Below are 82321 nucleotides of genomic sequence, written 5' to 3'. Positions count from 1 at the left end.
CCATCCCGAACTCGGAAGTGAAACGCCCCTGCGCCAATGGTACTTCGTCTTAAGACGCGGGAGAGTAGGGCGCCGCCGGGCATGAATAATCCACACCGACAAATCTCTACAAAATAAAACAGAACAACATATCAGACAAAAGCCCCCAATGCATAACGCATGGGGGTTTTTTGCGTTCTAATGCATGCTAGAGCGCAGGCAGGAAAAGCAGAGTGATGAGCTCTGAGTGGTCGGCAATCACCTAGATTGCAATGCCATCTGACCGAAGAATACTCCCTGAATATACAGCCTCCAGTTGGCCTCAGTGAAACCAAAGCAACGACTTCAAGGGATTGAAACGCATAGCCTTGCGGTGCTGTTATGAGACAAGCACTACCCTCCGTGTATCCCAAAGAGAAGGGGAGTGAGTAGGGGTGTCTTGAGACTGCTGAACCCGTGATTAAGTCTGAGTAAGCTCAAGTATAGTTACCAAACAGCGGCTATTTAAATCCTGCGTGTTGCGGTGCCTTCCTAATGCAGGTCTGAAACAACTGCTGTGCTTATCCTGTCAGCTTCAGCAAGCGGACAATATCAAACCTGATGCCTTCAGCTCTTACGAACCAACCATTGCATGCCCGCAGCTCTGAGGAAGCGACCATATCACTTTTCTTGCACTCTATAGGGCTTTCACTTCAACTCTACTCCTCCAATAAGGCGGCAGAATACCCTGCAGAGTGTTCCATAGGTTCTCTTATCAATATATGTCAGCGTGTGTGTATGTGGTGATGGACTTAGATCGCTGTAGCGTTCAAGTTATGGAGCGGAAGTTCTCATAGAGGTTGTCGGATCGCCCATCAACAAGCGGAGCGTTTTTGCGTTCCTAGGTACGTTGCTTTGAGATACTTGCGTTTATATTGCGCTGCTAAGTCGAAAACACGGGTATGCCATGGTTCTCGTGGTTTGATGGGTGTTTCTTGTATTCGGGCATAAGTGGTGAGGGTGATGCCTTCGGACTTAGTGAAAGGCTCAAGGGTGTGCTGAAAGATATCCCCCCGCCTTTAAGTCCTCTCAGAAATACTCTCTGAAACAGACCGGGGATACAGCGGGAATAACTGGTGTGTAGGGCCGCCTCGTCTGTAAGGACTGGCCGGTACCATGTACGCTGCCTTACCCAGATTGCTCCCCTTCAAACCCCAGACACTCACGTTCCTGGTTGCTCAAAGTTATACCCGTTGTCTTTGCAAACATCACTCTGCTGTGGGGTATGTACTCGTAATCTTCCTTTTGCGTAATAGGTAGGGGCAATGACGACATGGATGCTCTGCTGATGAGTTTGCTTCGGGCTCGTTGGGCTTTAAACAAGTTCCGGTCGCGGTTAACGTTTGGAGTGATACCGTGGAGGGGATGGTTTTGTAGTATGTGATCTCTGCTGATTGCGCCCATGTAGATTTTTTGTCATCGTCCTGCGCAGCAATCATCCCATACGTTACAGGGCTTTCGTTTCAGCTCTTCTCTCTATAAGCGATAAAACACCCCGCAGAGTGCTGCGTAGCCTGTCCTATCCCTTATAGAATATGCCAGAGGACGTGCTTGCGTGTGTGTTATGCCTGCGAAATTTCTGGTAGCCAACAGTTTGTGAGATGAGAGTTTTGCCTCATATTGTTCGTTCATGTATGTGCGAATGAGTAAGGGAATTTATGAAAATAATGTTCTTGATATGTTCTCTTCGTTGAGAGATAATCGGGCTGTGATGGCAGAGTTTAAGAGTTTTTTTCCGCTTCAAGTCAGCCGGGTTCATGAAGTATGTGGAGCCGGAGCGACAGCATTTGCAGCGATGGCCTGCGGGCAAGCTGATATGAGAGTGTTGTGGCTTCAGACTGGTTGGCAAATTGAGCAACTCAATCCAGCAGGTTTAGCAGCTTTTATGTCTCCCAAGAATCTCGTTTTGGTTGAGGTTGAGAACCACAATGATTTACTCGCATGTACAGAAGATGGCTTGCGTTCTGGCGCTGTGGATCTAGTAATTTCTGTGGCCATTCAAAAGCTCGATCTGACTGCAGGCAGGCGTTTGCAGTTGGCAGCTGAGCAAGGTGGCTCTACCGGGATTCTCATTATACCTGAAGGGGCTGGGAGCAATGCGACACAAACTCGTTGGCACTGCTCTCCTATATTCAAGGGAAACCATATATCCGATAAGAACTTGACTCTTCAACACTGGCAGCTCATTAAGAACAAAATAGGAACATTGAGTGGTTGGAAGGTGTATTGGGATGCCAAGGCGCATCGTGTCATTGTGGTTTCCGAGGATGGCCAGTGATCGTATTTTACGCTCACATCCCACATCTGCGCCTTTTGCTGTAACCTCTCATGAAAAAAGTACAGAGCGATTACACTGTTTAAACAGCAGAGCGATGCAATTGGGGCTGGCTTCAGGTATGGGGCTTTCAGATGCTAAGGCGTTATGCCCTGATTTGCTGACACGCTCAGCAGACCGGTATGCTGATGACAGGTTCTTAAAGATGTTGGCGCGATGGGCTGATCGGTATTGCCCATGGGTCGGTTTCGATGGAAACGATGGCTTGTTGCTTGATGTCACTGGCTCAACTCATTTCTTCAGCAGTGAAGCTGAACTTCTCGCGGATATTCATGACCGGCTCCAGAGTTATCAACTCAATGTTCGCTCTGGGTTGGCTGGCACGATTGGTGGGGCTTGGGCTGTTTCTCATTTCGGTAGAGGCATTGTCCCTAATGGACAACTCAAGGCAGCTTTAGGCCCTTTACCTGCTGCAGCATTAAGGCTGGATGAGGCAACCTGTGCGACACTGCAGCGCCTTGGTCTGCGTACTATCGGTGACCTTCTGGTAACACCGCGGGCCACGCTAGGTCGACGCTTTGGTTTGCCATTGATGCGCCGTATCGACCAAGCGTTTGGTGACCAGCCAGAGCAAATCAATGCTATGGCGCCAGATATCTCTTATGCCGCCCGGCTAAATTTTCCTGATCCTATCGGTCTTTATGATGATGTGATGGCTGCTCTTGAGCGATTGCTGCAACGCATCTGTGATAAGCTAAAAGGCCAAGAGATGGGCACCCGGGTGTTGCTTATGACCTGTCAGCGTGTTGATCAGGCCAGCGTGCAGGTAGAATTGCGACTTGCTCGGCCCATGCGTGAGGGGACGAGCATTCTGTCGCTGTTTGAGAGAAGTGTGCGAGAGTTAGATGCAGGATTTGGTATCGATCAGATACGGTTGGAAGCTTTGGCTGTTGAGGCTTTGCCATTAAAGCAACTGGAGACCGGCAATGCTCAGCCAAAGAAAAATGATGTGCTGAGTGATCTGATTACGCGGCTCGGGAGTCGCATTGGTCTGGAAAAGATTAAGCGTTTTCAGCCAGCAGATAGCCATATTCCTGAGCGTAGTTTCATTGTATCGCCTGCAGCCTATTGTGAACCTGAGGGGCAGTGGAAAGAACAGAATTTGCGTCCTTTACAACTGTTTTCTCCAGAGCTTGTTGAAGGTCATGAAAAGAAGCCGCCTAATGTATTCAGCTGGCGGCGCATGCGCTTTTCGGTTGCCGCCGCAACAGGACCAGAACGTATTTGCCCAGAGTGGTGGCTGGACGATCCCAATTGGCGATCCGGTGTAAGAGACTATTGGCGTGTGGAAACCGAACAAGGCCGACGCCTCTGGATGTTTTTCACGCCACTAAATCCAGCGTGGTTCGTGCAAGGAGAGTTTGCATGAGCTACGCTGAATTGTGTGTTACCTCCAACTTCACGTTTCTTACCGGAGCCTCCCATCCTGAGGAACTGGTGGTTCGAGCTGCCAGCCTGGGGCTTTCGGCGATTGCTATAACAGATCGAAATTCTCTGGCTGGAGTTGTACGTGCTTATTCAGCGCTTAAGGAACTTGCTCGCAAAAGAGACGAGGCCCTGACTGTCCGTTCCTGCCATCGTACTGATGCAAATAGTAGACAAGAAATTCAGGAAGGTGCTGACGACCTACGAGAACCTATTATGTCTCTGCCGCGTTTGCTGGTGGGGTGTCGCCTGGTTTTGGAGGACAGCCCTGTTGATTGGATTGCTTTACCGCAAGACCACTCTGCTTATGCTCGCTTGTCCCGGCTTCTTACCAAAGGAAAAAGGCGCACTGAAAAAGGTGAATGCCAGTTATTCTTAAAAGATCTTCTGGAAGGGGCTTGTGGTCTAATGTTGATCGCTTTGCCTCAAGAGGCGATCGATAGGCTTCAAGTTCGAGAGCATATTCAACAGGCGGCGCATACTTATCCTTCTCATGTCTTCTTAGGGGCTGTGCCACAGTATGATGGGAATGATCAAGCTTACTTCGATGCTTGCGCGAAATTGGCTCTGCGTCTTGCAACACCAATGGTAGCTGTTGGTGATGTGCTTATGCATCATGGAGGTCGCCGGCAACTGGCTGATGTTCTGACCTGTATTCGTGAGGGGGTGACCATAGACAAGATTGGTCGCCGTGCTCTGCCTAATAGTGAACGCCGCCTCAAGACACCATTGGAGATGGCTCAGCTGTTTCGTGCGTACCCAGCTGCGGTCAAAAGAACGCAGGAGATTGCTAATCGCTGCTCTTTTTGCTTATCCCAACTGTCCTATGAATACCCACAGGAAGGAAGTGAGAGCGAAACGGCTCAACAGCGGTTGGAGCGGCTTACCCTTGAAGGCATTAAACGCAGATATCCCAAGGGAGAGACTGAGCGTGTTCGTTCTCTTGTTGAAAAAGAGTTGGCTCTTGTCTCTAAGCTTAAGTTTGCTGCTTATTTTCTGACGGTGCACGACATTGTCACCTTTGCCCGCTCTCAAGGCATTTTATGTCAAGGTCGAGGGTCTGCCGCCAATTCCATTATCTGCTATGCGCTTGGTGTTACTGATGTGGCTCCAGAAACCATTTCTATGGTGTTTGAACGTTTTATCTCGGAGCATCGCGGAGAGCCGCCAGACATTGATGTAGATTTTGAGCATGAGCGCCGTGAAGAAGTTATTCAGCACATCTACCAGAAGTATGGTCGCCATCGCGCAGGTTTGTGCGCGACCGTCATTCATTTCCGATCTCGTGCTGCCATCCGCGAGGTTGGGAAGGTTATGGGCTTGTCGCAGGATCTACTTGCTAACTTAGCAGGGCAGATGTGGGGATCTTCTGATCAAGGTGTACCCGAAGAACGACTAAAAGAACTCGGCCTGTCTGGGTCAGATCATCGCCTTGCTCTTACCATTCGCCTCATAAAAGAGATTATTGGTTTTCCTCGTCATTTGTCTCAGCATGTAGGTGGCTTTGTGATTACCCAAGGTCGGCTCGATGAGTTATGCCCTATCGAGAATGCATCTATGGAAGACCGCACAGTCATTGAATGGGATAAGGATGATATTGATGCATTATGCATCCTGAAAGTCGATGTGTTGAGCCTTGGTATGCTCACTTGCATCCGCAAGTGCTTCGCTTTGATTGAAGAAAAAGAAGGGCGCCAACTCACAATTGACAGTGTGCCACAGGAAGATAAGCCAACCTACGATATGCTTTGTGTTGCAGATGCACTGGGTGTTTTTCAGGTTGAAAGTCGTGCTCAGATGAATTTTTTGCCGCGTATGAAGCCACGCACCTTCTATGATCTGGTGATTGAGGTTGCCATTGTGCGTCCCGGCCCGATCCAAGGTGGTATGGTGCACCCCTATATTAAGCGACGACAAGGCCTGGAAAAAGTCTCGTTCCCTTCAACAGAATTAGAAGGCGTTTTGGGGAAAACACTTGGAGTGCCTCTCTTTCAGGAACAAGCTATGCGGATTGCGGAAGTTGCAGCAGGATTTTCTGCAGAAGAAGCAGATCGCTTGCGGCGCTCACTTGCGACTTTCAGGCGTATGGGGACCATCAGTTCTTTCAAGACCCGTTTTGTTAATGGCATGTTGGAGCGTGGCTATGAGTTAGAGTTTGCAGAGCGATGTTTTTCTCAGATTGAAGGGTTCGGTAATTACGGCTTTCCTGAGAGCCATGCTGCTGCTTTTGGTATGCTTGCTTATGTTTCTGCCTGGCTTAAATGCCATTATCCAGCTGCTTTTGCCTGTGCGCTCCTTAATTCTCAACCTATGGGATTCTACGCTCCAGCTCAGATTATAAGAGATGCCCGAGAGCATGATGTGGAGGTGAGGCCTATTTGCGCCAACCGTAGCCAATGGGATAATACATTGGAGCGGCGTAGTGACGGGCAACTGGCCATTCAACTTGGTTTTCGTCAGATCAAGGGTTTTAATGAAGAAGATGCTCTTTGGCTGGTAGCCGCTCGTGGCAATGGCTATCCAGATCCACAAAGCATTTGGCAGCGTGCTCATGTAATCCCGGCAGCACTTGAGAAGCTGGCAGAGGCAGATGCTTTTGTTAGCATGGGGCTCAATCGTCGTGATGCTCTTTGGCAAGTAAAGGCCATTAAAGGTACCACACCGCTACCTCTGTTTAATGACCCCTTTGATGGAGAGGCGATCTTTGAACCAGATGTGAACTTGCCTGTTATGCATTTGGGGGAAGAGGTGGTGGAAGACTATCTTTCAACACGACTGTCATTGCGAGCGCATCCGATGGAACTGCTACGTCCGGAAATACCCGGACTTACAACACATGCTGCCTTGCAGAAAGCTTCTCTGGATCGAACAAGTGTTTGCGGTGTTGTTGTTATACGTCAGCGTCCCGGAACGGCGTCTGGAGTTATTTTTGTGACGCTTGAAGACGAAACTGGGGTTTGTAATGTAGTGGTTTGGCCGAAGGTTTATCAAAAATTCCGAGGAGAAGTCATTTCTGGTCGCTTGCTCTACGTTACAGGTTACCTGCAACGAGAGGGGATTGTCGTGCATCTCATCGCGCAGGAAATCAGTGACTATTCAGACCGTTTATCCTTGCTGGGGCATCCGCTGGACGAAGTTATCGGCCAAACATTACCAGCAGCCGATGACGCCCCACGTCGACCTCTCATCCCAAACAGCGCCACACGAGCTCGCCACCCACGAGAACAAGCAAAGAGGCTCTTCCCGAGCCGGGATTTTCATTAGGATGAGAAACAGCCCAAGCTTAGTCTGTGTGTGGAAACTGGAAACTACCCAATTGGTGCTCTGCAAAACTTGGATTGTTTGGTTGATCCAACTTATTCGGAAAAATTCGCGTGCATGGTGAGAATTGATATGAGTTGCGGCGTAAAAATGTGACTTCCAGAACCGGTGGAATTGCATAACCGCCAACAATGCGCAATGCTGTGTTGTTATTCCCGTGAACATGAACAGCTTGATGTGTCTGAAAAATTTTATTCAATGCTTCCAAAGCAGTTCTAAACCAAAATAGCTTATATACTTTATGTAAATCGTGAAACTCAACCAGTATCTGCGAGAACTTCTGTAATTCGTTTGTCTCTAGATCTGCAAAAACCTCCCACTCGTCACCCTCTATGTCTATTTTCAGCAAAATGTCATTTGCATTCTGATGCCCATTTTTCTTTATCTCATCTCGTAAGCAGGTCATGTGCTTGTTGGTCTGAAATGAAGCAGTTATACCTTTCTTAAAATAATTAAACTGCTTATGCTGGCAAGGTAGCCCAGTAATTGTATGGTCATATTGATAAATTTTAAGACCCTTATGCGCCATCTCTAAATCCCAAGAGACATCACGGTTGATACCCAAGGAATACGCAATTTTCTCTTCTGATCGTGGAGGCACCATGACATAGCCTCCATCAAAGGTGCGTCCAACTCGAGCTAACTCATGCCCGGCAACATCCATGGGACTTAGCCGAGAAAAGAGAGTTTCAACCATCTCCTGCGCGGCCTTTGACATCTCAGGCTTTTCAAGTGGTCGTGCTTTCTTTCCTTCAACCGCAGACATTCTATTTTCTAGTTGAAGTAGCCGTTTACTTAGTTGCGCTATCTCTTGTTGCTTACTGTCTATTTCTGATCGCTCTGTAGTTAAGGTCTCTTTCAATGACATATTATAAGCTTTCATTTGATTTTAAAGTTATCATAAGAGCGTTGCATCGAGATGCACTAAGAATTGTGCTTGCACATTCAGTATAAAAATTAATAAAGGTGTATATTGCTGTGTGCTGGTAGAACGCAATTCTTCACGTAATTTTGTTCCCTTTGAGGGTTATGGCGGTATCTTCCAGTAGCTTCTAGGAGGCTCAGTCCCTCACGGATGATGTGTTTGGATTTGTTAAAGTCAAAACCCACCAAGGATAACTCCTCAAGCTGTGTCTGACGGAGAAACTCAAGCCAAATGATTCCGGAAGTAGGCTCTGCTGAGAGCTTTTTCTGCAATTTCTTTGTATAGAAACTCGGTAATCGTTCTACTTTGTGGTCTAGAATAAATTTTGATGACAGGTGATGTAAACTTGGGTGAGGTGCGACATTGTGAGTATTAAAAATTGGCGCAAAGAATAGTTGTCTTGAACGATCTGCCGTTGAACATGACCAGATGTCTGATTTTGTGCCAATCGCTGAGATCGCGGTATATTCCTCTAAAATATGATTTGGTGTTTTAGGATCTAAGACGGTGTAATCTTCTGATTGACTAGAACGGGCATCAGTAAATATTCCGTAAATGTACTTTTTGCATGTGGAATCAATAGTCATACCTTTCTTAACGATGTAGGGACACCCAAGGTTCATTCTTATAACAATATCGTGACTATCGATAAATTCAGCTGCATTGCTCTCGAGTAACTTTCCAGCATTTCCGACAAGGCACACACGTTTTCCTGTCAACATGTCCGCTTGGAAGTGCGGCATAAACAAACCCTTCGAGCGGTTAACGGCTTCATGGTAATAGTTTTTTTGGATGACTTTCTTTGCTTTTTTTAAAGGCTTATTAGTTTTTCCAACAACATCAGCAAAAGACAATCCCAAAAGCTTGGACTTCTTGAACTCAACTTTTTTTGCTCGCGATGCCGCTAGTTTTTTCTCATCTTGATAGTAGTTGTAGACTGGGTTCTCAACTACTCGAGTAGCTTCGGTGCCCGCAAGTGTATTATAAAGATGAGTTTCATCAAGTTTAAAGCTTGTATGGTAGAGGAACCATGAAAGGAAATGATCGTATCGCTTGATACGTGAGACATCATCTTCAGAGATAGCACGTTGATAGGACGGAATGAGGACTTTACTGGATACTGTTGTGACTGCTTGATCGTAGATAGCTCTACCGAAAGCAATAACAGGTTTCCCCAATAACATTGCTTCTAGACCGACACCACTATTAATGACAGCTACACATTTGGATTTTGCCAGTACGTCGTGAATATGTCCGACATTAGAAAAGAGCAGATGCTTGCTTCGCCATTTTTTCCTTGCTGTGTCGTAAAAATCGCTAAGATCCAGAGGGTGCTTTCGAAATAATACTTTAAGGCCCTGACTCTCAGCAAGTTTTGCCATATCTTCAATGAAGTTTTCTAATGTACAACTGGCGTGTAGAGTCAGAGCTTCATCATCAGGAATCTGAAGGACAGCAAGAATATCAAAATCTGGTATTGATTGATGTTTTTGGTTCTTTTGCGGAGCTTTGGTTTTTTTTTCAGCTTTTAGTTCAGCTTTAAATTTCTCTAGTCGTGGTTCAATAGAGAAGTCTAAAAAATCATCTGAACTTGCCCAATCTGCGGAAGGGCCCCAACCAGTAGAAGAACAAGTAAATATCTCTGGTAGATACTCCTGCATATAGAAAGTAGCATTATCAACTGGAAGTTGATTGTGCGTTTTGTGGGGAATGTAAAGCCGATCGACAAAATGGAGTCGGTCCACTAGCTCCTGAGTTATCTCCCATTGAGCTACAGGTAAGATTCTGGCAGAATTTTCAGGTTGTGTCGACAAAGAAATAAGGCGTGCCATTGCGCGCCATCCAATCCGACCCGGACGAGATAATCGGGAAACACGAATTGAAAAACTATTATCGTCTAATGGCTGCTTAGTGCCGATATCCTGTAGTGGAAATAGCACCAGGTTCTTTGGTTTGCTCTTGGTGCACTCGATCTTACTTTTCAGACCGGTAAGTTGCTTTAGTTCACCTTTGACATGATCAATTGGACGGCGCAAAATATATGAGTTTCTGCGTAATGACTTATCGCGATAATATTCAGGAATACACCCAGTCTTAATTTTGTTGTTTTCTTTAAGGATAGCTTTCTTGATAAGGCCCACTTCAGAAACGTCTGTCTGTATGTTGGCTGGAGCAATGTGATTTTTCATGAACTCCAGAAGGCGGTAAGTTTTAGGAGAGTGTTTTAACCAAAGAGGTTGAGGGTAGGCAATACGATGTCCGTCTTCTTTAAGGCGGATGGTATGCACCGCCAAATCGCAGTTTTGTAGGACAACAGGCAATAATGTCAGATCTTCAACAACAGTAAAATCGACTCTTAAAATCAATAGGGAGTGGTTTGATCGACCAGCCAGCCAGCTTGCAGCCTCATAGAGGGCTGCTGTATTGGTGGTAGAAACATAATCTGAAGTAAATTCAAATTTGTAAATTGTTGTGGCAAAGAGTTGTTGGCTTACCTGTTGTAAAAGCTCAGTAGCTTCTTCATCACCATCTGAAATTCCAATCACAATACGAAGGCCTGGAGAGCATGCCTCGCAACTGAGTAAAAACTGTTTACCAGTTGCGAGAAATTCCTTCCCGCTACAAACAATCAATATCTGCCAAAAGCTATGGTCTGACTTATCGAAACCAAGGCGTTGAATAGAATGAGTCACAGATAGCTCCTGGATGTGTCGTGAGCATTTAAGCTACGTCACTTCTTTTGAAAATTTTATTTAGAAAAACTTTGTTTCAGAAAACGAGGAAGTTTACGTGTAAAGGATAGAGTATCCCGCTCTTTACTGCGTCCCTCAATTTTTCGGCCCCCTTTGAGGTGATCAACATATTTACCTAACGCGCTTTTTATAAAAATATGTCCTGTTTGCCATCTACTTCCGAGCTCCTTAAAAGTTGCTTTCTTAGCTTGCTCCATTTCCTGAACGATTTCCCAAAAAATGTAGCTGTCGTGATTTTCTTTGAATGTAAGGAATTCACCAGAGAGATAAATCTGCTCAAATCTGTTGGCAAAATTCAAGATCTCAGGATGATTTAGATTGTACCCTACCCAACCACATTCTGGATATCCGCGTCGATTGAGGTAGGCGGCGAGTTGCCTCGCGTTGGGTGCCATTTTATCAAGAAACTCTTCTGGTATTACAGTGTGCGTAACAGTGTCAGCATCCAGCCAAATAAGTTGGTCGAAGGTGCCATGGCAGCGACGAATTGCATCTGTCACTGCAAAGACTTTGTTCGAAAAGCGATAAGCATCCCAACGAAAGTTATTCGTTTGCTCTGGAACAATTGGATTGGTGCCGTTGGCAAAAGGGTTATCGTAATAAGAAGATTTAAATTGCTGTAGCTTTGGTAGAGCTACCAAAGGATCTATCAACTGTAATCTTGGCTCTGAGAAGCTAACGGAAGTCTTTTCAGGGTAAACTAGCATTGAGACTGTGTCTGGCCACTTTATTAGGAAGCTTTCGATACACCGTTTTCCATATTGCTGATACCCAGCTTCGTGAAATGTAGTAACGACACAATGTTTCATGATTATCTTTAGGCTGGAACTGGTTTGGACTTTTCAATCTGCTGCGCAGAAAGCATTCGTGATTTATAGCGCTCCCAATCTTGAGAATAATCGCAGTGTTTGAACTCCTCAAAATAAGGGCCTCCAATTGTGTAATGCACAATGGCGGCATTCGGGTCAAAATCATAAACACCAACTAGATGATTCCACACTAGCGGAAGTGGACCGATCTGATCATCATTTGCAAGCCATTTGAATTGGTGAAGCTCTAAACCACTTCGCGTGTTAACGTATTCAGGAGTAAGTGATTTGCATTGAGCATTGTTGAACAGCATGACGCTGGACCAATTTTTCTTTGCATATTTGCTCTGAAGATTTCCTAAGAATTTGATGCCTTCTTCCGGTTCATAATCATGTTTGCAGCACATAACTGCATACCGATCGTCGCGAAGTGCCCATAGCTCTGCAATGTCTTTACGAAATATCATGTCGCAATCCATAAACAAGCTCCATCCCTCGTAGTCCGATAGATAAGGTGTAAGAAAACGACTGAATGAAAATTCAGTTGATTGAAGAGGATGTGTTTCGCGATTAAAAATTTCTCTTAATGAGGATTTCTCAATCGGGCATATTTGAACTGGGATTGATGCGGTATCAATTATGCTTTGACAAAGTGTATGGTAGGCAATGATCTCACGGCTATCATAGCCGATGAAGATACGAGGTATAGACATTTTAAAAGCCTCAAAGTGGCGTGCCAGAGATTCTTGGCTTGGCATGAAAATAATATGAATACTTCATCTTAGAAGTTAAATGTCAAGATATAATAGTGTTAATTTGATTTGTTGTGAGTTTGAGAGGGTGGGGTTTGTTTTAGATTGATGCGAATTTATGCTCTGTGCAATAGTTATTTATTATACCATTGTTTTTATTGCGAGAATAGTAAATGATATAATTTTTATGTTGTTTGAGGTTGTTGATGATCGCCAAATAGTTAAATTTATTTAGGTGGCTATTAAATCTCCAGTCGCTTTTCGAATGTTTAGGATGGCTGGTAATTGCCTTGATGGGGCATGAACCTTAACTGCGGTCTAACTTGCCGACCTAATTATGATTGGCCACACTTTGTCGAACTGCGCAAACGAAAGTGCGCCCCTTACTTAGGAAGCTGTGTGTGTCGAGTTGAGGGAAACTAACTTTTGGGTGAGTAGCCAGTTTTTGAAGAGGGTGGTTGCTGGGGTGGCGGGTTTGGATTTGAGGTGGGTGAGCCAGTATTTGCCGGTTGTGACTTCGAAGGGGAATGGTCGGACGAGGCGACCTTCTGAAGTTCTGCGCTTGAACATATCATGGGGCAGAAGGGCGATGCCTAAACCTGCTTCAACCATGTCGGCCATGGCGAGGGAGGAATCGAAGACTGGGCCTGTGATTTTGGGGCAGGCTGTCGCTGCGTGTTGGAACCATAGCTCCCATTCATCTGAACGGTAGGACCGGAAGAGCGTGTGATTGGTGAGGTCCTGAGGGGTTTTGAGAGAGAGGCCGATATCTGGTGAACTCAATGGGGTTAAAGGGGTGGTCAGCAATGGTGTTGCTTGCAGTCCCGGCCAGAGGCCTTCGCCAAATCGTATTGCGATATCAAGGCCTTCTTTGGTGATGTCGACACGGTTGTTGTTGGTGAACAGGCGCAGGTTCACACCGGGATGTTTTTGCTGAAAGTCCGGCAGGCGCTCGATGAGGTAACCAGTTGCAAAGGTGGTCACGACGCCGACATTGAGGGTTTCCTGATAGCGACCATCAAGGAAACGGTCGAGGATATTTCCGATCCTGTCGAAGCTTTGGGTGAGGATGGGGTGTAAGGCTGTGCCTTCATCGGTGAGGATCAGACCTTTCGGGGTGCGGTGGAAAAGAGGTGTTCCCAGTAACTCTTCCAGCGCGATAAGTTGATGACTTACAGCGGCTTGTGTGACTCTCAGCTCGATTGCAGCGCGGGTAAAACTGCCTTGTCGGGCGGCGACTTCGAAGGCACGGAGGGCGTTGAGGGGGATGTTTGGTCGGTCCATGCCTATTAGTTTTTCTAATATTTGTGTCGAGAATTAGTCGTTTGTGGCTCTACCTAAAAGTGTTTAGGTCTGAGAGTGCATCTGATTATTCCGGTACCCACCACATGTAATTTCTAGCTTAAGCGCTGGTTTTGGCGAATTTATGTTGCTGAGTGTTCTGCTTTGCGGCAGGAGCTACGCTGTACCTGTTTCATGAAATTTATTTGTTGCTGGGGCCGCTGCTCACCATGAAAGGAATTGGAGAATGTTGCGTTTTTTAGAGGAAAGCTGCGTTCCTATGAGACGGTTTGCATGTGCGTTGGCCTTCACGTTGAGCTTGCCTTTGGTCAGTGAGGCTGGGCCACTGATGGACACAGTCAGTCAGTTGGAGACTGAGGTTGGAGGGCGCATTGGTGTGGTGCTGCGCCATACCGGTTCTGACTGGACCGTTGAGCATCGGGCGGACGAGCGGTTTCCCATGGCCAGCACGTTTAAGGCATTGCTCTGCGGAGCCGTTTTAAGCCGTGTTGATCGCGGTGAAGAGAGCCTTGGTGATCTTGTCACTTACAAGGCAACCGAGCTTGTCTCTTATTCTCCTGTCACGGAGAACCATTTGGCTTCTGGAATGAGTGTTGGCCAGCTGTGTGAAGCGACGGTCACCATGAGCGATAACAGTGCTGCAAACTTGCTTTTGAAACGCGTTGATGGGCCGGAAGGGTTGACCAGATTCTTACGTGGGCTTGGTGATCGGGTGACGCGTCTGGACCGGAATGAGCCGGCTATGAATGAAGCCAGGCGCGGAGATCCCCGTGATACTACTTCGCCTTCTGCTGTGCTCAAGACATTGGACAGGTTGCTGTTTGAGGATGTGTTGCTTCCATCTTCCCGCGCACAGCTGCAGCAATGGATGGTGGATGACAAGGTGGCTGATGAGTTGATCCGAAAGCATCTGCCGAAGGACTGGCGCATAGCAGACAAGAGCGGTGCTGGTCACAATGGTTCGCGGGGGATTATCGGTGTTATCTGGCCGGAAACGGGGAAGCCATATCTTGCAGCAGCCTATATGATGGGCAGTGATGCGAGTTTTAAGCAGCGCAATGCGGTGATCGCTGAGATTGGGAAGGCGATGATTGAGGAGATTAAACAGCGTTGATCAGCTGTTTGTCTGTCCGTGATGAAAAACGGGGCATGGTGTGGTGCCCCGTTCCTGGGTCAGTGTTTCGGGCCGTCTGTGGTGATCATCCAGTTGGACAGGGTCTTGTCCATGTTCTTCATACGGTGGCGGAGCAGTTCACGGGTCATACGTGCAAGTGTTTGAGTATGCTCTGGCTTTTGCGCCAGATTTTCCATTTCACCTTGGCCTTGTGCGTCAAACAGCATGGGGGGCAGATCAGCTGCAAACTCCACAAGTGTGAAACGCTCATCGCGCAAGATGCTCAGGCAGGAGTTGTCCAGTTTGGTTCCAAGCTGTTGCTGCCAGAGTGTTGGTTCCAAAGGATCAGCGAAGTCCAATTCAGACATGGAAACTGTACGCCAGTCCTCAGGTGTTTCACCTTGGAGGAACGGGAGTAGGGACTTGCCGTCCACGGAGCCAGGAACATCCTGCCCGACCCATTCCAGAATGGTCGGCATGATATCGATGGACTCGGTGATCTGTGAGACCTGCGTTCCGTGCTCTCCCTCTGGCATGCGGATGATGAGAGGGGTGTGGTAGGCCGCATCATAAACGGTCATTTTCCCCCAGCTGTGATGATCGCCCAGCATTTCGCCATGGTCAGCTGTGATTATCACCATGGTATCGTCGTACTGTCCTGTGTCTTTGAGGAACTGCACAACACGGCCTACATGGTGATCCACTTCTGTGGCCAGCCCCAGATAGATTGCGCGCAGGGTGCGGATGTTTTCGTCTGTTGGTTCCAGATCCGGGAAGCCTTCAACAAAGCTGGCTGCGCTGTTGTTTTGCATGACCGGGGTGAAAAATGGATGTTGGGCTTGCTCGTCTTCCGCGCTTTCCAGTCGCTCTGGGAGCGGCAGGCTCTGCGGGTCGTACATGTCGTTATATGGGGCAGGAGCGACGAGCGGAGGGTGCGGACGAATGTAGGTAAGATGCGCGAACCAGCTTTGCTGGCTGTAGGCTGGCATTGTCTTGAGGAAGGCATCTGTCAAAAATGCCGTGTCGCTGTCTTCAGCTGCATAGAGCGCGGGATCGTTGAGGCGTGGGGCTTTGCCTTCTGGCGAGACGGGCTTGTAGACGTCCCAGTACTTCTCAAATTTATACCCCTGGTTCATGAGGTGAGACTGCCATGGATAGGACATATCCATGCGCATCTCCGTTATCTCATGGAAGCCGTCCATCGGGTATTCGTAGGTTCTGACTGCCGGATCATTCGGGTGGAAGGCACGGGGATCCTGTGAGGTGTCCGTGTATCCAAACAGCATGGGCAGATAGCCCGCCTTGCGCATTTGCGTTGCGATGTTGGGCGTGTCGTGCCTCAGCGGTGTGCCATTGCGTACAGAGCGATGGTTCATGGCATATTGCCCTGTCAGCAGTGACGCTCTGGACGGGCCGCAGGGATTGGTGACGGAGAAGTGGCGCGTAAAGGTGACGCTGTCTTCCATGAACGCGCGCAGGTTTGGCAGATTTACGTGTTTGCCAAGTTCACCGAACACACAATCCGCGCGCAGCTGGTCGATGATGATAAAAAGCACATTGCGTTTGTTTTGCATGTTCCTGATCCCCCAAAGCCACAGGTGTGGCGCAGTCCGACAGACCGTTACTCCGGCAATATGAAAGAGAGATGTAACTGTGGTCGTTTGCCAGCAAATAATCCACAGCTGCACACAAATTCCAACATAAATCGACATATGTGTTGGAATTTGACTGTAGTTGTGGAGTAAGGCAATCACAGAACGTGATTATCCGCGCAAACGTGAGGGGCAGATGTCTCATAGCCACCGCGAACTGGAACTGCTGGAAGTTTTGAAACGACTTGGCGGATCGGCACGCAATGCTGATCTGGCTAAGGCATTGGATGTTTCTGAAGAAACTGTGCGCCGGACGGTGAAGTCTTTGTCGATGACTTCAGACCTTGAGCGGGTGCGCGGCGGGGCGTATCTGGCGAGCTCGCAAAACGACCCAAGCTTCTTTCGTCGTATTTCACAGCGCACCAATGAGAAACGGCTGATCGCCGCTGTTGTGTGTGATGTGGTTGAAGATGGCATGACCGTTTATCTGGATGTTGGCTCCACCGCGGCATATGTGGCTGAAGACCTGAGATTGCGCAGGAACCTGACGGTGGTCACAAACTCCATTGGTGTTGCGCAGACACTGGTGAATGTGAATGGCAACCGTGTGCATTTGCTTGGTGGTGAAATGCAGGTCAATGACCGGGGAACCTTTGGTCACGACACCTATTGTCAGGTACAGCGGTTCGCGCTTGATATGGCCATCTTCAGCCTTGATGCGGTCTCTGCCAGCAAGGGGTTTCTCTATCAAAGCAGTGCTGAATCTCAACTGAGTGCTGCCATTGCAGAAAAAGCGGATCGGGTGCTGGTTGCGTTTGATCATGGCAAGCTGAGTGAGACAGCACCGTATGTGGGACCGGACCCACGACAGGTGGATTATGTGGTGACCGACAGCCCGCTTGACGAACCGTTTGTGACTGCCTTTGCGGACTGGCGCATTCAAAGTTTCATTGCCTCCCGAAAAAGCTGAGTTGAAACAAGACTACCCGCCTGTGATCTGCTTAAAACTGCACACGGGCAACCAGATGCAGAAATCGAAAACCTTCGAAATTACAGCATTTTAAAAGATAGATAAAACAAGATGGAAGCCGGTTTTCTGGTGTTGCGAGGTCAGTCGCAGATTGGATGATGGAGCTTTGCAAAAGCTGCCCGGCAGGCTTCCACACTACGAATGGTTTTGATTGATGAGCCTATCCATCATAATGATAATCCTTGCAGCAGCACTGTTGCATGCGATCTGGAATGCGATTGTTAAAACAGCGGGTGATCGCACACTTACTCTCGGACTTGTGGCGTTTGGCCATGTGATCCCGGCGGGGGTCATGATCATGATCCTGCCTTTGCCAGCACCTGAGAGTTTTGGCTATGTGGCGCTCTCCACCTGCATTCACTTTGTCTACTATTACACGCTGGGACAGGCGTACCGTCATGGGGATCTGAGCGTGGTCTATCCCATCGCACGCGGTATTGTTCCGGCTCTGGTTTCCTTATGGGCTATGCTGTTTGTGGGGGAAGTGCTGCCGTTTTGGGCGTGGTTTGGCATTGGCTTGATCGGGTTTGGTATTCAGATGTCCAGCTGGTCTGCCTTGCGGCAAGGTGTTGGCGGTGCGGCGCTTGGGTTTGCGGTTGCCACAGGTGTTTGTATCTCTGCTTACTCGCTGGTTGACGGTGTTGGTGTCCGGCTTTCTGGCAACACGCTGAGTTACTGGGCGTGGGGTGCGTTTTTGCAGGTCTTTATCGCAGCCTTCATTGGTGTGCGGCGGTGGTCTGTTTTGCCAAGCCTTTCCAGGAGAACATGGGCGCTGGGCCTGACGGGTGGTCTGGTCTCCATGATTGCTTATGGTTTGGTGCTTTACGCCAAAAACTTTGCCCCGCTGGGCGCTGTCTCAGCCTTGCGCGAAACCTCCGTCATCTTTGCCGCCTTAATCGGTTTTGTCGTCCTGGGTGAGGGCAATTGGGTGCGCCGCATGCTGGCCGCCATATTCATGGTCGCTGGTGTAAGCTTCATTGGTATGAACGTCTGATTGCAGAGTTTATCCAAACCGCGCTGTGTTCTTGACGTTCCGCGTTATCGTTCTTGCTCTGAATATGCTAGTTCATTTCAGAGCTAAGAAAAAACATCTAAGGGATTGCTTGTAGGAGGATATGAGCAATCTCGAGCGGTATCGGTCTGACAGACTGGTGCTTGCTGATGGATGGTGTTGCGGGAACGTTTGCGAGGATAACCCATGATCGATAAGCTGGAGATGTTTATTGCGTTGGCGCGTGAGAAGCATTTTGGGAAGGCGGCGGACGAGTGTGGTGTGACGCAACCGACGCTTTCGGCCAATATCAAACATCTTGAAGAACAGCTTGGCGCTCTGCTGGTTTTGCGTGGCTCGCGTTTTCAGGGCCTGACGCCAGAAGGGGAGCGGGTGCTGGAATGGGCCCGCAAGCTTGTGGCTGATACGCGGACCATGAAGCAGGAGCTGAAGGCGGTCAGTGATGGTCAATCGGGTACGTTGCGGATTGCCTCCATCCCCACAGCTCTGACGTATGTTCCTGAACTCACCACATGCTTTAGCGAGGAAAACCCGGGCGTTGATTTTGCGGTGTTCTCGCGTCCGTCCTCTGAGATTCTGGCGCAGCTGGAAAATCTGGAAATTGATGTGGGGCTGACCTATCTGGACAACGAGCCTTTGGGGCGGGTTTTGCAAATTCCTCTTTACCGGGAGCGCTACTGCTTTGTAGTGGCTGAAGGTGGGCCGCTTTCTGGCCGCGAGCATGCCACGCTGGAGGACGTGAGCAGGGTTCCGCTGTGTTTGCTGACCAGTGACATGCAATGCCGGCGTATCATCAACAATATCCTGCATGATGTTGATGTGGTGGCAAAGCCTGTGCTGCAGTCAGATTCCATCATGTGCCTGCTGGCGCATGTGCGTACCGGACGGTGGGGGACGATTATCCCACAGGCTGTGGCGCAGACAATTGCCTCTGATCATCTGGAGATCATCCCGATCTCTGATCCTTATGCCAGTATTATGGTTGGATTGATTGCGACGCAGCGTGAGCCTCGTGCGCCGCTTTTGGACATTTTTTTGAAGAGAATTACTAGAATTTCGCAGGGCAAAGAGCTCTCTACGTGATTTCCTTGATAGGGATGTGCAATCGCCCAACGGATATATCATATTGATTGCCTGCGACATATTGTGCCAATTCGATGCATTGACGTGCGAGGAGGGAGGATTTTATGGCCTTGCAGACGCAATCGCAGGATATAGAAAAAGAAACGGCCGCGATTATTGATGTCCACGAACATCAGGAAGGGCCGCTCCTGCCAATCCTGCACGATGTGCAGGGGAAATTTGGTTATGTTCCCGAGGATGCGCTTTTAAAGATCGCAGATCGGTTGAACCTGAGCCGTGCTGAAGTGCACGGCACAATGAGTTTTTACCCCGACTTTCGTACAGAACCTGCCGGACGCCACGTGTTGAAGGTTTGCCGTGCAGAAGCCTGCCAGTCGATGGGCGGCGAAAAGCTTGCAGATGACATTCAAAGAGACCTTGGCATCAAGTGGCACGAAACCACGCCTGATGGGAAGGTGACGCTGGAGCCGGTCTATTGCCTTGGCCTGTGCTCGTGTGCACCAGCTGCCATGATGGATGGCAACCTGCATGGCCGCCTTGATGAAGAGGCTGTGCTGAAGCTTGTTGAGGAGGTGAAGTGATGGGGGCTGTCCTTTACGTTCCTTGCGACGCTGCTGCTTTGGCGGTTGGCGCTGACCGTGTTGCTGAGACGCTGGCGGAAGAGCTGCGCGCGCGCGGTGTGGATGCGACAATCATCCGTAACGGATCTCGCGGTATGCACTGGCTGGAGCCGCTGGTTGAGATTGAAACCGAGCAGGGCCGGATAGCCTATGGTCCGGTGAAGCCATCTGATGTGGCCGGACTGCTGGATGCGGGCCTGCTGGATGGTGGTGACCATCCTTTGTGTCATGGTTTGACCGAAGAGATGCCTTATCTGAAGCGTCAGACGCGTCTGACGTTCTCCCGCTGTGGCATCACTGACCCGCTTTCTCTTGAACATTACGAGATGCATCACGGTTTTCTTGGTCTGAAGCGTGCGCTTGAGATGACGCCTGCGGAGATTGTGCAGGACGTGACCGACAGTGGTCTACGTGGCCGCGGTGGCGCTGGATTTCCGACAGGTATCAAATGGAACACTGTGCTGAAGGCGCAAGGTGCGCAGAAGTATATCGTTTGTAATGCCGATGAAGGGGACAGTGGTACGTTTTCTGACCGGATGATCATGGAGGGCGACCCGTTCGTTCTCATCGAAGGCATGACCATTGCGGGTATCGCGGTGGGTGCGACCAAGGGGTACATCTACACCCGCTCTGAATACCCGCATGCGGTTGCGATTATGCAGGACGCGATCAAGATTGCGCGCAAAGCCGGTATTCTTGGAGCTTCCGTGATGGGCTCTGATCATGCATTCGATATGGAAGTGCGTGAAGGGGCTGGTGCTTATGTGTGCGGTGAGGAAACCTCGCTGCTCAACAGCCTTGAAGGCAAACGCGGTATTGTGCGGGCCAAACCTCCGCTGCCGGCGATTGAGGGCTTGTTTGGCTGTCCAACTGTGGTCAACAACGTGATGTCGCTGGCGTCTGTGCCGATCATTATGGATCGCGGCGCACGGTTCTATCGCGATTACGGTGTTGGCTACTCCCATGGGACTATTCCGATCCAGTTGACGGGCAACATCAAGAACAGTGGGTTGTTTGAGACGGCTTTCGGTCTGACACTGAACGAGCTGATTTACGATATCGGTGGCGGCACGTTGAGTGGTCGTCCGGTGAAGGCTGTTCAGGTTGGCGGTCCGCTGGGCGCTTATTTCCCGCCGTCTTTGTTTGACACGATCTTTGATTATGAGGCGTTTATTGAGCGTAATGGCATGATTGGCCATGCGGGGATCGTGGTGTTTGACGATACGGTCGATATGCTCAAGCAGGCACGTTTTGCCATGGAGTTCTGCGCCATTGAGAGCTGCGGCAAGTGTACGCCGTGCCGTATTGGGTCTGTGCGCGGTGTGGAAGTGCTGGACCGGATTGCTGAAGGGGATCAGCCAGAGCAGCAAGTTGAGTTGCTCACTGACCTTTGCGACACGATGAAAATGGGCTCGCTTTGTGCTCTTGGCGGGTTTGCACCTTATCCTGTGATGAGTTCTCTGACGCATTTTCCGCAGGATTTTCATGTAAAGCCATTAACGGACGCGGCGGAGTGAACCCATGACCCTGATTAAAGAAACAGACTTTGGTACTCCTCAATCGACCGCTGAAAAGACTGTCACTATCACCGTTGATGGTTTTGATGTGAGCGTGCCTGAGGGAACCTCTGTGATGCGGGCTTCCATGGAAGCTGGTATTCAGGTTCCCAAATTGTGCGCGACGGATATGGTTGATGCCTTTGGCTCCTGCCGCCTGTGCCTTGTGGAGATTGAAGGACGCCGCGGAACGCCTGCCTCCTGTACCACGCTGGTGGAAGAGGGGATGCAGGTTCGCACCCAGACAGATCGTCTTAAAGGCCTGCGCCGTGGTGTGATGGAGCTTTACATCTCTGATCACCCGCTGGACTGTTTAACCTGCGCTGCCAATGGTGACTGTGAGCTGCAGGATATGGCCGGAGCGGTTGGTCTGCGCGATGTGCGCTATGGCGCTGATGCGCAGAACCACTTTAAAATGCGTGATGGCGGCGGTGAGGTGAATGCCTGCTGGAAGCCAAAAGACGAGAGCAATCCTTATTTCACCTATGACCCTGCCAAATGCATTGTCTGCTCGCGCTGCGTGCGGGCCTGTGAGGAAGTGCAGGGAACTTTTGCGCTGACCATTACTGGTCGCGGCTTTGACTCTCGCGTGACCGCGGGCATGTCTAAGAGTTTCCTGGATTCTGAGTGTGTGTCTTGCGGTGCCTGTGTGCAGGCGTGTCCGACAGGGACGCTTCAGGAAAAGTCCGTGATCGATATCGGACAGCCGGAACGTTCTGTGGTGACGACCTGCGCTTATTGTGGTGTTGGCTGTTCCTTCAAGGCAGAGATGCGCGGTGATGAGCTGGTGCGCATGGTGCCGTATAAGGACGGCAAGGCGAACCGTGGTCATTCCTGCGTGAAAGGCCGCTTTGCTTATGGTTATGCGGCGCATCAGGACCGTATTCTCAACCCGATGGTTCGTGAAAGTGTGGATCTGCCATGGCGGGAAGTTTCCTGGGATGAAGCCCTGAGCTTTGCGGCGAACAAGATGAAGGGCATTCAGCAGCAGTACGGCAAAGAGTCTGTTGGAGTGATCACGTCCTCTCGCTGTACCAATGAAGAGACTTTCCTCGTCCAGAAGCTGACACGTGCGGTGTTTGAGAACAACAACACGGACACTTGCGCACGCGTATGTCATTCACCAACCGGTTATGGCCTTGGTCAGACGTTTGGCACATCTGCGGGGACGCAGGACTTTGACAGTGTTGAGCATTCTGATGTGGTGCTGGTCATCGGGGCGAACCCGACAGACGGGCATCCGGTGTTTGGCTCTCGTTTGAAGAAGCGTTTGCGTCAGGGCGCAAAGCTGATCGTGATTGATCCGCGCCGGACTGATCTGGTGAAATCTCCGCATATCAAGGCATCGCACCATCTGGCGCTGCGTCCGGGAACGAACGTTGCCATTGTGACTGCGATGGCGCATGTGATCGTGACTGAGGGCTTGTTCGATGAGGCCTTCATTCGTGAACGCTGCGATATGGATGAGTTTCAGGATTACGTTGAGTTCGTCTCTGATCCGGCCAACAGCCCTGAAGCTGCTGAGTTGCTGACGGGTGTTCCTGCTGAGGAAGTGCGCGGGGCGGCACGGCTTTATGCGCGCGGCGGTAATGGCGCGATCTATTACGGCCTTGGCGTGACGGAACACAGTCAGGGGTCCACGACCGTTATCGGCATTGCGAACCTTGCCATGCTGACTGGTAATATCGGTAAGAAAGGCGTTGGTGTTAACCCGCTGCGTGGTCAGAACAACGTGCAGGGATCCTGTGATATGGGGTCGTTCCCGCATGAACTGCCGGGCTATCGCCATGTGAAGAATGCTGATGCGCGTGATATCTATGAGCAGATCTGGGGTGTGACCATCTCTGACGAGCCGGGTTTGCGTATTCCGAACATGCTGGATGCAGCTGTTGAGGGAACGTTCAAAGGCATCTATGTGCAGGGTGAGGACATCTTGCAGTCTGATCCTGATACGAAGCACGTTGCTGCTGGTCTTGCTGCCATGGAATGCGTGATCGTTCATGACCTGTTTTTGAATGAGACCGCGAACTATGCGCATGTGTTCCTGCCGGGTTCCACCTTCCTTGAGAAGGATGGCACCTTCACCAATGCTGAGCGGCGTATCAACCGCGTACGCAAAGTGATGGCGCCGCGCAATGGCTATGCGGATTGGGAAGTGACCCAGTTGCTTGCAAATGCCATGGGTGCGAACTGGACCTATACGCATCCTTCTCAGATTATGGAGGAGATTGCGGCAACCACTCCAAGCTTTGCCAATGTGACTTACGACCTTCTGGAAGAGCAGGGCTCTGTTCAGTGGCCTTGTAATGAGGAAATGCCGGAAGGCACGCCAACCATGCATCTGGACGGGTTTGTGCGTGGCAAAGGCCGTTTCATTCGGACCGACTATGTTGCGACGGATGAGAAGACCGGACCGCGCTTCCCGTTGCTTTTGACCACGGGCCGTATTCTGAGCCAATACAATGTTGGCGCTCAGACACGGCGTACAGACAATGTGGTCTGGCATGAGGAAGATGTGCTGGAGATCCATCCGCATGATGCGGAAGTGCGCGGCATTAAAGATGGTGACTGGCTCAAGCTTATGAGCCGTTCTGGCGAAACCAGCTTGCGGGCGAATGTGACGGATCGTGTTTCAACGGGTGTTGTTTACACCACGTTCCACCATCCAGCGACACAGGCAAACGTGGTGACGACCGACTATTCTGATTGGGCGACAAACTGTCCGGAATACAAAGTGACGGCGGTTCAGGTTTCTCTTTCCAACGGTCAGACAGACTGGCAGGAAGAGTATCAGGAGCATGCTGCTCGGTCTCGCCGGATTGAAGCTGCGGAATAAGTGTATTTGACGCTGGGCTGCATGAGTATTTTCTGATTTTAGGGATGCTTGTGCAGTCTGCGCGCAATGGAACTGAGAGTTTAAAAGGGAGGAGAGCTCGGGTATGGCACCAGAAAAGCTCACCTACATGGCAAACCAGATCGCTGGTTTCTTCAAGCATAAGCCGCATGAAGAGGCGGTTGCAGGTATTGCCGATCACATCAACGATTTTTGGGAGCCGCGGATGCGGCTGCAACTGTTTGACATTGTGAAGGATGGCGGAGAGGGGCTTAATCCGCTGGTTTTGGAAGCAGAACCATCCATTCGCAGGCCTGCGAAATAACGCATTTCTTGTTTCTTGAATGAGCGCTGTACGCTGCCGGGTATCCGCCAGTCTGCAGCGCTCTTCTTGTTTTGAGGCTTATTTCATCTTTTCCATGAAGGCGAGCACAGCTTCCAGATGTTCGGGCTCATTGTGGCTCATGCCCTGAAAACACGCGGACAGGTCGAGGAAGTCTTTTAGCTCAGTGCGCTGGGCCATCTTCAGCAGGCGTTTGGTGAGGCGCGTGGCCTTTGGGGGCTGAGAGGCGAACTGCTGAGCCATCTTGCTGGCTTCTGCCATAAGCTCGTCTGGCTCGTACACATCCAACACAAGGCCGTATTCCTTGGCTTGCTGGGCGTTGATAACACGTCCCGACAGGGTAAGCTCTGCTGCGCGCTGGTAGCCGATCAAGCGCTGCATGAACCATGCGCCGCCATCGCCGGGGATGATGCCAAGGTTCAGGAAGGTCTCTCCGAACTTGGCTTTGGTGGAGGCCAGGCGGATGTCGCACATGTTGGCAAGGTCAAAGCCCGCTCCGATGGCAGGGCCATTGACGGCTGCAATGATCGGCACTTCCACATTTTGCAGGGTGAGAGGAATGCGCTGAATGCCGCGCCTGTAGTGGTTCTCCACCTCAGCCACATTGCCAGCAAAGTCACCGTCGCGTTCTGCCATGTCTTTGATGTTGCCGCCTGAGGAGAAGGCTGAGCCTGCGCCCGTCAGAAGTAGAACTGAGACATCAGGGCAGATATTGACCCATTTCGCCGTTGTCACGATGTCGTCAATCAGCGCAGAGCCGGTGAGGGCGTTGCGCAGGTCATGACGGTTCATGGTGAGCGTGGCAACGCGGTTTTCAAGCGTAAGCGTTGCGTCCGTAAGCTTTGGCAGATCTGCCATGGCGTGTTTCCCCTCCAGAAAGTTGTTTTGTTGCAACCGATACTAGAGGGAAAACTGATGGGAATAGAGCTAGCTATTGGTTGAGCAGCTCAGGTTCCTGATGCTTGAGCTGGGAGTAGTCTTCCAGCAAATCCTTGCGGAATGTGTAGTCTTCGCGCGCTTGATCAATCACAGCCGTATCCAGCTCAAAGCTCTCAAAATGCTCGTTGGTTTGAGGGAAGGTTGTGCGTGGTGTGTTCTCATCTGTCCAGGGAGGACAGAATGTGGAATTACCGAAGTTCTCGCCGGCGCGATTGAGGCTGAGGAAGAAGATCTGGCTTTCCAGAGCGCGGGTGACCACGAAGTCGTGCCAGCTGAAGAAGCTTTCATCCCTGGCATACGCGCCGCTGTGCAGGATTAGATCAACGCCGTGTTGCAGAGCCAGTGTGCGGCTGAGTTCAGGGATACGGATATCGTAGCAGATGATTGGCGCAACCTTTATGCCCTTTACAGAAAATGAGAAAAGGTGGTCGCCTTTCTCGAAGTATTCCTTCTCCATGGACGCGCCATACTGGCAAATGTGGAGCTTATCGTAGCAGCCAATGACAGCTCCGTCCGGCCCGACAGCGACCTGAGAGATCTTATAGTGATCCTCTGCTTTGCGCGGCATGCCGAAGACGATTGTGGTGTTGTGCTGTTTTGCCAAAGCGCCAAATGCTTTGACGGAGGGGCCGTTCAGGTCTTCTGCCAGCACGCTGAGTTCAGCGAAGGCAGCTCTGGAGTAATCAACGGTCGAAAGCTCAGGTAGAACAACCAGATCATGTGGCTTTGCAGTGAGTTGCTGATGCAACCTGGCGGTCACGGATCGCACGTGTGCGTCTCGCTGGTCTGCTGTGGTCATTGCAGGAATGTTGATCTGACCGGCAAGGAGACTGAGCTTTGTCATAGGGTATTCCGAGTTCTTATTGGTTTATTGGTCTGGCCAGTATTCGCCGAGTTCATTGCGGCAGCGTTCCAGCCTTGTGATGTTGTCGATGACGACCTGCCCGCTATCTGCCACCAATAAGCCAAGGATCATTTCCAGAAGGGCCGCAGTGGCGACGTAACTCTCAAAGAAATGCGGGCTTTGAACAGGTGTGAGCAGGAGGTCGGTTGAATAAGTGGCAAGAGGAGATGTTCTGGTATCGGTGATGCCGACGACCGTTGCACCCACTTCATAGGCCCGTTTTGCAACGAGTACTGTGTCTGCAGCGCATGGGTTCAGGGAGATTGCGACGACAACGTCATCGGCGTTGATGTACTCAACCTGATCTGCGATTTCGCCATTCTTGCGATTGATGAGCCGCCAGTTACGAAAGCACATGGAGGCAACATAGTGCAGGTAATTTGCGAGTGAGTGGGATGCATGCATACCAACAACAACCACGTTCCGGGCGGTGGCCAGTGACGAGACGATTTGTTGGAGATGATCCCGGTCGACGGTGTCGAACAAATGCTTCAGATTGCCAAGAGCTGCGCTTTTGAAGCTTTGCAAAGAGGCTTCAATATCCGAGGTGCCATGTGTGGCCTGCAGCTCTCCAGCTCGGGAAGGGTAGTTGGAGGAAAAATCTTCGAACCCGCCGCGATAGACATCACGCAGGGCATTGTAGGTTCCAAACTCAAGAGATTTTGCAAGTCTGTTCATTGTGGGAGGAGGGACGTCTGCACGGGCTGCAACCTGACGCATGGACAGGGTGGCAACATCACTTGGATATTCCAAGACATAAGCCGCGCTTTTCTTGAGCTGCTTGCTTAGATTTGGATAGGCTTTCGTGAGTTGATCAACCGTCTCCTGGTAGCTTCTCGTCATAGTTTCCCCTCCCAAACGAATCATTGTTTTAAGTTTTTTGGTGCAAATGGATCAAATGTATCAGCCACTCAAAATTCTCGATTTTTGCATGTAGCGTTTCTGCATCTTCGATGTTCCTCTCGATTTTCGACCGATATTAAATTGATATATCAGTGTCTTTTTTTGATGCAGAAAATTGCTGCTGCCATTTGGTTTGCCTAAAACCCTATAATTTGAAGAGCTTTCCGCCCAAAATTTCTTCAAATTCAGTAGATATGACTAGTTCATAAGGTGACAAATGGTCAATAGTGAAAAAAATATGGATCATTTGAATTATATCTAGTATGTTTCCCGAGTTAGTAAAAGTATGCATGTGAAACGCACTGCGCTTTATTGCCAGTTCTTCGCATCTATTCGGCACAAGGGGATAAGCACTTACAGGGACATCACTCATCAAGAGCAATGAAAGATGTTTCTGATCGCGGCCCCTGAGCTGTAGCAATCTAAAAATCTTGAGTGACACGATTTGACGCAAGTCACCTGTGTTGCGAGAGGCATAATCGGCCATCCGGGAGCCAATGATAAGCAATAGATGCGTATCTGGATGGTTATTAGGGAGACAAGAATGAACAAACCTAGCCTTAAAACTGTATCAAAGGGTTTCCGTCGCGTATTGAGCATAGGTGCGGCAAGTGCAATTGCTTTGACACTGGCGTCCTCCGTATACGCTGCTGATCTGCGTCTGAAAATCGCTGGTACGGTACCTGTCGATCACGAAGGCACCAAAATGCTGAAGCAGATCGAAAAGGAAATTGAGGCTGCTGATGTTGGCCTGAAAGTTTCTGTCTTCCCTGCAAGCCAGCTCGGTTCCGGTGAGTCTCTGGTTGAAGACACCATCCGCGGTAACGTGGACTTTGTGATGGCGTTCATCTACTCCCACAAAGATCCAGTGCTCGACATCATGTCCATGCCATACCTGTTCACCAGCTGGGATGATCTGGAAAACGTGATGTTGAACCCAGATTCTGAGTACAACAAGATCATCAATGAGCGTCTTGAAAACCTCGGTCTGAAGCTGTTCAACCACAACCCTGAAGGTTTTGTTGGTGTTGTTGCGAACAAAAAGCCTGAAGACTACGCAGGCTTTGGCGACAAAGGCATGAACATCCGTGTCTGGTCTTCTGCTGTTGTTAAAGACATGGCTGAAACTCTGGGCTACAACACCACCACGATGGCTTGGGGTGATATGTTCCCTGCAATGCAGTCCGGTATTGTTGACGGCACCTTGTGCTGCACCAAGCAGGCTGCTTACACCATCTTCGCAAAGTCCAATGTTGGTAAGTACTTCGTAGAGTACAACGCGATCTCTGAAATCAACTCTTTCTATGGTTCTCTGAAAACCTGGAACAAGATGAATGATGAGCAGAAAGCTGTTGTGAAAGCTGCGTTTGATAAAGCTTCCAAGCAGTACTTCCAGTTCAACAAAGAGAACGATGCGAACTTCAAGCAGAAACTCGTAGAGTCCGGTTATGAAGTCCTGAGCTTCACCCCTGAGCAGGAAAAAGTTCTTGCTGAGCGTGTACGTGAAAAAGTTTGGCCTGCAATGGCTGAAGTTGTTGGTCAGGACACCATTGACCGTCTGAAGAAAGACTTCCAATAAGCCCTTCTCTTCAAGGCCGGCGCATACCCTGCGCCGGCCTTTTCTATGACTTATTTGGTTTCAAGAAACGAAGGGCAAATATCAGATGAGTATTCTGACGAGCGAACTTCCAAGGCCAGTGGCTAAACCGCTGAACGGCGTCATTAAACTGATGAACTTCATGATTACAGCCGGCGGTGTAATCATGGCGCTCACATTTTTTATGGTTGTGATTGTCCGTTATGGTTTTGGTGGCAACCTTTTTGCCTATGAAGAATGGCTGATGACCATCAGTTTCTGGATGTTCTTCATGGCTGCTGCTGTCGCCTCAGCACGCAAAGAGCATGTCAACGCAGACGTGCTTGGCTTTCTGATCAAAAACCCGCGCATCATCTGGTGGCGTGAGGTGGCTGTAGAAATCATTGAAATTGGCGTTTTGAGTGCGGTCACGTATTGGGGCTGGCTCATGCTTCAAGAGGAGCTTGTCTCCTACCCAATGTGGCAGACAACAGTCGCGTTGAAGATTCCATTTTTCGCGCCTCGACTTGCCATTTTCCTGGGCTTCCTGTTCATGAACATATTTGCCGTGCTGCACTTTTATCTGCTGCTGCGAAACGGCCCCAAATGGCCAGAACGGGAACCCCGCGAAATTGCGGAAAACGTACACCCTGAAGAAGAACCAATAAAAGCTCAAGGGGCAGCGCAATGATTATTGTTGGGTCAATTGCCATTCTATGCGGCCTTTTGCTGCTTGGTGTAAGCGTACACCTAGCATTTGGCGCAATTCTTATTTTCCTTGCCTATATGGGCGGCCATGATGTTGCTGGTTATCTACCAACCGGCCACTGGAAAATGAACAATGTGGTTCTGCTGGCTATTCCGCTGTTCATTATTGCTGGCGGCATTATGGAAAAAGGGCGTATCGCTGCGCCTCTTGTCAGCGTGGCGGAGCTGTTTGTCGGGCATATCAAAGGTGGTTTGTCTGCTGCAACTGTGCTTGCGTCCGGTGTATTCGGTTCAATTTCCGGAAGTGCAAACGCGACACTGACTTGCATTGGTGGCATCATGATGCCGCATCTGCGCAAAGCCAACTATCCTGAAGGCCAGTCAGCTGCGCTGATCGTTAGCGCAGCACCTCTTGGATTGTTGATCCCGCCAAGTGCTTCTCACATTTTGTATGCCTGGGTCGCACAGCAGTCCGTGCTGCGTGCATTCCTCTCCACCGTCATTCCCGGTTTGATCCTCATTACGCTTTTGATCATCGTAAACCAGGTGATGCTGCGCAAGCATAAAGACATCAATCTGGAAAAGCGTCCAGATGACTTCAATTACGAGTTCAAGCGTCGCGGCCTGAAAGCGTTTCCTGCATTAATGATGCCTGTCATCATCCTCGGCGGGATCTATGGTGGCATCATGACACCAACAGAAGCTGCAGGTGTTGCTGTTGTTTATGCGATCCCTGTTGCGATTTACGTTTACCGTGGTCTGACCTGGAAAACGTTCCGTGAAACCATTTTGAACTCAGGCATCACCATTGGTGTGGTGATGGCGATGATCTTCATGGTGTTGATCGTGAGCCGGTTCCTGATCTTTGAAGACATCCCGGCGATTGCAGAGGAGTTTGTCTACTCCGTCTCTGAAGATCCAATCATGATCTTGCTGATGGTGAATCTGGTGATGATCATCATCGGTATGTTGATGGATGATATCTCCGGTATCCTGCTCTCAACGCCGCTGCTGCTTCCAATCGTGCAGGGCGTTGGTATGGACCCGATCCATTTTGCAGCTGTTTTGGGTGTGAACCTGGGCATGGCGAACATTACGCCGCCGACTGCTCCGCTGCTGTATCTGGGCTCCAAGGTGACAGAAACCTCGGTCGATAAGATGCTGAAGCCGACGTTGATGTTCATCTTCTTTGCATGGTTGCCGACACTGGTGCTGACCACGTTCATTCCGCAGCTGGCTCTGTACATTCCAAACCTGCTGCTGAACTAAGCGTTTTGCAAAATGATGCAGATTTTAAAGAGGCGGATGTCGAAGCATCCGCCTCTTTTTTGTGAGGGAGCCCCTGAGTTTTAGGGGGATCTTGAGCTTGAGAACGAAGGCTATGGGTGAGGGGAAACTAAAAGAATCAGTATTCGGTTTTTGGGTCTTATAGTTAACATGTGGGAACTGTTGGATTTCTCAGAGTCCACTTGCGTAAATAAAATTCAATGACAGGTGGTATTTTAGAGAGTGTGAATGAATATCTGTAAAATTTTATCTTTCTATATATACTCAGTACTTTTTTAGGTTGAATACAGTTGACTCGTTTTCTTCGTAATTCTCTTTTTCTCGAGGTGTTTCGCTAGTTTCGTTGTAATTCGTTTGCATAATTTGCTTTAGTATTTGAGTGTTCTTGTGTTTATCTATGTATTTGCTTTGGTTTAGTTTGTTTGTGTCTGGGTGATATCTTGAGATTTTAGGGTACCATTTATACTATGAAAAAATATATTGATAAAAATCTCTACACGTGATTTTACTCTGTTAGATTTTCTTTTTGTTTTTCCCATGGCCGGAAAATCAGGGGCGCTGTAATGATGAAATTCTGCTGCCTTTGGTTGTTTGAGGTAAACGCCGTTCATGGAAAAGTCATTGGGGTGTAGGCAATGCTTTTTCGAGGTACTTCTGTTGCACTGTTGATGTGCGCGTTGGGAGTGACGTCAGCTCATTCTGCGTCTTTACGAGATGCTGTTGAAACCGCCGTTCTCACTAATCCAGACATTGTAGAGTCCGCTGCAAACAGAAGGGCGCGTGATCAGGAATTGCGTGCTTCTCAAAGTGCGTTCATGCCGAAGTTGAGTGTGAATGCTTCTTTTGGTGCGGAGCGCTTGCGCAGGGCACAATCCAACACCACTGAGCAATGGCGTGCAGCCAAGCAGGTGAGTGTTGAGGCTGAGCAGCTGTTGTTTGACGGCTTCGGCTCCGTGAATGAGATCTATCGCCAGAGCGCCCGTGTTGATGGTGCTGCTCTGCGTGTTCTGGAACGCTCTGAAGCGATTGCACTTGATGCTGTTGAAGCCTATGTCGATGTTGTGCGCCATCAGAAGATTCTGAACAAATCCAAAGAGAACACTGCACTTCACCAGCGTCTCGCACGTGAAGTGAAAGAACGTTACGATGGCGGTGAAACTGGTGCCGCTGATCTTGCTCAGGTGCAGGAACGTGTTGCCGCCACTCGCATGATTACAGCAAGCGTGCGTAAGTCATTGCTGGATGCAATGGCGAAGTATCGCCGCGTCGTTGGTGTTGCTCCAAGCAATCTGGGTGCTGTTTCTGCTGCAAACTCAGCTGCTGCAAAGAGTTTGTCTTCTGCACTTGCAATGTCTCGTCAGAGCAATCCGCTGATCTTGTCGGCTGAGGCTGACACGGATGCAGCTGGTTTTGCGATTGAGCAGAGCAACTCCTCCTTCATGCCACGGGTTACTCTGAATGGTTCTGCCAATTTCGGAGATGACCTGAATGGTTATGAAGGACGTAGTGATGACTACCGCATCATGGTTCGCCTGAGATGGAACCTTTACAATGGCGGTTATGACAGTGCGATGCGTGGCCGTGCGGTTGAACAGCATGCAGAAGCACAAGCACGTGTTGATCGTATGCGCCGCGAAACTGATGAAGCTGTTGAGCAGGCATGGGCATCTGTTCAAACAACACGCGAGCGCATCTCCGCTCTGCGTCAGACCGTTTCTGCCAACCAGCGTGTTGTGAGCGGTTACCGTCAGGAATACAACATTGGTCAGCGCTCATTGCTGGATGTGCTGAACGCTGAAAACGCGTTGTTTAACAGCCGCATCGATCTGATCTCTGCAGAGTATATTCTGAAGTTCTCTACCTATCAGCTGCAAGGTACCACTGGTAACCTGCTGGCGATGTTCAACATCACTCCACCAGCTGAATCAAGAGCCGACCGCCGCGGGAACACATCGATCTTCCCTCAAGCTGCGGGTTTCCAGATTGAACCACTTCGTTAATGGTGTAATCTGCACGCATAGCCGAAATTTTCTTCAGGAAGGGAGCCTTTGCGGCTCCCTTTTGTCGTTAAGAATGATGAGACTGTAAATGACCGTCGAGACTGAAAACTCAACTGAAGTGAGCATCAAAGATCCGCTTGTCGAGGCGATCAAGTACATAGCCAGAAGCTACGGTAACTATGCAACCGACTCTGTCATTTTGGCTGGGTTACCTTACGATGGTCAGCGACTTTCCATCAAACTGATTGAGCGAGCATCCTCTAATTGCGGAATGAGGGCGGTCACGGTCAGGAAAAAGGCTGGAACAATACCTGCGATCTCATTGCCTGCAATTCTTGTGTTTGAGGATGGAAGCCTTCGTATTTTGAAGGAGCTAAATGAGAGCACAGGTCATGCTTTGATTGTTGATGCGGAGAGACCAGAGGAGCAGCAAATTCTCTCAATTGCTGCTCTTGAGAAGCTATATAGCGGACATGGCATCTTCTTTAAGCCCGTCAATATGACTTTTGAGACCAACGGCATGGGGTCTGGCAGGGACGGGCACTGGTTCTGGAGCGTTATTGCAGGCTTCTGGAAGGATTACATCCACGTTGCTATTGCTGCGCTGGTCATCAATAGTCTGGCGCTGGCCTCACCACTTTTCATCATGAATGTTTACGACCGTGTGCTGCCAAATTTCGCTATTCCAACACTATGGGCGCTTGCGGCGGGGGTGCTTCTTGCTCTGGTGTTTGATGGAATTTTGAAGACCGCGCGCAGCTCTATCATAAACATGACAGGTAAACAGGCAGACCTTGCTATTGCATCGCGGATTTTTTCGCACGCGCTCGGGCTTGATCTGGAGAACCGCCCAGGATCGACCGGACAGTTTGCTAATCACATCAAAGAGTTTGAGACCGTTCGTGAGTTTTTCACGTCCTCCTCCTTGGTGGCATTGATTGATATGTGTTTCATCGGCCTGTTCATCATGGTGCTTTTCCTGATTGTTGGACCGATTGCTTATGTGCCGCTGGCTGCTGTTCCGGTGGTTATTCTGATCAACTTGCTTGTTCAGCCTGCGCTTGCCGGTTCTGTTGATCAGGCCACAAAGGAAAGCGCGATGCGCCATTCTGTGTTGGTGGAAAGTATTGCGAATATCGATACCATTCGTGCTTTGAATGCTGAGAGCTCTATGCAGATCAAGTGGGAGCGGTCTGTTGCCTCCAGTGCAGCTGCTATTTTGAAAGGGCGTTACTGGTCCACACTGGCTCAGTCGCTGACAGGCTTTGCGCAGGCTCTGGTGTCCATCTGTATCGTTGTCTGGGGTGTTTATCTGGTCAATGACGGGGCGGTGAATATGGGTGGTCTGATTGCTGCGATGATGCTTTCAGGGCGTGTTCTTGCGCCTTTGTCATCCATTGCGGGTACGCTGACACGACTGCGTCAGACCATGCATTCCTACAAGATGCTGTCTGGTCTGATGGAGTTGCCAGCGGAGCGCAGACCAAACCGGACTTATGTGAACAGCCGCATCACGTCTGGTGCGATTTCCTTCCAAAATGTGTCGTTTCGCTATCCTGAGGCTGCTGAAGACTCCTTGCGCAATGTGAGCTTTGAAGTTCGGCCTGGAGAGACCATCGGGCTTATTGGCCGTGTGGGCGCTGGTAAATCGACGGTGGGGCGTTTGTTATCCGGGCTTTACACGCCCTCAGATGGTGCAATTCTGGTCGATAAGATTGATACGCGGCAGTACGATCCTGCAGATCTGCGCGACGGTGTCGGGTTCTTGTCACAGGATAACGTGTTGTTCAGTGGCAGCTTGCGAGAGAACATCGTTGTTGGGCGGCCTCAGGCTTCCAACGAAGATATCTATCGTGCAGCTCATATTGCAGGTGTTGAGGATTTTGTTGCGACACACCCTCATGGGTTTGACATGCAGGTGGGTGAGGGTGGTCGTTTGCTCTCTGGCGGGCAGAAGCAAAGCGTTGCGCTTGCCAGAATGTTGCTGCGCCAACCGCGTCTGTTGTTTTTAGATGAGCCGTCCAGTCATCTTGATACAGCGTCAGAGCGCCGGTTGCTGGAGCGCCTGCGGGAATACAACTCCCCTGATACGACGATGATTATTAGCACGCATCGAACTTCCTTATTGCAGCTTACAGACCGTTTGGTTGCCCTTGATAAGGGGCAGCTTGTGGCAGATGGACCACGGGATTTCGTGATTGAGAAGCTACGTACCCTTGGTGCGACGCGGAACGAAGAGCGCCAGCGTAGCGCGGAGGGTGTGTGAGATGAAGAACTGGGATTACGCAACCGATATCCGTGCAAGTTTGCAGACCCGTCCTCCCCGTGCTGCAACGCGTGTCATTCTGATTGTCTTTGTGGCTTTGGCTGCCGGGATCACATGGGCCTCTCAAGCCGAGCTTGAAGAGGTTACACGTGGTGAGGGACGGGTTGTGCCGTCCAGCCAGATCCAGATTGTACAGGCGCCTGAAAAGGGCATTGTAAAGTCTCTTCTCGTGAAAGAGGGACAGATCGTTCAAAAGGGGGACGTTGTTGTCCGGGTGGATGATACAGGCTTTTCTTCGCAGCTAGGTGAGCTTCAGCAGCGTCAGTGGAGCCTTTTGGCACGTGCTGAGAGATTGATGGCGGAAGCAAGTGGTGTGCCTCTGGAGCTTTCTGGTGAGCTTACAACTAATGCGCCGGGTCACACGTTTGAAGAAGAGCAGGTCTATCTGGCGCGTAACCTGCAGCTCACAAGTGAAATCTCCCTTTTGAAAAATCAGCGATTGCAGAGAGAGCAAGAGCTGGAAGAGTTGCTTGCTGAGAAACGTAAAACCGTTGTCACCATGGAAACGCTGGCGCGTGAAGTGGAGATTAATGAGCGTCTCTTCAAGCGCAAGGTGCTTCCTGAGATCGAGTTCCTGCGTCTTAAGCGCCAGCTTGATGAAGCGCAGGGCAGCCTGGAAGTGTTGAATGCCTCTATCCGACGTGTCACGTCAGCCGGACAGGAAGCGGAAGAGCGCATTACAAATGCAAAGACAGTGTTTCACGCCAAAGCGCGTCAGGAACTGGCGGCTGCACGGGCTGAACTTGCGGTAATAAATGAGACTATTAAGGCGGCCAGAGACAAGGTTCAGCGGACGGATCTTGAGGCCCCTGTCTACGGTGTGGTTAATCAATTGAATATATCCACAATCGGGGCTGTGGTGCAGCCTGGAGAGCCTTTAGTCGAGATTGTTCCGCTGGAAGATACGCTTCTGATTGAAGCGCAGATCAGTCCTCAGGACGTGGCATTTCTTAGGCCAGGTCAAGAGGTTACGGTCAAAATCACTGCCTACGACTATTCCATTTATGGAGGTCTGAAAGGCAAGCTGGAAAGGATCGCTGCGGACTCCACCAAGGACGAGCAGGGTAATCGATTTTTTAAAGTCAACGTCAGAACAGATAAAAACTATCTTGGGACGGAAACGGATCCTTTACCAATAATACCAGGAATGGTGGCCTCAATTGATGTTTTAACCGGTTTTAAAACCGTGTTGGATTATATCCTTAAGCCTATAAACAAAGTGCGTTCGGAAGCACTTCGCGAGAGATAATTCCGAACGCCTGACAAGGGGCGTCAGGATGTTTTGTAATAGGTTTTGGACCGCCGGCAGACGCCGTGCGGTAACGAAGGATTATTGCGTCTTCAAAGCTGCAGTTCTCGGATTTGCCGGTATTGCGCTCGGATTTTCTCAATTTGTTTCCGCGGCTGCTGCAATGGAGCCGCAAACTCCACATTTTCCAATTGATCTTGCTTCTGTTGCTACTCCTGAGCCGGTTCTTGTTGCCAAGGCACGTATGCCCGTTCCAATGGCCAAGCCTGAGTTGCCTGCCATTGAAACAGCATCTGCGCATGGTTCTAATGCTGTATTGAGTACTCCCACACGTAATCTGCAGCGTATCGTTCGTTCTACTGCCGGAACTTCCATCGATAGGCGCTGGAACATCATTACAACTCAGATGAACCGGATTACAGATACTTCTAAGTGTTTGAATAGCAATGACAAATGTGAAGTAAGCGTTTTAAATACCTGGGGCAATCTGATCAAAGCTGCGCGCAAGCTTCCGCGTCACAAGCAGCTTTCCTATGTTAATCGTGGGATCAACGCACTCATCAGCTATCAAAGTGACCAGCAGGTTTGGGGGCGAAGTGATTATTGGGCCTCACCAATTGAAACGCTGAGTCAGCGCAGAGGGGACTGTGAGGACTATGCTGTCTTAAAGTACTGGACTTTAAGGGAACTGGGTATTCCTGCGGAAGATATGAAGGTGGTTGCAGTCTATGACACCAAGATCGGCCAGTATCATGCAATCCTCAATCTCTCCTACAAAGGTGGAGAGTATGTTCTTGATAACCGCTTTGGCCGGGTTGCACTCAAGCAGGACACCAAAAACTATAAATGGGTGCATGTGGCCGGTAGTGGCCAGCAGCTTCCGCAAAAGGTGAAATTTACATCTCTTGCAGCAATGACACGCACGTTTAATTAGAACTGCGAATCTACTTTTTAAAAATCTATTCTGAGCGCGTTGCAAGGGGCAAAGAACGCGCTCTTTTTTTGTTTGAAAATGCCCTTCTTTCCTGAGCTTTACTCTCCAGAAAGCAGCATTTCCCGTTAATAACTTCGCCACCCTGTATAGGGAGCGGTGTTTAACAAAAAGTAAAATACTCAATAAAATTTAATCAAATTGAAACCTTGGTCGCAGAAACGCGCTAATTCAGGGTGTTGCTGGACTGTGACGAAATTAACGATGTTAAAAATTCCTTAAGGAAATGATTTGACTTTTATCATGATTGGCAAAATTATCGGCGCAATTGCTAAAATTTTATTAAAACTGTTTATGCGTCGGGTTTGCTAAAATGTCAGAGCGTCAAGCGTCTACTACGATCACAGCCACTAACACTTCCCAGGCAGCTGTTCCTTCACAAGTGCTGAAGATTGGGATTGCTACCCAAGGCCAGTCGGAGGTTCTTGTTCGGCAGCCGGGGCAGTTGGTTGATTTCAGCCAGATGCTGGAAGTGCCAGTTAGTCTCTTCCGCTACGGTGAGAGCTTGCAAATCCTGTTTTCTGATGGTGGAACGCTTCTTGTTGAAGGGTTCTTTGCCGGAGATCAGACGGATGGGGCGCTGATCCTGAGTGAAACCCAGACGCTGACAATTGAAGAATTTGGTGCGCTTGTCGAAATCTTGCCGGTTGATACGCTCCAAACCGCTGCAGGTGATGGGACACCAATTGCCGATCAGCTGGAAGATCCAAACAGTTCAGGACAAGATTTTGATGACAACCCTGATGGCGGTCCACTGGGGCCGGGGCTGAATGTCAATGATCTCCTGAGACCAGAAGACAATGCCGGAGCTGCGGCTGCGGCAGATGATCCCGAACAGGACGTTGATGATGTACCTGTGGCTGGCATTGCGGAAGTTGGCGCGCTTGATGAAACTGATTGGGCTGATGCTGGCAAAGGGCCACTATCCTTCACAGGCAATCTGAATGTCGACTTTGGTCTGGACGGTGTGAGCGAGCGCTCGTTGGCGTTCCAACTTGATGCCGGCGTGCCTGTTGACCGAGCTGGGACCCCAATCCGCCTGACTGCTGACGGGCAGCCGCTGACTTATGAAGTACAGGACCTTATTGCGGATGCTGCCAATGAGATTGGTGCGGGCAGCCAGCTGCTTATTGCCAAGCTGCCTAATGGCGAATTGGTTTTTGAGGTTCTGCTGAACACTTTCCCGGAAACCGGTGAATTTACTTTTACACTCCATGGCAATCTGGATCATCTGGAAGCAGATGTGAAAGACATTCTGGAGTTGGAATTTGGTTTCCAGGCGTTTGATGCTGATGGAGATTCCGCAGACTCGTTCCTGATTGTAAATGTTGCTGATGACCTGCCGGAGATTGGGGCGCCCACAACAGGTACTGTTGATGAAGATGGCATCCCGGATATCGGTAACGGTAATGACACCGCAGATGGTGATGCCCCAGCAACCTCTCATAAAGTTACTGCCTCTCTCGATATCGATTGGGGTGCGGATGATGCCGACAGTGATGAAGGTGGTATTGGGGATCGTTCAGTCAAGTTTGACGGAACTCCAATAATTTCTCAGGTCCTGACATCTGATGGTGTTGCACTTGTTTACACCCTGAGTGAGGGGGATACTGTTCTTACAGCGACGAAAGAGGGAAGTGGGGATGCGGTCTTCCAAGTAACTTTGTCAGATGATGGGTCTGGTTCTTATAGCTTTGAGCTGTTGGACAATCTGGATCATTTTGTTGCTGGTACTGAAGATGATATTGAACTGACCTTCGGCTTTGTCGCAACTGACAGTGATGGTGATACAGCCAACTCCAGCTTTACCGTGATTGTTGATGATGACATGGCGGCGATCACGTCTCTTGAGCTGAACAGGTTCGTTCAGGTTGATGAGAGTGCTGGTCTGGATAACGATGACACCACTGATCCAGCTGTTGCAGCCCTGTTCGATGCTGTTCCCGGCAAAGGGCTTGATGAGGACATGGCTCCTCAGTTCGCCCGCGATAACGTGGTGGACTTTGCCTATGATGATGGCGCTGATGGCGCGACCCATAAGGTGACGCTGAGCATTGATGATGCAGCCTCAGGTCTTCAGACCACAGCTGGCGCTGACATTCTGCTTTATCTGGAAGGTGATCTTGTAGTTGGCCGCGTTGGTGGCGAAACTGGCGATGCGGTGTTTGCAATCTCCATTGATGACGACGGTGAAGTCAGCCTTGCGCAGTACCAGTCCATCAAGCAGCTTGATACAGACAGCCATGATGAGTTCGTCAATCTGGACGGCAAGATCTCTGCTGTTCTGACAGTCACCGATGGTGATGGCGATGTGACCAGCCAGAGCGTTGAAATTGGTGAGAAGATCCGGTTTGGTGATGATGGGCCGACGATCACGTCTCTTGAGCTGAACAAGTTCGTTCAGGTTGATGAGAGTACTGGTCTGGATAATGACGACACCACTGATCCAGCTGTTGCAGCCCTGTTTGATGGTGTTTCCGGCAAAGGTTCTGATGAGGATATGGCTCCTCAGTTCGCCCGCGATAATGTGGTGGACTTTGCCTATGATGACGGCGCTGATGGCGCGGCCCATAAGGTAACGCTGAGCATTGATGATGCAGCCTCAGGTCTTCAGACCACAGCGGGCGCTGACATTCTGCTTTATCTGGAAAACGGTCTTGTTGTTGGCCGCGTTGGTGGCGAAACCGGCGATGCTGTGTTTGCAATCTCCATTGATGACGACGGTGAAGTCAGCCTTGCGCAGTACCAGTCCATCAAGCAGCTTGATACAGACAGCCATGATGAGTTCGTCAATCTGGACGGCAAGATCTCTGCTGTTCTGACAGTCACCGATGGTGATGGCGATGTGACCAGCCAGAGCATTGAAATTGGTGAGAAGATCCGGTTTGGTGATGATGGGCCGAGTGTAACCAATCAGCAGCAGGATGTGACTGTTGATGAGGACGACATCGACACGATCCTGTCAACGGGTACGAGCCCAGATGACTTAGGTGGTACAGGTAATAGCAACTGGATTCAGTTCTTGAGTGGCACTGCGATCAAGACAGGAAGACTTCAGGGCACTGTAGATTTTGGTGCTGATGGGGATGCTGGCGCCGACTCGTTCACTTTTGTTGGAGACGCGGCGCAGCAACTGACAGATCTTGGCTTGTCTTCTGATGGGGATGTGGTTCAGTTCCAGCATGCACAAGTAGGCACAAATCTGACATTGATGATTGGTGTTGCAGGTGGCCGCCCGGTCATCGGCTTGCTTCTGAACAATGAGACCGGTGCATTTGAAGTGTTGCAGGCCGATCAGCTGGACCATGTGACTGGTCATGGTGAGAACACCGCGCTGCAGCTTCTCAATGGTGATGAACTTGCAGCCATCGACTTTGGTTCTGTGATCATTGCGACAGATGGAGACGGGGACACCGTTGCTCTGGATGGCAAGCTGGATGTGACGGTTGTTGATGACATCCCAGCGCCAGAACTTTGGGTTGATGATCATATTCGCATTGACGAGACCGAGGGTGATCACAGTGATAATGTTCCGCCGAAGTGGCGCATTCGCAAGCTGTTTAAAGATGTTGACGAAAAGGGCAGTGATCCTGATCTGAGCGGTCCAATCTACGCGCGGAATGATGTTCTTGATTTCCAGAAGAATGTTGGTGCTGATGAGCGCGGCAGTCATGAGCTGGTCTTCCGCATTGATAATGCAGATTCTGGTCTAACCACGACTGAAGGTTTGGCGATTACGCTTCATCTGGAAGATGGTCAGATTGTTGGCCGTGTACCAGACGGAGATGCTGCGTTTGCAATCCACTTGCATCAAAACGGCAAGATCTCAATGGTTCAGTACATGTCCATTGAGCATCCGGACACCGGATCTTCTGATGAACATGTCTCGCTTGATGGCAAGGTGAGTGCAATCCTGACTGTCACCGATGAAGATGGCGATGCGGTTTCAACTGAGATCTCTGTCGGCAATCTTCTGACGTTTGATGATGATGGACCACGTGTGACTAATCAGCAGCAGGATGTGACTGTTGATGAGGACGACATCGACACGATCCTGTCAACGGGTACGAGCCCAGATTACTGGGGCCTTGAAGCTGATGGCAACTGGACTGAATTCTTGAGTGGTTCTGCGATTGCAGCGGGAGATCTTCAGAACACTGTTGACTTTGGTGCTGATGGGTATGCTGGCGCTGGCTCGTTCACTTTTGTTGGAGACGCGGCGCAGCAGCTGACTGATCTTGGCTTGTCTTCTGACGGCGATGCGGTTCAGTTCCAGCATGCGCAGCTGAGTGCGACTATCACATTGATGGTTGGTGTTGCTGGTGGTCGTCCGGTTATTGGGCTGCTTCTGAATACCGAGACTGGTGAGTTTGCTGTGTTGCAGGCCGATCAGCTGGACCATGTGACTGGTCATGGTGAGAACACTGCCCTTCAGCTTCTCAATGGTGATGAGCTTGCTGCCATCGACTTTGGCTCTGTGATTATTGCGACAGATGGAGACGGGGACACCGTTGCTCTGGATGGCAAGCTGGATGTGACGGTTGTTGATGACATCCCAGCGCCAGAACTTTGGGTTGATGATCATATTCGCATTGACGAGACCGAGGGTGATCACAGTGATAATGTTCCGCCGAAGTGGCGCATTCGCAAGCTGTTTAAAGATGTTGACGAAAAGGGCAGTGATCCTGATCTGAGCGGTCCAATCTACGCGCGGAATGATGTTCTTGATTTCCAGAAGAATGTTGGTGCTGATGAGCGCGGCAGTCATGAGCTGGTCTTCCGCATTGATAATGCAGATTCTGGTCTAACCACGACTGAAGGTTTGGCGATTACGCTTCATCTGGAAGATGGTCAGATTGTTGGCCGTGTACCAGACGGAGATGCTGCGTTTGCAATCCACTTGCATCAAAACGGCAAGATCTCAATGGTTCAGTACATGTCCATTGAGCATCCGGACACCGGATCTTCTGATGAACATGTCTCGCTTGATGGCAAGGTGAGTGCAATCCTGACTGTCACCGATGAAGATGGCGATGCGGTTTCAACTGAGATCTCTGTCGGCAATCTTCTGACGTTTGATGATGATGGACCACGTGTGACTAATCAGCAGCAGGATGTGACTGTTGATGAGGACGACATCGACACGATCCTGTCAACGGGTACGAGCCCAGATTACTGGGGCCTTGAAGCTGATGGCAACTGGACTGAATTCTTGAGTGGTTCTGCGATTGCAGCGGGAGATCTTCAGAACACTGTTGACTTTGGTGCTGATGGGTATGCTGGCGCTGGCTCGTTCACTTTTGTTGGAGACGCGGCGCAGCAGCTGACTGATCTTGGCTTGTCTTCTGACGGCGATGCGGTTCAGTTCCAGCATGCGCAGCTGAGTGCGACTATCACATTGATGGTTGGTGTTGCTGGTGGTCGTCCGGTTATTGGGCTGCTTCTGAATACCGAGACTGGTGAGTTTGCTGTGTTGCAGGCCGATCAGCTGGACCATGTGACCGGTCATGGTGAGAACACTGCCCTTCAGCTTCTCAATGGTGATGAGCTTGCTGCCATCGACTTTGGCTCTGTGATTATTGCGACAGATGGAGACGGGGACACCGTTGCTCTGGATGGCAAGCTGGATGTAACCGTTGTTGATGACATCCCAGCGCCAGAACTTTGGGTAGATGATCATATTCGCATTGACGAGACCCAAGGGCCGCATAGTGACAACATTCCACCTTGGATCGGTTCTGATACATTCAAAGATGTTACGAATACGGGAAGCGATTTTGATTTGAATGGCCCCATCTATGCTCGAAATGACGTCCTGGACGGGTCCTTGAATGTAGGAGCTGATGAAGCCGGCAGCTACGAAGTCACTCTCGAAATTGCCAGTGATGGTGTTTCATCTGGTCTGTTTACGACTGAAGGTGATGAAATCTTCCTCTCTGAAGAGAATGGGATGATTGTTGGCCGTCTTGCGGGGGGGAATGGCCGCCCTGAGGGACTAGCCGTTCTTGCTATCCATGTGCATCAAAATGGTGATGTGTCTATGGTTCAGTACATGTCTATCAAGCATCCAGATACGACGTCTTCCGATGAGCATGTGTCACTTGATGGCAAGGTAACAGCAGTTTTGACTGTAACGGATGAAGATGGCGATGTGGTTTCCACGCAAGTGCAGATTGGTGAGCATCTGACGTTTGATGATGACGGCCCGCACATTCATGACTTCGCCGAAACTGGTGAAATTGTAGAGCTGAATGAGACTGCAGGACAGCAACTTGATGAAGTTGTTGCTGCCCCAGATTCCGATATCCGTGCTTTGTTTGCCTCACTGGATAGTCAGGCTGCAAATGATCCGGATATGGAGACAATTTACGCTCATAATGTGAACTTGGTTGAAGCCAATATCTATATTGGAGCGGATGGAGTTGATGCTCCGGAAGTCACCCTGGAAATTGCTGCTCAAGGCACAGATTCTGGTTTGCAAACGACAGATGGCTCTCAAATCAACCTTTATACTGAGGGAGATTTGATTGTTGGTCGTGCGGGTGATGCCAATGCTGCTGTTGTCTTTGCTGTCTCGATTGATGAGTACGGTAGCTTGAGTGTTGTTCAATACGCATCTTTGAAACATGTTCAGAACGAGAACGACCATACGCTGGACTTAGCAGGCAAAATCTCTGCTGTTTTGACCTTAACTGATGGAGATGGGGACACAGACACTGCATCTGTCGATATTGGTGACAAGATCATCTTCCATGATGATGAGCCCACTGCCACGGGAGCTGGTTCGAAGATCACAGTAAGCGAGGCAGATGATTTTGGCGTGGCGACTTCCGGCACGCTTCAGTTTGAAGGTGGCTCAGATGGAGCTACCGTAACTGCTGCACGGATCGTTGATGATCAAGGATATGCACGCCGTATTGATCTGGAAGAACCTAAAGGTCAACGGAGTGACTTCCTGACTGTTGGCGGGGAGAAGGTCGTTCTTTCCAGCACGACAGCACCAGATGGTGTGATCACCATTGAAGGGGCCACTGAAACTGGCGGTGCTACCGCATTTACTGTGATTGTCCAGCCTGATGGGGCCTATGAATTTACTCAGCACCTTGGTTTTGATCACCCAGATGTTGGTGAGGCTGGTAGTGATGATCGTATTGATCTGCGATTGCGTTTCACTGTCACAGATGGGGATGGTGACACATCAACTGCGACAGCTGTAATCTCTGTCGAAGATGATGAAGTTGCCCTTACAGGCGCGTCTCAAACAGCAACAGCGGATGAAGATGATATTGTCAACTTGAACTCTGGCGTGCTGGGAAATGCTCCTCGCGATGGGGAACAGGATGGTTCGACGACAGGTGAGAATGACAACAACGGACCAGCTTATCTGACTGATAATATCAGTGCTCTTGTCGATTTTGGCAATGATGGCGGCACGTTTGATATCTCAGCTGATGCGGTTGCGAGTTTAACACAGATGGCTCTCACTTCAGGTGATGAACCGCTGTCCTATGTGGTGATTGATGACAAGATTGTCGGTTACGTCGAAACTGATGGCAACACAGAGTACAGTTTCCAGAATGATCGCCCAGTGTTCTCGCTGGACCTGACATCTGACAGTGGTGATGTAGTCTTCAAGCTGTTTGATCAACTGGATCATGTTGCTGGCAATGGTGAGAATGATGTTCTGCAACCTCTAGTGATCGACTTTGGATCCGTGATTGATGCGGTTGATGGCGATGGTGACAGCGTTAATCTTGCTGGAAAATTCTCTATCAAGATTGTTGATGACGTGCCTATCATCGATAGCAGCTCTTATGAGACAAATCTTGTTGTCAACGGTTCCTTTGAAGAGCCGGATATTGGATCTTCCGGACATAAAGCCATCGATACAATGTCTGGCTGGATGTCAACCAATGGAACTAAATTTGAGCTGCATTCCGACAGCTTCAGCCCATCATCTGATGGGGATCAGTATCTGGAACTAGATAAGGATGGAGACGATTCTGGTAAAGTTGATGGTATCTACCAGAATATCCAAACGGAAGCGAATACGCAGTATGAGTTGACATTTGACCTTGCTGATCGGGCTGGTAATGGTCCAACCAGTGATGTGAGGGTGCTTTGGAATGGTGTTGAGGTTGGTGAGTATTCAACCAACAGCACTAATTGGACAACCATCACTCTCAATGTGGTCGGAACTGGTCAGCCCGATGGTGACCGTCTTGAGTTCGTTGAACTGATGACGCCTGACCAAAACAACGGCCTTGGCACCTATCTGGATGACATTCAGCTTCACAAAGTTGGGCTTGTAGTTGATGAGGCAGACCTTGCTAGCGGGAATGCAGAAGTCTTTGGCAGCCTGCACATCAATTGGGGGACTGATGATGCCGACAGTGATGTTGCTTCTCCTGTGCATGGTTCAGATCGCAGCGTTTCCTTTATCAATGTTACAGATGGGGAGCAGGCGAAGACTGGCGGCAACATAACACTTGAATCAGCAGGTGCTCCTGTCTTGCTCCAAGTGTTTGGTGCAGTTCTGATTGGCTACACCGGTACGGCTCCTGCGGATGCCAATGATCTGAGCAATGCAGTCTTCAAAGTGACATTGTCTGATGATGGTTCAGGCACGTATACATTTGAACTGCTTGGACAGCTGGATCATGAAGGCGATGAAGCAGAAGATCTTTCTTTGTCCTTCGATTTTGAGGCGAAGGATAGTGACGGCGATAGCGTTTCTGGCGACTTTACCGTCAACATCCTTGACGATGTGCCAGCTGGTGCCGCTGATAATGCGATTGGCTCTGAAGATGTTGCCTTCGATATCAATGTTCTGAGCAATGATGCTGTTGGGGCTGATAAAGACGCAACAGTTCTACTTGAAAACGCTGGGGTTACTGTTGAGGGCGGCAGTGTTGTTGTAAACTCTGATGGCACTGTGAGGTACTCACCTGTTGTCGACTTCAACGGGCAGGATAGCTTTAGCTACCGTATTGAAGATGCTGATGGTGATGTTTCTGATGTGATCACTGTGACAGTTAATGTCACTCCAGTGAATGATCGTCCAGTCCTGACTGTTACAAATGTTCAGTCCAATTTTGCAGAAAACGGGGTCGGACCGGTTGCTGAATTTAGTGCCTTTGATGTTGATGGCGATGCGCTGACATACTCCTTGACGGGTGAAGATGCTCATTTGTTCGAAATCAGAGGCAGTGAAGTTTACTTCAAAGCTGCACCTGATTTCGAGAACCCGTTGGATGTGGACGCTGATCAAGACTACAACTTCAATATCGTTGCGAGTGATGGAACTGAAGACGCGAGCGAAGACGTTGAAGTGTCTGTGACAAATCAGGCTGCAGAACTTAATCTGTTCTTCAAGCCAGGTAGTTCGGACAAGCTCAAAGTTAGAGATGATTTTGAGGAGCACAACGGTTCCTACGATTATGGTCATGGACATAGCAACGGTGTTGTTACTTGGACTGGAGCGTGGATTGAGAACGGAAACCTTGATGGGGATTCCGATTATGGAGATGTTTATGTTCCGCAGCAGGGCGGAGCGATCTCCGGTCATCTTTACTTCCCGTCCTGGACACCAAATGGTGAGGGATCCGTTTCCAGATCGGTTGATCTGACGAATGGAGAAAATCTAAAGCTGGAGGTTTCAGTTGGAAACCGTCTGGAATTTGGTGATGATCAGTTCGATCTCTTGATTGAATGGGATGGCGGAAGCGCCCGTATCCCAATGTTTGATCAATCGACGCAGAGCAGAAGCGAAGTCATTACGATTGACATAAGCAATCTGCCTGGTTGGAACCCTTCTGAAACTACGATCACTTTTGAAGTGTCTGGTATGGAAGGAACGGACGATTATGCCCGAGTTCTCGATGTGAAGATCACTGGAGACAATGTTATTGATCCTACGACCGAGCATGACATTGACTTTACTCTTGGTGGGGAAGGCGTTGCAATTGCTGATATGCTTGGCGTTAATGATGCCGATAATGACACTTCCAACGATCAGCTTTCCAGTGCAGTCATAACGCTAAAGAGTTATCAGCAGGGTGATGCCCTGAGTTATCTCCCTCAGGGAGCGTTCTCTGGTATCTCTGCCAGGACAGCAGTCGTAGATGGCAATCTGGTTCTGACCCTCTCTGGAGATGCAAGTTACGCAGCATATGTTGCGGCAATCAAATCCATTGAATTCAACACCTCTTCAGACATTGATACGAGAACTATTGAAATGGTTGTCAGCAATGGCTCTGAAGAAAGTGGTGTTGCAACCACAACGGTCAATGTAATTGAGAATACGGATAATCCAAACACCATCGTTGTCGATTATAATGAGCCTGCTTATTCTCAGAACAAGTATTACGAGAATGATCCAGACAAGAACTCAGGGTGGCATTATCGCTTAAATGGTACCGATCAGAACGACAGAATTGAAGGGCAGGGCAACTGGCATAATGATCTGTCTGGCGGTGATGGCAATGATCTTTTGATTGGGGATGATTGGCATCCGTCAAGTAGCCGCAACTATTCTGATACGTTCAATGGTGGTGCGGGTTATGACCGGATGACCAGCGGTAGTGAAGATGATCTTGATGCATTCATCTTCGACGTTCTGGATGGAAGTTTTGATACAATCACCGACTTTGATGGCACGGCTCAGGGGGAAACAGATCAAAACGTTGATCGCCTCGATATTTCGGATCTCCTGAACAAGGCTTTCGGAGACGATGAAGTTGATGCTGCAGAAGCTGGACAGTACGTGAAGGTCCAGGAAAATGGTTCTGGAAGTGATGTGCTTGTTGATGTGGATGGGGCTGCCAATGGCGAGAACTGGTCGAAGATCGCTCACCTTGATAACATCAGCAATACAGACACCATTAAGGTGGTGCTGGATGATGATGGCTCTTATAGTCAAGTAGACGTTGTGGCCTAAGAAAAAGCCGGGTCTCATATGAGACCCGGCTTTTCGTATGTTTGTACAGTAAGTGCTCTACTGTTTGTTGAGCGATGGCTTACTGCCTCGCGTTTGCTTCGCGGACGACCCAGGCTGTCTGATCGCCATATATCGCGACAGAGTATCCTTCATACTCACGGATCAAAGCACCCAGCTCGCCGACAGCAAGGAGGCGGCTGCTTTGATCGATGGACTGGCCGATTTTGTAGCGTTTGTTTTCGCTGTTCAAAACATAACGTTCACCGATCAGACTCGCTCCGGTGACAGTCAGAGACGGAGATGAGAGGTCCCGCGTCAGGAAGCTGATGAAACCAGGGTTTCGCAAGCTCTCTCTAATGAAGTTGGAGTAGGGGATCAAATCAATGTTGTTGCTTTTTTCTGATTTGATCAGGCAGTCGCGTGTTGCAGCTGGATTGACTGCAGCTTCCAAAATGTAGCGCTGGCGTTCCTCTGGAAACGTTGTGAGAGCGAGGCTTTCGCTGCTGCTCAGGATATCGAGCCACAGTACAGTCACAGGGATCTGTGAGACTGGTACTGAAAGATTTTCAGAGCAGAGAGGACCCTCAGAGGGCGGCGTTACAAGCAAGGGCAGGAAGTTCTTTTTCAGCTCTTCAGGTATCACGCCTTTGGCCTTAGCGGATTCCATCCAAGCAAGGAACACGACTTCAGCCGCTTCGTTAAGCTCAGGATCGTCCAGAGCGACGTTTTGGAACCGGACATCTGCTTTACTTTGAGAGATTGCGCCCTGTTGCTTTTCGCTTTTTGCTTCCAGCTTTCCGTTTGTCGTCTGTTGGCCTGCATCTGTTTCTTCTAACACTGTCGGCTGACTGGTTGGTGACGTTGATGCTTGAGCGGATGCAATGCCGATGCTACTTAGCAAACGTTCAGTTGCTTTTTGAAGCGGTGTTGCAGGTGCTTCAGGGCCAGTTTTGCGTTGTCCTGCCGCATTGCTCTTGGCGAGGCGGCTGGAAGTTTTTTGATTTGGCTGGCTAGGTGCAAAACCGTCTTGCTGTTTGATTGCCCGCGCCAGTTCCAATACTTTGGTTTGGCGTTCTTCGACCGGTTCATTCGTGAGTGGATCAACAGCAGCAAGCAGGGGTTCAATACCGCCATCAAAGTTGGCTTTGAGATCTACGACCTGTCCGTTTTCTTGTACCAACTTGACGAGAGAACGCAGTGGAATAAACGTAGCGTACTGCCTGGAGTACGAGCGTAAGAAGCCAGACCAGCGATCAATGTCCTGGCTTGCTATGATACCGCTGACTTCAAGAGTTTCATCGTCGAGACGGAAGATGATGGTGTCATCAATCAAAGCACGCTTGGCCAGCTTGCGCACATCCAGAAGATAATCATCTGCAGTTTTGATGTTTGATGTTACGCCGGAGATGCCATTCAGCCCGCGTAGGTCCGCGATTAGCTGGTCAGCACTTGCTTTATCGAGAACAGAACCGCTCAGGGTTAACTCTCCGTCATCCGCAAGTGCGAAGCTTACGTTGGATCCACGAGATTGCAGATAACCTGCAATATCTTTTTTCAGTGTTTCGATGACGCGCACGCGCAAGCGGACAGGTACTTCAGTGCGTTCTACTGCCTCTGTGATTGCCCGGCGCTGAACAGGTTCGCTGACATAGCCTGTCAGATAGATCTGATCATCCACGTCCTGACGCAGGCTCAGTCTTTCTGCAAAGGGGAGATCTGCCAGAGCGATACGCACTGCATCAATGCCGCCATTCGGGAGGGCACTTGCTGTGCGAGGAGATATTTTGCCTGAGCCAACGAGGTAAAAACCACCAAGAACGACGGCGCTTGCAACTGTTGCAAAAGCTATGCGTTTGCGGTGTTTTGCAATTGGAGCAAATATCGCGTCAACGTGCTTTGCATTCTCGCCAAGGATTGAGTTTGCTGCAGAGTTCTCTGCTGTTTGCTCGTCATCTTCATGGGGAGCATTCAACGCTTTGCTTAGTGTTGCCCATTGAGCGTTTTTGGCGCCAAGTGCAATTTTGATGACACCAATGCTGATGACATCAAGAGGCTCAATCTCGACCCATTCGTCATTGCCACTACTTAGGGAGACACCGTTTTCTGTCCGGACATCTCCTGCCTTTGCAGAGATTTCGATTTTGTTGTCTTGCAGGCGTAGCTGCATATGGCTTGCGGCAACGCTCAGATCTGCCAGTTGCAAATCGTCGTTTCTGTCCGAACCAAGTGTATACTCACCCGGCTCGAGCATGACTTCCGCGCCAGCCTGTTGGCCTACAAGAATTTTGAGGATGAGTTTACCCATTCGCCGTCCCACCTAAACAAGCGCTGGAGTTCGCCAGATTGACTATTTGCCAAAAGCGAACTGGAAAATGCCATGGATTGTCAGCGTTCGGGAAGACCGAACCTGTCTCATGGACCTGAATATACAAAGGCTCTCTTCCACACTCGCTTTGGCAACCGGAAGAGAGCCTTTTAAAATGATTTAGGCAATGTTACGTGCGCAGGCCTTGACCATATCGGCGTGCGCCTTCACCATGCTGGTTCGTGTCTGACCCATGGTGGTATAAGTGTTCACAAGCAGCTGCAGAGTGAACATTTTTTCGGTCTCAGCCAAGTTGGAGTTCTGAGCTTCAATGATTTTGTCATTGATCTTGTCCATCTCGGTCTGAAAGCGCACGCTGATGTCGAGCGCGTTCATACCAGCTTTGTTCGCCAGTGCTTCGGGAGCTGCTGACGTGTAGGACGCTGTAATGCCTTGAGTAAAAGACGTCATGTTGACTCTCCTAATGTTTGCGCGGCTCTAACACTGGACTGGAAACTTGCGCAGGACGTCCTGAGCAGCAGTGATGCCGTTTATCACTGTTTGAATACGTTGGTAGTCAGCCTCAGTTTGAGGCTCCTCGGATTTTTCACGTACCCAAGAGGAAAGAGCGTCCAATTTCTTTTCGAGTTTTTGGGCATGTTCTGAACCTTGCTGACTTTTTAAAGTCTCTTCCAGATCGGTGACATACATCTCGTTATTGGTGTTCTCGTCTTGCACGCGTTAGTCCTTTGTTTCAACGCTTCCAGCTTTTTTAAAAATTTGACTCATTATTGAGCAAGTTCCGTTCCAGCATTGTCCTATTCAGCACAGTGATAGAACGATCCTTAATTTTTATGATGCCAGCGCGCTCCCACTCTTTCAGGCGGCGGTTGATATTGCTGCGTGTTCCGCGTGCCATTGCGCCCAGATCACTCTGTGTAACGATTGCGCCAGAGATCACAGACTTGTCCTTTGGGTTATCGCCCGCAGGGGTGCCGATCGACTCAAGCAGGCTTAGCAGCGCATGTGCCAGGCGAGCCGAGAGGCTTGGCAGTGACAAGCAGCGTGTCGATTCGATGTAGGAGCGATAATGTTTCGCTACAACTACAGCCAGCGCGCGACAAATCTCGGCACTCTGCTCGTTGATGACATGAAATGCAGAGCGTCTGATTTTGTGAACGACTACGTTTCCTAACGCGCAAGCTGTATCTGCGTGAACAGATCGCTGAAAGACACCTAATTCGCCGAAGCTTTGGCCTGCTGTGATGATGGCATAAAGGAAGGTAGATCCATCTTCGCGCAAGTGACTTAAGCGAACATGTCCACTCTCAATGATGTAAAGAAATTCAGCATCATCTTCCTGAAGGTAGATGTTCTCGCCGTTTGAGTAGGTTTGGCGAATTGCTGATTGCTCTAAAGATGCACATAATTCATCATTCAGCTCTTGAAACAATGCTGCGTTTTCTTTCCAGCTGCTTTCACCTGAGGATGAGGTGCCAGTATTATGAGCTCTTGATGCGCCTCTACCCAGGCTTGCATCATATACTGCCTTTTCCATAGAAATGTACCGTGTCCTCTTACTTAAATAAGTGCAGCTATTTTAGAGGATGAAGATATACTGGTCTCCGCAGAGCAAATATACTTCGTCTTTTTTTTATTATACTCTACCAATATTCCACCCCAATCTCACTCGTACACAATTGCGAAGAATTGTGCTTCAGAACACGGACAAAACTATAATTAAGACAGCTAATAAGCGAGTCAAGTCTGGCTGTCATCATCTAACTTATATTTTAATGGATATTGACTGTATCCCTCGGGATTGTGATTTTAAGTGCGAAAAAGTCACGATTTCCCTCCGTAATGTGAACAAGTGTGAGTCATTATAAGATTGAAACTGGTGTATACCTGCATGCACTGATTGTAGTTTTTATAGTGAACTCAATTCACCTATTAGATAATCGACCGTTTGCTCGAGTTTTGCAGGGCTAAGTTGTCCTGTTTCGTATAAAACCGCCAGATGTAACGTTCCATCTTTAGATTTCCCTGTATGCAGATTGGTTCCAATTTCAGGTTTGAAGCCAGCTCGGCTCAAAAGAGCTTCATTTGCTGAATTCTGGTCACCCGTTGTGGTTCGACCAAGGCTGACAACAACGCTGTTGCCACCTTCGACAGGGGTAAACGTCAGTTCACCGGATTGTGAAAGGAGGTAAGACAGACTTCCATCCATCTGCGGAGAAAAGGGGATCTTCATATTGTTTGCGAACGCTTCCAGGCTTGACTGGATGGCACTTGAAAACTGCATTCAATCCTCTCCTTTGTTCTTCCTTGGTTTCATATTGCAGCAGCTATTTTATTAGCGATGACGGGTCAGTGAACAGTAGCTGACGCAGCGCTGACCTGAGCGAAGTTATCAACCGGCGTAGCGTCGGTTGCTGTTTGATATTGCTCTTCTTCCAGGATCGTCAGCTGCTCTGACAGCACCAGTAATGTTTCGAGTTGCTGATTGCGGATGTTTTCGTTGGTGAGGATGGTGTCAGGAACCTCACGGTGCAATGCAAGCAGGTTGTTTGTGTAGTTCAACGATGCGCTGGCCCCAGCAGGAGCGAGAGGTGCAACAAGACTTTGTGCGTCAGCAGGTGATGTGACTGCTTTGCCCAGATAATGGAACAGTGAGCTTGCCAGCTTCTCTGTGCCCAGCTCTTCCACAACACGTGTGAACTCTGAGAAGCTGCGGCCTGTCAGTTTGGTCGCGACATGCACACCCTCATAGACGGTTCGCAGGCTCTTTAGTTTGCCCAGCTCGGTCAGGACCGCTTCCAGATGAGCGGGCTCATCTTGTGTGTCTGCAATTTCCAGGCCCTGACTTGCGGCGGTTGTAAACAGGTCCACAACATCATCAAAAGAGGTGAGGGGTGAGCTTTCATTGCCGTTTACATCGTGATGCATTGAATGTGTGCGTGCGATCAGATCATTGAACTTATCGAAGATGATTCCGAAGTTCGCTTCACTGCGCAGCATGTCGCGGTAGTGCTCACGGATGACGGCAGGATCGGTTCCCAAATCCTCGGCTTTGTCGTGGGCAAGTTCCGCGACTGCAAAGCCTGCGCGCACATCACGACCAGTCTCACCGCTTTCCATGTATTCGCGGGCATTGAGCAGAGCTCCCAGAAGAGCGTCATTTGCTCCTGTGGTCTCAAAATGCTCGATAGCGATCTGCAGGGCGGCATACTGGTGAGTTACGTCACCATCAAACTGCTGCAAAAAAGCAAACACGTCCTGAGGAGTGAGCTGTCCTGAGCCTTCACCGTTGGTGCTTTGGTTGTGCTGGTAATCCTGTAACCGCTGAACCAAACCTTGCAGCTTATCCTGAGAGGGCATGTCAGGCAGCTTGTCGTAATAGTCGGCAATCCGTGTAATTGCTTCTATGTTAGCGCCTTGCCCTTGCCGGATTGAGCGGCTTTCCAGTGATCTTTTGTCGAGGCGTGAGGATACGGCCTGGCCAAGCTCTTCAGCAGCATCTGTCAATTTGGATGGATTGTTGAGCTGCATGACGCGCTCAGCGCGGCGCTGCCCTGTGGCTTCTGCAACCAGTGGAGCGCCAACCGGCGACTCAGCGTTGTGAGTGGCAATCGTTGATCTTAAGACCTCTAAGCTCATTGAAAAGTCCTCCGCTGATACTACGAATAAGAATATGTCATTTTCATACTTCTTTTAGTGAAATTGCTTTGTGTCGGGCGACACAAGTGGGCTCACCCATTTTGCTAATTCTGTCATTGCTAAATTTCGATTTTGAAGGTGTGTCGTTCGGAACAGCGGTGCCCCGGTCTACCCGTTTATAGAGGGCGTATAGTGCTTTGATGGGAATGTTGTATGGCGAAGACCGGATCCAGCAAGGAAGAGTTGCTTCCCCAGTTCACTGTAAGTGGTGATGCAGGCGCGTTGAGTGCCTATTTGGATGATGCATTAAGCCTTTGTAACGCTGATAAGAACTGGCCTTCAGAAAATGAATGGCAAGATGTGTCTTACCAGATGGTTGCGAGCTTGCAGGAGTTGCTTGATCTTCCTGCCGTTCAGAAAGATCCGGTCGCGCTGAGTTTGATTAACGGACTGCTTGCTTCGAAGAGCTTTGATGGCTTTTTGCAGGGGTATGACGCGATTGCTGAGCATTTCACGAAGCGATTGAAAGACAACGAAAATAATAGCGGTGCTGCGCGGTCTCAGTTTGCGAAGCCCCAAAAGAATGCGGGTCGTACTCGCCTTATTTTGTGATGTGAGGAGATGAAAATGATTAATGGTGTTGGCTCAGGCTCATCTACTACTGTAGACCCAGATACTCTTGCTCCTCCAAAAGATGACGACACAGCTAAAGCTGCCTCCGATGGTGCTGGTGATGGTGCTCAGGAAAGGGCGGCGCAGCAAGGTCCCGCGCTGCAGGCTGCAGAAACGCAGACCAGTGTTTGGGATAGTTTCTTATCCAATCTGCCGGAAGCCGATCCGGATTTTGAGAATCCTTTGTTGTCGATTCCAGGGACGACGAACTACGCGACCGACCCGAGTAAGTATAATGCTTATGTGGCCAGTGTTTTGGTGGATCCGGCTGATACTGTTGCTGATGAAGACTTGCCTGCGAACTATAGCAATCCGTCACCTCAGGAATTTGTCTACTGGCATCCGGCAGTTCAGCTGCGTTATTTGCGCGATAACTTTTCAGATGTAGATATTCAGGCAGGCCGGACTGTTATTGGTTCAGGATCTGATCAGGTTGGTGTTATCCGCTCTGATGATAAGCGCAGTGTAACCATCGTGAACGAGTTGACGAAATCTCGTATTTTCCAGCTCTCGAAGACGGAGCAGGAGCGGCTCGCAAATAACTCCATTTTTAAAACCAAAATTGCGCCGCTGTTGGATCTGCTGCCAAATGCGGATACGGACCTTGCTGCAAGTCGTGCTGTGATCACTCAATTAATCAATGATGAAATTAATAAGATCCGGAATATGCCTCTGGTCAATAAAACTGATGGTGACAAGTTCAGGAAAGATAGTGAGGTTTATGAAGAACAGCTGATAATGCTGCGAGATAATGTTCCTCACTCCGGAATTTATGCTCGTTCTGATTTGGCGACTGAAATGCAGGAAATTGTAAAGCGTTTTGAGCGTGCTCATGCTTACTTCGATGTGAAAACGCCAAATGCTGAGAGTTCAGCGCATAGTTCGACAAACTTTGTCACTCCAGATAATAATGCCTCGATTAATCGTGGTTATGCTGTTTTTATTGAGCAGGAGCAACGCATCCTTGCTATTAAGCAGGCTGAGCAGCAGATGTTGTCTGCTGGTGGTATCACAAACTCAGATGGGACCATTTCCCGCCTAGATTTGCCGACATTGGTTGCTCTCATTCAGAATCAGGCTAGTTTGAAGCAGCAGGCCATCATCACGATGAGAACCGAGCAACTGACACAGCTTAATCAGTTGTCTCAGGCTTATGCGGAGATGCAGCGTATCGTTAATGAGACGCTTAAGGCGTTCACGGAAACTGGCAAAGATGCTGATAAGGAAAAGCATACTATTGCGCAGAGTATTGGGTCTTCGAGCAGTTACTCAACTGCTGTTTTGTTGATGTTTGAAGATTACACATCTGCTCAGCCACACCCGGTTGAGAAAGAGTTTAATATTACCCGGCCAACACACGATATGCTTAATAACAGTGATGGGAGCAAAAACTCTTTTAAACGAACGCAGTGGGAGCGGTTTTCAACTCAGTTGAGTGACGCGGTTACATTGTTGAATCCTCAATTGTTAACCAACGATATCAATCAGGATAATCGTGAGCAGAACCGTGCATTCGAGCAAGCGACCGGTACGGTGCGCCGTAGTTTTGATCTCAACATACAGATTGCGCGCGGTTTTACCTAGGTTAAGTGGTCGTGATGGTAGCTCTGACGCTTGTTTCAGGGCTGCCTCCTATTTATAAATGAGTACGGATTTCGGAATGCGGGTTGCATCAATTACAATTGGCGTGAATGAGGTTTCCAACTGGAAGGTTGAAGATCAGGTTCAATTGCCAGAGGGCAAAAAGCTTGCTCCTGTATTTTTGCCAGAAGTGCGGCCCTTAAATGAGGTCTTGTACCGTCCGACACTGGATGAGCGCCTACCTTCTCTTTTATTGCCGGATTTATCTGAAACAGACATTCTTTTGCCGACTGAGTTGAGCGAAATGCGCAAGGAGCTTCAGCGTTTGTTTGCTGCGGCAGCTTTGCGTGAGCAGGGTGAGCGGCAGCGTGTTCTAAAAGGTGTTGCAGACCTGTTGATGGGTGATGTGTTGCTTGATGAAGACCTGCAGGCAGCCCTTGCCATGTTGTTGCAGGGGTAAGTTTGATGACAGCGCTCAACAGTCGGCAGCGAGATTTTCTTCTTCTCAGTATCTACATCATGACGCAAAACTGCAAATATGCAGAGGCGCTCACCATGGTGCAGGGTATGATGGTGATGGAAGATCATTCCAAAGACGTGCTTCTGGCTCGCACGGTTCTGCTTTTCCTTCTCAACCGTTTTGACCTTGCGCTCGAAAGTCTGCGGGAGTTGGACCTGCTGGATCCACTTGAGCAGTTTGGTAAGTATACGCGTAGTGATGAGCAGTCCATGCGTCATTACATTCGTGCGCGTTGCCTTTATACGCTCCATGATGCTGATAAGGCTAAGGATGCGATTGATATCTATCTTGGCAACCGCCGGCAGAAACTCTCCCAATAACTCCAGATTGTGATCGAAGGGGAGGGTTTGCTTCCTCTTCTTATTCAGACTGAGCTGCCTTTTGTTGGTGGCAGATCAGCCTGTTGGCTGTGCTCACATGTTCGTGATGCATAAAAAATCACTGCACAATGCGTATTGCCTATTCTTGTGTTCTGTTTGGCACAGAACACCTTCTGATTGCGCTCTATTGTTTTCTTAAATGCTGAATTAGTCAGAGATAAAGAAAGAGCGCCATGTCACTTCTCGATATGCCCAAACAATCACCAGAGCTCTTTGTCGAGACGATAAAAGAGATTGCCGAGCCTCTTATGGAGCACGTTGATTCACTGGGCTTCAAAGATGAAACATTCTACCAGCTGTTGAAGCAGGGGGTCTCGATCTCTGAGATGTTGGACCTTTCTAAGGAGGAGCTTGCGGCTGTCTACGAAATGGCTCGCCGTAATATCTCTGTTGGTCAGGTTGAGAAGGCAAAATCGCTCTTTATTATGCTGGTGCAGATCGCTCCGATGGAAGAGCACTACACCTATGGCCTTGCGATGACCTATCAGATTCAGGGTGACGTTCGCATGGCGGTGAAGCTCTATCTGCATTTCATCAGTATGGATGCGACCAATCCTCAGGGATATCTGCGTCTTGGTGAGTGCCTGTTGGCTGCAAAAGAATATCAGGAAGCCGGTGATGCGTTTGAAGGTGCGCTGCGTATGTTTGATGATCCTGTCAAAAATTACGACGACAAGAAGTATGCACAAACCATGATGAAGAGTGCACGCCAGAAGCTGGTCTGACAATAGCTTTGATCCCAATAATTGAGTATGGAGAATAGATTATGGAGCTTCCTAAAGGTCTGGGCCTTGGTCTGAATAGCAATAGTCTGGGCGATGTTTTTGATACGACCTCCGAAATGACTGGCAAGGCTGGTGATGTAAAAGGTGCGAATTCGGTTGGTTCGGGCGCTCTGGCGTCTGTTGGCGGTACGCCAATGATCGCAACGATTGCGTTTGCTCAGCACATTACACGTCTTTCAGGTAGCCTTTCCAAAGTTGGCCCAGATACTCCGCTGACCACTTCCAGCTTCCAGGATATTGAGGTGCTTGTTGCGTCCGTTTTGGACAAAATGCAAGGTACTCAGGAAGCCGTTGAGAAAAATAAGGTGAACCTGACGCAGGCAAAGCAAAAGGGTGCTTTGCAGGATAAGGCGATCAAGCAGGAAGAGGCCGTTCGTAAACAGGAAGAGGCTGAGGCGAAGCAAAAAGGCCTTAGTATCTGGCAGAAAATCTCTCTGGCATTCCAATGGATTGCAGCCGTGCTGTCTATTGTGGCAGGTGCTATTCTCGCTGCAATTCCTGGAACGCAGGCTGTTGGTGCCTTCATGATCGCAGCCGGGGTGGTGCAGCTTGCTTTGGCCATTGATGCAACCGTGCAGGCGGCCACTGGTCAAAGTATCGCAGGGCATATAGCCGTTGCGGCGGGTGCTGACGAAGAAACTATCTCGAAGATTGACATTGCTATGAAGGTGGTTGGGGCTGTTATTGGAATTGTGATGGCTGCTGCCAGCTTCTTTATTCCAGGTGCTCAAGCCGGTAGTGTTGCCGCAATGATTCAGGCGATTACTTCCATCACATCCGCGATCATTCAGATAGGTAGTAGTGCAGGTTCGATTGCAGCTGCTGGAGTTTCTTACACTGCAAGTCAGGATATTGCGCAGTCCAAGGAGTTGCAGGCAGATGCCACCGATCTTGACGCTTTTATCCAGCTCCTCGGTCAGATTATTGATCAGCTGCTGTCAATTCTAACCAAGGCTGGTGAGCAGTTTGCGGATGCGCTGGACGGAACCGTGAGTTCTATGAATGAGCGTGCGGATACGCTGAGCAGAACAAAGTTTGCAGGTTAAAAGGAGGTATTTATGTCAGCAATCGCAGGTACCAATTACAATAGTGATTATTTGCCACCTAGTTTCTTTCAGGGTGGCAAACTTGCTGTTTCTGAAGAGCGGGCAACCGCATTCCAGCAGAGTGTAGAAGCTCGTCTGGCGACGCTACCGCCAGAGCATCACGGAACATTTCTGTCACTCGTATCTTTGCCGCAGTTTGCGGCGAGTGCTGAGTTTGACCAGACGACAACGGATGAAGTTCTGGGTCGTCTGGAAGCTGCAACAGTTGCGATCGGATCTCTCGATAACATTGATAGCACCGGTAATCTGTCTCGTTTGATTGCACAGGCACTGTTCAAATCTGCAATCAATCAACGCAACAATGAGTTGGAAACCCGATTGATAGCACGGGAGACTGTAAAGACACAAATGCATGCACAGGCTGGAAAGAGCCGCGATGCTGCGGAGGAAACCCGTACAGGCGCGATTGTCAGCCTTGTTGTGTCTGTTGTCTCCTCTGTTGTTTCTATTGTGATGTCTGCTGTTGCGATTGGTAGTGCGGCGAAAGGGCTCAGTTCTGCAAAGAACTCAGCAAGCAACAATACACAAGCGACAAAGCTGGAAGCTCAGGCTAAAGGCATGACTGGCTCCAGAATGGCGCAAATGAAGGAAACGTTTTCGCAGCAGGCTGCTGGATTACGGCAGTCGGCAAAGGGGTTTGATGCCGCTGCTAGCGCCGCAGGTTCGCGAGCGCAATCCATCGCGACAATCGGGGGCGTTGTTAATACATTGGGTAACTCGACCTCTCAGGCGGCAAGTGCGTTTACTCAGGCGAATGCAAAAGAAGACGAGGCAATCTCCCAAGAGTTGGCTGCAGGTGCAGAAGAGGTTCGTAAGGAGAATGATCAGGCTGAATCCATCCAGAAAGCTCTGGACGATATCATTCGTGCGATCATTCAGTTCCTGAAAGAATCTCGCGAAATCGAAAACGAACGGGCTGCTGCGATTACTCGCGGTTAAGCCACAAAAGCAGGTGTGCGTTTATTACCCTCAACGCACATCTGTTTTTTCGCGTTTGGCGACTGATTGCTGATCTTTCGTATCTCAGAGAGGATTTCTCGTGTTCTCCTTAAACTTTTCAGGGTGCTTGGATAAACTCTGGCGAAAGCTAGGATTAGGTACTCCGATTTTCTCCGAGCAGAACACCGCTTCGATGAATGTTGATGGTGTTCAACTTGTGTTTTCCGATGCCCTTGATGGTGGCGGTGTTGAAGTCACGACGGTTATTGGTTCACTGAGTGAAACGGTGGGAACCCGAGGCCGACAGATTGAAGATATCCTGCATTTAAATCTGGCCTGCCTGTCGCAGTTCAGAACGCTGGCGATTTTACGCAAGGCTGATGATGGTGCAGAAGAGCTTTTGCTTTCGGTGAGCTTTCGCGGGTACACAGAACTGGAGAAACTGACCGGACTGGTTGAGGAGCTCTTGTCTGTTGTGAGCCTTTATCAGCCGTTGGTTTCAGCGGACCCAAGTGGTTATCAAGGCAATTCGTTGCTGGGTGCTGCGCAAACCTCTCTTTCTGATGAGTTGGATGGCGCCATGGTGTTTCACCTTTAATGCTGCGCTGCCGCTCTCAAACTTTCTTATTTTCTTAAGCCGTAAAGAGGCACGATATGACTGAGCTCGTTTCAGAACTGGGCAACTCTCCAGAACAAGACATCAAGGCAATCGCAAAAGGTGCAATTGGCCGTAGTCTGGGGCTTACGAAAGATGATATCAATCCAGGTCTGGTGATGGCCAAGGGTTTGATGGATACCGGGCGGACTGAGAAGGCGCTTGAGATCTACACTGGTCTTGTTCTGCTTGAGCCGATCAATGTGGATGTTCAGCTTGGGCTAGCGAATTGTGCAGTGCAGTTGCAGCAGTACACACTTGCTGTGCAGGCAGCTTCCGCTGCAATGGTGCTCGACCCGATCAACCCGCGTCCATACTACTTCTCTGGTGTTGCTTGTCTTGCTTTGGGCCACATCACAGAGGCCAAGGAAGACCTTGAAGACGCTTTGAAGTATGCCAAGGACCGCAAGGATGCTGAAATCCATCAGGCGGCTCAAAAGCTGTTGACCGGGCTGAACAACGCCTGAGTTCAACTTACTGCACTTTCTGAACTTTGAGGCCGGGGATAAACGATGCCACTCGCACCTGTTACAGACAATACTCCGGCTTCTGCCGCTTCCGAAGGTCAATCGGGAGAAGCAGATGTCAATCTTGATGCTGTTTTTCGCGCGCTTGGTGGTGGGGATGTAAGTGCGCAGGCTGTTCTTGAGGCTATCAAGTCCCGGCAGGGACTCTCTGGTGTCTTGAGGACTGATGGCAAGCTGGAGAAGGTTCTTTATCAGTTTGCCTATCAGGCTCTGCACCTGCAGCAAAAAGCATCTGCAAAGGAGCAATTTGAAGTTCTCTGTCTGCTTAATCCAAACAATGTTGAGTATTGGCTTGGGTTGGCGTTGAGCCATGCAGACTGGCCACTTGGCGGGGGGGACGTCAAGAGATCGCTTCGCAAAGCAAAGCTGCTTGATGAGGCGCATCCAGCCGTCGCCCTCAGGCTTGCTGAGCATTGTTTGTGGTCACGAGAGCTGGATGAGGCGACTGTTGAACTGATGCGCTTTTATCAGCTGATGAAGGTGCGGCCTGTTCCTGAGCTTATCGAGTATTCCAAGCGGCTTGCGTTTGCATTGGAGGCGCAGAAAAAATCTGCAGCACGAGACAGTGATGTGTCATGATTGCGACTTCCGGCTATCCACATCTGCCCTATGATCTGGGTGAGGATGAGAACGGAGTTGTTGAGCTTGCTGGTTCGACGCAGGTGGAGAAATTCTCCAAGATTTCCGGTGATATAGGGATCCTGTATCGCGAACTGTCGTTTACGGCTGGCTTACTGACATCTGCGCGAAGGGTCGAGAGTGTCAAACCGCTTGGTGCTGGCAGGATGTCTGTGGATCGCCAGATTGCGTTGCAGTATGGGACCGAACTGGCGCGGACCAGAGTGCTCTCTCAAGACCATCGCTTTGAGTATGAACAACGAGCGACCCGGACGGTCAATCGCCTGAAGGAAGCTGATCATCTGTATCTCAAATACAGTGCGCAGTTTGATCTGTCTCGCTGGTTTGCCTACGAGAAACCGAGCCTGACGTTCTCTGATGAGAACCGCATCGGGCTAACAACCTTTGAGGTGGCCTCTTACTCGCCTGTCGATTTGCATGAGTTGATTGCGAAAATCGAGAATCGGTATCATTTGCTGCAACGCCTTTATACGCAGCTTCCTCGGTTGAATGAGCATAAGCGGCGGCCTGGTTATGCTTATGCTTTCATGCTTCTCACAGATGGTGTCCTGTCTGCCCTCAAAGCGGCCCTTGCGAAGCGGACTGCTGGCTCTGGGGACGACAGTTCTTCGTAAGGCGGTCTTTAGGTGTCAATCCTACAGCTTGCTTGGGCGCTGATCTCATTCTTCGTGTTTGATCAGAAGGATGCCACAGGTGTTGTACGTTCAGCACACACATGTAAGTAACGATTTTTTCACTCCGTAATTGTCCCAATAATGTCCATAAGAGGGCGGGTTCTGTGTTTTAAGGCACAACACGACCTCTGGGTTATCTGCGAGATATAGGGAGAGATAATTCAAGGAGTCTGAGATGACTGCAGTTACGCCAATTGGTTCTTCATCTGTATCCAATGCCATTGATAACAGTGCACAGATTGTTCGCCCGGCCGCGAACAAGAGTGTTGAGTCTATTCCGTCTGCCAGTCAGCTCCTCTCAGTCGGGGTGTCGGCAGCGTTTGGTTTGCAGCCACCGCCAGACAGCGGAAATCTGGAGGTGATGGTCGGGCAGGTTGTTGCCCGGTTTGAGGAAATCCAAACCTCTTTGAAAGAGCAAAATCTGATCGGGCAATCTGAGAAGGTGCGTTCTGCGCGCTCTGAGCTGCTACAGGCGCTTGCTTTGCAGGAAGATATTGCAGCTGACATTGAGGCTTTGGACTTGCAGCAGCAGGAACAGGAAGGCCAGTTGTCTGATCTGCAGACCAGCCTTACCTCCAAGCAAGATGAACTGGCAAATCTTCCGGCAACTGTGCCAAGTGATCCAGATGATCCAGACAGCGAACTCGTTCAGGATCCTAAAGAAGTTGCCCGTTTGAATGGTGAGATTGCCCAGATCAATACCTTGATCAGTGAGGTGGAGACTGCGCTTGCTGATACCGTCCAGCAGCTGGACGTCAAACTTGAAGACCTGAGTGAAAGTGATGCGGTGCAATCTTTGCTCCGCACTGCGCTTGAGGAAATGGCTGGTGCTCCGAAAACTGGTGAGATGGACGAACACGGTCAGTCTACGCTGGAAGGTGCTTTGTCGGATGCTGCCAGCAAGCTGAACGGGACTAAGCCTGAGTTTGATGAGCGTCACACCATTATTGAAGAACTGCGCGAGGAAGTACGTGTGTTTGCTGAGGATCGTGTGAAGGATGAGAAGGCTTTGATGACGCTTCTCGAAGCTGAGTATGCCCTGCGTCTGGTCGGCTTTGTGTCCAGCTCAATCTCCAAATCACTTTCTGTGGCGGAGCAGTCCGTTACTGGTCAGGACACTTCGGATACGACCGGCAGACTTCAGCTGCTTTTAGATAACGGCCGCGTTTAACGTAATCGAATAAAGTTCGGGCAGCACAAGTGCGATAGCCCCGGGTTCGTTTAGCCCCGGGGATCGTGTTGGGCGCTTGTGCTGAACGCATAGGTTTGAAATGATTGGTGCTAAACTAAGTTCAATGCTGCGCAAGACAGCAGGGGTACTTTCTATTTCTTTGATCCTGTTGGGGTGTACCACAACCCAGCCAGCTGATCAGGAATGGGATAACACAGCCCCACCAGCGGGGTTGTCTGACCAGCTTCAGCGGTTCTTTTCAGAAGAGAACCAGCGCGAAAACCATCTTGCCCTTTCAGGTCAACCAAGATTGGCATCCAATACGCGTGGCGTGTTGGGCCGTGCGATCAATACCCGTTGGGTGAATAGTGAAAATGCGGAAAAAGGCAGACCCGGCGCGGCTTTCTACTTCAATGATGAAGAAGCTAAGGTTTTGCTGGCAGATTCCCGGCTGAATAACGCCAACCGGCAGGAAATCCGCGTTGCGCAATCCAGTGATGCCAAGGCGACCTCTGATGTGGTGCGCCTGAACTTCCGTGGTGAAACTCTGGAATATTTCATTCAGCAAACGCTGGGTGGGATTTTGCAGGTCAACTATGTGATTGATGAGCCGTTGGAAGGTGCTGTCACGTTCCAGACGGAAAAACCAATTGCCAAAGACCAGATGCTATCATTGGTTCGTGTGCTTCTGGGTCGCAATGGCTATATTCTGAAGCTCATTGACCAGATCTTCCACATTGGCCGTCCTGAAACCATTCAGGCGATTGAGCAGTTTTCTGGTGTTGGGTCTGCGGGCGATCTGAAGCTTCGGATCTTGCCTGTTCGCTCAGCTTCCCCAGGTGATGCGGCGAAGGTTTTGCAGGCTATCCTGCCAGCAGGTGCTTCTGCTGTTGCAGTTGAGGGATCGAACAAGATTGCGGTTCGGGCGCGACCAGAAGATATTGGTGCGGCTGAAGAGTTGGTGAACAGCCTTTACAATCGCGACAATGACAAAACGATTGTGTCTGTGTTGCGCCTGCAGCAAAGCTCAGCAAGTCAGGTTGCCAAGCAGATCACCACACTGTTTCAGCAGCTTTATCCAAACCAGGTCAATTCTCCGCTGACCGTTATTCCGCTTGAGGCGCAGCAGTCTTTGCTTGTGGCTGTGCAGAGCCGCGAGATGTTGCAGCGTGTGCGCCGGATTACGAAGGAAGTGGATTATAATCTTCTGGATACGCCTAAGGTGCGGATCATCTCGCTGAAGTATTTGCCTGCGAATGAAATTGCAGGACAGCTTACGCAAATCCTTGGAAATGAAGGTGGGAGTGGTTCTGCGGCGCCGCCAGTCAACAAACAGAAACAAGCTTCTCAGAGTAATGGCTCTTCTGCGCGCAAGTTCCCGGTTTCTGCTACTGGTGTTTCCGTAAATCCAGGTGGAGATTCAATCAACAACCGCTTTAACAACGCGAACAAGCTGTTTGACGATATTGCCGAGACGCGTGGCGCCAGTGTTGCCGTTGCCAAGAAAGTTGGCATTGTTGCTGATACTAGGAACAATGCATTGTTGGTAAACTCAACTTATAAAGAATTCAAACATATCCGCGATGTGGTGCAGGCTCTGGACCTGCCGCTTTCTCAGGTGGTAATTGAGGCGACGATCGCTGAAGTGAACATCAACGATAACCTTTCCTATGGTGTTCAGTGGTACTTGAGCAAAGGCAACTTTGCGGGTGGTGTTGGTGCTGTTGCTCAAGGTGCAGCGCGCCCTGCAAGTCCTGGTGGTGCGCTTTCACTCAATACCGTCGGTGTTGATGTGGTGTTGAAGGCTCTGCAGAACATCACCAAAGTAAAGGTGATCTCTTCTCCTTACCTTACTGTTCTAGATGGTCGTAAAGCACGCCTCGTGATTGGTGATCAGGTGCCGTTTGCGTCTCGCAGCCAGTCTTCTAGCAATGACGGCAATGTGACTGTGACCAACGAAGTGGATGTGAAAGACACCGGTATTGTTTTGCAAGTTGAGCCGAGCATTCGTTCCAACAACTCCGTTCTGCTGCAGATCCAGCAGGAGGTGAGTGATGTGGTCGAAAATAAAACCCAAGCCTCGTTGACACCAACCATTTCCACGAGAACCATCAACTCGGACATTGTTGTTGAATCCGGACGGACGATTCTGCTCGGCGGCCTCATTCAGGAGCGGAAGTCAAATGGCGAGTCTGGAGTGCCGATCCTGCGGAAGATTCCAGTGTTTGGTGAGTTGTTTAAAGACAATACCTCTAGCGACACGAGACGGACTGAGCTGTTGGTGATGATTACACCGCGTGTTGTTCGCAAGCAGTCTGAATTGCAGAACATTACGCAAAAACTGCGCCGTGAGCTGTCTTCTTTCTAAGCTGCTTTGAACTGACAGATGTATCCCCTGGAGCGCTTTGGTGTTCTGGGGGATTTCTTTTTCAAGTTGTAGGATGGTGAGAGAAATTCATTCTTTCTGTATCTGCTAGGCTTTTGAATAATCAATGAAAAATAATGCGGATTGAGGTTGCATCTTATTCAAACTGTATCGTTTAGCACTTAGTGTTTCTGCGTTTTCTGGCAGTGTTGTCTGCAAGAAAGTAAGGAAGCGGAGTACCCCAATGCTCGATAAATTGCTCAATGATGCATGCCAGATATTAGGCGTGAAACCACAAGAAGATGAACAGGATCCATCTATTCGTGTTGTTGACCTGGATGCATTCTCATTGAAATTTAAGCTGGTTACAGACAGTGATCGTATCTGTGTTTCTGCGCGTTTGTGTGAGCTGACAGCGGTGCAGAGAGACCGGATCCTGGAGCTGGTTCTCGTTTACAACACGCAAAGCTTCCAGTCAGGCGGTATGCGTCTGGTGCTGATCGAAAACGATGCGCTGGTCATGCATAATGACCTTCGTGCTGTTGCCTGGGATGCTCAAAAACTTGCCAAGTTTGTGTTGGCATTTGCTGATGTTTCGGCTGGCTGGCTGAAGATTGTTCGTGAAATGGGCGGGTTGGCTGAAAGCGCAGCTGACGATGATGAACATGACCTGTTTGAACCGGCTTCTCTGATAAGCCTCTAAAAATCCTAGCTCCTTCCATGGGGCTTAAACGTTTCTTTCTCCAAAAATTTAAGACAGTATCCTGTGACTGATCCTGAGGAGGGTGGTTTGGCGGCTGTCGGTATCTGGCGGGCCACAATGACTGAAATCCTCTTTTCTCAAAATGATCGTTACACCAATGTGGTCGCACGCCTTGAGGCTGCTACTTCGGGTAAGTCGGTTCAGGATGCCCGTGTGAGCCTGACCCGAAGTGCGAGCAAAAATGGTGAGGTGCTTTACAAGGCCACAGTCTCTCGTGAAAACGGGGACGGGCTTAGTGAAAAAGTGCTTGGACTTTGCCGCGCTGTGACGCGCCACACCCGTTTCCTTCAGCATAAAGCAGATCGACCAGAGCAGAAGGTCTCCAACTGGAATGTGTTTTATCAGTTGTTGAGGAATGAGGCTGCGCAGAGCCTCTATGAAGATTCCGTGGATCAACGTCAGGACCTGTTTGATGAGGCCATCAGCTATATCTCCCAGTTTGTTTATGAGGAAGAGAAGAACAACCCAAAGGGGCTGAAATTCTCCTCCCTCAAGACACTGAGTTCCTATTTGAAGAACCAGGGCGCTGTGACTGTTCTGCCCGAGAATTTCAAGGAAGAGCCAAAGGCGACCGTTGGTGTTTCCAGCGCGTTGCTGATGTCGTCTCTCGGCTTTCAACTGGCGGGTAATCAGATGCGATATGTCAGTGATGATGACTTCCGATTTTCTTATGCCGGGTTGGGGCGGCGTAATCTGGACGATTATCTGGAGCAACAGCCTTCATCGCCGACGAATAGTAACGACGGCCCGCATGGCGACATCCCTCATCACGGAGAAGGTGTTCAGCCGCCTGCAGAGGTGCCGCATGATGATCAACCTGCGTTTGAGTCCAGCTTCAACAGCATGAATGAGGCATCAGCCACTGAATTATCCCTCCAGCAATCGCGTGAGTTGCTTGATGAGAAGGGGGAAGTGGAGACGGGTGGACCTGATGAGGATGAAGCTGTGCGCGAGAAAGCCTATAGCCGCGACAAGCTGAAGACCAAGGCTGCCAAGATTACACCGGTTGGTGAAGAGAGTGACGTTGCCGATGAAGGCGGGCACGAAATTCGTGTTGAGGATGCGTTTGCTGGCGCTGAAGACGATGCCGTTGAACGCGAAGTGCAGGAAGCCAAAGTCGCAGAGCGCCGGATTAAAGTGCTGTCGTTTGATCGGGATTACCAGACGAAAAACTCACATGCAATTCGCACGGTTCGCAGTGCTTCAACTGCGCCAACACAATAACAACAAAACTGGAATGATGCTTTATGATTGACCTTGTTCTTCCTTCAAGGCCAACACTTAACGACCTGCTGAGTGTGCTTCTCAGTAGTGAACATGATCTGAAAATCCGGAAGTCTGATCTTGTTATTCCTCCGCTGAAAAAGGCACGGGGGCGAACTGAAGATGAGCTTGTCTTTCAAACCAAGCTGGTGAAGCCGCGTGCTTTCAGTCTCTCTCAGCCTCTCTGGAAGATGGTAGGAAGGCTTGGTGTCAGAGGCAGGTTTTTGACTGCAAAAGCAGAGGCATTTGAGCAGCAAGTGCATGATGTTGAAGATGCCGGGACCTGGTATGATTTTGAAGTCCTGATTGAAAACCAGATCAAAGCGCATGATTGCGATGTGTTTGAGTACATGATGGCGATCATTCAGCAGGCGTTTGGTGATAGAGGGCCTTCAGAAGCTGCTTTAAGTTTTGGTGAACTCACACGCATTAATGCCATCGTCATGGATGTACTTCCATCGGCTCCGGTCTTTTCCATTGCAGCGAAGATATTTGATGAAGCGGAGGAGAAGATTGAGCTTGGGCTGGCGTACCTCGTGCGGACCAGTGGTTGCGTTCAGGACGAAACTTCTGATGAGGTTCTGGCTGAAATCATGATCAAAGCGTTCGGCTCTGCAGATAGGGAGAGTATTTCGGCCTCTAACGATCAGATGCGCAGCTTTAATGAACAAATGCGGGTCTGGGAAGAGCTTGAGATGAGAGCAATTGCCCGTCAGATGGCGGTTGCTTAGCTCCTACTCTTCATACGTCATCTATTTCTGAGAGGCCGGTTCTGAATGGATCGGCCTTTGTGCTGTTTGACACTTAACGCTAAGCTATTGAGATAACGAGGAATAACCAAATCGTGTTTTGATGTTTTTTCTGCAGGAAACATCGTTGGCTGTGACCAACGGCACTCAGCTGTATGTCTCACACGTGCATTCTAAGCTCAAGAATTTACAGGTAACGAGCCGTTTGAGGCTTATGGAATGCGGAGGCAATAATGACCGGAGTTAGCTTTTCCAGTAGTAGTCAATTATCTGATGTTTTGGCGCAGATAGACCATCAAGCAAACAAGGACTTTGTTAAAGACAATGCGCAGGTTCGCGTTACTGGTGGTGATATCAAAGATGGTGAAACCATCTACAGCGCAGACACAAAGGATGGAAGTAGTAAGGTTTCCAAAGCAAGTTTCGCCAAGCTGACTGGTGGCAAACTGTTTGGGAATGCGTTGCAAACCCACGACAAAAAGCTGAACAACTGGCATGTCTTCACGCAGTTGGCAAAGAATGAGATCTCTGCAGGTTTAGAAAAAGGTGGGCTTCAAAACCATCAGGCGAAGACAGGTGATATTCTGACCGCGGCCTTTGACAAGGTTCAAAGCAAGCCAACATATCACAGCAATGACGTGCGTTTTGGAGCACTGCAAGAATTGAGCACGACGATCAATACGTTGGTTAGCGAGGCTTTGTCGGATGCCAGTGTGTACGATGAAATCTCAGTCAATCCTGGCGGTGGTCGCTTCATTGATCGGGATGGCGCTGTTGTTCTGCCTAACTCACTTTACGGCTCAGCTTACTCTGATGTGTCGGGTGACGGATATAGCTTGCTTGGCGGGGAAGGTGTGCCTGACGAAGAGGAGTATGCAACTGTTCGCTTTGAAGGCGAGCTGAATAAGCCAGAACTTGGGGATCAGCAGTATGCCGCGGTTAACAAACGTGGTGGTGATAAAGAAGGCGCGCCGATCCTTAGGCATTACACGCCAAATCAGTTGCAAGAAGCCGCAGCAAATGAGCGTAGGGAAGCTGCTGGCGTTCTGGCTGATATCGATCGTCAGGTCATCGAGAATGAGAATCCATACAACAGGCTAAACTTCAATACCGGACCGTTGGCGGAGCCGGGCAGTTTCCTGCTTGATGAGACTTACGCGACTATAGATCAGTCTCAGGCAGATTCTCGCTGGGGAGAGAAGGTGAGCACTGTGAACAATGAACCGCTCTACGTAAATTCAGGGGTGGAGAGTGCTGTAGAGAACAGCAGTGAGTATTCTGATGTGCTTCTTGGTGATGATCAGGCGATCTACGGAAATCTAACGAGGGACGGAAGACCGGCTCCATTGCCCAAGCCAGCAGCTGGTGACATTCCACCAGTTCCGCCAAAGCGGGATGCCTCTCTTCAATAATCGTTAGGTTTGAATAGCGAAATCTATTCGATCAACTGACAACAAGAATTGGTATGCGGCTTGCTCTTTGAATCTAGCAGGTCGCATGCAAGCTTTGGAGTGAGGGTGGAATGAACACAGAAGATTTTGATAGTGAAACCGTAAAGGTGCTCGCGGAGCTTGGTTTTATTGCTGTCTCCTATGGTCTTGCAGAACATGCTGACTCCATTTTCAAAGCATTCCAGGTGATGCGACCGGATCAGGAGGCAGGTCCTTTGGGGCGAAGCCTTGCTGCAATGACGCGCGGCAATGTGGATGAAGCCTTGCTCTGTCTGGAAAACGCACCGCCGACAGATACCATCCAGACGTATCGCGGGCTGGCGCTGCTGCGTAAGGGCGAGATTGATACGGCCTGCGAAATCCTGAGCGAAGTTTGTGAGATGGCAGCTGGTACGCCGTGCGCGGAAATTGCTGCGCAGGCTCTGTCCTCCAGAGACGAACTCGCCAGTCCAGTAAGCGCGATGATGTCCCGTTAAGGGGCGTCCGGCTCAGTTTACCTTAGTTTCAGTAATACGTGAGGAGCATTCATGGCAACAGTATTGGACAGCGCACTCACCTCTCATCTGCAGCAGGCGCTGCAGGGCGGAGCCCCGTCAGCCGGTGGTTCAACAGGCGATGTTACCGGTCTTGAGGACCAGTTCCAGACAGCACTCAATGCTGCCGGGGGCGTGCAACCGCCTGTGGCCGGGCAAATCGTAAATGGCAATGTGGTCATTGGCGGAGTGGAGCAAGTTAATGCTGCCCAGAACGTGGCAGCTGTTTCAGCACCAACACAAATCGCTTCCGTCAATCCGACGGACAGTAACTTCGTTATTGACGGGTTGGCCAAGGTCAGGGGTGTTTTTGCCGAGACCAGTTCCAACATCAATGCAATTTCTGAAGGTGGCAAACTCAGTCACTTTGACAAGCTGATCAACATGCAGATCGAAGTGGCGAACTACTCTTTGCTGGTTGATGTGAGCTCGAAAATTGCAGGCAAAACCACGCAAGGCTTGGACGCTTTGATGCGTTGATTAAGACTGCGCATTCAGTAGGTATAGTGAAAGTCTAAATGAATATTCGGCGTTTTATTACAATTGTGGGCATGGTGATTGGTTTGGCTGCCTGCAACACAGATCTTTACACCAACCTTTCTGAGCAGGAGGCAAACACCATGCTCAGCCTGCTGCTGGAAAATGGTGTGTCTGCTCAGAAAGTTGGTCTGGGAGATGGTCTTGTCACCTTGCAGGTGGATGACGACGATATTCAGCGTGCCGTCACAATTTTGAATGCGAATGGTTTGCCGAAACGTACGCGTGACACGCTCGGTCAGGTCTTCCAGAAATCCGGCATTATCTCCTCGCCATTTGAAGAGCGTATTCGTTTTATCTACGCGTTGAGTGAGGAAGTGGCTGAGACCATTACCGAGATCGATGGTATTGTTTCTGCCCGCGTTCACATCGTTTTGCCGGAAAAGGCGGATCTTGGCGAAGAGGTGAAGCCTTCTTCTGCTGCGATCTTCATCAAGCATCGCCCGGAGTTCGATATTGAATTTCTGATCCCTCAGATCAAGCGCTTGGTCAGTAATGCGATTGAGGGTGTTGAATACGCCAGCGTTTCTGTTGCGCTTGTTCCAGCACGTGAGCTGAAGCCAATCTCACAGCGCTCAGCGCAAGAGTATGAGGCCGTGTTCCCGGGCTTGCGCATTGCACGCGATGACGCCGGTATGTTCTGGCAGATCCTTGGCGCCGTGGGCATCGTATTGCTGCTGTTGATTGGTGGCGTTGGCTATTTGCTGTTCAAGCAGATCAGCTCCGGCGGCAAAAAAGCCAAGGGTGGAGACGACGACGAGCTTCTGCCTGAAGAACTTGCTTAGTAGCAGGGGACTGGCATGATGACAGGCACTCCACATCACTCCGCAGTCTGGCCGCTTCAGGCCAGACTTGCTGCGTCTTTGCTGAACCCTCTTTCCTTTGCGCATGATGACCACCTGACAGCTGCCGGCCTTGAGTTGAACGTGCTGCGTGGTCTGGCTGGGCAGGAGGATTTTCAGAGGTCTTTGAACACGCATGTCTCGCAAAAGCTTGGGCTTACTGCGCTTGCTGCTGATGTGGCGGTTACGTCAACTCTGGCAGTCTCAGAGCAGGCCCGGCTTGCACTGATGTTGTGCAGTTTGGGTGCTGAAGATTTTGGCGGCGTCATGCGCATCATCGCAATTGCCAGACTTCATGAAATGATCGGGCGCCTTGTGCTGAAGAATGACTGTCAGCGTATGGAAGCCCTTTTTGGTGAAGAGGTTTTTGATATCGCCATTCGCGATGTGGCGTTCTTCTTCAGCTCGCTTGGCTATGAAAGCGAGAATGATGAGGCATTCCATCATCTATGCCGCGGAAGTGATGAAGAGGCTTTGCAGGCGCTGACACTTGTTGGCGCAGAGGGCATTTTGGCTTTCGTCAATGCTGTTGATGCGAAACTTGAGCCGCTTGTTCGTCTTCGCTTTTCCAATGAACTCAACGAAAAACTTAGCGCTCGTTTGCAGGTGATGCGAGCAGAGCAGCAAGAGCATTTTGTCCAGTATTTGCGTCGGAGATTGCCACAATGGCGAGCATTTATAGACTGAAAGAGCTGGGCGTAAACCTGACGCCAGGCACGCACATCATTAAGGAAGCTGAATTTGCTTCCATTGAAACGGCTGACCAGATCATTGCAAATGCGCAGCGCAAGGCAGAGGAAATTCTGCAGGATGCGACGCGCGTTTATGAGGAACAGCAAAAGCAGGGCTATGAAGATGGTGTGCGTAAAGCGCAATCTGAAGCCTGTGAACGCATCCTTGGTGAGCAAGAACTGCTCGACACGCGCTTGCGTGAAGTGGAGCATGATGTTGTTACGGTGACCATCACGCTGCTGCGTCGTTTGCTGGATGAGTTTGATGATGCTGAGCGCGTTCGCCTGATGGCTCGCAGTATGCTGAAATCACTGCGCGCTGAAAAGCGTGTGCGATTGCATGTTGCACCGGAAATGTACTCCCAAGCGATGGCCATGAGTGGTGCGATCACTGATGGTTTCAAGCAGGTCGAGTTTCTTGAAATCGTCGAGGATGGCGACTTGCAGGGGGCTCACATTGTACTGGACGCACCTGTTGGCCGCGTTGATGGCAACTTGCAGGTTCGGCTGGAGGAAATTGAAGAGATCCTGCGTCGTACCTCATCTGCTCAAGCACCCTCCAAGCGATCTTCGGAGGTGTAATGGCATCTCTCATTGAACCTGCTGAGCATGTTGAAGACCGGCGCAACCAGATTGGATCCGGAGTGCCGCGGCTTGGTCGTGCGCTTGTCAAAGCTGCCACAGATGTTGACCCTTATCCGCTGACAGGCCGTGTCCGTAAAGTGGTGGGTACACTCATCCATGCAGTGGTGCCAAAGGTGGAGATTGGCGAAATTGCTGAGCTTTACACACGCTCAACAGGCCGCAAACTTATGGCAGAAGTGGTCGGGTTTCATGATGATGAAGCGCTGCTGTCACCCATTGGTGAGCTTTATGGCGTAGGGCCGGACACCGAAGTTCGTCCGACGGGGCATGTGCAATCTGTTCCTGTTGGTGATGGGTTGCTTGGCCGGGTTCTGGATGGCATGGGCAACTTTATTGATGGGCTGGACCGAGAGTTTACGCCTGCAACGCATTATCCGGTCAACCAGGAACCGCCGGATCCTATGCAGCGCCGGATTATCGACAAGCCACTGCCAATGGGGGTGCGTGCCATTGATAGCATGCTGACCACCGGCGAAGGCCAGCGCATGGGCATTTTTGCTTCTGCTGGTGGTGGTAAGTCCACGTTGATGGCGATGCTGGTGAAGGGCGCTGCTGTTGATGTGACCGTGCTGGCGCTGATTGGTGAACGTGGCCGAGAGGTACGCGAGTTCATCGAGCATGATCTTGGGCCTGAGGGGATGAAGAAGTCCGTTGTGGTTGTTGCCACTTCTGACAAGAGTTCCCTGGAACGTTCGAAAGCAGCGTTTGTTGCAACCTCGATTGCAGAGTACTTCCGCGACCAGGGCAAGCGCGTGCTGTTGCTGATGGATTCCGTGACCCGCTTTGCACGTGCGCAGCGTGAGATTGGCCTCGCTGTTGGTGAGCCGCCGACCCGTCGTGGTTTCCCGCCTTCTGTTTTTGCCACGCTGCCGCGCCTGATGGAACGTGCGGGGATGAACGACAAAGGCTCGATCACCGCGTTCTATACGGTGCTGATGGAAGGCGATGATATGAATGAGCCGGTTTCTGATGAGACCCGCTCCATTCTGGACGGGCATATTGTGTTATCGCGCAAGCTGGCAGCGGCGAACCATTATCCTGCCATTGACATTTTGAATTCCAAAAGCCGTGTAATGACAGCGGTTACTACGCCTGAACATCGCGAGATGTCTGGCAAGGTGAATTCGCTGCTGGCAAAGTATGAAGAGGTTGAGCTTCTGGTGCAGATTGGTGAGTACCAGAAGGGGGCTGACACGGAAGCTGATCTGGCGATTGCGAAAAACAAGCCGATCAAAGAGTTTTTGCAGCAAAGGACAGATGAGTTTAATGGCTTTGATGAGGCGTTGAGCAAACTGAAGAGCACTGTTGCGTGATCAACCAAATCAAAAAGCTTCACCTCGTCAAGACACTTAAGGAGCAGAAGGCTCAGCGGGCGCTTAATGCGGAGCTGGAGAAGGTTCGGCGTGCCAAAGAGCAGCTGGAGCACAAGCGGCAAGTTGCGGCAGATGAACGTGCCGCGCTACCAGCCAAGCAGGATGCGCTTTATCTGGAGATCATTAAGAAGGTCATTTCAACGGATGATCTCGATAAAGTGAAAGAGCAGGCACAGATCCTTGAAAGTGCGGTCAAAAAGCTGGAGGACGCAGCGGAACGCGCGGCCTATGTTTATGATCGTGCGCTTAAAAATGCGGATGCTGCCCGCCTTGAGTATCAAAAAGCACTTCGCATCAAAGATAAGTATGGAAAGGTTGCGGATGATCTTCGGGTTGAGACCAATGCCTTAATGGAGGCTGCGGAGGAGCAGGAGATCGAGGAGCAGTTTTCCGGGCGAAGGCAAGTGGAATTATGAAAGTTTCTCAGGGTTCGCAGCCACTTGAGCAGCAGCAAAATCTTGAAAATATACGTGGTAAGCAACCTCGTGAGCATGGCAAAACGTCTGGCAAGCAGCAGGGCAACAAATTTTCTGAGGGGTTGAACCGGCAGGATGTCAGCTTGTTTCAGGAACAGTTGCGCAGCGCCGAAGGCAAGTCTGTTCCAGTTCATGGAAAGGGTGCTTTTCAGGAGGAGGGCGAAGGTTCCGAGCAAGGGCAGACTGACCCGCTTGACTTGAGCCATGCCCGGTTGCTGGCCGCGTCTGATCCCGCTGAAGCCCGCAGTATTTCCGTTTCCAATCCGTCCGAGCTGTTCAGCTCCGTGCGTCAGGCGAGTACTGAGGCGCGTGTCGATAAGGCGATGAGTGCGATTGCGAACCAGATTGAACAGGCTATGCGCACAGAGGCCATGGCAGACAAAAGTGATGGACGCGTCTTGAGCCTGACCCTTGATGCCAACCGGTTTGGCCTTGCGGGACTGAAAGTTATGACAACACAAGGCGGTCTGGCTGTTGTGCTGGAGCGCGTGAGTGGTGACCGGGTTGCTGGTGAAGTTCAGGCTGCAGCGCAGGGGCTCATGAGCACTTTGCAGCAGCGGTTTCCTGACCGGAAAATCCGCATTCTTGATCGACTGGAACAGCAGGAGATTGAAAGTGTTGATGCTGGTTCGTCTTCAATGGGAGGTCTGTCCTCCATCTTTGCGGGGAACAGCACAAGCTCATGACATCCTTGAATTATCAATCCAAAACTGACCCGTTGGCCTACTGGAACGCAGCTTTGAGCTACGCGGAGCAGGACATTACGGTTGAGAGCACGCACACGCTGAATTTTCAGGTGAGTGAAGCGCCTTCCGCTTTTGCGCAAGGGAGTGTGCTGCGCAGTGCGTCTGGTGCAACAGCTCTGCTGGTGCTTGAGGACTTTCCGTTTGCTGCACAGCTGAATGTGCCGCTCGCTTATGCGGATGTTCTTGAGCTGGAAGACGGACTTCGCAATGCTCTGGTTGAAGGCATTGTTTCTAACTTGCGCAATGAATTGCCTGCTGATTTTACGAAGATCCAGAGTGAGCTGCCGTTGCAGGCTGTATCTGCCTTGTTGCCAGCGCGTGAACTGGAGCAGCTTAACTGGTTTGCTGTGCGATATGGCGAAATTGGCGGTGCGCCTGTGTTGGCCAAAGTTGGTGTGCGGCCTGACTCGCTCTCCGGTTTTCTTGGAGATTTGCCGCTGACCGCGCAGCCTGCGTGGCGCGCGGTGCGTGAACAGTTGAACACCTCCATCTGCCTGACGCTGTGTGAAGCGCCGTTGCCAACCGCTGAGGTTTCCAGTCTGCGCATTGGGGATCTAGTGGTGCTGGATGCGCCCGCGCTGGGGCAACGGATCACCGTGGACGGGCCGCTGAGCCGACATCATCTGGTGCTGGTTGAGCAAGGATGGGGCTGCGAACGAATTGAGAGTGTGAACGGTATGAGTGAGCTAACCGAAGAAGCGAATGCGGAACAGGTGAGTGATGCTGAGGAAATTGGCTCCATTGATCTGTCGCAGATGACAGTGCCGGTGCGGTTTGAAGTTGATGAGCGCGAGATCTCTATTGCCGAGCTGGAAAGCTGGGCGGCGGGATCGCTGGTGAACATTGATGTGCCTGCGCTCAATGAAGAGACACCGGTTTATGTGCGAGCTGCGGGCAAGCGCATTGCCAAGGGGCATCTGGTGCAGATTGACGAGCGGGTTGCGCTGCGCATTTCCAAAACTGACCGGGGCACCGGCCTTTAAAACTGCTTTCGGTCACGCCAAAGCCTAACATAACCAGAGGTGCCCAAAGGTGCCCAATCTGAGATTTGCTGATGACGTCTGATCCATTCTCGCTCATATTAGTGCTTGTGGTTGTGGCCCTTGTTCCGTTTCTGGCCATTGTCGCCACATCCTTTATCAAGCTTTCGGTGGTGCTGCTGCTGGTGCGTAACGCGCTTGGTGTGCAGCAGATTCCGCCTAATATGGCGTTGAATGCGCTGGCTATCATTTTGTCCGGCTACATCATGCTGCCGGTCTTTTTGCAGACATTTGAGATCGTAGAGCAAGGAAACCTCTCCATCACCACGGTGGAGGAGATGAAGGCCACCTTTGTTGCTGCTAAGGGGCCGCTTGAAGATTTTCTGGCTAAACATGCGGACAGCAAGGAAAAGGCGTTCTTCCTTGAAGCGTCCCGTCAGTTGTGGCCTGCTGATATTTCCGCAAGTATGACAGAGGACAGCATCGCAATTCTGCTGCCGGCCTATACCGTTTCGCAGTTGCGTGAGGCGTTTGAGATCGGGTTCCTGCTGTATCTGCCGTTCCTTGCGATTGATCTTGTTGTTTCCAACATCCTGCTTGCCATGGGCATGATGATGGTGTCGCCGCTGACGATTTCCCTGCCGTTTAAACTGTTCCTGTTTGTGGCCGTGGATGGGTGGTCGCGTTTGATCCTCGGTCTCATCAAGACCTACGTTTAGCCGGAAATGTGAGGAGTAGCTTATGTCCCCTGAAGACGCCGTCTACCGCATTTCCGAGGCGATGATCCTTGTGATGATGCTGTCTTTGCCGCCAATCATTGTTGCCTCGCTTGTCGGCCTTGCTGTGTCGCTGTTGCAGGCTTTGACGCAGATGCAGGAGCAGACAATCCAGTTTGGGGTCAAGCTGATCGCCGTGGCGCTGACGCTGTTCATGATGTCCAGCTTCCTTGGCTCGGAGACCATTGGCTTTACGCAGGCCTTGTTTGATGATTTCCCGACCTTGGTCAGGTAACGCCAATGAACCTGCTTGCGGAGATCACCACAGTCCATCGTGATGCATTCCTTGTTTTGTTGCTGACGTTTCCGCGTATTTTTGCGGTGTTTGCCACATCACAGATCTTCAATGCCACGTTGATGTCGCGCATGGCGCGTAATGTGGTTGTGATGGTGATTGCGATCCCGCTGTACCCCTATAACCTGCAGTATGTGGACGGGTTTTCGCCAACCGGATCGATGTTTGTTGTCTACTTCTTCAAGGAGTATGCCATCGGGTTTCTGATTGGCTATACAATCTCTTGTCTGCTTTGGGCTGTCCAGTCCGCCGGGACATTGATTGACAACCAGCGCGGTGCTGCGGTTGCCTCCAGTATTGATCCGATGCTGGGGAATGAGAGCTCGCCAGTCGGGGATTTGTTCTCCCGTGCGTTCATTCTCTATCTCTTCCTGACGCCAGGGTTCTTCTTCATCCTGACACTGGTTTATAACTCCTACATGATCTTTCCGGTGACAGAGTTTATTCCTGTTCTGCCAGAGGATTTCCCGGAGCTGATCCTGTCGATCTTCGACAATGCGATGCGCCTGATGTTTGTTATGGCAGCACCTTTGGTGATCCTGATGTTCCTTGCAGAGTTTGCACTGGCGATTATCAGCCGGTTTGATCCGCAAATTCAGGTGTTCATTCTTGCTATGCCGATCAAGAGTGGCGTGGCCGTCATTCTGCTGACGTTCTATCTGTCATTCCTGCTGCCAGAAGCGGCTGAGCACCAGATTGAGCTGAAGCTGTTTACGGACGAGATCTTCGGGATCTTTGAAAAAGGCAAGGATATTTATCAGGATCAAAAGCTTGAGGTCCGTCCATGAGTGGGCAGAGTGCTGGTGAAAAAACCGAACTTCCCACCCCCAAACGAGAGCGTGAATCTCGTGAAAAAGGGCAGGTGGCCAAGAGTACCGAGGTGACGACCACCATCTCGCTGTTTGCGGTGATTGCTTATCTCTGGTTTGCGTGGGACCGCAATTTCTCCAAGCTGGTTGGCCTGATGGATGACATGGCCAGTCTGGCGACACGGCGAGACTTTTCTTCCTCCGCCGGAGAAGGGGTGTTTGGTGTTTTTTCGACTTTCATGGACATTGTGCTGCCGCTGATTGGTGTTGCCATTGCGGCGGGCATCTTTGGCAACTTTGTGCAGTTTGGCTTTCTCTGGGCCGTTGACAGCATCATGCCTAAGCTGAGCAAGATCAGTCTGGCTGAAGGGTTCAAACGCATCTTTTCCATGAAGCAGGTGGTGCAGGTTCTCAAGTCCATCCTGAAAATCGCCTTGCTCAGCACCATGCTCTACTTCACAGTGAAGTACGCGATTGGCGCTTACATCAACTCGCTCTCCTGCGGCATTCCCTGCATTGCTAATATCAGCGGTGCGATTATGAAACTGATCCTCGGGATTTCATTTCTGGCCTTTGTTGGTGTGGCGATCCTTGATTTCATGTTTCAGAAGCACACCCACATCAAGAGCCTGAAGATGACGAAGGAAGAGGTGAAGCGGGAACATAAGGAGTCCGAGGGCAGTCCTGAGATTAAAGGGCAGCGTAAGCGGATTTCTCAGGAAATTCTCATGAGCGACAACCTTGAGAATACCCGCAAAGCCAGTGCTGTTGTGGTGAACCCGACGCACTACGCGGTTGCCATTTCCTATCGCCCGGATGAGGTTGCTGTACCGTTGGTGGTTGCCAAGGGGCTTGATCTGACCGCGCTTAAGATGCGTACAGAAGCTGAGGCGGCAGGTGTGCCAATTTTTGCCAATGTGAAGCTTGCCCGTATGTTGCATGCGGAAGTGGAGATTGAAGAGCTCATTCCGCAAGACATGTTTGCAGCTGTTGCCGAAATTCTTGTCTGGATTGATAAGAACAAAGACATCCTTTACAACGGCCCGCTAGAACGCGGTGTGATCGATCTTGAGCATGAGAAGAAGAGCGGTGATGAGCCGTTGAACTAAAGCAGTTCGCATTTAGGCTGAAACACCTGAACTGCTTTAGCCTTTGTTTTTGCGTATCTTTATCCGAAAACCGGTCTCCACTTTTCGGAGATACACTGTCGTTTCATCAATGTTCCGAGAAGCGCCCCAAGTCCTATATTTTCTCGTCTTTCTGTCTTGAATAATCCAGCTTGCAGTTGTGTGAGAATCGTGCTTCATTTGTAATTGTATTGTAATGCAATTGTAATTCAAGTGAGGGCGAGATGTTTTATAGGCTCTGTAAGCGGGACGTGGTCTCGGGTTTCATCACCAGTTTGTTCGTTTTGGTTTTCTTGTTTTTCGCGCAAGCCTCTTTGGCGCAATCGCCGCATCAAAAGGGTGGTCCCATCAGTGAGCCGCTTGGTGAACTGAATATGCAGATTTGGCGGGTTCCGGTTGAGTTGGAAGACGGCAGTAGGACGATCACTTTGGATGCGACCACCTTCAAGCCGGATGGAGAAGGGCCTTTTCCGCTGGCGGTCTTTACTCATGGGGCGGCTCGGAGTGCTCCTCGTGATGGTCCTTATGATTTCCGTCCTGACGCTGCAATCAGGTGGTTTCTTGCGCGAGGATACGCTGTTGCTGTTGTTATTCGCAGAGGCTACGGACGCTCAGAGGGGCAGCGTTCTGTTGTTGAGAATGAAAATTCACCTCGCTTAATCAAGCTCATTGATGAGCGTGCCCATGATATCACTAGTGCTGTGGGGTACTTTCAGGATCAGCCGTTTGTGGTTGCTGATCATATTGTTCTTGTTGGATTTTCAGCAGGTGGAAATAGTGTTCTTGCAACGGCTGGCAAGGCCCCAAAAGGCGTTCGCGGTGTTATTGCGTTTGCGCCTGGATCCGCGACTATCAACCGCAATGAATTGGCTCATGCGGAGCTGATGGAGCGTGTTTTCAGAGAGTATGGCTCAAACGCAAAACTGCCCGTACTCTGGATTTATACGGAAAATGATGAGTTCTATAGCCCGAAGTTAGCCAAGTTATTTTTTAAGGCCTACACATCAGAAAGTGATGCAAAGCAAGAGCTTGCCATTTTGCCGCTTGAGGGCGAGAACGGTCATGATCTCTTCCTGAGGGATGAGGGTCCTAAAGTCTGGGGCCCGGTTGTTGCTCCGTTTCTTGAGCGGTTGATGCCTTAAAGCAGTTCGCATTTAAATTGAAATACCTGAACTGCTTTAGAGCGTGTTGCGTTCATTTGCATTCACGCCTCACGCTCTAATTTCTTTACTTTCAGCGAATTCTTGTCGTTTGATTGAATTCAATCAAACGGAACGCGCTCTAGTCTTTGTTTTTGCATATCTTTATCCGAAAACCGGTTTCCACTTTTCGGAGATACGCTGTCGTTCGTCGCGTTTGCATCAAAAACTTATTCCCCCTGGTTCCGCCAGCCCTAAGATTATCTCGTGTCCACGTACACGGGCAGCTGGCGGAGCGACCGTCAGTTCGGCGTGGGCTGGGCGGGGCTACCGGAAGACATAACGCATCCTCCGGCGGGTCCGTTGAAACACCCCTTGAAAGTCTTTAGTGCAGGGACCAAGCGGAAGCTGGTCACCCGATGGGCGTCTACACTGGCAGCTGCAGCTGTCAGGGACAAGTCA

General features: G+C 50.0%; 66 protein-coding genes. 51 read left to right on the top strand and 15 right to left on the bottom strand.

Annotation, left to right across the window (positions count from 1 at the left end; all coding sequences use genetic code 11):
- The first annotated feature begins 1660 nt into the window (after positions 1-1660).
- The 3 genes from PsAD13_RS19570 to PsAD13_RS19560 are packed head-to-tail and all read left to right on the top strand — an operon-like array spanning position 1661 to position 7042.
- A complete protein-coding gene (locus tag PsAD13_RS19570) occupies positions 1661-2296 on the top strand; it encodes a hypothetical protein (protein ID WP_208986829.1) in 636 nt (211 codons plus the stop codon).
- Positions 2250-3722, top strand: a complete 1473-nt coding sequence (locus tag PsAD13_RS19565; protein ID WP_084404784.1) for a DNA polymerase Y family protein — start codon at positions 2250-2252, stop codon at positions 3720-3722. Before PsAD13_RS19570 ends, PsAD13_RS19565 begins: the two co-directional genes overlap by 47 nt.
- Positions 3719-7042 (top strand): error-prone DNA polymerase, encoded by a 3324-nt coding sequence (locus PsAD13_RS19560; protein WP_084404783.1) that lies wholly within the window; start codon positions 3719-3721, stop codon positions 7040-7042. The genes PsAD13_RS19565 and PsAD13_RS19560 overlap by 4 nt, the downstream gene beginning before the upstream one ends.
- Positions 7043-7061: 19 nt before the next feature.
- Here PsAD13_RS19560 and PsAD13_RS19555 read toward each other — a convergent pair whose 3' ends face one another.
- The 5 genes from PsAD13_RS19555 to PsAD13_RS19535 form a co-directional block, all read right to left on the bottom strand.
- Positions 7062-7967 (bottom strand): FkbM family methyltransferase, encoded by a 906-nt coding sequence (locus PsAD13_RS19555; RefSeq protein WP_063305127.1) that lies wholly within the window; start codon positions 7965-7967, stop codon positions 7062-7064.
- A gap of 89 nt (positions 7968-8056) precedes the next feature.
- Complete coding sequence (locus tag PsAD13_RS19550; protein ID WP_063319240.1) at positions 8057-10717, bottom strand: glycosyltransferase family 29 protein; 2661 nt, start codon at positions 10715-10717, stop codon at positions 8057-8059.
- Between the two features lie 56 nt (positions 10718-10773).
- Positions 10774-11586: a hypothetical protein gene (locus PsAD13_RS19545; protein WP_063319239.1), complete on the bottom strand. Its 813-nt coding sequence runs from the start codon at positions 11584-11586 to the stop codon at positions 10774-10776.
- Between the two features lie 8 nt (positions 11587-11594).
- On the bottom strand, positions 11595-12299 hold the full coding sequence (locus tag PsAD13_RS19540) for a hypothetical protein (RefSeq protein ID WP_063305124.1): 705 nt from the start codon (positions 12297-12299) through the stop codon (positions 11595-11597).
- 426 nt (positions 12300-12725) lie between these two features.
- On the bottom strand, positions 12726-13622 hold the full coding sequence (locus PsAD13_RS19535; protein WP_063319238.1) for a LysR family transcriptional regulator: 897 nt from the start codon (positions 13620-13622) through the stop codon (positions 12726-12728).
- A 244-nt stretch (positions 13623-13866) separates the two neighbouring features.
- Between PsAD13_RS19535 and blaPSV the strand changes: the two genes are divergently transcribed.
- Complete coding sequence (gene blaPSV / locus PsAD13_RS19530) at positions 13867-14754, top strand: PSV family class A beta-lactamase (protein WP_153040940.1); 888 nt, start codon at positions 13867-13869, stop codon at positions 14752-14754.
- 59 nt (positions 14755-14813) lie between these two features.
- Here blaPSV and PsAD13_RS19525 read toward each other — a convergent pair whose 3' ends face one another.
- Positions 14814-16328 (bottom strand): alkaline phosphatase family protein, encoded by a 1515-nt coding sequence (locus PsAD13_RS19525; RefSeq protein WP_063319237.1) that lies wholly within the window; start codon positions 16326-16328, stop codon positions 14814-14816.
- A 214-nt stretch (positions 16329-16542) separates the two neighbouring features.
- On the opposite strand from PsAD13_RS19525, the gene PsAD13_RS19520 reads away from it, so the two are divergent.
- The 7 genes from PsAD13_RS19520 (at position 16543) to PsAD13_RS19490 (ending at position 24805) form a co-directional block, all read left to right on the top strand.
- Entirely contained in the window at positions 16543-17316 is a 774-nt protein-coding gene (locus tag PsAD13_RS19520) for a DeoR/GlpR family DNA-binding transcription regulator (RefSeq protein WP_063319236.1), read from the top strand.
- A 232-nt stretch (positions 17317-17548) separates the two neighbouring features.
- A complete protein-coding gene (locus PsAD13_RS19515) occupies positions 17549-18370 on the top strand; it encodes an EamA family transporter (RefSeq protein ID WP_063289343.1) in 822 nt (273 codons plus the stop codon).
- Positions 18371-18574: 204 nt separating this feature from the next.
- Positions 18575-19471, top strand: a complete 897-nt coding sequence (locus tag PsAD13_RS19510) for a LysR family transcriptional regulator (protein ID WP_057463682.1) — start codon at positions 18575-18577, stop codon at positions 19469-19471.
- Positions 19472-19575: 104 nt separating this feature from the next.
- A complete protein-coding gene (locus PsAD13_RS19505; protein ID WP_057463683.1) occupies positions 19576-20052 on the top strand; it encodes a formate dehydrogenase subunit gamma in 477 nt (158 codons plus the stop codon).
- Positions 20052-21608: an NADH-quinone oxidoreductase subunit NuoF gene (locus tag PsAD13_RS19500; RefSeq protein WP_063289342.1), complete on the top strand. Its 1557-nt coding sequence runs from the start codon at positions 20052-20054 to the stop codon at positions 21606-21608. Before PsAD13_RS19505 ends, PsAD13_RS19500 begins: the two co-directional genes overlap by 1 nt.
- Before the next feature lie 4 nt (positions 21609-21612).
- Complete coding sequence (gene fdhF / locus PsAD13_RS19495; protein WP_063319235.1) at positions 21613-24483, top strand: formate dehydrogenase subunit alpha; 2871 nt, start codon at positions 21613-21615, stop codon at positions 24481-24483.
- A gap of 103 nt (positions 24484-24586) precedes the next feature.
- Positions 24587-24805: a formate dehydrogenase subunit delta gene (locus PsAD13_RS19490; protein WP_057463687.1), complete on the top strand. Its 219-nt coding sequence runs from the start codon at positions 24587-24589 to the stop codon at positions 24803-24805.
- 78 nt (positions 24806-24883) lie between these two features.
- On the opposite strand, the gene PsAD13_RS19485 is transcribed toward PsAD13_RS19490, so the two are convergent.
- The 3 genes from PsAD13_RS19485 to PsAD13_RS19475 all read right to left on the bottom strand — a co-directional run bounded on the left by PsAD13_RS19485 (position 24884) and on the right by PsAD13_RS19475 (position 27509).
- Complete coding sequence (locus tag PsAD13_RS19485) at positions 24884-25681, bottom strand: enoyl-CoA hydratase-related protein (protein ID WP_063319234.1); 798 nt, start codon at positions 25679-25681, stop codon at positions 24884-24886.
- Between the two features lie 73 nt (positions 25682-25754).
- Entirely contained in the window at positions 25755-26606 is an 852-nt protein-coding gene (locus PsAD13_RS19480) for a carbon-nitrogen hydrolase family protein (protein WP_063319233.1), read from the bottom strand.
- A gap of 24 nt (positions 26607-26630) precedes the next feature.
- Complete coding sequence (locus PsAD13_RS19475) at positions 26631-27509, bottom strand: MurR/RpiR family transcriptional regulator (RefSeq protein ID WP_063290601.1); 879 nt, start codon at positions 27507-27509, stop codon at positions 26631-26633.
- Positions 27510-28113: 604 nt separating this feature from the next.
- On the opposite strand from PsAD13_RS19475, the gene dctP reads away from it, so the two are divergent.
- The 8 genes from dctP to PsAD13_RS19430 all read left to right on the top strand — a co-directional run bounded on the left by dctP (position 28114) and on the right by PsAD13_RS19430 (position 48645).
- A complete protein-coding gene (gene dctP, locus PsAD13_RS19465; RefSeq protein ID WP_063319232.1) occupies positions 28114-29148 on the top strand; it encodes a TRAP transporter substrate-binding protein DctP in 1035 nt (344 codons plus the stop codon).
- An 85-nt stretch (positions 29149-29233) separates the two neighbouring features.
- Entirely contained in the window at positions 29234-29836 is a 603-nt protein-coding gene (locus PsAD13_RS19460) for a TRAP transporter small permease (protein WP_063319231.1), read from the top strand.
- Entirely contained in the window at positions 29833-31122 is a 1290-nt protein-coding gene (locus PsAD13_RS19455; RefSeq protein ID WP_063289335.1) for a TRAP transporter large permease, read from the top strand. Before PsAD13_RS19460 ends, PsAD13_RS19455 begins: the two co-directional genes overlap by 4 nt.
- Positions 31123-31775: 653 nt before the next feature.
- The gene (locus tag PsAD13_RS19450; RefSeq protein WP_063290605.1) at positions 31776-33140 is read left to right on the top strand and encodes a TolC family outer membrane protein; all 1365 of its coding nucleotides are present in this window, start codon (positions 31776-31778) and stop codon (positions 33138-33140) included.
- Positions 33141-33228: 88 nt separating this feature from the next.
- Positions 33229-35406 carry a type I secretion system permease/ATPase gene (locus PsAD13_RS19445; protein WP_063319230.1) on the top strand — a complete coding sequence of 726 codons (2178 nt, stop codon included), beginning with the start codon at positions 33229-33231 and terminating at the stop codon, positions 35404-35406.
- Position 35407: 1 nt separating this feature from the next.
- Positions 35408-36715 (top strand): HlyD family type I secretion periplasmic adaptor subunit, encoded by a 1308-nt coding sequence (locus PsAD13_RS19440; RefSeq protein ID WP_063290607.1) that lies wholly within the window; start codon positions 35408-35410, stop codon positions 36713-36715.
- Between the two features lie 28 nt (positions 36716-36743).
- Positions 36744-37649, top strand: coding sequence for a transglutaminase-like cysteine peptidase (locus PsAD13_RS19435; RefSeq protein WP_063319229.1), 906 nt, complete (start codon positions 36744-36746; stop codon positions 37647-37649).
- A gap of 370 nt (positions 37650-38019) precedes the next feature.
- The gene (locus PsAD13_RS19430) at positions 38020-48645 is read left to right on the top strand and encodes a DUF5801 repeats-in-toxin domain-containing protein (protein ID WP_063319228.1); all 10626 of its coding nucleotides are present in this window, start codon (positions 38020-38022) and stop codon (positions 48643-48645) included.
- 79 nt (positions 48646-48724) lie between these two features.
- On the opposite strand, the gene PsAD13_RS19425 is transcribed toward PsAD13_RS19430, so the two are convergent.
- The 6 genes from PsAD13_RS19425 to PsAD13_RS19400 all read right to left on the bottom strand — a co-directional run bounded on the left by PsAD13_RS19425 (position 48725) and on the right by PsAD13_RS19400 (position 54610).
- The gene (locus PsAD13_RS19425) at positions 48725-50950 is read right to left on the bottom strand and encodes an FHA domain-containing protein (RefSeq protein WP_063305260.1); all 2226 of its coding nucleotides are present in this window, start codon (positions 50948-50950) and stop codon (positions 48725-48727) included.
- A 180-nt stretch (positions 50951-51130) separates the two neighbouring features.
- Complete coding sequence (locus PsAD13_RS19420; protein WP_063290611.1) at positions 51131-51421, bottom strand: hypothetical protein; 291 nt, start codon at positions 51419-51421, stop codon at positions 51131-51133.
- A 27-nt stretch (positions 51422-51448) separates the two neighbouring features.
- Complete coding sequence (locus PsAD13_RS19415) at positions 51449-51688, bottom strand: EscE/YscE/SsaE family type III secretion system needle protein co-chaperone (RefSeq protein ID WP_063319227.1); 240 nt, start codon at positions 51686-51688, stop codon at positions 51449-51451.
- A gap of 34 nt (positions 51689-51722) precedes the next feature.
- The gene (locus tag PsAD13_RS19410) at positions 51723-52508 is read right to left on the bottom strand and encodes a Crp/Fnr family transcriptional regulator (RefSeq protein WP_057463702.1); all 786 of its coding nucleotides are present in this window, start codon (positions 52506-52508) and stop codon (positions 51723-51725) included.
- A 372-nt stretch (positions 52509-52880) separates the two neighbouring features.
- Positions 52881-53255, bottom strand: a complete 375-nt coding sequence (locus tag PsAD13_RS19405) for a hypothetical protein (protein WP_063319226.1) — start codon at positions 53253-53255, stop codon at positions 52881-52883.
- A gap of 65 nt (positions 53256-53320) precedes the next feature.
- Positions 53321-54610, bottom strand: a complete 1290-nt coding sequence (locus PsAD13_RS19400) for an HrpJ domain-containing protein (protein ID WP_063319225.1) — start codon at positions 54608-54610, stop codon at positions 53321-53323.
- A 213-nt stretch (positions 54611-54823) separates the two neighbouring features.
- Here PsAD13_RS19400 and PsAD13_RS19395 point away from each other — a divergent pair, with 213 nt between their 5' ends.
- The 32 genes from PsAD13_RS19395 to PsAD13_RS27960 all read left to right on the top strand — a co-directional run.
- Positions 54824-55222 (top strand): hypothetical protein, encoded by a 399-nt coding sequence (locus PsAD13_RS19395; protein ID WP_063319224.1) that lies wholly within the window; start codon positions 54824-54826, stop codon positions 55220-55222.
- Positions 55223-55237: 15 nt separating this feature from the next.
- Positions 55238-56866 (top strand): hypothetical protein, encoded by a 1629-nt coding sequence (locus tag PsAD13_RS19390; RefSeq protein WP_208986828.1) that lies wholly within the window; start codon positions 55238-55240, stop codon positions 56864-56866.
- Between the two features lie 76 nt (positions 56867-56942).
- The gene (locus PsAD13_RS19385) at positions 56943-57323 is read left to right on the top strand and encodes a hypothetical protein (protein WP_063290616.1); all 381 of its coding nucleotides are present in this window, start codon (positions 56943-56945) and stop codon (positions 57321-57323) included.
- A 5-nt stretch (positions 57324-57328) separates the two neighbouring features.
- Positions 57329-57703, top strand: coding sequence for a hypothetical protein (locus PsAD13_RS19380; protein WP_057463707.1), 375 nt, complete (start codon positions 57329-57331; stop codon positions 57701-57703).
- Positions 57704-57936: 233 nt separating this feature from the next.
- A complete protein-coding gene (locus tag PsAD13_RS19375) occupies positions 57937-58488 on the top strand; it encodes a hypothetical protein (protein ID WP_063319222.1) in 552 nt (183 codons plus the stop codon).
- 41 nt (positions 58489-58529) lie between these two features.
- Entirely contained in the window at positions 58530-59594 is a 1065-nt protein-coding gene (locus PsAD13_RS19370; RefSeq protein WP_063319221.1) for a type III secretion system translocon subunit SctE, read from the top strand.
- Between the two features lie 12 nt (positions 59595-59606).
- Positions 59607-60593, top strand: coding sequence for a hypothetical protein (locus PsAD13_RS19365; RefSeq protein WP_063319220.1), 987 nt, complete (start codon positions 59607-59609; stop codon positions 60591-60593).
- A gap of 193 nt (positions 60594-60786) precedes the next feature.
- Positions 60787-61191 carry a hypothetical protein gene (locus PsAD13_RS19360; protein ID WP_208986827.1) on the top strand — a complete coding sequence of 135 codons (405 nt, stop codon included), beginning with the start codon at positions 60787-60789 and terminating at the stop codon, positions 61189-61191.
- A gap of 56 nt (positions 61192-61247) precedes the next feature.
- Entirely contained in the window at positions 61248-61715 is a 468-nt protein-coding gene (locus tag PsAD13_RS19355; RefSeq protein ID WP_063319218.1) for a tetratricopeptide repeat protein, read from the top strand.
- A gap of 45 nt (positions 61716-61760) precedes the next feature.
- Positions 61761-62354, top strand: a complete 594-nt coding sequence (locus tag PsAD13_RS19350) for a hypothetical protein (RefSeq protein WP_063319217.1) — start codon at positions 61761-61763, stop codon at positions 62352-62354.
- Positions 62351-63028: a hypothetical protein gene (locus PsAD13_RS19345; RefSeq protein ID WP_063319216.1), complete on the top strand. Its 678-nt coding sequence runs from the start codon at positions 62351-62353 to the stop codon at positions 63026-63028. Before PsAD13_RS19350 ends, PsAD13_RS19345 begins: the two co-directional genes overlap by 4 nt.
- Positions 63029-63263: 235 nt before the next feature.
- Complete coding sequence (locus PsAD13_RS19340) at positions 63264-64259, top strand: hypothetical protein (protein WP_063319215.1); 996 nt, start codon at positions 63264-63266, stop codon at positions 64257-64259.
- A gap of 100 nt (positions 64260-64359) precedes the next feature.
- Positions 64360-66627 (top strand): type II secretion system secretin GspD, encoded by a 2268-nt coding sequence (gene gspD, locus PsAD13_RS19335; RefSeq protein WP_208986826.1) that lies wholly within the window; start codon positions 64360-64362, stop codon positions 66625-66627.
- Between the two features lie 241 nt (positions 66628-66868).
- Complete coding sequence (locus tag PsAD13_RS19330; RefSeq protein ID WP_057463715.1) at positions 66869-67327, top strand: type III secretion system chaperone; 459 nt, start codon at positions 66869-66871, stop codon at positions 67325-67327.
- Positions 67328-67390: 63 nt separating this feature from the next.
- A complete protein-coding gene (locus PsAD13_RS19325; RefSeq protein WP_208986825.1) occupies positions 67391-68611 on the top strand; it encodes a hypothetical protein in 1221 nt (406 codons plus the stop codon).
- A 23-nt stretch (positions 68612-68634) separates the two neighbouring features.
- Positions 68635-69381, top strand: a complete 747-nt coding sequence (locus PsAD13_RS19320) for a hypothetical protein (RefSeq protein WP_063319213.1) — start codon at positions 68635-68637, stop codon at positions 69379-69381.
- A 251-nt stretch (positions 69382-69632) separates the two neighbouring features.
- On the top strand, positions 69633-70811 hold the full coding sequence (locus PsAD13_RS19315; protein WP_063319212.1) for a hypothetical protein: 1179 nt from the start codon (positions 69633-69635) through the stop codon (positions 70809-70811).
- A 110-nt stretch (positions 70812-70921) separates the two neighbouring features.
- Positions 70922-71326, top strand: coding sequence for a hypothetical protein (locus PsAD13_RS19310; RefSeq protein WP_063319211.1), 405 nt, complete (start codon positions 70922-70924; stop codon positions 71324-71326).
- Positions 71327-71377: 51 nt separating this feature from the next.
- Positions 71378-71863: a hypothetical protein gene (locus PsAD13_RS19305; RefSeq protein WP_063319210.1), complete on the top strand. Its 486-nt coding sequence runs from the start codon at positions 71378-71380 to the stop codon at positions 71861-71863.
- Positions 71864-71901: 38 nt separating this feature from the next.
- Positions 71902-72705, top strand: coding sequence for a type III secretion inner membrane ring lipoprotein SctJ (gene sctJ / locus PsAD13_RS19300; protein ID WP_063319209.1), 804 nt, complete (start codon positions 71902-71904; stop codon positions 72703-72705).
- 15 nt (positions 72706-72720) lie between these two features.
- Positions 72721-73449 carry a hypothetical protein gene (locus PsAD13_RS19295; RefSeq protein ID WP_063319208.1) on the top strand — a complete coding sequence of 243 codons (729 nt, stop codon included), beginning with the start codon at positions 72721-72723 and terminating at the stop codon, positions 73447-73449.
- Complete coding sequence (sctL, locus tag PsAD13_RS19290; protein WP_063319207.1) at positions 73428-74075, top strand: type III secretion system stator protein SctL; 648 nt, start codon at positions 73428-73430, stop codon at positions 74073-74075. Before PsAD13_RS19295 ends, sctL begins: the two co-directional genes overlap by 22 nt.
- On the top strand, positions 74075-75451 hold the full coding sequence (gene sctN / locus PsAD13_RS19285) for a type III secretion system ATPase SctN (RefSeq protein WP_063319206.1): 1377 nt from the start codon (positions 74075-74077) through the stop codon (positions 75449-75451). The genes sctL and sctN overlap by 1 nt, the downstream gene beginning before the upstream one ends.
- Complete coding sequence (locus tag PsAD13_RS19280; RefSeq protein WP_063319205.1) at positions 75448-75927, top strand: YscO family type III secretion system apparatus protein; 480 nt, start codon at positions 75448-75450, stop codon at positions 75925-75927. The genes sctN and PsAD13_RS19280 overlap by 4 nt, the downstream gene beginning before the upstream one ends.
- The gene (locus tag PsAD13_RS19275; protein ID WP_063290631.1) at positions 75924-76673 is read left to right on the top strand and encodes a hypothetical protein; all 750 of its coding nucleotides are present in this window, start codon (positions 75924-75926) and stop codon (positions 76671-76673) included. The genes PsAD13_RS19280 and PsAD13_RS19275 overlap by 4 nt, the downstream gene beginning before the upstream one ends.
- Positions 76670-77716, top strand: a complete 1047-nt coding sequence (locus tag PsAD13_RS19270) for a FliM/FliN family flagellar motor switch protein (RefSeq protein WP_063319204.1) — start codon at positions 76670-76672, stop codon at positions 77714-77716. Before PsAD13_RS19275 ends, PsAD13_RS19270 begins: the two co-directional genes overlap by 4 nt.
- Positions 77717-77787: 71 nt before the next feature.
- Positions 77788-78432 carry a type III secretion system export apparatus subunit SctR gene (sctR, locus tag PsAD13_RS19265; protein WP_063319203.1) on the top strand — a complete coding sequence of 215 codons (645 nt, stop codon included), beginning with the start codon at positions 77788-77790 and terminating at the stop codon, positions 78430-78432.
- A gap of 22 nt (positions 78433-78454) precedes the next feature.
- Complete coding sequence (gene sctS, locus PsAD13_RS19260; RefSeq protein ID WP_008546860.1) at positions 78455-78724, top strand: type III secretion system export apparatus subunit SctS; 270 nt, start codon at positions 78455-78457, stop codon at positions 78722-78724.
- 5 nt (positions 78725-78729) lie between these two features.
- Positions 78730-79572, top strand: a complete 843-nt coding sequence (sctT, locus tag PsAD13_RS19255; protein ID WP_057463728.1) for a type III secretion system export apparatus subunit SctT — start codon at positions 78730-78732, stop codon at positions 79570-79572.
- Entirely contained in the window at positions 79569-80702 is a 1134-nt protein-coding gene (sctU, locus tag PsAD13_RS19250; RefSeq protein WP_057463729.1) for a type III secretion system export apparatus subunit SctU, read from the top strand. The genes sctT and sctU overlap by 4 nt, the downstream gene beginning before the upstream one ends.
- Positions 80703-80944: 242 nt before the next feature.
- Positions 80945-81862, top strand: a complete 918-nt coding sequence (locus PsAD13_RS19245; protein WP_063319202.1) for an alpha/beta fold hydrolase — start codon at positions 80945-80947, stop codon at positions 81860-81862.
- Positions 81863-82126: 264 nt separating this feature from the next.
- On the top strand, positions 82127-82321 hold a 195-nt coding region (locus tag PsAD13_RS27960; RefSeq protein WP_206599781.1), incomplete at its 3' end, for a hypothetical protein.

Source organism: Pseudovibrio sp. Ad13 (assembly GCF_001623225.1).
Taxonomy (GTDB): Bacteria; Pseudomonadota; Alphaproteobacteria; order Rhizobiales; family Stappiaceae; genus Pseudovibrio.
This window is presented reverse-complemented; position numbering and strand designations above follow the sequence as displayed.

Coding starts and splice junctions, on each gene's coding strand:
- gspD (WP_208986826.1), top strand. CDS start 64,360: ATGATTGGTGCTAAACTAAGTTCAATGCTGCGCAAGACAGCAGGGGTA.
- sctN (WP_063319206.1), top strand. CDS start 74,075: ATGGCATCTCTCATTGAACCTGCTGAGCATGTTGAAGACCGGCGCAAC.
- sctL (WP_063319207.1), top strand. CDS start 73,428: ATGGCGAGCATTTATAGACTGAAAGAGCTGGGCGTAAACCTGACGCCA.
- dctP (WP_063319232.1), top strand. CDS start 28,114: ATGAACAAACCTAGCCTTAAAACTGTATCAAAGGGTTTCCGTCGCGTA.
- PsAD13_RS19555 (WP_063305127.1), bottom strand. CDS start 7,967: ATGTCATTGAAAGAGACCTTAACTACAGAGCGATCAGAAATAGACAGT.
- blaPSV (WP_153040940.1), top strand. CDS start 13,867: ATGTTGCGTTTTTTAGAGGAAAGCTGCGTTCCTATGAGACGGTTTGCA.
- PsAD13_RS19475 (WP_063290601.1), bottom strand. CDS start 27,509: ATGACGAGAAGCTACCAGGAGACGGTTGATCAACTCACGAAAGCCTAT.
- PsAD13_RS19545 (WP_063319239.1), bottom strand. CDS start 11,586: ATGAAACATTGTGTCGTTACTACATTTCACGAAGCTGGGTATCAGCAA.
- PsAD13_RS19310 (WP_063319211.1), top strand. CDS start 70,922: ATGAACACAGAAGATTTTGATAGTGAAACCGTAAAGGTGCTCGCGGAG.
- PsAD13_RS19350 (WP_063319217.1), top strand. CDS start 61,761: ATGCCACTCGCACCTGTTACAGACAATACTCCGGCTTCTGCCGCTTCC.
- fdhF (WP_063319235.1), top strand. CDS start 21,613: ATGACCCTGATTAAAGAAACAGACTTTGGTACTCCTCAATCGACCGCT.
- PsAD13_RS19460 (WP_063319231.1), top strand. CDS start 29,234: ATGAGTATTCTGACGAGCGAACTTCCAAGGCCAGTGGCTAAACCGCTG.
- PsAD13_RS19400 (WP_063319225.1), bottom strand. CDS start 54,610: ATGAGCTTAGAGGTCTTAAGATCAACGATTGCCACTCACAACGCTGAG.
- PsAD13_RS19480 (WP_063319233.1), bottom strand. CDS start 26,606: ATGACAAAGCTCAGTCTCCTTGCCGGTCAGATCAACATTCCTGCAATG.
- PsAD13_RS19525 (WP_063319237.1), bottom strand. CDS start 16,328: ATGCAAAACAAACGCAATGTGCTTTTTATCATCATCGACCAGCTGCGC.
- PsAD13_RS19435 (WP_063319229.1), top strand. CDS start 36,744: ATGTTTTGTAATAGGTTTTGGACCGCCGGCAGACGCCGTGCGGTAACG.
- PsAD13_RS19560 (WP_084404783.1), top strand. CDS start 3,719: ATGAGCTACGCTGAATTGTGTGTTACCTCCAACTTCACGTTTCTTACC.
- PsAD13_RS19365 (WP_063319220.1), top strand. CDS start 59,607: ATGTCAGCAATCGCAGGTACCAATTACAATAGTGATTATTTGCCACCT.
- PsAD13_RS19370 (WP_063319221.1), top strand. CDS start 58,530: ATGGAGCTTCCTAAAGGTCTGGGCCTTGGTCTGAATAGCAATAGTCTG.
- sctS (WP_008546860.1), top strand. CDS start 78,455: ATGTCCCCTGAAGACGCCGTCTACCGCATTTCCGAGGCGATGATCCTT.
- sctU (WP_057463729.1), top strand. CDS start 79,569: ATGAGTGGGCAGAGTGCTGGTGAAAAAACCGAACTTCCCACCCCCAAA.
- PsAD13_RS19570 (WP_208986829.1), top strand. CDS start 1,661: ATGAGTAAGGGAATTTATGAAAATAATGTTCTTGATATGTTCTCTTCG.
- PsAD13_RS19385 (WP_063290616.1), top strand. CDS start 56,943: ATGCGGGTTGCATCAATTACAATTGGCGTGAATGAGGTTTCCAACTGG.
- PsAD13_RS19505 (WP_057463683.1), top strand. CDS start 19,576: ATGGCCTTGCAGACGCAATCGCAGGATATAGAAAAAGAAACGGCCGCG.
- PsAD13_RS19455 (WP_063289335.1), top strand. CDS start 29,833: ATGATTATTGTTGGGTCAATTGCCATTCTATGCGGCCTTTTGCTGCTT.
- PsAD13_RS19515 (WP_063289343.1), top strand. CDS start 17,549: ATGATAATCCTTGCAGCAGCACTGTTGCATGCGATCTGGAATGCGATT.
- PsAD13_RS19485 (WP_063319234.1), bottom strand. CDS start 25,681: ATGGCAGATCTGCCAAAGCTTACGGACGCAACGCTTACGCTTGAAAAC.
- sctT (WP_057463728.1), top strand. CDS start 78,730: ATGAACCTGCTTGCGGAGATCACCACAGTCCATCGTGATGCATTCCTT.
- PsAD13_RS19405 (WP_063319226.1), bottom strand. CDS start 53,255: ATGCAGTTTTCAAGTGCCATCCAGTCAAGCCTGGAAGCGTTCGCAAAC.
- PsAD13_RS19540 (WP_063305124.1), bottom strand. CDS start 12,299: ATGTCTATACCTCGTATCTTCATCGGCTATGATAGCCGTGAGATCATT.
- PsAD13_RS19355 (WP_063319218.1), top strand. CDS start 61,248: ATGACTGAGCTCGTTTCAGAACTGGGCAACTCTCCAGAACAAGACATC.
- PsAD13_RS19270 (WP_063319204.1), top strand. CDS start 76,670: ATGACATCCTTGAATTATCAATCCAAAACTGACCCGTTGGCCTACTGG.
- PsAD13_RS19430 (WP_063319228.1), top strand. CDS start 38,020: ATGTCAGAGCGTCAAGCGTCTACTACGATCACAGCCACTAACACTTCC.
- PsAD13_RS19330 (WP_057463715.1), top strand. CDS start 66,869: ATGCTCGATAAATTGCTCAATGATGCATGCCAGATATTAGGCGTGAAA.
- PsAD13_RS19340 (WP_063319215.1), top strand. CDS start 63,264: ATGACTGCAGTTACGCCAATTGGTTCTTCATCTGTATCCAATGCCATT.
- PsAD13_RS19315 (WP_063319212.1), top strand. CDS start 69,633: ATGACCGGAGTTAGCTTTTCCAGTAGTAGTCAATTATCTGATGTTTTG.
- PsAD13_RS19380 (WP_057463707.1), top strand. CDS start 57,329: ATGACAGCGCTCAACAGTCGGCAGCGAGATTTTCTTCTTCTCAGTATC.
- PsAD13_RS19345 (WP_063319216.1), top strand. CDS start 62,351: ATGATTGCGACTTCCGGCTATCCACATCTGCCCTATGATCTGGGTGAG.
- PsAD13_RS19375 (WP_063319222.1), top strand. CDS start 57,937: ATGTCACTTCTCGATATGCCCAAACAATCACCAGAGCTCTTTGTCGAG.
- PsAD13_RS19445 (WP_063319230.1), top strand. CDS start 33,229: ATGACCGTCGAGACTGAAAACTCAACTGAAGTGAGCATCAAAGATCCG.
- PsAD13_RS19305 (WP_063319210.1), top strand. CDS start 71,378: ATGGCAACAGTATTGGACAGCGCACTCACCTCTCATCTGCAGCAGGCG.
- PsAD13_RS19295 (WP_063319208.1), top strand. CDS start 72,721: ATGATGACAGGCACTCCACATCACTCCGCAGTCTGGCCGCTTCAGGCC.
- PsAD13_RS19535 (WP_063319238.1), bottom strand. CDS start 13,622: ATGGACCGACCAAACATCCCCCTCAACGCCCTCCGTGCCTTCGAAGTC.
- PsAD13_RS19390 (WP_208986828.1), top strand. CDS start 55,238: ATGATTAATGGTGTTGGCTCAGGCTCATCTACTACTGTAGACCCAGAT.
- PsAD13_RS19320 (WP_063319213.1), top strand. CDS start 68,635: ATGATTGACCTTGTTCTTCCTTCAAGGCCAACACTTAACGACCTGCTG.
- PsAD13_RS19245 (WP_063319202.1), top strand. CDS start 80,945: ATGTTTTATAGGCTCTGTAAGCGGGACGTGGTCTCGGGTTTCATCACC.
- PsAD13_RS19420 (WP_063290611.1), bottom strand. CDS start 51,421: ATGACGTCTTTTACTCAAGGCATTACAGCGTCCTACACGTCAGCAGCT.
- sctJ (WP_063319209.1), top strand. CDS start 71,902: ATGAATATTCGGCGTTTTATTACAATTGTGGGCATGGTGATTGGTTTG.
- PsAD13_RS19490 (WP_057463687.1), top strand. CDS start 24,587: ATGGCACCAGAAAAGCTCACCTACATGGCAAACCAGATCGCTGGTTTC.
- PsAD13_RS19425 (WP_063305260.1), bottom strand. CDS start 50,950: ATGGGTAAACTCATCCTCAAAATTCTTGTAGGCCAACAGGCTGGCGCG.
- PsAD13_RS19510 (WP_057463682.1), top strand. CDS start 18,575: ATGATCGATAAGCTGGAGATGTTTATTGCGTTGGCGCGTGAGAAGCAT.
- PsAD13_RS19440 (WP_063290607.1), top strand. CDS start 35,408: ATGAAGAACTGGGATTACGCAACCGATATCCGTGCAAGTTTGCAGACC.
- sctR (WP_063319203.1), top strand. CDS start 77,788: ATGACGTCTGATCCATTCTCGCTCATATTAGTGCTTGTGGTTGTGGCC.
- PsAD13_RS19565 (WP_084404784.1), top strand. CDS start 2,250: ATGCCAAGGCGCATCGTGTCATTGTGGTTTCCGAGGATGGCCAGTGAT.
- PsAD13_RS19360 (WP_208986827.1), top strand. CDS start 60,787: ATGAATGTTGATGGTGTTCAACTTGTGTTTTCCGATGCCCTTGATGGT.
- PsAD13_RS19410 (WP_057463702.1), bottom strand. CDS start 52,508: ATGGAAAAGGCAGTATATGATGCAAGCCTGGGTAGAGGCGCATCAAGA.
- PsAD13_RS19275 (WP_063290631.1), top strand. CDS start 75,924: ATGAAAGTTTCTCAGGGTTCGCAGCCACTTGAGCAGCAGCAAAATCTT.
- PsAD13_RS19450 (WP_063290605.1), top strand. CDS start 31,776: ATGCTTTTTCGAGGTACTTCTGTTGCACTGTTGATGTGCGCGTTGGGA.
- PsAD13_RS19500 (WP_063289342.1), top strand. CDS start 20,052: ATGGGGGCTGTCCTTTACGTTCCTTGCGACGCTGCTGCTTTGGCGGTT.
- PsAD13_RS19395 (WP_063319224.1), top strand. CDS start 54,824: ATGGCGAAGACCGGATCCAGCAAGGAAGAGTTGCTTCCCCAGTTCACT.
- PsAD13_RS19520 (WP_063319236.1), top strand. CDS start 16,543: ATGTCTCATAGCCACCGCGAACTGGAACTGCTGGAAGTTTTGAAACGA.